The sequence below is a fragment of the Marinobacter sp. genome (genome assembly GCF_041690615.1).
GTDB lineage: Bacteria > Pseudomonadota > Gammaproteobacteria > Pseudomonadales > Oleiphilaceae > Marinobacter.
The window spans coordinates 56,194-156,078 of record NZ_JAWLGY010000006.1 but is presented as its reverse complement, the minus strand read 5'-3'; the positions used below and the strand labels follow the sequence as shown (position 1 = coordinate 156,078).

Here is a 99,885-nt window from a genome sequence, read left to right as displayed (position 1 = left end):
GATATCGAGCTTTTCGATTCTCTTCTTGATGATGTCACTGATCTCGGATGGATTCAGTTGCTGCATGCCTTTGTCCTCAAACCTTGTGCTGAAATCAGGCGCCCAGTGTGTCGGCGAGTTTTTCCAGCTTTCCACGTACAGAGGCGTCGATCACCATGTCGCCGGTGCGTACGATGACGCCGCCGATCAGGGCCTTGTCTGCCTGGGTGGAAAGCGTTACCTGCCGCTCGAGTTTCTTCGACAGGGCCTCGGCCAGTTTCTGTTGCTGTTCTTCCGTCAGCTCGAAGGCTGCGGTGACATCAATCTCGACAGTGCGTTCCAGGTCCGCGCGGAACTTGCGGAACAGTTCGGAGATCTGCGGAAGCAGCGCGAGACGGCCTCTTTCAGCGAGAATGGCGAAGAAGTTGCGGACCGGTTCGGAAACCTCGGTACCGGCAAATTCCAGAATGATGTCTGCCTTGGTTGACCGGTCGACACCCGGATGCGCGAGAAGCTCTTTCACGTCGCTGTTGGCGGCCACCTGTCCTGCCAGGGTCAGCACCTCGGACCAGTGAGCCAGGGTGCCCTGACTCTCGGCGGTCTCGAAGACTGCCCGGGCGTAGGGGCGTGCCAGCGTTGTCAGTTCTGCCATGATGAACCTCGTTTAAAGTTCGGCAGCGAGCTTGTCCAGCATCTCGCTGTGTGCGTTGGCATCGACAGATTTTTCCAGGATCTTCTCGGCGCCGGCGACGGCCAGGGCAGCCACTTCGGCACGCAGGGCATCACGCGCCTTGACGCGCTCCTGCTCGATTTCGGCATGGGCCTGATCGATGAGTTTCTGACCCTCGGTGCGAGCCTCGCTCTTGGAGTCTTCGACAATCTGGCTTGCCCGCTTGTTGGCCTGTTCGATCAGGGCAGCGGCTTCTTCCTTCGCGGCGCGCAGTTCCTGAGCGGCTTTTTCCTGGGCCAGCTCAAGGTCCAGCGAAGCGCGGTCTGCAGCAGACAGACCATCGGCTATTTTTTTCTGGCGTGCGTTCATGGCCTCGGTAATCGGAGGCCAGACGTACTTGACGCAGAACCAGACGAAAATAGCGAAGGCAATCGATTGCCCTATCAACGTAAGGTTTATATTCACGGCAATATACCTCTAGCTATTCGTTGCGTCCTGGTGTCCGTAAAACCGGGCGCCGCTCTCTGGCGCCCGTCCTTGACGGCCGAAATTAACCAGCAACAACGAAGATCAGGTACATCGCGATACCAACGCCGATCATGGGTACCGCGTCCAGCAGACCGGCCATGATGAAGGTCTTGGTTTGCAGCTGGTTCGCCATTTCCGGCTGACGTGCAGTGGACTCGAGCAGTTTGCCGCCCAGCAGACCGAAGCCGATGCCAGCGCCCAGGGCGCCCAGACCGATGATCAGTGCAGCTGCGATAAATACCATTTCCATTGAAGGCTCCTCAGTTTTCTCAGATGGTTAAGGGTTATTGATTGAATAAGTATCAGTGGTCTTCGTGTGCTGCGCTGAGGTAGACCACAGCCAGCGTTGTAAAGATAAAGGCCTGCAGGGTAACAACCAGGATATGGAAGATCGCCCAGGGCACGTTCAGCGTCCACTGGATCCACAGTGGTAACAGAGCGATAAGGATGAACACAACCTCACCGGCGTACATGTTGCCAAACAGCCGCAATGCCAGACTGACGGGCTTGATGATCAGCGCCAGCAACTCCAGCACCAGGTTGAAGGGAACCAGCGCCCAGTGGTTGAACGGCGTGAACGACAACTCCTTGAGGAAGCCGCCCGGCCCCTTGACCTTGAAGCTGTAGAACAGGATCAGCAGGAACACACCGATAGAGATACCGAAGGTACCGTTGGGGTCGGTAGTGGGAACAATCTTGAAGTACTCAAGCCCCATGGCATGGGCAATGGTGGGAATATAGTCGACCGGGATCAGCTTGAGGGTATTCATCAGCAGGATCCACACAAACATGGTCAGCGCCAGCGGTGCAATCAGCGGGTTCTTGCCGTGGAATACGTCACGGACGATGCCCTGAACAAACTCGACCGTCATCTCCACCATGTTCTGAAGACCACCGGGCTGTCCGGATGTGGCTTTCTTCGCGGCGAAGCGGAACAGGCCAAGGAACAACACGCCCATGGCGATGGACCAGCCCATGGTGTCCACATGCACGGCCATGAAGCCCATGTCTGCGGCTTCCTGGGCAGTGCGTGCCATGGTCCAGGTGGTTTCTTCAACCACGGAGCCGTCCGCACGCTCATAGCCTTCGGGCAACTTGCCGTAGGTCAGGTTGGTGAGGTGGTGCTTTATATAATCTACTGGGGTATCAGCTGCCATACTGCTTCTCGTCCAGTCATCGCTGTGGTCTTGGCCGCATGAACCAGCGCAGGGCTGCGCCCATCACAACCATCACAGCAAAAGTGAATAACAGAGCCGGCACATGGATCGGCTCCATCAAGTTGAAAACGGCCGCAAAAAACACTGCGGTAAGGGCGAGCTTGATCGACTCCGCCCTGAACAGGTTGCCTACCATCCGGGACATGTTACGCGCCCCTTCAACCTTGTAGACCTGGTAGGCAAACCAGGTATTTGGCACCAGAAAAATAAGACCGCCTACGAGGGCGGAATAACCGGCCAGAACACCCTGAGTGGCCCATAAAAGGGCCATCACAACGATGGCTGTACTTTCAATGACCAGCCAGCGGAGCAGCGGCACCCGGTTAAGACGATGTCCGGACTTTGCCATGACTAACAACCTGCCGCTATTCCAAGCGCGGGAATTATATGTGTTAACCGAAAGCTGTTCAACTCAACCAACGCGAAAATCTGGTGGTTTTTTGGTCACTTCAGGCACCGTTCGAACGCGAATTACACAAGTTGTGCCTGTGAGCTGATCCCATCACGAGATGTGGTATTCAATATGAAATCCTGTTTCAAAAAGAGATGTGCCTGGCCGGCAAATTAAAATGACGATCAGCGGATATGACCCAGAATTCCGTCCAGTTCGTCCAGGGAACTGTATTCGATAACAAGCTTACCCTTGCCTCGCTGGCCATGGTCGATGGAGACCCTGGCGCCGAGACGTTCGGCCAGGTCATCCTGCAGGGCCCGGATGTTTGGATCAACTTCACCCTTGCGGGGCTTCTTTCCGGGGGTCTCGCTCTGTATCCGCCGCACCAGCGCTTCCGTCTGGCGAACAGACAGGGACTTTGCGACGACCTGCCGGGCAACCTGCAGTTGCTGCTCCGGCGGCAGTGAGAGCATGGCTCGGCCATGACCCATCTCCAGGTCGCCGTGCTCGAGCATGATACGAACGTCTTCAGACAGACCAATCAGGCGCAACAGATTGGTAATGGTGGTACGGGACTTGCCCACAGCTTCCGCGACCTGGGCCTGGGTCAACCCGAATTCGTCCTGCAGGCGTTGCAGTGCGAAGGCTTCCTCGATGGGATTGAGGTTTTCACGCTGGATATTTTCGATCAGCGCCATGGCGATGGCCGCTTCGTCCGGTACGTCACGGACAATGGCGGGCATGCGGTCCAGTTCCGCCAACTGGGCAGCGCGCCAGCGACGTTCACCGGCAATCAGCTCATAACGGCCTTCCTGGATCGGCCGGACCACCACTGGCTGCATGATGCCCTGTTGCCGGATGGAGTCCGCCAGCTCCTGCAGGGCAGCGGGGTCCATATCGCGACGGGGCTGGTAGCGGCCACGCTGGATCAGGTCGATGGGAATCTCCCGCAGTTCGCCATCGTGGCTGCGGGGTTCCTCTTCCAGGTTCACCCGGGAGTTCGCCAGCAGGGCACCGAGACCCCGTTCACCCAATCCTCGTTTCTTTGCCGCCATGGTCGTTGTCATTTATCCACAATGAAGAATTCGTCGGTCGTCAAGGCGCCCTATGTTACACCGCAACGCTGCCAGTCGTCTTGCGACTGCCATGGCGCCGGACCATTTCACCGGCCAGGGCCAGGTAAGCCACCGCACCCTTGGAGGCACGATCATACTTCAGTGCGGGCAGGCCGTAGCTTGGCGCTTCCGCCAGCCGGACATTGCGGGGAATCACGGCCTTGTAGACCTTGTCGCCAAAGTACTCCGACAGCTGACCGGAGACGTCCAGGGTCAGGCTGTTGCGGGGATCGTACATGGTGCGAAGGATACCTTCGATCTGCAGGTCCGGATTGACCGTTTCCTGGATCTGCTCAATGGTGTTCATCAGGGCCGCCAGGCCCTCCAGGGCATAGTACTCGCACTGCATGGGGATCAGTACGGTATCGGCGGCAGACAGGGCGTTCACAGTCAGCAGATTCAGGGAAGGCGGACAGTCGATCAGGATGTAATCGTAGTTTTCGCGAATGGTATTCAGGCAAAGCCGCAACCGGTGTTCCCGGCCGATCTCGTTCATCAGCTCCACTTCCGCCGCCGTGAGATCGCCATTGGCCGGCAGCAGGTCGAAGCCGCCGTTTTCCACCGGCACGATCACCTCGCTGGCACCAGCCCGTTTCGTCAGTACGTCATAGCCGGACAGCTGCACACCATTCTTGTCCACGCCACTACCCATGGTGGCGTTGCCCTGGGGGTCCATATCCACCAGCAGGACACGACGTTTGGTGGCTGCCAGGGATGCCGCCAGATTGACACAGGTGGTGGTCTTGCCGACCCCGCCTTTCTGGTTGGTCACGGCGATAACGCGAGCCATGGCTAGCCTCCTGTAGTGGAATCCTGTGGTGCAGACGTCCGGCTGATCACCAGCAAGTGGCGCTCACCATCACAACCGGGATAGTCCAGTCGGTGGTGTTCGGCCAGCTGCCAGCCTGCCGGCAGGGAAGACACCTCATCATCCGGGAACTGGCCTTTCATGGCAAGGAACTGGCCGTCATCCGCCAGCAGGTCTGCGCACCAGGTCACCAGGTTGGGCAGGGCGGTAAAGGCCCGGCTGGTGATCTGCCGGAACGGCTGCGATGGCTCACAATCCTCGGCACGGCCATGGATCACGTCAACGTGATCCAGCCGAAGCTCGAGCTGGCACTGGGTGAGGAAGCGGGTCTTCTTGCTGTTGCTGTCCAGCAGGGTGAACCGGCGCCCCGGACAGGCGATAGCCAGGGGTATCCCCGGCAGGCCGCCGCCGGCGCCCACATCCAGCACCCGGTCTGTGGTGATAAAGGGCATCAGGGTCAGGCTGTCCAGCAACTGCCGGGGTACCATCTGCCGGGGCTCCCGCACAGCAGTGAGATTATAGGCCCGGTTCCACTTGTTCAGCAGTGCCAGAAAGGCCAGCAGTTGTTGCTGCTGGCCTGTGGACAACTCCAGCTCCATGGCGATCAGTCCGTCGGACAATTGCCGTTGCCATAATGCTTCGCTCATGCCGGCCCTCCGTCAGGCCGACTGCTTGCGGAGCAGATCCCGCTTTTTCAGGTGCACCAGTAACTGGGAGACTGCGGCCGGGGTTACGCCCTGGATACGGGAAGCCTGGGCTATGGTTTCCGGACGCACGTCCTTGAGTTTCTGGCGGATCTCGTTGGACAGACCGCCTACCGCATCAAAGTCAAAGTCATCGGGCAGGCGGGTTTCCTCATTCCGGCGCAGACGCTCGATCTCGTCCTCCTGCCGGGAAATATAGCCTTCATACTTGATCTCGATCTCCACCTGCTGCTCAACGTCATCAGCGCCGGCACGATGACCGCCGATCTCGGCGACCTCGGTATAGCTGATCTCCGGCCGGCGCAGCAGCTCGGCCAGGGTGTTATCTCGGTTCATTGGCTGCTTCAGGTAGCCGTCAGCGATCGATGACTGATCCGTGTTCGGGTGGATACGGGTGGTTTCCAGGCGCTGGCGCTCGGTGGCAATGGCATCCCGCTTCTCGTTGAAGCGGCGCCACCGGGCCTCATCCACCAGCCCCAGGTGATAGCCAGTTTCGGTCAGGCGCAGGTCGGCGTTGTCTTCCCGCAGGATCAGGCGATATTCCGCGCGGCTGGTGAACATGCGGTAGGGTTCGGAGGTACCCATGGTGATCAGGTCATCCACCAGTACACCGATATAGGCCTCGTCCCGACGAGGATACCAGGGCTCCTTGTCCTGGGCCTGCAGGGACGCATTCAGGCCCGCGAGCAGGCCCTGGGCGCCGGCCTCTTCATAGCCGGTGGTACCGTTGATCTGGCCAGCAAAGAACAGGCCACCGATAAACTTGGTCTCCAGGGTATGACGCAGGTCCTGGGGATTCAGGTAATCATACTCGATGGCATAGCCAGGACGGGTAATATGGGCGTTCTCAAAACCCGGGATCGAGCGCACCGCCGCGATCTGGATATCAAACGGCAAGCTGGTGGAGATGCCGTTGGGATAGAGTTCGTGGGTATTCAGCCCCTCAGGCTCCACAAAGATCTGGTGGGAGTCCTTGTCTGCAAACCGGTTCACCTTGTCCTCAATGGAAGGACAGTACCGGGGACCGACACCTTCAATCTCACCGGCAAACATGGGCGAGCGATCAAAGCCGCTGCGAATGATGTCATGGGTTTCGGCAGTGGTTCGGGTGACGTAGCAGCAGACCTGACGGGGATGCTGGTCCCGGGAACCCATGAAGGACATGAGCGGCGTAGGGTTGTCGCCCCACTGTTCGTCCATAACGGAGAAATCCACCGTACGGGCATCGATGCGGGGCGGGGTGCCGGTTTTCAGGCGACCGACGTTGAAGGGCAGCTCCCGTAATCGCTTCGCTAGCGCATTGGCCGGTGCATCGCCGGCACGACCGCCGGCATGGTTCTGCATGCCAATGTGGATAACGCCACCCAGGAAGGTGCCGGTGGTGAGCACCACGGTCTTCGCGTTGAATCGGATACCCGTGTTGGTGACCACTCCGGTCACCCGGTCGTTTTCCACAACCAGGTCATCAGCGGCCTGTTGGAAAAGCATCAGGTTGGGCTGGTTTTCCAGGATTTCACGGATTGCCGCCTTGTACAGCACCCGGTCAGCCTGGGCGCGAGTAGCACGCACCGCAGGGCCCTTGCGGCTGTTCAGCACGCGGAACTGGATACCGGCGTGGTCGGTAGCCTTCGCCATGGCGCCGCCGAGGGCGTCGATTTCCTTCACCAGATGACTCTTGCCGATACCACCAATGGCCGGGTTGCAGGACATCTGGCCCAGGGTCTCGATGTTATGGGTCAGCAGCAGTGTCTGCGAGCCCATGCGGGCCGCGGCGAGGGCGGCCTCGGTACCGGCATGGCCACCGCCAATGACAATGACGTCGAAACGGGTCGGAAAATCCACAGAATCACCTCGAAAGCGGGGGAAAAATCAGCAGGGCAGTATACCTGCAAGTGCAATGGCTTTGCAGTGTCAGTGGGCAAATTTTAACCAGACAGGGACTAATTGTAGAGGGTGATGGGCTCCGGATACGGGGAACTACCTAATTATCCCGCTATTTCATGGGCTTGAAATAGAGTGTTCACAAAACTTTTCAAGAGAGTTATCCACAGAATAAACCGTCTGAAAACAGCGTTTTTAATAACCTTTATTATTGATTTAAAACGATTTTTAGAAATCTATCAAAAGATCATACCCAAATTATCCATGATTTTATCCACAGAATTCCGGGCAAATTGAGACGGCTACTCAGCGCAGTGTCCACGGGCAGGTCATCCGGCCCGAATACAGGCCGGGTATGCCATGAATCTACTCGACAGGACGCTCAGGACTCCGGGCCGCTGAAAGTGCTCCGGTGCCCCTTGCACGCTCCGCTTGTTCCTCTCGCTCCAGCGCCCTTTCAACCGTATTAGCCGACCTGGCAAATCGGGCCAGCAGGTTGTACAGCACGGGAATCAGGAACAGCGTCAGGGTAGTGGCAAACACCAGGCCACCCAGAATCACCATACCGATAGCGGCGCGGCTCTCCGCACCGGCACCGGTGGCAATCACCAGGGGAACGGCGCCGAACACGGTGGATATGGTGGTCATCAGCACCGGCCGGAAGCGCAGTATCGAGCCTTCCAGGATGGCATCCCGCACGTTATGGCCCTGGTCCCGTAGCTGGTTGGCGAACTCCACCATCAGTATCCCGTTCTTGGCCATCAGGCCCAGCAGCATCACGATGCCAATCTGACTGTAGATGTTCAGGCTGATTCCCGACCAGAACAGGGCCATCAAGGCACCGGTAACTGCCAGGGGTACCGTGAGCATGATGATCATCGGATGGATCCAGCTTTCGAACTGGGCCGCCAATACCAGGAATACAATGATGAACGCCAGGCCGAAGGTCAGGTAGATGGCATTGGAGGACTCCTGGAACTCCTGGCTCAGGCCCTTGTAGCTGATCCGGGCTTCCGGGGGCAGGTTGTCCGCCGCGAGGTTATTCAGATATGTCAGGGCACTGCCCAGGTCGTAGCCATCCGCCAGCGAAGCGCTGATCACCACTGCCGGCAACCGGTCGATCCGGCGCAGATCCGGGTTGGCACCGATTTCCTCCATGCTTACCAGGGCCGCCAGGGGAATCAGCTCGCCGCCATCCCTGGGCCGCATGAATATCTGACTCAGATCGGAAGGGGTGGCCCGGTTGGCGTCACTGGCCTGTACGATGACGTCGTATTCCTGCCCCCGGTCCAGGTAGGTTGTCACCTGGCGGGAGGCCAGCATGGTCTGCAGGGTGAGACCTACATCCTCCACGGTGATGTCCAGGTCCGCTGCCCGTTCCCGGTCAATGGTGACCCGCAGTTCCGGGCGGGTCAGTTCGAAGTCAGTATCAACGTTGAGAAGTCTGTCGTTTTCCTTCGCCTTACTGACGATTTCCTCACTCCATCGCTGGACCGACTCGTAGTCCGGCCCGGCCACCACAAATTCCACCGGCTGGTTGAAGCCACGCTGACCAAGGCCCGGCGGGTTGACCGCAATCACCCGCACACCGGAGATATCGGACAGCTTGTTCCGGATCTCACTGGTGATCTGCTGTTGCTTCACATCCCGCTGGTCCCAGTGTTCCAGCCCCATAATCATGAAGGCGTTATCTTCCTCATCACGAAAACCCACGATGGCCAGCAGCCGGTTGGCAATACCTTCATCCAGATAGGGCAACAGTCGCTCTTCAGCCTGACGCACATAGTGGTCGGTGTACTCGACCGTCGAACCCCGGGGGGCGTCGGTGGGCATGATGATGACACCACGATCCTCTATAGGGGCCAGCTCCTGGGCCAGCTTGGGGAAAACCACAAAGGCTATCACCAGGCCGGCAAGGCCCAGACCGATAATCAACCCGGGCTGACGCAAGGAGAAGCGGAGCATGCGGGCATAGCCGTTGGTCAGGCCATTGAGCACCTTCTCGCTGGCCGCCCAAAGCCGGTGGCCCTCGGCGGATTCGGGGCTGTGTCGCAGCCACTTCGAGCACAGCATCGGAGCCAGGGTCAGTGCGACGAAGCTGGAGAACACCACCGCCGCTGCCAGGGTGAAACCGAACTCGGCGAACAACCGGCCAATATTTCCCCCCATGAAGGAGATGGGGATAAACACGGCTACCAGTGTCAGTGTCGTCGCCACGATGGCAAAGGCGACCTGCTTGGCCCCCCGGAACGACGCCAGCAGCGGTGGTTCACCGTTATCGATACGGCGCTGGATGTTCTCCAGCATGACGATGGCATCATCCACCACCAGGCCAATGGCGAGGATGATCGCCAGCAGGGTCAGCACGTTAATGGAGAAACCCAGGAATCCCAGACCGATAAACGCTCCGATGACAGCCACCGGTATGGTCACCGCCGGTATCAGGGTGGCCCGCCAGGAGCGCAGGAACAGGAAAATCACCAGGATCACCAGGGAAACCGCGATCGCCAGGGTGGTAATGACCTCCCTGATGGAGGCCCGTATGAATATGGATTCGTCGTAGCTCTCGGTAATACTCACTTCCGGTGGCAGGGTTTCCCGGATATGAACCAGTTCTTCCCGCACGGCATCGGAAACCGCCACGGTGTTGGCCTTGGACTGGCGGATCACGCCCATGCCGATGGCCGTTTCACCATTGGCCCGCAGGCGACTGACGTCTGACTCCACGCCCATCTGCACATTGGCCACTTCACCCAGTCGCACCAGGTCATTGTTATCGCGACGCACGACCAGGTTGCGGAACTGTTCCACGTCATTGAGACGCCCTTCGGCACGTACCGTAAAGTTACGGGTGGAAGAGTCCACCGACCCCGCCGGAAGCTCCACGTTATTGGCCCTCAGGGCCCGCTCCACCTCGGCCACGGTAATGTTCCGGGCAGCAAGCCGGTCCCGGTCGAGCCATACCCGGATTGCGTATCGGCGCTCACCGCCGATGCGTACATCCGCCACCCCATCCAGTACGGACAACCGGTCTACCAATACCCGGTCGGCGAAATCGCTGAGTTCGGCACTGTCCCAGACCTGGCTGCGAAGGGTTATCCACATCATGGGGCGGGCATCGGAGTCCGCCTTCTGTACCACTGGGGCATCGGCCTCTTCCGGCAACTGATCGGCAATCCGTGATACCGCATCCCGCACGTCGTTAGCGGCGATATCCACATCCCGGGAGATATTGAATTCGATACTGGTGCGGGACTCACCCTGTTCGGTAGAGGACTCAATGGAGCGAATGCCCTCGATCCCGCTGATGGCACCTTCCACAACCTGGGTAATCTGCGTGTCGACCACCTCGGCCGCAGCGCCGGTGTAGTTGGTGGAAATGGATACGATGGGGGGATCAATATCCGGATATTCCCGTACCGGCAGATCGAGCAGGGCAGCAACCCCGAACACCACGATCAGCAGGCTGAGAACCGTGGCAAAGACCGGGCGCTTGATGGAGAGATCGGACAACACCATGCTCAGGACTCCATGGCCTGGAAGCGGTTATCCGGAATCGCATTATCCTCTTCCTTGACGTCTACCCGGTCGCCACTGCTCAGACGGTCCTGCCCGGTAATAATTACCCGGTCGCTGTCACTGATACCGCTGACCACTTCCACCAGCCCCGGCATCCGGGTACCCAGGGTGACCCGGGTACGACGGGCCACGCCTTCATCAACCGTGAACACATATTTGTCATCGCCCCGGATCAGCACCGCCTGTTCCGGGATTACCAGAGCCTCTCGCTCCCTCAGGGTCAGGCTTGCGGACATGAACTGGCCTGGGCGCAACCGGCCTTCCGGGTTATCGATCAGTGCCCGCACCGGCAGAGAGCGACTCAGTTCACTGATGCGGGTGCCGAGCTCAACCAGTTCGCCCTGAAACATCTCGTCCGGCCAGGCCGGTGAATTTCCCCGTACCACCTGGCCCAGGGAAACCTGGCCCAGGAAGCGCTCCGGCACCGAGAAGGTGAGCTCCATCCGGTCAGTGGCGTCCAGCGTAGTAATCATGGTTCCGGGAGTGACATAGGCACCAACGCTCAGATCGGAAAGCCCGATCACACCGGTGAACGGGGCCACAATCCGGTGGTTCTCCAACCGTACGCGGGCCGCCTCCCGCTCTGCCAGGGCCACGTCCACGGCGGTGCGCAGCTCATCCACCTGGGACTGGGAAATACTGTTGTTGGTGCGCAGGCGGTTGGCCCGCTCCAACTGGCGCCGGGCATCCGCCAGCCGGGATTCGATCACGCGGAGATCCGCCGTCGCCTGGCGGTCGTCCAGTCGCAGCAGCAGTTCGCCCTCATCCACCCTCTGGCCGGCCGCCAGGTTGTGCTCCACCACCCGACCACTGACTTCCGTGGTCAGTTCCACGGCTTCCAGTGCCTGCAGGCTGCCCACCGCACTCACTTCGTCACGAACCGTGTCCAGTTCCGGCGTTACCACGTTGACCGCACTGGCGGATGGTCCACTGCTACCCTCTGTCTCAGAGCCGGCATCCATCGTGTGCCAGATGTAGGCACCACCCACTGCGACCACGACCAGCACGGCGGCGGTCAGCCATTGTTTCCACATAGGAACGACTACCTGTTTACGTCAGTTTCATTTATTGTCGGAATAACCGGTACGGCGGATAACCAGTACCACCTCGCCCACCGGGATGCCCCATTTGCTCATGGCGGTTTCGTTGATCAGGGTGTCCGGCGTGACCAGGTACATCCAGTCGTCCATGCGCACATCGATGGTACCGTCCCCGTAGGGCACCCGCAGGACATAATTCATGTTGATGGCGTTACCCTGCCAGCTCATGAAACCCGGCTCTACCACGTCTCCGGCTTCAGCCCGGTAACCGCCATCTTCCGGGGTCAGCGTCCAGACCCGGGTATCAATCTCGCCGTCATCGAACCGGAAGACCTCGTCCAGGGTGCCGATGCCGTCCTCGTTCCAGCTGGCTTCAATATACGCGTCGAAGGTACGGATAACCTCCCCGGACATATCTTTTACCACACCCCGGGCCACCAGCGAGCCCCGGAAAAACTGGTCCGGTACCAGGGCCGGAGACCGGTCCCGGTAATCGTCTATGGACGGGCCCGCGCAGCCAGTGAGCAACAGCACCGTCAAAAATACCCACATACGGTGGCTGAGACCACCACGACGTATCGCAGAAACAGGGGTTTGCATAACCTTTACACTCCAGCTGACCGATGTCGTGGAGATACGACCATCGGCGGGCGGCGGTTCTGCACACGCAGGAGGCCTTGAAATTGCGGATGACTGTCCCTAGATATCAGAGGCCGCTTCGGCACAAGTGTAACTATATATTTTAAAAGGGTTTTACTGTTATCTACTGTGTGAGTTGAGTAATCGAGTCCTACTGAAAGGAGGTTCGAATATGGAAACTCGTTCTCAAGATCTCTATCCCAGCCGTCTGGAACGCCCAATCCCGTCTTTTGACCGTCTGGACCCGGTGGTGCACAGCACTGGCTCTGACCGGACCAATGGTCCCCTCAGTGAGACTGACCTGGCCCGGTACGAACGGGACGGCTTTCTCGCCTTCCCGAACTTTCTTGACCAGGAAACTGTCGCCCGGTTCAGGCAGGACCTGCGGGACTATGAAAATGACCCTGATATCCTCCGAGCGGAAGGCACCATCACCGAACCCGGCAAGCAGGAAATCCGTTCCGTTTTTGGTGTGCACGAGTTATCCGAACGTTTTGATCGGCTAACCCGGGACCCCAGAATACTGGACATGGTCCACCAGTTGCTCGGCAGTGATGCCTATATCCACCAGTCCCGGATCAACTTCAAGCCGGGTTTCCACGGCAAGGGCTTTGACTGGCATTCCGACTTCGAGACCTGGCACGCGGAAGACGGCATGCCCCGTATGCGGGCGGTCAGCTTCTCCATTGCACTGACCGACAATACCCCCTTCAACGGGCCCCTGATGCTGATTCCCGAATCCCACAGGAAATTCGTTCCCTGTGTCGGCCGCACCCCGGAGGACAACTATCAGCATTCCCTGAAAAAACAGGAACTGGGGGTACCCAATGATCAGGATCTGGCGCAGATGGCAGACGAAGGTGGTATCAAGGCGCCCACCGGTCCGGCAGGCTCGCTGATTATTTTTGAATGCAATACGCTCCATGCTTCCAACGCCAATATGTCCCCCTGGCCACGGAGCAATCTGTTCTTCGTGTTCAACAGTGTGGAAAACCAGCTGGTGGAGCCTTTCTGTGGCAACAAGCCCCGCCCGGACTTTCTGGGTAACCGGACCAATACCCGGGGCTTGCAGCCGGTACGCGACGATCTGCGCCGGACCGGCTGATTACCGGACAGTCACCGGTCCGCCAACGCAAAAGGGGAAGCCACCGGCTTCCCCTTTCTGTCTCTGCTACAACCCTCAGTCCAGCAGGGACATGGGCTCCGGACGTGGTGTCTTGTCCGTGCTGGGGGGCAGTTCCGGATAACGAACCTCAGGCACATCACCGGTCAGCGTTTTCAGGAAGGCGACAATGGACTGAACTTCATCGTCTTCCAGCTCAGTGCCAAGCTGGGACGTTCCCATGACCGCCACTGCCTCTTCCAGGCCCCAGACGGCGCCGGAGTGAAAGTAAGGCGCAGTCAGCTCGATGTTACGAAGAGGAGCGGCCCGGAAGACATACTCGTCAGAGGCCGTTTCAGTGACCGCAAAACGCCCCTTGTCACCCTCTGGCAGAATTTCCGCTCCCGGACGGGTCACCAGGCCAAAGGCATAATAGCCTTCACCACCAAAGTTGACACCACCGTGGCAAGCTGCGCAGCCCTTGTCCATAAACAGGGCCAAACCCTCCTTTTCTTCATCATTGATGGCGTTGTCGTTACCCCGCAGGAACTGGTCAAACCGCGCATCCGGAGTGATAAGCGTCGCTTCGAAAGCTTCGATGGCGGTGGCCATGTTGTCAAAGGTCACCGGATCCTGCTGCCCCGGGAAGGCGTCCTGGAAACGCTCGACATAGTCAGGCATTGAGGCCAGGGTCGCCACAACACGCTCCGGCGTGCTGCTCATCTCCACCCCTGCCTGGACCGGTCCCTTGGCCTGCTCCGCCAGATCGGCGGCACGGCCGTCCCAGAACTGGGCACTGTTGAACACGGCGTTGAACACGGTGGGGGAGTTACGGGGCCCCTTCTGCCAGCCGTGGCCAATGGAGGTTGGCAGGTAGTCGTGCCCCCCCATACCCACGTTATGGCAGGTGTTACAGCTGATCAGATGACTGGAGGACAGACGCGGCTCAAAAAACAGCATCTTGCCCAACTCAACCTTCGCGGCCGTCAGCTCGTTACCGTCGATAACCGGTGGGTACTTGGGAACGGAACTGAACATGTTCGACGCCCGGTCCCGCAGTTCACTGTTGGCCAGGGCAACCTGCGCCCCGGCCATGAGGCCTGCAGTCAGCATGATTGCAGTCGATAGTTTCATGGCACCTTTCCCTCACTTTGTGGAGCATTACGAATGTTTCACAAACATAATACCAATGCCCGGAGAGCGCCAGAACAAGATTCAACACCAAACGTGCAAAGAATTGACCTAACACAAAAAAGGAGCCGCCAGGGCCCCTTTTTGATAAATGTCAGTTATCGTTTTCCGCGCTTACTTCACCCGAACAAGGCGGCCAGAATCATGCCGGTTCCCACCCGGGGAGAGAGTCCCAAAGGACCGGCATGACAGAGCTCAGAAGTTCACTGTGGCAGAGAGCCAAAGACGACGTCCTTCCTCCACACGCCCGCCGCTGGCCATACCGCGGAACTGGTAGATGTAATCAGAGGCCCACTTGTTCTGGGTATTACCATCACTGTCGACGTAGCTGTAGGAATCACCGGACAGGAAATCCTTGTCCAGCAGGTTGTAAATGGTCGCGGTCAGCGTCACGGTCTCTGTTGCCCGGTAGCTGCCACCCAGATGGAACAGGGCATAGCTGTCCAGCTCACCCACGGCATCATCAATGGCCTGTTCTTCTGCATTGTAGTTCTCACGCTTCTTCAGGAAACGGGTGCGGTGGTCCATGTATTCGCCGGACACCCACAAATCCAGGGAAGGTGTGGCAGACCAGTTCAGGCGTGCATTGACCATGTGTTCCGGTGTGTTGGTGAGGGGTGCACCCTCGTTGTCACCGCTTTTCTGTTCACTGTCAGTGAAGGTGTAGTTTGCCCGGACAGTCCAGTCGGGAGCGAACCGCCAGCTGGAACCGAGCTCTACACCCCGGGTCTCGGCCTTGCCAATGTTGGCGAGCTGGCTATAGGTGCCGTCAGGGATCTGGCTATCGCCGGAAATTACCACGTCATCGCCGTCATCAATCTTGTCGTCAAACCGGTTGTAGAACAATGTGGCGTTGGCCTTGAAGCCGGTGAGGTTGTCGAAGTAGGCCCCGACTTCATAGTTGGTGCTTTTCTCTGGCTCCAGGTCCGGCGTACCAATGGTGATTGTTTCTCCCTGGCTGGTTACACCATTGATCCCGTTGTGGAGATCATTGATATCCGGCGTCTTGTAACCCTGACTGACACCGCCTTTCAGGGTCCAGTTCGGCGTGGTGCTCCACACCAGGTAGGCCCGTGGGGTGAAATGTCCGGCGAAGGCGTCATGGTCTTCATAACGTCCCCCCAGCGTGAGGGCCAGGTCGTCCCGGAGATACCACTCGTCCTCGGCATAGAGGGCCCAGGAGTCCTGTTCAAAGGTGGTATCGGCAAGACCGTCCTTCAGACGGCTGTTGCGATACTGACCACCCAGCGTGACGATATGATCATTGGTCACCGGGGCCACCAGCGTGGTATCGAAAATGGTGTCTTTCGACTCCAGTTCACGGTCCTCGCCAGCAACCAGGTTCTGGTAGGGGGCATCGTAGGCCTGGCCAATATCACCGGGCAGGGTACGGCCCTCGGTTTCAGTGACGTTGTGGGTCAGGTCGCTGCTCCAGGTACCGACGTCCAGGTGGCTGGAATGGCCGAGCACAAACTGGTTACGATTGAAACGCAGCTCGTCTTCATAGCCATTTGCTGCTCCGGGATCATCCGCACAACTTCTGTTCCTGCCATCCAGGGTTCCCAGCTGGCATTCATCGTTGTTGTAGACCTGGCGGCCCTGCTCCATATCCAGATAGAACTCATGCCCATCGGTAGGAACCAGCGTAAGCCGGGCACCCAGGTTACTGTTGCGGCCTTCGACCGGCGCCACTCCCCGCTTTGGGGCTTCATCACCGTTGTCAAAGGTAAGGTCAGACGCACTGCGATCAAACAGGCTGCCACGGACCGCCAGTCCCAGTCTTTCCTCCATCAGAGGGCCACTGGTGTAGAAACTGACCTTGCCATTGTCGCCATAGTCCCTGTCTTCCTGGAAGCTATGCTCCAGGGTGACGGAGCCGGACCACTCGTCCGATACCTTTTTGGTGATGATGTTTACCACACCGCCAATGGCATCAGACCCGTAGAGGGTCGACATGGGGCCACGGATAACCTCGATGCGTTCAATGGCCGACATGGGGGGCATGAAGCTGGTGGAGGTGTCTCCGAAACCGTTAGGAGTAACGTCACCCGGAGGATTTTGCCGCCGTCCGTCGATCAGGATCAGGGTGTACTCGCTGGGTAATCCGCGAATGCTGATATTCAGGCCGCCTGTCTTTCCGGTATTCTGCCGGATATCAATACCTTCCACGGTATCCAATGCCTGGGCGAGGTTGGAGTACTGGCCCCGCTGCAGTTGCTGCTGACTGATGACGCTGATGCTCGCCGGTGCATCGGTGACCTTCTGCTCAAAACCCGATGCTGAGACCACCAGTTCATTCAGTTCCATGGGCTGCCCGAAAGCCTGAAAACTCACCCCGGAAGACAGCAGGGCAATGGCAGAGGCAAGACAAGACGGACGGTTAAACATGGTGGCTCCTTAATAGCGTTCAATTTTAAGGAGCGAATGATAATAATTATTACTTAGAGTTAACAGCTGTAATATCGGTACGTTACGTTCCGGATTCCGGAACGCCAATGGATGGTTACTTGCCGATGCAGAAACTGCTGAAGATCTTCCCCAGCAGATCATCCGGGGTCATGACTCCGGTGATTTCCCCCAGGGCATCCTGGGCGGCCCGGAGGTCTTCCGCCAGTAACTCGCCGGCACCGTAACCCTGCAACTGATCCTGTCCCTGTCGGAGAGACGCCAGGGCCCTTTCCAGGGCATCCAGATGACGGCGCCGGGCAAGGAACCCCCCTTCGGTGGTGGTGGCGAAGCCCATACACTGCTTGAGGTGATCCCGTAACACCTCGAGTCCTTCTGCAGACTTTGCCGCAAGCCTGATGACCGGTGCGGATTGATGGGGTTCTGCGGATATCCCGACGGTTTCGCCGGACAGGTCCACCTTGTTACGGACCACGGTTACCGGCGCATTCTCCGGCAACTGATCGATAAAGTCAGGCCAGATAGCGCGGGGTTCGGTTTCATTGGTAGTGGTCCCGTCGACCATCAGCAGAATACGGTCAGCCTGGCGAATCTCTTCCCAGGCCCGGGCAATGCCGATCTGTTCCACCTCGTCCGGGCTGTCCCGCAGGCCGGCGGTATCAATGATATGCAGTGGCATACCGTCGATGTGGATATGTTCCCGCAGAACATCACGGGTCGTACCTTCAATGGCGGTGACGATGGCAGCCTCCCGTCCGGCGAGGGCATTGAGCAGGCTTGACTTGCCAGCATTGGGACGGCCGGCAATCACCACCTTCATGCCGTCGCGCAGCAGGCTGCCCTGGTGGGCTTCGGCAAGGATTTTCTCCAGGTCTCCGAGGATTTTGTCGAGGTCCGAAGCAACCTTGCCATCGGCCAGAAAATCGATCTCTTCCTCCGGGAAATCGATGGCGGCTTCCACGTAAATGCGAAGGTGGGTAACTGACTCCACCAGTTCGTTGACCCGTCGCGAAAATACGCCCTGAAGTGATTGTACGGCGGACTTCGCTGCCTGCTCGGAACTGCTCTCGATCAGGTCGGCAATGGCTTCGGCCTGGGTCAGGTCCAGCTTGTCATTGAGAAAGGCCCTTTCGGAAAACTCACCGGGACGGGCCAGACGAGCGCCCAGTTCACACACCCGGCGCAGCAGCATATCGAGGATAACCGTGCCACCATGACCCTGGAGCTCCAGCACATCCTCGCCGGTAAACGAGTGGGGGTTGGGGAAAAACAGGCCAAGCCCCTCATCGATGAGCTGGCCGTTCGCATCGAGAAAGGGGCCGTAGTGAGCGTACCGGGGGCGGGGCTCGAAACCCAGTATATCCAGGGCAATAGTATGAGCGGAGGGGCCTGATACCCGAACGATACCTACGCCAGCCTGCCCAGGGGCCGTGGCAATAGCTGCGATGGTGTCAGTGACGACTTGCATGGATTCCTCCGCCGGGAGCTGGCGCGATTTCAGTGAACACAAACGGAACGGGGCTCCCTGAGGAGCCCCGTGTTACACCAGTTGAACAGTCGCTGGACCGTCAGGACTTGCGGGCTGCCATCTCCGCCTCGATCTTGCGGGTAATGTACCACTGCTGGGCGATGGACAGAATGTTGTTGGTCAGCCAGTACAGTACCAGACCGGCCGGGAACCACAGGAAGAATACCGTGAAGATGATGGGCATCAGCTTCATGATCTTGGCCTGCATGGGATCCGGCGGTGTCGGGTTCAGGTGCATCTGCAACATCATGCTGGCGCCCATAAGAATCGGCAGGATGAAGTAGGGATCCATCTGGGACAGATCCTGGATCCACAGCATGAAAGGGGCATGGCGTAGCTGCACACTTTCGAACAGAACCCAGTAAAGTGCAATAAATACAGGCATCTGCACCAGTATGGGGAGGCAGCCACCAAGAGGATTGATCTTCTCCTTCTTGTACAGGGCCATCATTTCCTGGGACATACGCTGGCGGTCATCACCGTAGAGCTCCCGCAAACGGGTCAGCTGGGGCGCTACTGCCCGCATACGGGCCATGGAGCGGTAACTGGTGGCTGACAGCTTGAAGAATACCGCCTTCACCACGACCGTCAGCAGGATGATGGATACGCCCCAGTTGCCAACCAGGCTGTGAATCCAGTCCATGAAAATGAACAGGGGTAGTGAAATAAAGAACAGGAAGCCAAAGTCGACGGTCCGGTCCAGGTTCGGTGCCACGTTTTCCAGGCGATCGATGACCTTGGGGCCAATGTACACGCGGGCTCCCGCCGTTCCGGTTTCGCCGGGTTCAATCACCGTCGCAGGACTGACAAACCCCATGACATTGAGATTGCCACGGCGGGTGGTCTGGAACTGATGGGTCTGGTCACGGGGGGGAATCCACGCCGAGATAAAATAGTGCTGAAGGAACGCCAGCCAGCCGTTGGTGACCGGCTGGTTAATGCGATCATCTTCCAGATCGGAGAAGTCGTATTTCTCGTAGGGATCTTCCGGCGTGCTGATAACCAGTCCGAGGAAGGCACGGATACCCATACTGTTCTGGGCCGTGGGGTCAGGCGCCTGGTCGCGCACGATCTTGCCGGTGAAATTGCCTTGCCAGGGCTGCTCGGAGCGGTTGTCGATGAGGTATTCCACACCGATTTCATAGCTGTCCCGGGCAAGGGTGTAGCGTTTGATGACAGCAACGCCCTGGTCAGTCTCGTAGCTCAGATCTACCTGCAGGGAGTCCTGGCCGTCCTCAAGGGTGAATCTGCGGGTATCAACCTGGTAGACCGGCGGTTCACTGTTGCTGCGACTGTCAAAACCATTCTGACCGATCATACCGCTTTCCAGGAAATAGGTACGGTTGTCTGAGGTCTGCAGCAATCGAAGGGGTTCTTCACTATCGAGGGTGCGGTCGTAGTCCAGCAGGGAGGCTTCCACCAGGTTGCCGCCGACCCGGTCGATCTTCAGTTCCAGCGTATCGGTAGTGACGGTTACCAGGCGCTCGCCGGCGGAAAGATCCGAGGCACTGGCGGTTGCGGATTCACCCGGTGCGGAGAATTCGTCAGAAGCCTCATCGGTGGCTGAGCCATTGCTTTCAGGAAGGGACATTTCATCGTCAGCGGCAGAGTCGTTCAGATCAGCAGTCCGCTCCTCAACAGCGACCGATTCGGCAGGCTGGTTGTAATCCTCGTTCCAGGCAAGAACCATCAGGTAGCTGACAATGGCTAGACCGGCAAATAATACGATGCGCTGAATGTCCATAAACTTAGTCTGCAGTTGGGTTGGCTTTTGTTCGTGTCGTGGACCGGTCGGTACCGGGTACCGGGTCATATCCGTGTGTGCCCCAGGGATGGCATCGGGACAGACGGCGTGCTGTCAGCAGGGCACCTTTCAATGAGCCATGGGTTTCAATGGCTTCGAGGGCATAGGCGGAACAGCTTGGGATATGACGGCAGTGGCTGGCCATCATCGGACTGATGGCGTAACGATAGACTTGGATGGGAATGACCAGGAGAGATCGCATAATGCCTATCCTGACCGGTCGGTACCGGTATCGTTACCAGGTGACTTCCTGGCCAGCTTTCGCCAGAGGTCGTTCAGGGTCTGATGCAGGCACTGGTTGTCCTGGCTGGCCAGATTCTGGCGACCAAGAACCACGATATCCAGTGAACCCAGATCCTTACGGTGGCGAAAGGTCTCGCGAACCACTCGCTTTACCCGATTGCGCTGAACGGCATGCCTGAGATTTCGCTTGGAAAAAATCAGACCTAGCCTGGGTCGTCCCAGTGAATTGGGCGACGCCAGTATCAGAAAATGCCGGTGGGGTACCCGTACCTGTACGTCGTTGAATACGCCTGAATAATCTGCAGGTCGAAGCAAACGGGACGTCTTGGGAAACGAGTTATTCCCCACACTGAAATCCGGATCAGGCTGACAGACGTGCGCGGCCTTTTGCGCGACGACGTGAGATTACCTTGCGACCGTTGGCTGTTGCCATACGGGCACGGAAACCGTGAACACGCTTACGCTTCAGGACGCTCGGTTGAAACGTTCTTTTCATGATTACGCTCTCATAGATCGAGTGGTTGATCTGCAGCAACTGGCTGCAAAATGAACAGTCAAAACAGGAGCGGCATTCTAAGCAAATCGTTGGGGGATTTCAATGCTTTCCGGTAGCCGCTGGTAAGCAGGTTCCCCGGGCCAGGTGTTCGGGTGATCAGACAGCCTGTTCGTCGGTGGGTAATAACTTTAATAGATCTTTCTGATTCTTTTAAATCTTTTCTGTAATTACTGTTATTAGGATCAGGGATTTCTGTGGATAGGTGGATAAACCACAGTGAAAACAGGATGTTGGCTTCTGGGTAAGGCTGTAGGTCAAGGGGGGTGAGCCCTGTGGACAGGGTCCGTATGAATTGGGGAGAAATCGGGTTTTGGCGAAAACCCGGTTTTATCCCGGATTGGTCCCGGCTCGGTGAACAGGGTTGCGGACAGGTCGTGAACAGGATCCTGTGGATAAGTTTTTATGATTGATTTTCTGTACACAACGGTGTGTGTAAGATTGTAAAAATTTGATAAAAAAAGAGAAAAATTTCCACAGGGTGTTTATGGGTTCTAGTTTTGGGCTTTTCCTGCGGTCGTCCGAGGGGTAGAATTTCCGGTCCCGAGATTCGTCAGTATCAATTATCAGTTCATCGAATCCATTTCTGGTCCATCAGCATCGGAGGCAGGCGGTCGTGCCGCAGAGTATCTGGCATCAGTGTCTTGAAGTACTCCGGGATGAGTTTCCGGCACAACAGTTCAATACCTGGCTACGTCCGCTTCAGCCACAGCTGGATGAAGGAAACCTGGTGCTGTTCGCTCCTAACCGGTTCGTGATGGACTGGGTGAACCAGAAGTACCTGCGCCGTATAGAAGAGGTCATCAAGGACCTGGAAGGCGGCCAGGCTCCCCGGGTTAACATGAAAGTGGGGTCTGCATCGAGGCCGGCAGACGCCGGAAGTGGCAACGGTAGCGCTGGCAGGGCAGGGAGTAGCGACGACAGAGGGCAGGTCAGGCGGTCCGTGCCGGTGGCAGAGGACAATACCGGTCAGGTCACCGAAGAGGAAAAGGGGGTGGCAGCCTCGGTGCCGTCTTCGGGACCGAAACGGTCGTCGGTGCAGGTGGAGGGTGATATCAAGCACCAGTCCTTCCTCAATGAAGGTTTCACCTTCGATACCTTTGTGGAAGGCAAGTCCAACCAGCTTGCGCGGGCGGCTTCAATGCAGGTGGCCGAGAATCCTGGTGGCGCCTACAACCCTTTGTTTCTCTATGGTGGGGTTGGCCTGGGTAAAACCCACCTGATGCATGCCATTGGCAATGAAATCGTGCGACGCAATCCGGGGGCCAAGGTGGCCTACCTGCGTTCGGAGCGGTTTGTGGCGGATATGGTCAAGGCGCTGCAACTGAACGCTATCAACGAGTTCAAGCGCTACTACCGCTCGGTGGATGCCCTGCTGATTGATGACATCCAGTTCTTTGCCCGCAAGGAACGTTCCCAGGAAGAGTTTTTCCATACCTTCAATGCCTTGTTGGAAGGCGGGCAGCAGGTTATCGTTACCTGTGACCGCTTCCCCAAGGAAATAACCGACATGGAAGAGCGGCTAAAGTCCCGGTTTGGCTGGGGCCTGACGGTGATGGTGGAGCCACCGGAGCTGGAAACCCGGGTTGCTATCCTGATGAAAAAGGCGGAACAGGCCAAGGTGCGACTGAGCAGTGAGGCGGCGTTCTTTATTGCCCAGAAGATCCGCTCCAATGTTCGTGAACTGGAAGGCGCATTACGACTGGTGATTGCCAACGCCCATTTTACCGGCTCTGAGATCACGCCACCTTTCATCCGGGAAAGCCTTAAGGACCTGCTTGCCCTCCATGAAAAACAGGTCAGCATCGACAATATTCAGCGTACGGTGGCGGAGTATTACAAGATCAAGGTGGCGGACCTGTTGTCCAAGCGCCGGACCCGTACCGTTACCAGGCCCAGGCAGATGGCCATGGCATTGTCGAAGGAACTTACCAATCACAGCCTGCCCGAGATCGGCGATGCCTTCGGCGGTCGCGACCACACTACCGTCCTGCATGCCTGCAAGAAAATCGTGGAGTTGCAGGAAAGCGACCCGGGCATCCGGGAGGACTACCAGAATTTCATGCGTCTGCTGACCAGCTGACGCTGAGCGTTTGATCGGAACACAGCCACAGGAACGTTGAGTGACATGAAACTGACCATCAGCCGAGAAGCCCTGCTCACGCCACTCCAGTCCATCGCCGGTGTGGTGGAGCGCAAGCAGACCATGCCAGTGCTTTCCAACGTTCTGTTGGTGGCCGAGGACAATCACCTGACCCTTACCGGCACCAATATGGAAGTGGAACTGGTGGCCAGGGTAGCGCCGGTTCATGTCGATCAACCCGGTGCCATCACTGTGCCGGCCCGTAAACTCTCGGATATCTGTCGGGCACTTGGCGATGAAGCGCCGATCGAGCTTGCGTTGGAGGGTGACCGCCTGCATCTGCGTTGCGGCGCCAGTCATTTCACGCTTTCGACCCTGCCGGCCCAGCATTTCCCCAATGTGGAAGACGAGGAAGCCAGTGTGCGCCTGGAGGTGCCACAGAAGGAGCTGGGGCGTATGCTGGAGGCCACGGCGTTCGCCATGGCGCAGCAGGATGTGCGTTATTACCTCAATGGCCTGTTGCTGGAAGTCTCGCCGGAGTTTCTGCGCACGGTAGCCACTGACGGCCATCGGCTGGCCATGGCCCATTTTGATATGGCGACCGGGGTCGATGATGATCGCCAGGTGATTGTGCCCCGCAAAGGGGTACTTGAGCTGGCCCGCTTGCTGGATGACGTGGAAACCCCCGCTACCCTCGTGATTGGTGATAATCACCTGAGGGTTACGGTAGGAAGCTATACATTTACCTCAAAGCTTATCGAGGGCAAGTTCCCGGACTATAACCGGGTAATTCCACGTGGTGGTGACAAGGTGGTTCTGGCTGATCGTTCAACACTCAAGAACACACTGCAACGGGCGGGCATCCTGTCCCATGAGAACATCCGCGGTGTGCGCCTGCATTTGTCGTCAGGAAAGCTGGAAGTCTTCGCCAATAACCCGGACCAGGAGCAGGCGGAAGATGCCTTGTCGGTTGAATATCAGGGAGAAGCGCTTCAGATCGGTTTCAACGTGGGCTATCTTGTTGATGTCATGAACGCACTGGATGATGATCAGGTGCGGTTGACCCTGTCTAATCCGAACAGCAGTGCACTGATTGAGTCCGACAGCGACAGTCGCAGCCTCTATGTGGTCATGCCGATGCGGCTCTAGTGTCCTGTCCCGTCTGGTTAATTCGTAGATTGGCTGCGCCAGTGAGAGCCTTTATAGCCGGCGCCATCCGGGCCCTGGTGTTGGTGTACCACCGGGCACCGGCTGAAATCTGAAAAGGGAGGTGAAGGCGATGGCCAGGGTCACAGTAACTCAGGGAGTTCAGGGTGCACTGCGCATCGGTCAGACCATGACGGTGCTTGGTCGAACCGGGCTGGGCTGGCTCAGAGGCCATCGCCCCCCTGCTCCGCGTCTTTTGCGGGAAACGTTTGAGTCCCTCGGCGCCACCTATATCAAGCTGGGTCAGTTTATTGCCAGCTCTCCCACCTTCTTCCCGAAGGAATATGTGGATGAGTTCCAGGGATGTCTTGATCGGACGCCCAGTATTCCCTTCAGTGCCATTCGACGGATCCTGCGGGAGGAACTGGGACGGCCACTGGAGGAAGTTTACCGGGAGATAGATCCGGTCGCCCTCGCCTCTGCATCGATTGCCCAGGTACATTCCGCCACGCTGGTTACCGGTGAGGAAGTGGTTATCAAGGTGCAGAAGCCAGGTGTGGAAACGGTTCTCCTGACAGATCTTAACTTTTTGTACCTCTCATCCCGTCTGGTGGAAACCCTTGCGCCCCGTCTGTCCTGGACCTCTCTGTCCGGCATTGTGGAAGAAATTCAGCAGACCATGATGGAAGAGTGCGATTTCATTCAGGAGGCGCGAAACCTGGATACCTTCCGTGACTTCCTCCATGCCAGCCATAATGACGATGTGGTGGTACCTAAGGTTTACCATAACTGCAGTACGCGAAAGGTGCTGACCATGGAACGTTTCCACGGTGTTCCCCTGACAGACCTGGACACCATTCGTCGGGTCACCAATGACCCAGAGCGTACGCTGATTACGGCCATGAATACCTGGTTTGCCAGTCTCACCCAGTGTGAGTTTTTCCATGCGGATGTCCATGCCGGCAATCTTATGGTACTCGATGATGGACGCATCGGATTTATCGACTTTGGCATTGTCGGGCGTATCCGTCCGGAAACCTGGCAGGCAGTGTCTGACTTTATCGCGGCCGTAATGGCCGGTAACTTTGAAGGCATGGCGGACGCCATGGTCCGCATTGGTATTACCCGGGCGTCGGTGGACGCCGGCGCGTTGGCCGACGATCTGAAGCAGCTGTACCGTAATATGGACCGGATGGTGGCGGACGAGCCATCTTCTGAGTGGCACGGTAACCAGGCCGATGATGAAGTGAACAACATCCTGATGGAGGTGGTTCGTATCGGTGAGGATCACGGTCTGCATTTTCCCCGGGAGTTTGCCCTCCTGTTGAAGCAGTTTCTTTATTTCGATCGCTACGTGCACATCCTCGCGCCGGAGATGGACGTCTTTATGGACGATCGACTGACCATGTTGCACTGATGGCCCTGTTGTCCCTCCAGACCGAACATTTCCGAAATCTCGCCCCTGGCACTCTGTCTTTTTCCCCGTGGGTCAATCTGATCTATGGGGCGAACGGCAGTGGCAAGACCAGCCTTCTGGAAGCGATTGCGTATCTGGGTCTGGGCCGGTCCTTCCGGCAGAACCGTCACCAGGTGGTCTGTACTGAAGGTCATTCGCGATTCGTCGTGTTCGGCCAGGTGTTGGTGGGTAGCCCGGAGGCCAGGAACGGGGGTGGTAATGGTCGCGACCTTACCCGACTTGGTTTTTCCCGGGATATTCAGGGGCGGGAGACCCGGTTACGGGTTGATGGGGAGAATGTGTATAGCTTGTCGATTCTGGCGTCGCTGTTCCCTGTCTCCGTGATCGATCCAGGTGTTTTTGATGTTGTCGTTGGGGGCCCTGGTAAACGTCGTCAGTTTCTCGATTGGTTGGTGTTCCACGTGGAACCTTCGTTCGGTGGTTTATGGCAACAGTGCCAACGGACAATATCGCAGCGGAATCAGATCCTCAGAAGTGGTAGAATAGACGACCAACAATTGAATGTTTGGGACAGGCAGTTTGTAGACCTCGCTGAGCAGGTCGACCAGCTTCGAAGTAGCGTTTTTTCGGAGTTTGAAACAGTTTTTCGGTCGGTACTTACAGACACCCATAGTGAGTGGGCTGAGGCCCTTAAAGTCGATTACTTTCCCGGTTGGGACAGAAAGAAAGGTCTCGCAGCTACCCTCAGGGAACATCGGGAGCAGGAACGGAAAGTCGGGCATACCTTATACGGGCCAAATCGTGCCGACCTCAGACTTCGCTACCACGGTCGTGCCGTGGCCGAGCTTTTTTCCCGGGGACAACAGAAAACTCTGGTGATTCTCATGAAGCTCACCCAGGGTGAGGTTCTTGCGGTCCGCGGGAAGCAGGTGACGTTTCTGTTGGATGATATTAATGCGGAGCTTGACCTGGATCACCGAAGGTTACTGGCCGAGAGGCTTAACCGCCTGGGCAGCCAGATTTTCATGACAGCAATCGAGAGACCGGATCCGTCCCTGCTATGGGAGATCCCGCCGTCTGACTACAAGGTGTTCCACGTGGAACATGGACGGCTAACGGAAGAACAAACCAGCGCTTCAGGAGCGTCCGAATGAGTGAACAGAGCTACAATTCCTCCAGTATCAAGGTTCTGAAGGGCCTGGATGCGGTGCGTAAACGCCCTGGTATGTACATCGGCGACACGGACGATGGCACCGGCCTTCACCATATGGTGTTCGAACTGGTGGATAACTCCATCGACGAGGCGCTGGCAGGCCACTGTTCCGAGATCGGTGTGGTGATCCATGCCGATGAATCAGTCACTGTAAGAGACAACGGTCGTGGCATTCCCGTGGACCTCCATGAGGAAGAAGGGGTTTCCGCGGCGGAAGTGATCATGACCGTGCTCCACGCCGGGGGCAAGTTTGACGACAACTCCTACAAGGTGTCCGGCGGCCTCCATGGTGTCGGTGTTTCCGTGGTCAACGCCCTGTCCTCTTCTCTGAAGCTGACTATCCGTCGTGATAACCAGGTTTATGAGCAAACCTACACTCACGGGGTACCTAACAGGCCCTTGTCGGTCGTTGGCGATACGGATCGCAGTGGCACTGAAGTGCACTTTATCCCTTCACCCGATACTTTCACCAGCATCGAGTTTCACTATGACATTCTGGCGAAGCGTCTACGGGAGCTTGCCTTCCTGAACTCCGGGGTTCGTATCCGGTTACAGGATGAGCGCAGTGGAAAAGAAGAAGTGTTTGAGTACGAAGGCGGTCTCAGGGCGTTTGTTGAGCACCTTAACCAGAACAAGACGCCTTTGAACCGTGTGTTCCATTTTGACCGCGAACGGGAAGATGGCATCACGGTGGAAGTGGCGATGCAGTGGAATGACTCCTTCCAGGAAAACATTTACTCGTTTACCAACAACATTCCCCAACGGGACGGTGGTACTCACCTTGCCGGCTTCCGTGCCGCGCTGACCCGTTCACTGAACAACTACATCGAACATGAAGGGCTGGGCAAGAAAGCCAAGGTAAACACCTCTGGCGACGATGCCCGGGAAGGCCTTACCGCGATTGTCAGTGTGAAGGTGCCGGATCCGAAGTTCTCATCACAGACCAAGGACAAACTGGTCTCTTCAGAAGTGAAGACGGCGGTAGAACAGGAACTGTACCAAAGCTTTTCTGATTATCTTCAGGAGCAGCCCAACGAAGCCAAGGCTGTCGTCAACAAGATGATCGAAGCAGCAAGGGCGCGGGAAGCGGCACGCAAGGCACGGGACATGACCCGCCGCAAGGGCGCGCTGGATATTGCCGGGCTTCCCGGAAAACTGGCGGACTGCCAGGAAAAAGACCCTGCGCTCTCCGAACTGTTCATTGTGGAGGGTGACTCGGCCGGTGGCTCAGCCAAGCAGGGCCGTGAGCGTCGCACCCAGGCCATCCTGCCCCTCAAGGGCAAGATCCTGAACGTGGAAAAGGCCCGGTTTGACAAGATGTTGTCATCTGCCGAGGTTGGAACGCTGATTACTGCGCTGGGCTGTGGTATTGGCCGGGAAGAGTTCGACCCCGACAAACTGCGTTACCACTCCATCATCATCATGACCGATGCGGACGTGGATGGCTCACACATCCGTACGTTGTTGCTCACTTTCCTCTTCCGGCAGATGCGCGAGATCATTGAACGGGGGCACGTGTTTATTGCGATGCCACCCCTCTACAAGGTGAAGCGGGGCAAGCAGGAGCAATACCTGAAGGATGAGAAGGCGAAGGAGGCCTATCTGACCCAGACGGCCCTGGAGAGCGCCCAGCTGTTCGTCAACCCGGAAGCACCGGCGATCAAGGATTCCGCACTGGAAACCATGGTCAAGGACTACCAGGCGGTTATGGCCATGATTGATCGTCTGGCACGGGCCTATCCGGAGATGGTATTGCGTCAGATGGTTTATAACACAACATTGACTCCCGAAGACCTGTCCTCCGAAGAAGCGGTGACCCGTTGGGTCGGGCGTCTCGGTGAGGGCCTGAACCTGGATACCCGCACTGGTACCAAGTACACCTTCTCGGTAGAGCGGGATTCCGAAAGGAACCTGTTCCTCCCCAAAGTGACCATCTACGTGCATGGCATCCCTTACACCCACGTTTTCAGTCATGATTTCTTCGAGTCATCCTCCTACAAGGCCATCGCCCGTCTCGGAGAGACCCTGGATGGACTGATTGAAGAGGGTGCCTATGTCCAGCGAGGCGAACGGAAGCAGGCTGTACTGAGCTTCGAGGGCGCCCTTGAGTGGCTTATGAAGGAGGCTCAGCGCGGCCTGAACATCCAGCGTTACAAGGGACTGGGTGAAATGAACCCGGAGCAGCTGTGGGAAACCACCATGGATCCGGAAACTCGCCGGATGATGAAGGTAACCATCGAGGACGCCATCGCTGCGGATCAGATCTTTACCACGCTGATGGGAGATGACGTAGAGCCACGGCGTAACTTTATACAGACCAATGCCCTGGCGGTTACCAATCTTGATGTGTAAATAAATGAGGCATAAAAAGGCCCCGGAAGGTTATCCTCCCGGGGCCTTTTTATGACCTGTGTGCTACAACCGGATCAGGTCGCGGAACTGGTAGCTCGTTGAGAGACAGTTACTGTGTTGCTGGCCGGGGGCAGTAAATAGGACTGCAGAATCTCCCGAATCTGGTTGGCGAAATCTTCCACCGATACGCCCTGCTCCCGGTACTTGCGCCGCTTCAGGTACCAGTCCTGCATCATGGCCTTTATAAGGGACGACAGAAGCCGGGCGTTGATCTCCCGGAAAACCCCTTGCTCGATCCCCTCCGAAATAATGTTGCAGAAGATGGTTTCGATCTCCCGCTCGGTGGCAACCGCATTCTGTTTTTCCACCGGCGGCAGACTTTTCGCTTCCATATAGGAAAAGTAGAACCAGGGCCGGATGAGTTCACTGAGAAAAACATGGGCGCGGATAGCCTGGGAAAGCTTTTCCACCGGGTCTGGAATATCGGCAATATATTGCAGAACGGTACGCCGGGTCAGCTTGAAGCCGTGGCTCTGGATCAGGTGAATCAGGTCATCCTTGTTACGGATGTATGCGTAAAGACCACCCATGCTAAGACCGGAATCAGAGCACAGATCCCGCAGCGTCATGGCATGAAAGCCCTTGGAATTGGCCAGCCGCAGGGTGGAGTCGATAATCCGGGCCAGGTTCCTTGTGGCGGTGGTCTCTTTCTTGATACGGATCTTGTCCGTATTCTCCTGGTACAGCTCCCTGCAGATCTCTTCTTTGGAGAGACTCAGTTCTGCCTTGAATGTCTCGAAATCCTGAATCATGGTGTACTCGCCTGCTTGCGAAGTGCGCAGTATACGACAGCCACCCGGCTCCTGCCGAGTCGACGTTCGCAGGATGCGGCCTGGGTCCCTGCCCACGGTCAGCGGACAGGGCCAGAGCCTTTATGCCACAGACAGATAACGCTCCTGGGTGTCCGGGTCATTCCGCAAGTCATCGCTGGTGGCCTCGTGCACGACCTTTCCCCGCTCAAGAATGAAGGCCCGTTGGGCATGCTTCAATGCAAAATGGACACTCTGATCGGTAAATACGATCGTCGTTGTCTTGCTGAGCTCGTCGATCAGCCTGCCGATCTGCTGCACGATAACCGGTGCCAGCCCTTCGTTCGGCTCATCCAGCAGCAGGACGCGGGGCTGTATCATGAGTGACCGGGCCACGGTCAGCATCTGCTGCTGGCCACCGGACAGGGTTTCGCCGTCCTGGTTGACCAGCTCCGCGAGCATGGGGTACTCGTCCAGAACCCGCTCCACCGTCCATACCGGCGTTTCCCCGGAACGGCGATACTCGGCGACCTCCAGGTTTTCCCGCACGGTCAGGCCAGGAAAGATGCGGCGGTCTTCCGGTACATAGCCAATACCCAGACGGGCTATCTTGTGGGCGGGTTTGCCGGAGATGGTCTGACCGTCATACACAATGGTGCCCTTGCGCGGCGGCGTCAGACCGATAATGCTCTTGAGGGTGGTACTCTTGCCGGCACCGTTGCGCCCCAGCAGGCAGACCGTCTCGCCCTCGTTGACGGAAAAACTCAGCCCCTGCAGGGCCAGGCTCTCACCGTAATAGGTGTGAATATCGTTCACTTCGAGAATCATGCGCTGGCCTCCTCCTCGTCCTCTTCTTCCCCCAGATAGGCGCGACGCACCTCCGGGTGAGCCTTCACCTCTTCCGGGGTTCCGACAAACAGGTTCTCGCCCCGGTGCATGACCAGGATGCGATCTGCCAGCCCGAACACCACGTCCATGTCGTGTTCGGTGATCAGGAAGGTGTAATCACCGGTGTCGGCGAGCTGTCGTATCAGCGTGGTGGTACGCCGGGTTTCATCCGGTGTCATACCGGCCGTGGGCTCATCCAGCAACACCAGGTGCGGCCGGGTAGCCAGTACCACGGCGATTTCCAGCAGTCGCTTGTCGCCGTAGCTGATCACTTCCGCTCGGCGGTCGGCCAGTTCGAGGATCTGCAGCTTGGTCAGCAGTTCCCTGGCCTCTTCCTGTACCGCCTTGTTGCGGCTGGCGAAGTTGAACAGCTTGCGGCTGTGGCCATGCAGAGCGGTAAGGGCCACCTCAACATTCTCCTGAACGCTCATTTCCGGGAAGATGTTGTTAATCTGGAACGACCGGGAAACGCCCATCCGGCTGATCTTGTGGGGGGGCAGGCCGGTGATGTCGTGCCCTTCCAGTTCGATCTTGCCTTCGGTGGGGTTCATACGCCCGGAGACCATATTGTAGAAGGTTGTCTTACCGGCGCCGTTGGGACCGATAATCGCCACGGTTTCCTGAGGCTGGACTTCCAGGTTAATGCCGGATACGGCGGTATTACCCCCGAACCGCTTGGTCAGGTTACTGATTTTCAGGATAGGGTCAGTCATTTTTCTTCATCCACCAGTCCAGAAAGGTTCCGAGAACGCCCTTGCGGAAGAACATCACCATCAGTGCCAGCACAATACCCAGGAACAGCATCCAGGACTCGGTGAAGCTGGTGATCCAGGTTTCCAGCAGGACGAACATGGCCGCGCCGACAAACGGACCCAGGAAATACCCGGTACCGCCAAGAATCGACATAAGCACCGGCTCGGCGGACATGGACCAGTGCATCAGCTCGGGACTGGCGACCCGCAGGAAGGGCGCGATCAGGGCCCCGGACAGTCCGGCAAAGATACCGCCAATGGTGAAAGCCGCCAGACGGTAGGTTCGGATGTTCAGTCCACAGAAGGCCACACGCTCCGGGTTTTGCCGGATTGCCTTGAGGATCATGCCGAAAGAACTGCGGCTGATAACAAAGAGAATCGCCGCCCCGATTCCCACGATGACCAATGTGACATGGTAGTAAACCGCCGGATTGCCCATCATCAGGTCCAGTCCCAGACCGAATTCACTGATACGGAAGCCGGCAATACCATCACTGCCGTTGGTCACCTCCCGCCAGGAGTGGGCGATGGTGAACACCATCATGCCAAAGGCAAGCGTCAGCATGGCGAAGTACACCTCGCTGAGCCGCACACAGAGAAAGCCGATCACCAGGGCCAGCAAACCGGACAGAATCATGGCGGCAAACAGGGTGTACACAAACGGCCAGTCCAGGTGCAACAGCAGCATGGCCGTGGTGTAGGCTCCCATGCCGAAATAGGCGGCGTGGCCGAAACTCAGCATCCCCGTGTAGCCGAAGATCAGGTTAAAGCTCACCGCAAAAAGACCGAGGATGAGAATCTCGGTAAAGATAAAGATATAGAAGAACGGGGCGAACCAGGGCAATGCAATCAGCAGTGCGATGGCCACCAGCAGGGCCCCGAGGAGGATATTCTGCTTCATGCGTTGGCTCCTTTACCCAGCAGACCGGTGGGTTTGAACAGCAGCACCAGGGCCATACCCAGGAACGGCAGCAGCAGGTTGAATTCCGGGAAGTAGCGGCCACCAAAGCCGTAGATGGCGCCCAGGATAAGCGCACCCAGCAGGGCGCCGGGGAAGCTGCCCAGACCCCCAATGACGACCACAATGAACGATTCGATGATGATCTTGTCGCCCATACCCGGGTCGATGGTGCGCATCGGGGCGGCAATCACGCCACCCACACCGGCCAGCCAGGCGCCGAAGGCAAAGACGCCGGTGACCACCATACGGGTATTGATACACAGTGCCTCGGCCATATCCCGGTCGAGGGCCGCAGCCCGCATGATCTTGCCGACCCGGGTGCGGTTGAACAGGTACCAGAGCCCGGCAAGGATCACCAGGCCGGAAAAAATGACGAAAACGCTGTAAAGCGGATAGGAACCGCCAAGCAGACGAATGGTTCCCTGGAACAGCTCCGGGGGCTCCACCGCCTTGATGTTGGATCCGAACACCATGCGAATGCTTTCGGCAATGATGAGCAGGATGGCAAAAGTGAGGAGCAGACTATCGGCAACGTCCCTGTGATAGATAAACCGCAACATCAGCCGGTCAATGGCGACGGCGATGGCAGCAACGCCAAGCGGTGCTACTAGCAAAGCCACGATAAACGGCATCCCGGCAATGGACATGAGGGTGTAACCCAGATAGGCACCCAGCATGTACAGAGCCCCGTGGGCAAAGTTGATGATATTAAGCACACCGAAAACGATGTTCAGCCCTACTGCGATCACGAAGAGCAGCAGGCCCATCTCAAGGCTGTTGAGTAACGCAGGACCCAGGCCAGACATAGACACCTCGTAGGAATAGACAGGAGACAGGAGGGCCGGCGCGGCCGGCCCTCCACCGGTTGCGTGTCGCTGTTATTACAGGGAGCAGCCGGTCTCCTCAGGTGTCCGGGAGATTTCCTCGCCGTCGAAGACCTGGATATCGGTCAGGGTACGGATACCGTGCTCCGGATGCATCGGACCGGACTTGCCCCAGGTGGGTGACACCATGGCCTGGTTGTCTTCCTTGCGGAAGGTCACGGTGCCGTTGGTGGCTTCCATGGTCATGCCAGACAGTGCCTTGGCTACGGCCGGACCATCAGTGGTTCCGGCTTCTTCCATCGCCTGCTTGTAGGCGTAGATGGCCGAGTACGCACCCTGGGCGTTGTAGCTCGGGGCATGGTCATAGCGGTCCATGTAGGCCTTGACGAAGTTCTGGTTCAGTTCGTTATCGTAGGCGTCATACCAGTAGCGGGTGGACAGCCAGACCCCTTCGGGCATCCGGTCACCCAGGGCATCCAGCACTTCGGTGGCGGCGCCTACGGTGAACATCAGCTCATAGCCCTGATCGAAGAACCCGAGATTGGACGCCTGGCGTACAAAGTTAACCAGGTCGCCGCCCCACACCGAGATAATGACCCCATCGGGATCCGCATCCATGATGCCGTTGATGAAGGGCGTGAAGTCCTCGGCTCCGAACCGCGGGAAGGCGGTCTGTTCCATGAGCTCAACATCCGGATTCAGTTCTTTCAGGTAGTTGCCGAAGTACTCCCAGGTCTGGTGGCCAAAGGCGTAGTCCGGACCGATGGTGGTCCAGCGCTTGGCGTCGGTCTTGGCTGCAATGCGCGCAGCCGCTTTCTGGTTCTGGGGAACATTCACGCTGATGCGGTAGGTGAACTCGTTACAGAGTTCGCCAGTGACATCCGGGGTGGCTGCGTGGGTAATAATGAACGGCTTCTGCAACTCAGGCACGGTTGGCACCATGCCCTGGGCGACACCGGAGCTGTCCAGGCCCAGCAGTGCATCCACGTTGTCCTGATAGGCCAGTTTCCGGGCCGCCTGGATAGCGGTAGCCGCCTTGCCCTGACTGTCCTCGAAGGTGACTTCCACCTGCCGTCCGAGGATGCCACCGCTCTCGTTGATTTCGTCGATGGCGAGGTTGATGCCCTCCTGGGCAAACTCACCATAGGTGGCCGCACTGCCGGAGAGGATGTAGATGCCACCGAAGTGGACGGGACGATCATCAGCCATGACGCCCCCTGCCCCAAGGCTGAGGGTGGCGGCGGTCATGGCGGATACCATGAGGTTTTTCGGATTGAACGTCTTCATAGGGGATTGCTCCTCGTTGTTGTCTTTGTTGTCACTGGAAGCGACTTTCCGGATACCTTCCCTTGGGTGTTCAGGGTCTCCCTGTAATCGGTTTTCGTTTATTGTTGATGAATGTGGGGCCTTCTGCCCCGGTTCAGTTTTCCAGCTGCTCCCGCAGCAGGTTCTTGCGAATCTTGCCGGTCGCGGTTTTGGGTAGTTCGCCGATAACCACCCGTTTTGGCACCTTGAACCGGGCCAGTTTTTCCCGGCAGTGGGCAATCAGGGTCTCTTCGGTGAGGCTGCCATCATCATTCACCGGCGCCACGAAGGCGCAGGGCACTTCCCCCCACTTCTCATCGGCCATGGCCACTACCGCCGCTTCGGATACTTCCGGGTGCAGGTAGAGCGCTTCCTCCACCTCCAAGCTGGAGATGTTCTCGCCACCGGAAATAATGATGTCCTTGGCCCGGTCCCGGATCTCGATATAGTTGTCCGGGTGCACCACGGCCAGATCACCGGAGTTGAACCAGCCGCGACTGAACGCCTTTTCGGTGGCGTCGGGATTCTTCAGGTAGCCCTTCATCACCGTATTGCCCCGAATGCAGATTTCCCCCAGGGTTTGTCCATCGTGGGGCACAGGTTCGCCGGTGTCCCGGTCCAGTACAGTGATTTCGTCCACTGACAGGGTCTGCACGCCCTGACGGGACATCTTTACGGCCTTTTGCTCCAGGGGGAGGTCTGCCCATTGCGGTTGAGGCACGCAGAGGCTTGCCGGACCGTAGGATTCCGTGAGGCCATAAAGGTGGGTAATCACGAAGCCGATTTCCTCCGCCTTGCGGATAACGGCACTGGGGGGCGCGGCACCGCCAAGGGCAAACTGGGCCGGGGACGACAGGCGCCTGCCCTGCCGGCCCAGCTCCGTCAGCACCATGTTGAGCACGATGGGGGCACCGCACATATGGGTGACGCCGTAACGCTCGATGCGCTGATAGATATCGTCCGCATCTACCTTGCGCAGGCACACATGGGTGCCGCCCACGGCGGTGATCGCCCAGGTATAACCCCAGCCGTTGCAGTGGAACATGGGCAGGGTCCACAGATAGACGGTCTGGTCATTCATGTTGAAGGCCATGGCATCGCTCATGGCCGCCAGATAGGCGCCCCGGTGATGGTAGACCACGCCTTTGGGGTTGCCGGTGGTGCCGGAGGTGTAATTGAGGCTTATAGCGTCCCACTCGTCCCGGGGGCCGGGCCATTTGGTATCGGGGTTGCCAGAGGCCAGCAGGGATTCATAGTTCTGGCCGGCAAGGCCGTCGGAGGGGCCGGCATCCCGTTCAATAGCGATCAGCAATGGCGGGCGATCAACCGATGCCAGGGTTTCACGCACCACCGGTTCAAACCCGGTGTCATATATAAGCGCCCGGGCTTCGCCATGGTTGAGGATAAACCCCAGGGTGGCGGCGTCCAGGCGGATATTGAGGGTATTGAGCACGGCCCCGGCCATGGGTACGCCGTAGTGAGCCTCCAGCATTTCATGGCTGTTGGGGCAGAGCATGGCGACGGTGTCGTCGTGTCCAATACCGGCCTCGGCCAGGGCACTGGCCAGACGGGTACTCCGCTCCAGAAGCTGCCGGTAACTGAGGGTCATGTCATCGTCGATGACCGCAGTCTTGTCAGGGTAGACAGTGGCCGAACGCCTGAGAAAACTCACCGGACTCAGGGTTGCGTAGTTGGCCACGGTTTTGCCCAGTTCGTTGTATTTGTTCATGGGTCCAACCGTTGTATGTCTGTAGTGATTCGCTACTTACAGGTTAGTGGATGTTTCCTTTCAAGCGGGGACATGGACCGGTTAATTTTTATTCTTTACGAACCAAGAAATTAGAGCGAGCGTTCGAAATATGCAATCAGGAAGGTGATTGAATTTTTCTATAGGAGGATGGATCAGAAAACGTTGATATAAAAGAATGCTATGATTGCAAGGGTTTAAGGGTCAGTAAGCACTCACAATCATACTTTGGTATGGGTCTTGTCCCAAGGCAGGATGATCCAGCACCGGAGTGACGACGGGCTAATCGCCCTTGTCGCCCTGCCCACCCGCAGCCGGCGAAAGGACCTCTTCCAGGGTGTGCCCGGTGAGCCGGCGGATGGTGCGCCACAGGTAGAAGAAGATGGCAATCATCATCACCATGGAAGGAATGGCGATCATCGGATAGCTTACCAGGGTCATTCGGCCGAGTTCCTCATTGAACGCCTGGGTACCCGAGGGGCTGGTGACGATCCAGCGGGCCAGAATGTAGTTCATGATGGCGGAGAACAGGAAGGTACCGGCAAAGAAATAACTGGCCTTCATTAGCCGGTTTTCGAACTCGGCCTCGCAGCCCCGTTCCTGCAGGGACTGCTGGATCTTGTCCACATCCAGCACATTGGGGTTGTACAGCAGCGTCCGCACCAGGGGGTATTTGGTGCGCGTGGATATCAGTACCGCCAGGCCGATGACCAGGGGCACGGCCGCCTCCTTGACGGCCAGCCATTGAGCATCGATCGCCATAAGACCGATACCGCCGGTCAGCCCCACGCTGATTACCCCCAGTACCGCAATGAAGTTCTTCTTGCGATACCGGATCAGTTCAAACAGGCCCCAACCCAGGGGGAACGCCAGTCCCACCAGCAACGCCCAGACATTACCCAGGTACTCATCACCACTGAGCTTCATCAGGATGACGGAGGGAATAATGATGCTGACCAGCAGGTCTACCCAGGGGCGGGGTTTGTGGTCGGGGATATCCTTTCGAGCTGTTGTCATATCTGTGGGTGCGCCTGATTCTGAAAAATAATACCCCCGGCTTCGGAAAGGTCTCCGGACAGGGCGAAGCATGAACTCAGACCAGATCATATCATGATGGTTTCCAAGGCACTGAACCGGAGGTGGCATCGGCCATCTTATCGGGCAGACTGCTCCGAAACGGTGCATGCGATATTTCGTGACCGGTGCCGGCATGGCCTGCCTTGTCCGGTCGGCGAAAGTCGAGACCGTATTCATGTCCTGGTAACTTGTTGAATATAAAATTTTTATTGAAATCCATCGGCGATTTCCACTGGGATTGGCCTTTCGGTTGCATACACATTTGGCAACAAACCTGCCGAGGAGTATGCAAAATGGATCGTCGTCACTTTCTGAAGGGAGCCGCCAGCCTGGGGCTGGGTGCGAGCCTTCTGCCTTACCTCAAGGTACTGCCTGCCAGTGCTGCGTCCAATGAAACCGCCGTGGTGGTGATTGGCGGGACCATCAACAGCCTTGATATCCACCGCAGCGGCACCAACCGGGACAGCTATCAGGTGGCCATCAACTGTTATGACCGCCTGGTATCCTTTGGCACCAAGGAAATGCCGGACGGCTCCCTGAGCTACGACTTTGACAACGTCCAGCCGGAACTCGCTGAGTCCTGGGAAATCAGCGATGATGGCACGGTGATGACCTTCACCATCCGCGAAGGCGCCACCTTCTGGGACGGTAAGCCGGTCACCGCCTACGACGTCAAGTGGTCCCTGGACCGTGCAGTTTCACTGGGGGGCTTTCCCACGGTGCAGATGAAGGCCGGACGACTGGAGTCGCCGGACCAGTTCGAGGCGGTGGACGACCGCACCTTCCGCATCACCCTGCCATTCCCGTCCAAGCTGGCACTGCCGGACCTGGCCACACCTATTCCCATCGTGATCAATTCCGAAGTGGCCAAAGCCAACGCCACAGACGACGACCCCTGGGCCACCGAATACCTGCACCGGAATCCTGCCGGTTCCGGGGCCTACAAGGTGGCCCGCTGGGACTCAGGTCAGCAGCTGGTGTACGAGCGCAATGATGACTGGATAGGTGGCGAGGTTCCCGGTTACCAGCGGGTGATTGTCCGCGAGGTTCCGTCCCAGTCCACCCGCCGGGCGCTGATCGAACGGGGCAATGTCAGTGCCTCCCATAACATCCCCAACAAGGATGCCAGGGAGCTGGCGGACAAGCCCGGGGTTAAGGTGGTGAGCACGCCCATCGAGAACTGTATCTATTCGTTGTGCACCAACCTGGACTTTGAACCGTTCAAGGACAAGCGGGTGCGTCAGGCCGTCGCCTGGTCGATTCCCTACCAGAAAATCTTCGAACAGGCTGCCTATGAGCAGGGCGTCCCCATGTGGGGTGGTTCCGACACGGTTGATGAAATCAGCTGGCCGCAGAAATCCCCCTACGAGGAGAATATCGAGAAAGCCCGGGCACTGATGGCCGAGGCCGGCTACGAGGATGGCTTCGAGGTGCCGCTGTCATTCAACCTGTCCCATGCCGACTGGGCCGAGCCTGCGGCCCTGCAGATCCAGCGCGGGCTTGAGAAGATCGGCATCCGCGCCAGCATCGAGAAGATCCCTGGCGCCAACTGGCGCACCATTGCCCTGGTGGACAAGAAACTCCCCCTGCACCTGGAAAACTTCGGCGGCTGGCTGAACACCCCGGACTATTACTTCTTCTGGGCTTACATCAAGGGCAACCTGTTCAACTCCTACAACTACGACAATCCGGAAATGGCCAAACTGGTGGACGACACACTGGACATGGCCATGGACCACCCGGATTACGAGCCCAACGTCCGGCGTATGATCGAACTGGCCTTTGACGATATCCCCCGGATTCCCCTGTGGCAGCCGACCCTGAACGTGGCCTTCAACGACAAGGTGGAAGGCTACGAGTACTGGTTCCATCGCCAGATGGACATCCGCGCCCTGGAACCGGCCTAAGGAGCGATCAACGTGCCTTTCATGCTGGACAGGCTGCGCAAGGTCGCCATGCGGCTATTGCAGGCAGTGCCCACGGTGTTCGGGATCCTGGTGGTGTGCTTCCTGCTGACCAGGGCACTGCCCGGGGACCCGGCCGCCTACTTTGCCGGTGACATGGCCGACGCCGAGTCCATCGAACGGTTACGCCAGGAGATGGGACTGGACCAGCCCCTGCCGGTGCAGTTCCTTACCTACCTCAAGGACCTGGCCGGGGGTGACCTTGGCATGGCAGTGTCCACCGGCCAGCCAGTGATGGCGGAGCTGGCCAGCCGCCTGCCGGCGTCCCTGGAACTGACCCTGGGAGCGTTGCTGCTGTCCTTCGTGATTGCCGTGCCCCTGGGCGTACTGGCAGCCACGCGGCCCAACACCTGGGTGGACCACCTGTGTCGTTTTCTGGTGACGGCAGGGGTGTCACTGCCTACCTTCTTCACCGGGCTGGTGCTGATGTATATCTTCTATTACCTGCTGGGATGGGCGCCGGCCCCCATGGGGCGACTGGACATGATGTACCTGCCACCGGACCCGGTGACCGGTTTCCTGACCATTGACGCCGCTATAGCCGGTGAATGGGAGGTACTGGGTGCCGCTCTGGCCCAGCTGGCGCTGCCCCTGATCACACTGGCGCTGTTCACCCTGGCGCCCATTGCCCGCATGACCCGGGCCGCCATGCTGCAGACCCTGGGAAGCGACTTCGTCCGCACTGCCCGGGCAGCGGGTCTCAGTGGTCGCCGGGTGCTGGTGACCTACGCCTTCCGCAATGCCCTGCTGCCAGTGGTGACCACCCTGGGCATGGTGTTTTCCTTCGTGCTCGGCGCCAATGTGCTGGTGGAAAAGGTGTTTGCCTGGCCAGGCATCGGCTCCTTCGCGGTGGAGGCCCTGGTGGTCTCCGACTACGCCGCGGTCCAGGGATTCGTGCTGTCCATGGCCCTGCTGTTTGTGGCCCTGAACCTGCTGATTGACGTGACTTACACTCTGATTGATCCCCGCGTGGGCGAGGAGGCCTGATATGACCAGTATGAGCACCCCGGCCTCACCAAAACTCGAGGGACCTACCCGCACCAGTTACTGGCAGCACCTGCGTCATGTGGCTTCGGAAAACCCGGTCACCGGCGTGGCCTTCGGTCTGTTCGCGCTGTTCATCGGAATGGCGGTGTTCGGTCCCTGGCTGGTGCCATTCGATCCGCTGGAGACCGATGTGGGGCCAGCGTTGCAGGCGCCCAGTGGTGCCCACTGGTTCGGTACCGACCAGTCGGGTCGCGATGTCTTCTCCCGGGTGGTGGTGGCTACTCGCCTGGATCTGCTGATCTCGGTCTCCGCCGTGGCCATCTCCTTCTTCCTGGGCTCCATCATGGGCAGTTTTGCCGGCTATTTCGGCGGCTGGACCGACCGCATAACCGGCCGCGTGGTGGATACCATCATGGCCTTTCCACTGTTTGTGCTGGCCATGGGGATTGTCGCCGCCGCCGGTAACACGGTAGAGAACATCGTCTATGCCACCGCCATCATTAACCTGCCCTTCTATGCCCGTATGGCCCGGGCGGAAGTGAGCATCCGTCGCAACGCCGGTTTCGTGCAGGCGGCGCGGCTGTCCGGTAACTCCGAGTTGCGGGTGCTGTTCGGCCACATTTTCCCCAACACCCTGCCGCCGATGATGGTGCAGATCTCCCTCAACATGGGCTGGGCCATCCTCAACGCCGCCGGTCTTTCGTTTATCGGCCTTGGTGTGCAGCCGCCAACGCCGGAGTGGGGCATCATGGTGGCCGAAGGTGCCAATTTCATTGTTTCCGGTGAGTGGTGGCTGGTGATGTTTCCGGGCCTGATGCTGATGCTGGCGGTGTTTACTTTCAACCTGATTGGTGACGGCTTGCGGGATCTGGTGGATCCCCAACGCCGCACCTGAGGAGCACACCATGAGCCAGCCGTTGCTCGATATACAGCGTCTGAGTGTGGACTTTGTCACCCGCAAGGGCACCGTGCGGGCCATTGACGATATCTCCCTGACCGTTGGCAAGGGCGAAACCCTGGGCATTGTCGGTGAGTCGGGGTCCGGCAAGTCGGTGACTTCCTATGCGGTAATGCGCATCCTCGACCGGGCCGGTCGTATTGCGGGGGGCAGCATCACCTACGGTGGCATGCCCCTGCACAAGGCCCGCGAGAAGGACATGCGGGACATCCGCGGCCGGGAGATCTCGATGATCTTCCAGAACCCCCGCGCCGCCCTCAATCCGATCCGCCGCATCGGCCACCAGGTGGCGGACGTGCTGATGCAGCACAGCCAGGCCACCCGGGGTAACGCCCGGCAAAAAGCCATCGAAATGCTGAAAGCGGTAAAGATCCGTGATGCGGAGCAGCGCTATAGCGCCTACCCCTTCGAACTCTCCGGGGGTATGTGCCAGCGGGTGGTGATCGCCATCGCCCTGGCCTGTCGGCCCCGGCTGCTGATCGCCGACGAGCCCACTACCGGCCTGGACGTGACCACCCAGAAGGCGGTGATGGACCTGATCGTCGAGCTTACCCGGGAGTACAGCATGTCCACCGTGCTGATCACCCACGACCTGGGACTGGCGGCGGCCTATTGTGACCGACTGGTGGTGATGGAGAAGGGCAAAATCGTCGAAGCCAACGGTTCCGCTGAAATGTTCCACCATCCCCGTGAGCAATATACCCGGCTGTTGCTGCAGGCCACGCCCCACAAGGATTCCCGGATCCGTGACCTGCTGACGCCACAAGCGCGGGCCCGGGCCATCACCTTGCCGGAAACCCGGACCCTGGGGGAGCCCATCCTTACGGTGAGTAACCTGCGCAAGCAGTTCGGCAAGCCTGGCACCGAGGGCTCGCACCTGGCGGTGCAGGACCTGTCATTCCGGATTCGCGAGGGCGAAAGCCTGGGGCTGGTGGGGGAAAGCGGCTGTGGCAAGTCCACCACCTCAGCCATGATCATGCGGTTGCTGGACACCAGCGGTGGCACCATCGAATTCCTGGGGCAGGACATCGCCCCGGTACCGGCCTCGAAGTTTGCGGCCCACCCCCTGCGGGGCAAGCTGCAGATGGTGTTCCAGGACCCCACCGACAGCCTCAACCCCCGCTGGAGCGCGGCCCAGTCTATTGGCGACCCGATTCACCGGCTGACTCCCCAGATGAGCCGCAGTGACCGGGAGCAGCGGGTGATCGAACTGGCGGGCCTGGTGGGTCTGCCGGTACACCTGCTGGACCGCTTCCCTCACCAGCTTTCCGGTGGCCAGAAGGCCCGTGTCGGCATTGCCCGGGCCATTGCCCTGGAACCGAAGCTGCTGATACTGGATGAGCCCACGGCAGCGCTGGATGTATCGGTGCAGGCGGTGGTGCTGAATCTGCTGGAAGACCTCAAGCATCGCCTGGGCATGAGTTATCTGTTCATCAGCCATGACCTGAACGTGGTGCGGCTGCTGTGCGACCGTATCATGGTGATGCAAAACGGCGTGGTGGTGGAGGAAGGTGACGCCGGCCAGTTGCTGGACGCCCCGCAGACCGACTACACCCGCAGCCTGCTGGCGGCCATCCCCCATCCGCCGGAGACCCACGGGGCAACTGCAGGAGAGACGGTTTGGGCAGGGTGACCATTCAACCGGAGCGCCGCAGTAAAGGCACGGTAGTGGACAGTATCGTGCAGACCCTGGCGGATGACATCATCAGTGGCAGTCTGACCCCGGGAACCAAACTGGACGCCCAGGCCATGGCAGAACGTTTCGGCGTTTCCCGCACCCCGATCCGCGAGACCTTTGGTCACCTGGCCGCCATGGGGCTGGTGACCCATCGGCCCAACCGGGGCGTGATTGTCGCCACCCTGTCACCGGGGGCCCTGGGGGACCTCTACGAGGCCATGGCGGAACTTGAAGCGGCGTTGGCACGACTGGCGGCGCTGCGCATGAATAGTGACCAGCGCCAGGCCCTGCTGGAACTGCATCAGGGGTCGGTGCACCTGGTACGGGATGGCACCGCCGACGACTATGCCCGGTACAACCAGCGCTTCCACCAATACATCTTCGAGGGCGCCCAGAGCAGTCAGCTACAGCAGCTGGCGGAAGCCACCCGCCACCGGCTGGCGCCGTTCCGCCGGGCCCAGTTTCGGCTCAGTAACCGGGTCAGCAAATCCTGGGAGGAACACGACGCCATTGTTCGCGCCATCCTCGCGGGTGATGCCGACGGTGTTGCGCGTCTGATGCGCCTGCATGTGCAGACGGTCAGCGCCATGTCGGCGGAATTTGTTGCCGAACATCAGTCTCACCCTGAGAAACAGGGCGCGTCCACGGCATGAAGGCCGAATCGAGAGCCGGGGTGATCTGCACCCCCGACCCACGGGCCACCGCAGCGGGGCAGTCGATACTGCAGGCCGGTGGCACCGCCATTGATGCTGCCACAGCCGCTGGTGCGGTGTTGTCCGTGATTTGTCCCCACATGTGTGGCATCGGCGGTGATGCCCTGTGGCTGCTGAGCGACGGCAGGCAGGTGGATACGCTGATGGGGCTGGGCCAGGCGGGCCATCGTCTGCCTGGAGCTGGTGCAATTGCCATGCGTGGCCCGGCGTCGGCAGCCACCACGGCGGGTGCCCTGCGGGCCTGGTCCCTGGCCCATGACTGGAGCCAGCATCGCTGGGGTTCCACCATGACCTGGCCGGACCTGCTGGAGCAGGCTATCGCCCTGGCCCGTGACGGCTATGGGGTTTCCGCCAACCAGGCATTCTGGCAGCAACAGCGCCAGGACCTGATCCGGGAACTGCCCGACCTTACCGCCCTTTGCTGCGATGTCACCGGGCAGTTTTTCGCCGAAGGCGCCCTTGTCACCCGTCCGGATCTGGCCACGACCCTGGCGCACCTGGCCCGGGTCGGCGTGGCGGATTTTTACCAGGGCGAGCTGGCCACCGCCCTGGCGGAAGGTTTCGACAGGCTGGGCAACGGCCTGACCCGGGAGGACCTGACCCGCACCCGGGCCTGGCACAGCGAGCCCCTGGGTATTCGATATAGATGCGGCACCCTGTACAACTTTCCGCCGCCGACCCAGGGTGTATACACTCTCAGCTCCCTGAATGCGCTGAGCTACGTGGACTTGTCCACGCTAACCAACGGGGGGGCCGATTACTTTCATTATCTGGTGGAAGCCATCAAGGCGCAGCTCAGGCAGCGCAACCAGAACCTCTGTGATCCGGCTGGCGGCACCCTGGACACCGGCCGCCTGCTCAGCCGGGAACGAGCAGCAGTGGACTACGCGGCCATTGACCCGGAGACCGCCGTACCCTGGACTGAGCAGGGCCAGCCAGCGGATACCGTCTGGCTTGCCGCCACCGATAGCGCAGGCCGGACGGCCTGCCTGATGCAGAGCCTGTTCCATGACTTCGGCTCCGGCTGCATGATCGGCGATACTGGCGTGCTCTGGCTCAACCGGGCCGCCGGCTTCAACCCGGACCCGACCCATGCCAATGGCTGGGCCCCGGGCAAGCGCCCGGCCCACACGCTTAACCCGTCCGCCTGGCTGGGAGACGACGGCCGGCAGTTCTATTTCGGCACCCAGGGCGGCGACGGCCAGCCCCAGACCCAGATGGTGCTGGCGACTCAGCTGGTGGACTATCGCCGGTCTGTGGACGAGGCCCTGTCGGCCCCACGCTTCCTGCAGGGGCGCAGTTTCTTCGGCAGCAGCGAGAAACTGAAACTGGAACAGACCATATCCGGGACCGTCGCCAGCGACCTGCTCCGCCGGGGCCATGATATCGAGTGGATCCCGGAACTGAGCCCGTTCACCGGCCTGGCCGGCGCCATTGCGGTATACCCCGACGGTCACCGGGAGGCCATGCACGACCCCCGGGGCGACGGCACCGCACTAAGTCAGTAAACGCTGACTCACCCTTTAAACATACGCAAGAAGGACACACCATGGATATGATCCTCGCCTGCTCTGCCTTGGGGATTGTCGCCGGCATACTGGCCGGCATGCTCGGGATAGGCGGCGGCGTCGTCATCGTGCCGGCCCTGGTGCTCATTCTCTCGGCCCAGGGCTTCCCTTCAGAGTTCATCGTCATTACCGCCGTCGCTACCTCACTGTGCACGATCATTTTTACCTCTGCCTCCGCCGCCCGGGCTCAGATCAAACGCCAGGCGGTAGACTGGGTCATCTTCAGACTCTGGGCTCCTACCGTGGTGACGGGCAGTTTCCTTAGCGGTTTTATCGCCGCCCGGTTACCCACTATCGTGCTGGAGGTCGGTATCGCCCTCTTCCTGCTGATGATTTCCCTCATCATGCTCAGCCGCTGGGTACCCGATCCGAAGCGCACCATGCCCGGCAAGGTCGGCACCACCGGCCTGGGCCTGTTCAGCGGCGTATTGTCCGGGCTCGCGGGTATCGGAGGCGGCAACGTGATGGTGCCGCTGATGGTTTTCTTCAACGTCCCCATGCAGCGGGCTGTGGCCACTTCCAGTACTCTGGGCTTCCCGCTGGCGGTGGTGGCGACCCTGGGCTATATCATCTCCGGCTGGGGCCGGTCACCGGCGGACTGGTCCCTGGGCTACGTCTATCTGCCAGCGGTGGCTCTGATTGCGGTATTCACGGTAATGCTGGCGCCGGTTGGAGTGGCCCTCAGTCATCGGATCCCGGCACCGACGCTCAAGCGCTGTTTTGGCGGGGTGCTGCTGGTGGTGGCCGGGCGGATGCTGTTCACCGCATTGTGAGGGAGCGCCGCTGGGCGCTAAGAACCGAGATCTGACGTTTTTGGTTACATTTTGGCAAATCTGATGGATTTGTGGGCTGCAGGGGCTAACTTTAGTAATGGTTGCGGTTTGATTTTTTGAGCCAGGGAAGGAGCACCATCATGGATATGCCCACATTCGAGCGACTGCGGACGCTTGCTGAGCGTGATCCGGCGGGTTTCGAAACTCTGCGCAGTGAGCTGATTGAAGACTGTATCAGTCAGAGTTCACCCTGCCATCAGAGCCGGTTGCGCGGCCTTCAGTTTGTGATTGATGCCAGGCGCCGGGTGGCCGGTAGTCCCGTGAAGGCGCTGGTGGAGATCCAGGCCATGATGTATGACTCGTTCCTGGAGCTGCGTCTGGCGCTCAGGGGGCAGCGGCGCCCTGCTGTACTGGCTTCGCAAGGGCGAGCGAAAGTTTTGGCTCTCCGTCGGCCATCCCGATGAGCATCAGATTGTTGTGAGTGGTTTGGCCAGTCCCCTGGGGACGGTAAAGTTTAATCCGGCGTGGTTGGTGTGGGGGTGGAAAGGGCCCCGGTCATGCCTGCCGGAACGAAAAACTTACGTTTTCCTGACTGTTCCGGCAGGCATGACCGGAGCCCTTTCTATCGGGCTTACCGAATAGCGCTTAGGTTCGATACATTGCCGAAAGGTCCCGGCGAGGCTTCCGAAACGAAAACCTCGTCCTCCTGACGGTTTCGGAAGCTCTGTCCAGAACGTCTCGTTCTGACTCCAGCATGGCTGCTGTGATCAGTGCAGCAACTCAATAAGCGTGCGTATGATTTTTACTCCTTCCGGTGCTCTTGCCGCTTTGGTTGTTAACCATACCGGTTGTATGCCTGTTGCCAGTGCGGGAGCGATATCCTTTTCGAAGCTGTCGCCAACCATAGTGGCCTCCGGAGCCGCGACGCCAAGTCGCTGGAGAATCCCGATAAGGAATTCGGCAGAGCCTTTTGGCATACCGACGTTCGACTGGCAGAAGTAACCCGAGATATACCGGTCCAGTCTGACACGACGAAACGCCTTTTGAATGTCTTCCACCGTCGAGTGGGCGGCACCGGTGGCCACGTAAATCTTGGCTTTAGCAGAAAGGTACGCCAGGGTGTTTTCGGCGCCCTCTACGGCTTGCACGTCAGCCCAGTCGCACATTTTTCCGGAGGAGCCGGGAAAGTCGACCATAAGGGTATCGCCCCAATCGAATAGGTATACCTTGGCCAAACGTGACTCCTTTGGGGATGATGACGTTTAATGCGGGTTGTGGGTTCGGGGGCGGAAAGGGCACCGGGTCTGCCTTCCGGAACGAAAAACTTATGTTTTCCTGACTGTTCCGGAAGGCAGACCCGGCGCCCTTTCTATAAGGCTTACTGGATAGCGCTTTGGGTGGATACATTGCCAGAGCGCAAAACGCAGGCACAGTCGCCACACAAGTAACTAGTGTAGATACTTGCTGAGGGCAGCACGCTCTGCTTTTATACAGCAATCGTGGTGACCTGCGAAAAGCCTGGCATGACTCGCCCCAGGGAACAACTCATCTCCGTTGCCGACACACCCTACTACCATGTCGTTTCCCGCTGCGTGCGGAGAACCTTCCTGTGCCGTTTAGGAGTGACTGTCCCTATTTTTTACGTCTAAGGCTGCCTCAGCACTTGATTGACGTACCTAACCGCCTGGGGCAGACTTCGCCAGTGCTCAAGGAGAAGAAGAGCACCGCATTTCCACAATGCCTGGTAAAACATGGAGGTCATCATGAGTGGTAGACTCATTTCCCAAAAGCAGATGGACGATCTGCGTTCCCGCTCCCGTCGACATACCCTGGCGAGAAAACTCCTCGAAGAATTTGGCTCCAACGCACTGGACGTCTACGTGCTGAACGCGCAGGAGATGACCCGTCTCTGGTTAAATCTGAATACCTCCAATCAGGCTAGAGAACGCGATTTTGAAGAACTCGTCGGAGCTTTGCCCAACACTGTAATCGACTATACCTCCCCGGTTCTGGACAGTGTTGTTCTGACCAAATTGGGCAAAGACCTCTCCAGATCAGGTAATTTTCTTGGCGCATACCGGGTTATTAGTCGAGAGGGAAAGTCTCTGATTGTCTTTGGAGGATACCCCGGGTTACGTCGTCACCTTACAGCTCCGATTTACGGAATCAATCATCCTAAAGTTGTGCGAATGGGCGTAGGGAAATCAGCGGCCAATGCCATGCTTCGAAGCGGGCTGCTTCTTACTTTAATCATCAGTCCGGTCGTGCGGACCATCGAATGGCTATTTATAGATGAGAAAGCCACTCTGGAACTAGTCTTGGCCCGCATATCTACTGATATAACTAAAGGTCTTATTGCAACGGGCATCGGTTACGTCGGCTCGGCATTCGTCGCGGCTGCATTTGGAAGCAGTGTCGTAGCTGTGGCACCCATCGCAGCCGGGATTGCTGTGGCAGTGACTATCACCCTCACTCTCAATTCGATTGATGAAGAACTAGCCCTGACCCAGAAACTTGCGGATAGCCTTGCTGACGCCAGGAAGGATTGGCTAATAACCACTGGCCGAATTCGATGGGAATTCAACTACTATTTCTCGACCCCAGAGGGAGCCCTTGACTTCATAAGGCGGTTCCCTGGCAACCGAAGCTGGTGATATTAATTCATCGTCCCAGGAAAAATCAGTGAAAACAACCCATGTGGATAAGACACAGGGCAATCGTCTTTTGCTCGCCTTAGGCGGCGTATTTTTCATCGTCCTGACAATCGGACTAGGGGTGATCGGGTCGTGTCTGCTCTCTAATAGTCATCAACGATACGCCGAATGGCTGTCATCTGACGCCCATGTCATTGTGGTAGATACGGGCACATCTATATTCTATGGCAATCCGCTTCTGCTTATAGGACTATTCATTATCGGCTGCTATGGAGCGTATATCGGAGTTCGTGGGCATCGAAACCAATGGTTCGACAAGCACTGTTTAAAGCCGCTTGGCGGAGTAATTGTAGCTGGCCTCGTACTGATGTTTGTTGGGAAATATTATGGTAATACCTACTGGGATCAAGCTCTTAAAACTGAAGGATATATTCAATGTAATGGATCGTTTGCCTTAACCGGAAAGTGGGCGATTGACGTCTGGGCCCAGAGTTCTGCGATCTGCATGGACCCCAACCTCAAGGATGCACTCCGCCATTCGAAGGGCAGTGTTTACAAGATAAACGACTATTACTCTCCGCCTGAAAATATGGCGGACGTTCCCTGAAAGCCTTCCCCTATGTACGGCGTCAACTATCTTGGCCGGTTGACGGTGATCTCACAGAACTTCGTTTAGATTACCGGGCGCACATTCGAGTCGATGTTTTTAAGCTGAAAGTATCCGTAGCAAACCCCTCTTTACTCTGCTGTGCCGATTGGGGGCCGGGGTTCCAGAACAGTCAGGAAAACGAAGTTTTTCGTTCTGGAACCCCGGCCCCCAATCGGCACCACCTCTAAATCAACAGGCAAGGGAGACCTGAATAAACTCGGTCACAATACCCCGGACAAGCCAACAACCCAGTCAATAACCGGCGCCGGATAAACCCCGATGACCAGGATCAGCCCAGCCACCACCATCAGGGTCAGGCCGCCAACACGGCTCCCCCAGTCCTCGGTTGCATCCCGCCGGCGCATCCCGGGTTCCGGCATATACAGGGTCACCATCACCCGCAGGTAATAGAACAGCCCGATGGCACTGCCGGCGATTATGCCGCCCACCAGCCACCACCGGGCATCCGCCACGCCCAGGGCGAGCACATAGAACTTCCCGATAAACCCGGCAGTTAGTGGAATACCCGCCAGGGACAGAAACGCCACGGTCATCACCGCCGCCAGCCAGGGCCGGCGCCAGAACAACCCACGGTAGTGATGCAACCCCGCAGCATCCTCGCCGCCAAACGGACTGGACACCTGGGTAACCACACCAAAGGCGGCCAGGGTGGTGACCAGGTAGGTGATCAGGTAGACGCCGGTGGCTTCCACCGCCAGCTGGCCCCCTACCACAATGGCCACCATCAGGTAGCCGAAATGGGCGATGGACGAATAGCCCAACAGCCTTTTCAGGTTGGGCTGGAACAGGGCCAGCAGGTTACCGCCGAGCATGGTGATCAGGGCCAGCAGGGTGAACAGGGTGCGCAACCATTCACTGTCGAAAATGGGTGCTACCATGACCAGCCGCAGCAGCACCAGGAACACCGCCAGCTTGCTCACCGTGGCCAGGAATATGGTGGCCGGGGCCGGGCCGCCCTGGTAGACGTCCGGGGTCCACAGGTGGAAAGGCACGATGGACAGCTTGAAGCCCAGGCCCACCACCATCAGCACGGCGCCTGCCAGGGTCCAGGGGTCCGGTGTTGCTGCCAACCCGGCAGCCAGGCCGGCCAGGTCCATGCGGCCGGTACGGGCATAGATCAGCGCCATGCCGAACAGCAGGAAGGCGGTGGCGGCGGCGGACAGCACCAGGTACTTGATGCCCGCCTCCAGGGACCGTTCCGCCCGGAAACTGTAGGCCAGCATGCCGTACAGGGGCATGGAGAGTAGCTCCAGGCTGATGAACAGCGTGGCCAGGTGCTCGCTGGCCACCAGCCCCAGGGCACCGGTCACCGCGCACAGCAGCAGCAGGTAGAACTCTTCCCGGGGGCCGATGTAGCCGGTCAGGTAATGGTGGCTCAGGGCCACGGTCACCAGGGCGCACAGCAGTACCAGCACGCTGCCCATGATGGCCAGGCCGTCCACGGTCATCAGCGGTGGTGATGTCAGGGCCCCGGCGGCCAGGGGCACACTCAGCAGGGCCAGCACCAGGCCACCGGCGGAGATCACGGCGGTACCGGCATGGTGCCGCTGCCAGGCGATGCCCAGCATCACCACCACGGCGGTGGTGGCGACGATGATCAGGGGTAACAGGGAGATCAGGTTCGTCAGGGTCAGCATCAGTTCACCTCCCCTGCCCGGACGGCCAGATCGGCGCCGTCGGCGAACAGTTCAGCCACCGGCGCGGCCACGGCGGCGGTGGTGTCCAGCAGGGGCTGCGGGTAGAGCCCCACGGCGATCGTCAGCGCTAACAGCGTGAGCATCATGCCGTACTCCCGGGCATCGGGCCCCGCCAGCGGCCCCGGCCGGTACTCAGGACCGTAGTGCACCCGCTGCATCAGCAGCAGGGAGTAGATGGCCGCCAGCACCAGCCCGACACTGGCGATCACCACCACCACCGGTGCGCTGGGGAAGGTGCCGAACAGCACCATGAATTCCCCCACGAAGTTGGCCGTAGCCGGCATGCCCAGGGAGGCAGCAACAAAACACAGGGTGAACCCGGGCAGCACCGGTATCCGGCTCCACAACCCACCCATGGTGCGCATGTCCCGGGTGTGGATGCGTTCGTAAAGCTGGCCGCTGAGGATAAACAGCCCGGCGCTGGAGAAGGCGTGGGCCACCATCAGGATAATGGCCCCCTGGATGGCCAGTTCCGAGCCGGAATACAGGGCAATCAGCACAAAGCCCATGTGGGAGATACTGGTGTAGGCGATCAGCCGCTTGATGTCCTGCTGGCCGCAGGCCAGAACCGCGCCGTAGATGATGCCCACCAGCCCCAGGGTCATGGCCACCGGGGCAAAGGCGGCGGACTGCTCCGGGAACAGCGGCAGTGCAAAGCGGATCATGCCGTAGGCGGCGGTTTTCAGCAGGATGCCCGCCAGGTCGACGCTGCCGGCTGTAGGTGCCTGGGCGTGGGCATCCGGCAGCCAGCCGTGGAAGGGCACCACCGGCAGCTTCACCGCGAAGGCGATAAAGAACCCCAGCATCAGCCAGAAGGCCAGGGGTTCCGGAACATCGGTGCCCCGCAGCACGTCATAGCTGAAGGACAGCTCGCCGGTATTGCTGTAATGGACGAACACCAGCGCAATGATGGCCACCAGCATCAGCAGGCCGCTGGCCTGGGTGTAGATGAAGAAGCGGGTGGCAGCGCGGATGCGGGTCTGGCCCGGGGAGCCACTGTGGCCCCACAGGGCAATCAGGAAGTACATGGGCACCAGCATCATTTCCCAGAACAGGAAGAACAGGAACAGGTCCAGGGCCAGGAACACGCCTACGACACCGCCGAGAATGAACAGCAGGTTCAGGTGGAAGAAGCCCACCCGGTGGGCAATCTCGTGCCAGGAGCAGAGCACCGCCAGGGTGCCGAGGAAGCCGGTGAGCGCCACCAGGATCAGCGACAGGCCGTCCAGGGCCAGGTGAATCTCGATGCCGAAGCGGGGAATCCACGGCGCCCGCCACTCCAGCAGCCACTGGCTCCCGCCGCTGCCGGGGAGGCTGAAGTCGCCCCCCAGCCACAGGAACACGCTGATCACCAGCACGAACAGCATGGTGGCCAGGGCGATCCAGCGGGGGGCCCGGTCGCCCCAGCGCTCCGCCTGCCAGCTGAGCAGGCCACCCAGGAAGGGAATCAGGATCAGCCACACCAGGATCATGCGCCACCTCCCGGCACCAGGGCCAGCGCAAGCAGTATCACCGTGGCACCGAAGACCATCACCACCGCATAGCTGCGGGTACGCCCGTTCTGGCTGCGCACCAGGCCGGCGTTGAACACCCGGGCGATCAGGGCCGGCAGGTTCATGACCAGGTTGATAAAGTCGAACCGCAGCATCCGTACACTCCATTGCCAGGGCCGCACCAGCACCCGGTCGAACAGGGCGTCAAAGCCCCAGGCGTGGTGCCACAGCTTCCACAGACGGGCGCCGGCGCCCCGGCCGGCGATGTCGTCAAGCCACGGCCGGCGCATCAGGAACAGCCACCCGGCCAGGGCCAGGCCGGCGATGGCGGCGCCCATGGCCAGTACCTGCAGCAGGGTGTGGCCGGCGTCGGTGGTGTCCCCCGGCGCTTCCGGGAACAGCCCACCCAGACCCGGATAGAGCCAGGCACCGATGAAGGTGGACAGCACCGCCAGTACCACCAGGGGCAGGTGATGGGTGAGCAGGCTGGTGCCGGGCTCCGGGTGGCGGGCGTGGTCGCTGCCCGGCTCGCCGTGGAAGGTGCCCAGGATCAGCCGCACCGTGTACAGGCCCGTGAGCACCGCCCCCAGCAGGCCGGCGATCAACAGCCCGGTCTGGTCCGCCGCCATGGCCTGCCACAGGATCTCATCCTTGCTGAAGAACCCGGCGGTTATCAGTGGCAGGGCCACCAGTGCTGCACCACCCACGAGAAAGCCCCCGTACGCCACTGGCAGCCTGCGCCACAGGCCGCCCAGCTTGCCCATATCCTGTTCATGGTGGCAGCTGATAATCACCGCCCCGGCGGACAGGAACAGCAGGGCCTTGAAGAAGGCGTGGGTGACCAGGTGGAAGATGGCGGCGTCGAAGGCCCCCACCCCCAGGGCAAGGAACATATAGCCGATCTGGCTCATGGTGGAATAGGCCAGCACCCGCTTGATATCGGTCTGGGCCAGGGCGGCGAAGGCCGCCAGCAACAGGGAAACGGCCCCGATTACCCCCACCAGCAGCATCACGTCCGGCGCCAGCAGAAACAGCCCGTTCAGGCGGGCGATCAGGTAGACCCCGGCGGTGACCATGGTGGCGGCGTGGATCAGGGCGGACACCGGCGTGGGGCCGGCCATGGCGTCCGGCAGCCAGGTGTGCAGCGGCACCTGGGCGGACTTGCCCAGGGCGCCGCCGAGAACCAGCAGGGCGGCCAGGCTGGCGGTGGCGCTGCCCTGCTCCCAGAGTTCCGGTGCCCGGGCCAGCACCGTGGCGATGTCCAGGGTGCCCAGCTCCATGAAGACCAGGAACAGCCCCAGGGCCAGGAACACATCGCCGATGCGGGTCACCACAAAGGCCTTGAAGGCGGCCCGGGCATTGGCCAGGCCATGGTAGTAGTAGCCGATAAGCCCGTAGCTGCACAGGCCCACGCCTTCCCAGCCCAGGAACAGCAACAGCAGGTTGTCCCCCAGCACCAGCAGCATCATGCTGAACACGAACAGGTTCATCCAGGCGTAGAAGCGGGTGATGCCCGCCTCGCCGGTCATGTACCAGGCGGCGAACAGGTGGATCAGAAAGCCCACGCCGGTGATCACCGACATCATCACCAGGGCCAGGCCGTCCACCGCCAGGCCGATGGTGGGCCGGAAGTCGCCCACCGCGATCCAGGTCCACAGGGTGATCACCTCCCGGTCACCGGTGTGGGAGAGCACCGCCCATAAGGTGGCCAGGGCTGCCAGCCCCACGCTGCCCACGCCAATCACCGAACTGGCCCGGGCGCCCAGACGGCCGCCGGAAAACGCCAGCACCAGGGTGCCTATCAGGGGTAACAGGAACGAAAGTACGACCGGTGTAGCCATCATCCACGCATCCTGCTGGCTGCATCGAGATCAAGGGAACGGAAGCGCTGGTACAGCTGGATCATCAGCGCCAGGCCGACGGCAGCCTCCGCCGCTGCCAGGGTGATCACCAGCAGGAACATGGCCTGGCCGTCCGGCTGGTTCCAGGCGGTGGCCCCCACCACGAATGCCAGGGCTGCGGCGTTGAGCATCACCTCCAGGCTCATCAGCACGAAGAGCATGCTGCGCCGGAGCATCAGCCCCGCCAGCCCCAGGCTGAACAGGATGCTGGCCAGGATCAGGCCGTGTTCCATGGGGATCCCGTTCATGGGGAGCCTCCACGGTTCTCGGTATTGCGCAGAGGGTTGCGGCGCCGCCCTACATGGGAGGCAGTGACCAGCGCCGCCAGTAGCAGGATAGCGGCCAGTTCCACCACCATCAGCCAGGGGCCGAACAGGGTCAGGCCCACGGCCCTGGCGGTGAGCAATTCGCCGTCGATGAGCTCGCTTACCCCACCCTGACGAAGCAGTGCCAGCAACGCCCCCAGCAGGACCAGCGCCAGCAGCGATGGTCCCAACCAGTAGCGGGGATGGGTCCAGGTCAGTTCCCGATCCGCATCCGGGCGCAGGTTGAGCATCATCACCACGAACACAAACAGCACCATGATGGCGCCGGCGTAGACAATGATCTCCAGGGCGCCGGCAAAGGGGGCCCCCAGGGCGAAGAACACCATGGCCACGGCAATCAGCGAGACAATCAGGTACACCACCGCATGCACCGGGCTGGTGCCGGTGATTACCCCGATGGTGGCCAGCACCGCCACCAGGCTGCTGAGGTAGAACGCGATCTCCATCAGGTCCGGCTCCTTCTATGGCAGCAGTGAACGAACATCTTCCGGTGCCTCCTCGTTTTTCGCCTCGCCCTTGTCCTTGCCACCGATAGCCAGGCCGGCCACTTTGTAGAAATGGTAGTCGTGGTCCTTGCCAGGTCCGTTGATCAGCAGGTCTTCCTTTTCGTACACCAACTGCTGGCGGTCGTATTCCCCCATCTCGAAATCCGGTGTCAGCTGGATGGCGGAGGTGGGGCAGGCCTCCTCGCACATGCCGCAGAAGATGCAGCGGGAGAAGTTGATGCGGAAGAATTCCGGGTACCAGCGACCGTCGTCCTGTTCCCCCTTCTGTAGTGAGATGCAGTCCACCGGGCAGGCCACCGCGCACAGGTTGCAGGCCACGCAGCGCTCCTCGCCGTCCGGGTCCCGGGTCAGCACGATGCGGCCCCGGTAGCGGGGTGGCAGATAGACCTGTTGTTCCGGGTAATTGACGGTCTCCCGCTTGCGGAAGCTGTGCATGAACACCATGCCCAGGGTACGCAGCTGGGACCAGGTGGCAGGCACCAGCCAGAGTACGGAACGGATGACCGGGACCTTTTGCTTTTCCATAAGGCCTCCTATCCATCCACCAGGAGCATCACCGCCCCGGTGGCCAGTAAGTTGATCAGGGTCAGCGGCAGGCAGACTTTCCAGCCGAAGCTCATCACCCGGTCATACCGGGGTCGGGGCAGTGACGCCCGCACCAGGATGAACAACATCAGGAAGAAGCCGGTCTTTATCGCGAACCAGAGAACCGGCGGCAGCCAGGGCCCGTGCCACCCGCCGAAGAAAAGGGTGACGATCAGTGCGGACACCAACACCATGCCCACGTATTCGCCAATGAAAAACATGCCGAACTTCATGCCGGAGTATTCAATATGGTAGCCGTCCGCCAGCTCCTGCTCCGCCTCGGGCTGGTCGAAGGGGTGGCGGTGGGTGACGGCGATGCCTGCCAGCAGGAACGTGGCAAAGCCAAAGAACTGGGGGATCAGGAACCACAGGCCCTCCTGGGCCGCGACGATCTCCCGCATGTTGAACGAGCCGGCCATGGCCACCACCCCCATCAGTGACAGCCCCATGAACACCTCATAGGACAGGGTCTGGGCTGAAGCCCGCAGGGCCCCCAGCAGGGCGTACTTGTTGCCGCTGGCCCAGCCGCCGAGTAACACGGCATAGACGTTGATGCCAGCCATGGCGAGGAAGAACAGCAGGCCGATGTGCATGTCCGCCACACCCCAGCCGGGGGTGACGGGAATGATCACGAACGACAGCAGCAGCGAGGCGAAGGCGATGATTGGCGCCAGTACGAACAGTGGCTTGTCCGCAAAGGGTGGAATCCAGTCTTCCTTGAAGAAGATCTTCAGCATGTCGGCGATGAGCTGCCCCGTACCGAAAGGGCCCACCCGGTTGGGGCCGTAGCGATCCTGCCAGAGGCCCAGCAGCCGACGCTCCACCACGGTCAGGGCCGCCCCCAGCAGCACTGCACCCAGCAGGATCACCAGGGCCTGGAACATAGCCCACAGGATGGCGGCCAGTTCGGGGGTCCACCAGCTCATCTGTCACCCTCCGTTGCCTTGACCAGCGCGAGTGCTTCGCCTTGGGCCAGGCCGGCCACCAAACCGGCGGGCAGACCGGCCCAGCCGGCGGGCCAGTCGCCCCGCTCGTGAAGGGTTACCGCCGGACCATTGGCCACTGTTACCGTGTCATCGTGGTTAAGGTCCAGTGCCTCGGCATCCCTGTGGCTCAGGATCACTACCGGTGGCGCCATGCGTTGCCGTATGGGTTCGGCACGGGCGGAGGTTTCCTCACCACCGAACAGTTGTGGCAATAACAGTGCCTTCAGCCGCCCGTCCACTGGTTCATCCGGGGCCGGCGGTATTGCAGTGCTGTAGGACCGGTGCCCCGGCTGGCGTCGTATCACACGGACCCCGGGATCGCCGCCGCTAAGGTGGCCGCCGATTTCGTCGGTGAACTTGTTCCACGCCTGGGGGGAGTTCCAGCCCGGGGCCCAGGCGAAGGGCACCTGCTGGCGGGGCTGGTCAGATCCGCTGTAACCCTCCATGGAAAACGCAAACGGGGTGTCCGGGTCCTGCAGGGGGCGTGGTTCGCTGACAGCGAGGTTGGCCCGCATGGCGGTGCGGCCACTGTAGCGGTGAGGTTCCCGGGCCAGGCGCAGGCCCTCGATGCGGTAACCGGACCCCGGGGCGGCCTCGACAATACCGGCCAGGGCCGGGCAGGCCTCGCTGCAGGCCCGGGTGACGGCATCCAGGTTGATGTCGGTGACCGCCTCGCCCCGCAGGCCTGCGGCCAGGGCGTGCAACCAGCGCCAGCTTTCATGGATGCGCGCTTCCGGACGCATGTAGGCCGGATCGAACACCTGGAAGAAGCGCTGGGCCCGGCCTTCCAGGTTGACCAGGGTGCCATCGCCTTCGGCGAAGCTGGCGGCTGGCAGGGTGAAATCCCCCTGTTCCGCGGTGGCGGTGGATTGGTGATCCATCACCACCCTTATATCCGCCCGTGCCAGAGCCTGGTCCACGGGTTCCGCCGGTAATCGTTGATAGAGATCGTTCTCCAGAACCACCACGGCGTCGGCACGGCCGCCGCAGAGTTCTTCCAGGGCCCAGTCGAGCGGGTGCCCGCCCATCAGCGAGAGCCCGGTACTGTTGGCTTCCCGGCGAACCAGCACCAGCCCGCCCTGCTTCGCTCGCCGGGCCAGGGCCTGGGCAATATTGCCCGCAGCCTGCAATACGGCTTCGGAGGCGAGGCTGCCACCGCTGATGATCAGGGGGCGTTCAGCGGCCATCAGGTCGCCCGCAATCCGTTGGGCGGTTTCGCGGGTAGTCTGGTCCAGTTGGTCCACCGCCGGGGCAGACGGGTCGATGAGATGGGCCACCGCGAAGCCCAGCCGGGCAATATCATCCGGTGCCAGGGAATAACGCCCGGCAGCCACCTGGTCCAGGTCGGTGCTGGCGGGCCAGGCGATGTGCAGGGGGTGGTAGATATCCTGGCCCAGGGTCTTCAGGGCCTCGGCGTTCCAGGCCGGTACACCGATCTTCTCGCCCATGGCCTCGCGCCGGGACAGCGCTGCCTGGCGCAGGTTCAGTCCCAGGCGGCCGGCGCTCTGCACCGGGTCTTCCCCCAGTACCAGCATGGCGTCATGGTCCTCGATCTGCCGGGGCGTCGGGGTGGGCAGGCCGGAGGTACGCTGGAGTTCGTTCATCAGGTCGAGGCAGGCCTGTTCCCGGGCTTCGATACCGGTGGAGAAGTTATCGGTGCCCACCAGTTCCCTTAACTGGTGATTACTCTCCAGGCTGGCCCGGGGTGAGCCGATGCCGATAATGCGGCGAGCATGGCGGAGGGCATCGGTGATGCGGTTCAGGGCTGTGTCCACTTCCAGTGTTACCGGCGGCTGCCCGGACCCATCCCGCCACTGGGGAACCAGAGGGCGGTCGTTACGGTTCACGTAGCCGTAGCCGAAACGACCGCGGTCACAGAGGAAGTAACCATTCACTTCGCCGTGGTAGCGGTTCTCGATGCGGCGGATGGTGCCATAGCGTTCCCCGGGACTGATGTTGCAGCCGAGGGAGCACTGGTGGCAGATGCCCGGCGCAAACTGCAGGTCCCACTTGCGGGTGTAGTGATCGGAATGGCTCTGGTCAGTGAAGACGCCGGTGGGGCAGACCTCAGTCAGGTTACCCGCGAACGGACTTTCCAGGGTGCCATCCTCGTAGCGCCCGAAGTAGATATTGTCCCTGGCGCCGAAGGCGCCCAGGTCAGTGCCGCCGGCGTAGTCGTTGTAGAAGCGCACACAACGATAACAGGTGATGCAGCGGTTCATCTCGTGGGCGATGAACGGCCCCAGGTACTGGTTGCGGCGGGTGCGTTTGCGGTAGCGGTAACGGCGCCGGTCATGGCCGGTCATCACCGTCATGTCCTGCAGGTGGCAGTGGCCGCCCTCCTCGCACACCGGGCAGTCGTGGGGGTGGTTAATCATCAGCCATTCCACCACGCTGGCGCGGAAGGCCTTCGCTTCCTCATCGTCGATGGCGATGCGGGTCTGGTCCGCCGCCGGGGCCATGCAGGACATCACCAGCATGCCCTTGTCGTCGTCCGCGTCCTTGTACTGACGCACCGCGCACTGGCGGCAGGCCCCCACGCTGCCCATGGCCGGGTGCCAGCAGAAATAGGGGATGTCCAGGCCCAGGGACAGGCAGGCCTGGAGCAAGTTCTGGGCCCCGTTCACCTCGTATTGCGTTCCGTCCACATGAATGATGGCCATGGTTCAGTCCCGTTTGCCTGTGTTCGCGCCGGTGCCGCTCATACCTGCCCCACCGGGATCGGATCTGCGTGGGCTTTACCTCTGGGCCGGCCTACACCCTGTTCGAATTCGTGCCGGAAATGCCTGAGGGCAGTCTCCAGAGGCATGGCCGCACCGGGGGCATGGGCGCAGAAGGTCAGCCCCGGTCCGCAGTCGGCTGCCAGTTTGTCCAGCAGCTCGATATCGCCAGGCTCCCCCTGCCCTTGCTCCAGTGACTGCAGCAGCTTGACCACCCATGGCAGGCCGTCGCGGCAGGGCGTGCACCAGCCACAGGATTCCCGGGCAAAGAATTGCTCCAGGTTGCGCATCAGCGCCACCATACTCATGTCCTGCGGTACCACCGTGAGCAGGCCGGTGCCCAGGCGGCTGCCCTCCTTCCCCACGGTGTCAAAATCCAGTGGCAGTTCCAGGTGTTCCGGCAGCAGGAAACCGGTGCTGGCGCCGCCGGGAAGCCAGGCCTTGAGCTGGCGGTTACCCCGCAGGCCCCCGGCCCGTTCGAGGATCTCGGCGCCGGTAGTTCCCATGGGCAGCTCCCAGAGGCCGGGGTTTTCCACCGGACCGGAACAGCCATAGAGCTTGCTGCCGCCATCGTCGGTGCGGTCACCGGACAGGCCCTGGTACCAGTCGGCGCCGTTAAGGATTACCCCCGGCACGTTGCAAAGGGTTTCCACGTTGTTGACCACCGAGGGCTTGCCCCAGGCCCCGGACTGGCCCGGGAAAGGTGGCTTGGCCCGGGGATTGGCGCGCTTGCCCTCCAGGGAGTTGATCAGCGCAGTTTCCTCACCGCAGATGTAGCGCCCTGCTCCGGTGTGTACGGCAATGTCGAAGTCGAACCCGCTGCCGTTGATGTCCGCCCCCAGCCAGCCAGCTTCCCGGGCCTCCTCAATGGCCCGGTTCAGTACCCGGGCCGACTCCACGTATTCACCCCGCAGAAAGATGTACCCGTAACGGCTGTTGTTGGCGTAGGCCCCCAGGATCATCCCCTCGATCAGTAGATGGGGCAGCTGCTCCATCAGCAGGCGGTCCTTGAAGGTGCCCGGTTCCATTTCGTCGGCATTGCAGATCAGGTACCCCCGGGGCATATCGCCCCCCTGCAGGGTCAGGCTCCACTTGAGGCCGGCGGAGAAGCCGGCGCCGCCCCGGCCGCGGACATTGGCTTCTTTCATGGTGGCGATGATGGCCTTGGGATCTCCCTCCGAGAGCGCCTTGCGCACGGACTGGTAGCCGTCCTTGCGCAGGTACTGGTCGAGCCAGACCGCCTCGCCGTCGTCCCGCAGCCGCCAGGTCAGCGGATGGGTGTCGGCACGGCGCTCCGCCTCCGGCTGCAGCAGGCGGCTGCGGTATTGCACAGACTGACGCTGGCTCATGGGTAACCCTCCAGCAGGCCGGGCAGGTCGTCCGGTGCCACCGGCCCGTAAGTGTCGTCATCGACCATCAGTGCCGGCGCGCCATCACACGCCCCCAGACAGCAAACCGGCAGCAGGGTGAAGCGGCTGTCGTTGGTGGTCTCGCCATAATCGATGCCCAGCTGATCCACCAGGGCCTGTTTGAGTTCGTCAAAGCCGGTGAGAAAGCAGGAGCTGCTGTCGCACACCAGGATCACATGGCGCCCTACCGGCTGTCGGAAGATCAGGCTGTAAAAGGTGGCCACGCCCTCCACCGCACCGGGGCCGATGCCGAGCACCCGCGCAACCGCCGGGATCGCCTCATCCGGTACCCAGCCGTGGCGGCGCTGGACAATCTTGAGGGCCTCGATGCAGGCAGCCTGGGGCTGCTCGTAGTGTTCCAGCTCCCTCAGGATGGCGGTCTCGTCCGCCGGGTGCAGCTCGAAGCCGTCGCTGCCGATAATCTGTGATGTGGCTACAGGCTCTGCCATGGTTAGCGGTCCACGTCTGCCATTACAAAATCAATGCTGCCCAGATGGGCGATCAGGTCCGGCACGAAGCCGCCCCGCATTACCGCCGGTATCTGCTGCAGGTGTGGAAAACTCGGCGTGCGGATGCGGGTGCGGTAGCTCATGGTGTTGCCGTCACTGGTCAGGTAGTAACTGTTGATGCCCTTGGTGGCCTCCACCATTTGCAGGGATTCGTTGGGCTTGAGCACCGGCCCCCAGGACACCTGCAGGAAGTGGGTGATCAGGGTCTCGATGTGTTGCAGCATGCGTTCCCGGGGCGGAGGCGTGGTGAGTGGATGGTCCGCCTTGTAGTCGCCGGCGGGCATATGGTCCACACACTGCTGGATGATGCGCAGGCTCTGGCGCATCTCGTCGATGCGTAGCTGGCCCCGGTCGAACACATCGCCGTTCTGGGCCAGAGGCACCTCGAAGTCGAAATGCTCGTAGCCGGAATAGGGCCGCTGCTTGCGCAGGTCGAAGTTGCAGCCGGTGGCTCGCAGGTTGGGGCCGGTGACGCCCCACTCCAGGGCCTCGGCGGTGTTGAAGGCGGCCACATGGCGGGTACGTTCCCGCACCAGGGCGTTTTCCATCATCGCCTTTTCGTACTCCCGCAGCCGGGACGGCATCCAGTCCAGGAAGCCCTGCACCAGTTTTTCCCAGCCCCGGGGCAGGTCCTGGGCGACACCGCCGATGCGGTACCAGGCCGGGTGCATGCGAAAGCCGGTGATCCCCTCGATCACCTCGTAACCCCGCTGGCGGTCGCTGAAGGTGTAGAACACCGGTGACATGGCCCCCAGGTCCTGAAGGTAGGTGCCCAGGAACAGCAGGTGGCTGGTGATGCGGAACATCTCCGCCATCATCACCCGGATGGTTTTCACCCGGTCCGGTACTTCTATGCCAGCGAGTTTTTCCACCGCCAGTACATAGGGCAGGTTGTTCATCACCCCACCGGTGTAGTCGATGCGGTCGGTGTAGGGGATGAAACTGTGCCAGGATTGGCGCTCGGCCATCTTCTCGGCGCCCCGGTGGTGGTAGCCGATATCCGGCACGCAGTCGACGATCTCCTCACCGTCCAGCTGCAACACAATGCGGAAGGCGCCGTGGGCCGAAGGGTGATTGGGGCCCAGATTGAGGAACATGAACTCGGCGCCGTCCCGTTCCCGCTGCATGCCCCAGGCTCCCGGGTCAAAGCGCATGGCCTCCTGTTCCTCCTCCTGACCTTCCACAGTGAGGGTGTAGGGGTCGAACTCCGTGGCCCGGGCGGGGTAGTCCTTGCGCAGGGGGTGGCCGGTCCAGGTGGGTGGCATGAGGATACGTGCCAGGTGCGGATGGCCCTCCACATGGATACCGAACATGTCCCAGATTTCCCGCTCGTACCAGCTGGCGTTGGCGAACACGCCGGTCACCGTGGGCACCCGCAGGTCCGCCTCGTCCAGGGCCACCTTGAGCATCAGGTCCTCGTTCCGCTCCACCGAGAGCAGGTGGTAGAACACGGTGAAGTCGGACGCCGGCAGGCCCTCCCGGTGGCTGCGCAGCCGCTCGTCCACCGCCGCCAGGTCATAGAGCATGGTGAACGGCGCCGGCACCCGTTTCAGATGGGCAAGGATGTCCACCAGGCTCTCCCGGCGTACCCAGAACACCGGCATACCGGTGAGGGTCGGCTGCACGTGCAGCACATCCTCCCGGAACTGGTCCAGCAGGTGGCCGTGATCGGCCTTAGCCTGCGGGTTGTCGACAGTGCCTGCGGTCATGGTGCTGATCGATTCCTGTGGTCGTTGGTCTGCAATGGATCAGAGCTCGTCCGGTGTTCTCAACTCAGTGGCCTGGATGCGCTGGTCCCGCCACTTCTCTCTTTGGGATGGCATCTCAGCCCGGTAGACCCCCTGGTCGCCTACGACCCAGGACAATGGCCGGCGCTCCTCCTGGATGGAATCCTGCAAAAGCTGCAGCCCCTGCAGGAACGCCTCCGGCCTGGGCGGACAGCCGGGCACATAGACATCCACCGGCAGAAACTTGTCGACGCCCTGAACCACCGAATAGATGTCGTACATGCCGCCGGAGTTGGCGCAGGAACCCATGGAAATTACCCACTTGGGTTCCAGCATCTGGTCGTAGAGCTGCTGGATGACCGGCGCCATCTTGATAAAACAGGTGCCGGCAATAACCATGAAGTCCGCCTGCCGGGGTGAGGCCCGGATGACTTCGGAGCCGAAGCGGGCAATATCGTGGGGCGCGGTAAAGGCGGTGGTCATCTCCACATAGCAGCAGGACAACCCGAAGTTGTAGGGCCACAGGGAGTTCTTGCGGCCCCAATTGACCGCGTTGTTAAGCACCTCGCTGAGCTTGCCGGTGAACACATTGCGCTCAAGCTGGCGCTTGACCGGGTCTTCCGCCGGTTCGCGGTGCCCGGTGGGATAGCGACGATCGCCGCCGGGATGTTCCTCCGCCCGGGTCAGGGTGTAGGCCATGAATGCCTCCATAGGCACCCCGCGCGGCGGTTCGTCGACCTCCGTGGGGTGCGTCCGGTGATACGTTGGTTCAGTCAGCCCGCTTGTGGCCGGGAGTCTCTGGCGCCCAGTCCAGGGCGCCGGTGCGGCTGTCGTAGAGCAGGCCCGCGAGCAGTATGAAGATGAATACCGCTGCGCCCCAGAAGCCGGTCCAGCCCACGTCCGGGATCACAATGGCCCAGGCAAACAGGAACACGGCTTCGATATCGAAGATCACGAACAGCATCGCGACCAGGTAAAACTTGACTGAAAACCGCTGGCGGGCATCGCCGGTGCCAACGATGCCGGATTCGAATGGCAGATTCTTGCTGACGCCCTGGCTACGCCCACCGAGCAGGCTTGAGGCGCCCACCATAAAGGCGCACAGGCCCAGGGTGGCGACAATAAAAAAGCCCGTGGCCCAGTACCGGGCCAGCAAATCAGTAACCGTGTCCGCCATGTGCTCCCCGTGACCGCGGTGGCGGTCGTTGAGATTAACGGTGGCGCTCTGGTTGCTTCCTGAGCGTTTAAATTCGGTGTCTGTTGATTAAAAAGCTAGCAACGGGTTGGGGAATGGGCAAACCTGTTGGTGGGTTATTCGTTGATTTGAATCATTGGATTCGTGGTTTTTGCTGGCCGTTCTGGGCTTGTAGCCTGCGAGTTTCCCGGTGGAATGAGTCTGGGGGGAGGCCTTCCGGAACGAAAAACTTACGTTTTCCTGACTGTTCCGGAAGGCCTCCCCCCAGACCCATTCTTTCGGACTTTGGTGGGATCGCTTTGCGGGAACAGGGCCTGGTTTTTGGTGGGACTGGCACCGAAGTTTGCAGTGGGGTGTCGGGGGAGGGGGTTCAGAACAGTCAGGAAAACGTAAGTTTTTCGTTCTGAACCCCCTCCCCCGACACCCCACTACCCCTCAAGTCGACGTCTCAGGCGAATCACGAAACTGGAGGGCTGCCAGCCGGGCATACAGGCTGTTACGCCCAACCAGTTCGTCATGCCGCCCCGCATCCAGAAGCTGACCCTGATCCATCACCAGGATACGGTCCGCGTGACGAACCGTCGCCAGCCGGTGGGCGATCACCAGCGTGGTGCGACCGGCCATCAGTTCCGGCATGGCCCGCTGCACCAGATATTCACTCTCTGCATCCAGGGCACTGGTGGCTTCATCCAGCAACAGGATGGGCGCGTCTGCCAGCAGCGCCCGGGCTATGGCCAGGCGTTGTTTCTGACCGCCGGATAAGCCCAGACCGACGTCACCCAGCTTTGTCTCATAGCCTGCCGGAAGTCGTTCGATAAACTCGTGGGCATGGGCCGTGCGGGCGGCAGTGATGACTTCATCCAGGCTTGCTTCGGGTCGTGCGTAGCGGATGTTGTCGGCGATGGTGCCGTGGAACAGGGCCGGCGTTTGGGGTACCAGGGCGAAGCAGCGACGCAGGTCCGCTGGCGTGAGTTGGCGGGAATCGAAGCCGTCGATCAGGATCTGTCCTTCTTGTGGATCATAGAAACGCAGCAGCAGATCAAACAGCGTGGATTTACCGGCTCCGGATGGACCGACAAGGGCAACGGTCTCACCGGCCTGAATGGTGACGGACAGCTCCTGAATCACGGTCACATCGGGGCGGGCGGGGTAGCCAAAGCTCACGTTGCGGAACTCGATCTCACCGTGCACAGGTTCGGCCAGCGTTCGTGAGCCGGTAGCTTCAGGGTCGATTTCCGTCTGTGTCTGTAATAGCTCGAAGATGCGGGCAGCGGCGCCGGCGGCCCGTTGCAGTTCGCCGATTACCTCGCTGAGAGCCCCGGCGGAGACACCCACCAGCAGGCTATAGAATACGAATGCTGCCAGCTCCCCGGGGGTGATGCGCCCGGCGATCACGTCCAGGCCGCCGATCCAGATCACGATACCGACGGCGCCCATCACCAGGGTGATGGCGATGGTCATCAGCCAGGCCCGCTGGCGGATACGGTCCCGGGCAATGGCGAAGGCGTTTTCCGCCACCGCGGCGAAGCGCTCCCGGTCTACCGGCTGGTGGTTGAAGGCCTGCACGGTCTTGATCTGGGCCAGGTTCTCGCCCACATAACTGCCCACATCCGCCACCCGATCCTGGCTCAGGCGGGACAGTTTGCGCACCCGCCGGCCGTAAAACAGGATAGGCACGATCACCACCGGAAAGCCGAAGATGATCACACTTGCCAGCTTGGGGTTGGTGATGAACAGCAGGATGATGCCGCCAAACAGCATCAGCAGGTTGCGCAGAGCGATGGACACGGTGGAGCCAATGACGGACTGCAACACTGTGGTATCGGCGGTAAACCGGGACTGGATTTCCAGGCTGCGGTTCTGCTCGTAGAAGCCCGGGTGCAGGTCGATCAGGTGGTTGAAGACCTGCTTTCGGATGTCGGCCACGACCCGCTCGCCAATCCAGGACACCAGGTAGAAGCGGGTGAACGATCCCACGGCCAGTCCCAGTACCAGCAGGAAAAACAACCCGACAGATCGGGCCAGCATTTCGGGTGACTGGGTCGCCAGGCCCTGGTCCACCAGGATGCGCAGTCCCTGGCCCAGGGACAGGGTGATGCCGGCGGTGATCACCAGTGCGGTCATGGCGCCGGCGACGGCCTTGCGGTAGGGCAGGATGAAGTCCCGGGCCAGGGCCAGGGCGCTTCTGTGTTGGCGTATTATGGCTTTGGCTCCTGTCCGGGTTTTGGTTTGTTCAGCCTGTTGGTTTGGGGGTGGAACGGTCCCGGGGAAGGCTTTTCGGAACGAAAAACTTGTGTTTTTCTGACTGTTCCGGAAAGCCTTCCCCGGGACCGTCCTACTGGACTGCTGTGCGATCGCTTTGGTGTCTGAGGTGTGGGATCCAGGTCGTAACCCGCTATTCTACGGTCTATGATGCCCGATTGATCCACCCTCTGACCGGAACTGACCCTTGCGAGCCTACGCCGACAGCGACTACCCCGCCAACCACAAGCCGGACTGGAAAATCATCGCCGGGCTCTGGCCCTATCTGGCAGAGTACCGGGGCCGGGTGGTGCTGTCAGTGATTCTGCTGGTGATGGCGAAGCTGGCGACCGTGGCTACGCCGGTAGCGCTCAAGTACATCGTCGACTACCTGGATACTACCAGTTCAGAGCAGATCCTTTTGTGGATTCCGGTGATGCTGGTGGTGGCCTATGGCCTGTTACGGTTTGGCAGTACCCTGTTCAGTGAGCTGCGGGATGCGGTGTTTGCCCGGGTGGCAGAGCGCGCCATGCGGCGGGTGTCGCTGCGGGTGTTCCGCCACCTGCACCAGCTGGCCCTGGGCTTTCACCTGGATCGCAAGACCGGCGGCCTGGCCCGTGACATTGAGCGGGGCACTAACGGTATCAGCTTCCTGCTGCGCTTCACCCTGTTCAATATTATCCCCACCATCCTCGAAATCCTGATGGTATCTGCCATCCTGCTGTGGGCGTTCAGCCCCGGCTATGTGCTGGCCATCCTGGTGGCGGTGGTGGTCTATGTGGTGTTCTCCATTCGCGTTACGGAATGGCGCACCCGCTTTGTGCGGGAAGCCAATGCCCGGGATAACCAGTCCAATTCCCGCGCCGTGGACAGTCTGCTCAACTACGAGACGGTGAAGTACTTCAATAACGAGGAATTCGAGGCCCGGCGCTACGATGAAGACCTGCAGGAATGGGAACGGGCACGGCTCAACAACCGCCTGTCGCTGGCGGCCCTGAATACCGGACAGGCCCTGATCATCGGCGTGGCGCTGATTGTGATCATGGCAATGGCGGTACAGGAGGTGGCCAGTGGCGCCATTACCTTGGGGGATTTCACGATGATCAACGCCTACCTGATCCAGTTGTTCATTCCCCTGAACGCCCTGGGCTTTGTCTATCGGGAAATTCGCCAGGCCCTGGTGAACGTGGAGCGCCTGTTTGGGCTTCTGGGTGAGCCTGCGGCGGTTACCGATGCCCCGGATGCTGGCCAGCTCAGCACGGCAGGTGGTTCGGTGCGATTTGAGTCGGTGAGATTCGGGTACCAGCCGGACCGCACCATTCTCCATGATGTGAGCTTTGAGATCCCTGCGGGTCACAAGGTGGCGGTAGTGGGTGCCAGCGGGGCCGGCAAGTCCACCCTGGCTCGGCTTCTGTTCCGGTTTTTTGATGTGGATGGCGGGCGTATCGCCATCGACGGCCAGGATATCCGCACCGTCACCCAGGACAGCCTTCGCTCCGCCATTGGTGTGGTGCCCCAGGACACGGTGCTGTTCAATGACACCCTGTACCAGAACCTGGCCTATGGTCGGCCGGGTGCCAGTGAGGAAGAGGTGCGGCGGGCCGCGAAACTGGCCCACCTGGATCACTTCATCGAAACCTTGCCCCAGGGCTATCAAACCCGGGTGGGTGAGCGGGGTCTGAAGCTGTCCGGGGGCGAGAAGCAGCGGGTCGCCATTGCCCGGGTATTCCTCAAGAACCCGCCAATCCTGATCCTGGACGAGGCCACGTCATCCCTGGACTCGGTATCGGAACAGGTGATCCTGGAAGCCCTGCGGGAGGTTAGCGAACAGCGTACCACCCTGGTCATCGCCCACCGTCTGTCGACCGTGCGGGATGCCGATACCATTCTGGTGATGGACGGAGGCAGGATTGTGGAGCGGGGCACCCACCGGGAGCTGCTCACTGCCGGCGGGCGCTACGCGGACCTGTGGCTGCGCCAGCAGGAGGATGGCGAGGCCGAGGCCTCACCGAAACGACCTGACTGACTGGGTTCAGGCCCCGGCCACGGCGATACCGCCGAGCTTGGTTTCCAGGTATTCCTGGATGCCTTCCTGGGCGCCTTCCCGACCCAGACCGCTCTCCTTCATGCCGCCGAAGGGCGCCGCCGCGCTGGTGGGGTTGATGTCGTTGATGCCGATAATGCCGAAGTCCAGCCCTTCAAAGACCCGCATGCATCGGGACAGGTTCTCTGAATAGATATAGGCGGCCAGGCCGTAGCGGGTGTCGTTGGCCATGGCGAGGGCTTCGTCCTCGGTATCGAAGGGAATCACCGCCGCCACCGGGCCGAAGGTTTCCTCCCGGTAGATCAGCATTTCCGGGGTGACGTCGGCCAGCAGCGTGGGTGCGTAGAAGTGACCGCCGGCCAGTTCCGGGGTCTGCAGGCGTTCACCACCGTTGAGCACCCGGGCACCCTTGGCTACGGCGTCCTTCACCTGGTTATCCACTTTGCGCACTGCGACATCGTTGATCAGTGGCCCGATGCGAACGCCCTCTTCCATGCCGTTGCCAGCCTTCATGGTGCCGATGCGTTTGCTCAGCTCTTCCAGGAACGGGCCCATCACCTCCCGTTGCACCAGGATCCGGTTGGGGCTGATGCAGGCCTGGCCGGTATTGAGGAACTTGACCAGCGACAGGCCCTTGGCGGCATGGACCGGGTCTGCATCCGCAAACACCAGCGCCGGGGCGTGGCCGCCCAGTTCCATGGACACCCGCTTCATATGCCGGGCCGCCCGCTCGTTCAGCAACTTGCCTACAGCGGTGGAACCGGTGAAAGTGAGTTTTCGTACCCGTGGATCTTCACAAAGCGCTGTACCCACGGGCACCGGGTCCTTCTTGGTGATCAGGTTAACCACGCCCTTGGGGAAGCCCGCCTGCTCGAAAATGCGGAACATGGCCATGGCACACAGGGGTGTGCTCTCGGCCGGCTTTAGCACCACGGTGCAGCCCGCCGCCAGGGCCGGGCCCACCTTGCGGGTGATCATGGAAATGGGGTAGTTCCAGGGGGTAATGGCGCCGACCACGCCCACCGGTTGCTGCTGCACCCAGAAGCGCTGGTCCGGGCGGGCGGAAGGGATGCTCTGACCGTAGAGGCGCTTGGCTTCTTCAGCAAACCACAGCAGGAAGTCGGCACCGTATTGGACTTCGTTCAGGGAGGCTTTCAGGGGTTTGCCCTGCTCCCGGGTCATCAGTTCCGCCAGTTCCCGTTTCTGTTCCATCATTAGCTGCCAGGCCCGGTACAGCAGGGCTGAGCGCTCGTAGGCGGTGGTCCGGCGCCAGCTGAAGAAGGCTTCGTGGGCTGCACCGATGGCATCGTCAATCTGCGCGGCGCTGGCATCAGGCACCTGGCCGATAACTTCGCCATTGGCGGGGTTGGTGACGTCAAAGGTATGGTCGGTATCGACCCAGGTGCCGTTTATATACATACTTCGCTACCGTGTTGTTATGGATTGGGGGAGTTTCTGTAAACATCCTATTTATCCCCTCAAAGATCAACCGTACCAATGGAGCAAGGCCATGAATGACCTCCACGGCTATTACCTGGAAGACCTGGAAGTGGGCATGAGCGCCAGCTATGCCAAGACCATCACTGAAGCGGATGTGGTGCTGTTTGCCGGCATAACCGGTGACGATAACCCGGTGCATATGAACGCCGAGTTCGCCGCGGAAACGGCGTTTGGCCAGCGTATTGTGCATGGCATGTTCAATGCCGGCCTGATCTCGACGGTACTGGGTACGCGCCTGCCCGGCCCTGGCGCTATCTACGTCGACCAGCAATTACGGTTCAAGGCACCGGTGCATATTGGCGATACCGTCACCGCCACCGCTACGGTCGAAGAGATCGATGAACGCCGTCGCCGGGTCAAACTGAAAACCGTGTGCACGGTGAAGGGCAAGGTAGTGGCTGACGGTTTCGCCACCAACATGGTGGATCGTCGCCCTCAGGACTGATCGGAAACAACAATGCGGTTACGGCCTTCGCGCTTGGCCTGGTAGAGTCGCTGGTCACAACGGGACAGCAGCTCGCGTATGGAGCAGAGTCCATCCTCCCAGGTCACCACGCCGCCACTCATGGTCACGGTGAAAGTTTCGCCATCTTCGTTGCGGAAGTCTTCCCTTTCGGTGGCTTCCCGAAGGGCTTCTGCAACCCGGTGTGCATCCTGGTCAGTGGTGTTGGGTAACAGGATCAGGAATTCCTCGCCGCCAGTACGGGCCACCACATCCGTCCGCCGGACCCTTGCCGACAGTACACCGGCAAACTGGATCAGTACCTGGTCACCGACCAGGTGGCCCCAGGAGTCGTTGATCTGCTTGAAGTGGTCCACATCCAGGGCAATGACGGAAAACACTTCGCGGTAGCGTTCGGCCCGGGCGATCTGATCTTCCAGGGTTCGCAGCATATGGCGTCGGTTGTACAGGCCGGTCAGCTCGTCAGTTATGGATAGCCGCTCCAGCTCAAGTTCCAGCTGCTTGCGTTCGGTGATGTCCATCACCATCCCGTGCCAGATGACACGCCCGACCTCATCTTTCTCGGGCTCGGCCACCCCTTCCATCCACCGTATTTCACCGGCCAACTCCACCCGATACTGGCAGCGCCATTCCTCAAGGGTTCGGGCAGACTCGTCAATGGAGGAATGGACCCGGCCAATATCTTCCTCAACGATGATGTCGAAGATGGCGCCTGGATTCTGCATCGATATTTCCGGAGGAATCCCGTAGAAATCGATGCTTTTTCGGCTGATATAGGTGAACCGGAATTCGCCATCCGGCTCCATCACAAAGGTGTAGATGACCCCGGGCAGGGACTCCGCCAGCCGCTGCAGCCAATGCTGGGTTTCCCGTTCTTCGGAAACGTCCAGGTGAGTGCCGCAGACCCAGTTGATGGCCAGTTCGGTGTCTGGCAGACGACGTCCGCGGGTATGGATCCATCGCCAGTGCCCCAGCTTGTGCCGCAGCCGGACGACACAGTCGAAGTAGGGGCTGTCACCTCGAAGGTGGCGGGACATCAGGGTTTTTGCCCGCTCCCGGTCGCTGGGATGGCTGAGGGACTGCCAGAGCTCGTAGGTCATTGGCATCAGCTCTTCCGGCTGATATCCGAGCATCTCGGCCCAACGCTGATTGATCACCACCTCGCCGGTATCAAGGTTCCACTCCCAGGTACCGGCACGGGTCCCGTCGAGAATTGCCTGTAGCCTGGCTTCTGGTGACAGTTGGGGTGCTTGGTCCATGAGGTTGTCCGGTCTGATCGGTGTGTGCCCTCTCTGTTCCGGGATCATAGCGGGGGCTGCTGTTGAATAACAGAAGAAGCTCCCGTATGGCCGCGTTTCGCAGCCGGTTTGGCGGCCCCGATCCGGCGACGCTGGCAACTCGGGCCATACGCCTGCGGAACAGATCACAGATTAACCAAATGAGGCGATGTCTCGAATTATTATTTGATGCAAGCTTGATGCTTCTTTGTTACATCAGTCTAGTACATATACAGATTTAACGTAGCTCTTGCGCCCGGCAATGTGCCATCCTTTACCTTTCCCAACGGCAAAGGGCCTATAGAATCATGGAAGCCATCCGGGTGAGTTTTGTAACCGCCGACGACAAGCCGGAATGGCGCCCCTTGTTTGACGGCTATGCCGAGTTCTATAAAACCCCTGTCACTGATGAGATCGCCGACCAGGTATGGGACTGGCTGCTGGATCCGGATCATGTGCTTGAGGGGCTGATCGCCCGGGACCCGGATGGCAAGGCCCTGGGCATCGCCCATGTCCGTGCCTGCCCCCGATCGCTGGCTGGCGGTTATATCGGCTTTCTCGATGATATGTTCGTGGTGCCTGAAGCGAGGGGGACCGGCGTCGCCGATGCCCTCTTTTCCCACCTGAAAACACTGTCGCAGGAGCGCGGTTGGTCTGCCCTGCGCTGGATAACCCAGCACTTCAATGAGCGAGGCCGAGGTTTCTATGACCGCTACACCGGTGGCCCCAGCGACTTTATCGTGTACCAGTTGAAGAGTGAATAAACGGTACTGCCTGCCATAAATCCTGGGTAAGGCAACAGAGGAAGTTCAGGAATGACGTTTATTATTCAACAACCGGTTCTGGAAGGACGCCACGTCAGGCTTGAGCCGCTTTCGGAAGACCATGTGGATGGTCTGTTTGACATCGGCCAGGAACAGGATGACTGGGCCTATCTGCCGACGGCTGCTTTCTCCAGTCGGGAGGAGGCCACGAAATGGGTGCAACAAGCCCTTGAACTTGCGCGCAGGGAGCTGCACTACCCCTACGTTCTGGTGGAGCCGGCATCCGACACCCTGATGGGCAGCACCCGCTACCTGAATGTCCGTCACCGGGACCATGCCCTGGAGATTGGCTACACCTGGCTGGGGCGTGACTATCAGCGCACGGCGGTCAATACCGAAGCCAAGTACCTTCTGTTGAGCCACGCCTTCGAAACCCTCGGGGCGTACCGGGTGGAACTCAAGACGGACGCCCGCAACCAGCGCTCACAGAAGGCCATCGAGCGGATCGGGGCACAAAGGGAAGGCGTACTTCGCCGGCATATGGTGGTTCAGGATGGCTACGTGCGGGATTCAGTGATGTTCAGTATCACGGATCTGGACTGGCCGGACGTCAAGAAAGGACTGCTGGGAAAACTGGGATAACGGGAAAGGAATGGTCGGCGTGGCAGGATTCGAACCTGCGACCCCTTCGTCCCGAACGAAGTGCGCTACCAAGCTGCGCCACACGCCGAATTACGGCCGGTATTATACGTAAATCAGGCCGCTTTACCAGCCCCCGGACGGGGAATTTCCGGGGACTGGTAAAGCGGGTTTCGCCTGTCAGGCTCCGGGCAGGACCGAAATGTCCGCTACCCGCAGGAACAGGTTGCGCAGGCGGTTCAGCAGGGCCAGGCGATTGTTGCGCACGGCCTCGTCGTCTGCCATCACCATCACTTCGTCAAAGAAGGCATCTACCGGCGCCCGCAGACTGGCCAGGGAGCTCAGGGCCGTGGCGTAGTCGCCCTGGTCGAACAGTGGCACCACTTTTTCCGCCTGCGCGCTGACCTGCTCTGACAGGGCAATTTCTGCCTTGTCCTGAAGCAGCGCGTTATCCACATGCTCACCGATAGAGTCACCGCCCTGCTTGGTTAGGATGTTGGATACCCGCTTGTTGGCTGCGGCCAGGGCCTCGGCCTCCGGCAGCTTGCGGAAGGCATCCACCGCCTTCACCCGGCGGTCGAAGTCCAGGGGACGCGTCGGACGACGGGCGTGAACCGCCAGGTAGACCTCGGCGCTGATGCCCTGCTCGTCGTAGTGAGCCCGGAAACGCTCCAGCATGTAGTCCACGACGGTGCTGGCGGTGTTTTCCTCGGTCAGCTGGCTGAAGTTCTGCTCGGCCCACTCGCAAAGTTTCTGCAGGTCCAGGGGCAGCTCCCGCTCGATGATGATGCGCAGCACACCCAGGGATGCCCGGCGCAACCCGAAGGGATCACGGGTGCCGGAAGGTGGCTGGTTGATGCCGAACAGGCCTACCAGGGAATCAATCCGGTCGGCGATGGCCACGGCACAGCCGGTCAGGGTGGACGGCAGGTCGTCACCGGCAAAGCGGGGCATGTACTGCTCGTTCAGCGCCTTGGCCACATCTTCATGCTCACCATCATTGGCCGCGTAGTACTGGCCCATGATGCCCTGCAGGTCGGTAAACTCCAGCACCATCTCGGTAACCAGATCAGTCTTGCCCAGCATGGCGGCACGTTCGGCCAGGGCCGGGTCACTGTTGATGGCTTCGGCAATCCTGCCGGCCAGGGCCGCGACACGCACCGATTTGTCGTGGATACTGCCCAGCTTCTCCTGGAATACGATCGGCTTGAGCTGGTCGATACGGTCTTCAAGCCGGGTCTTGCGATCGGTCTCATAGAAGAACGCGGCGTCAGACAGGCGTGGGCGGATAACCTTTTCATTGCCGGCAATGACCTGGCTTGGGTCCTTGCTCTCCAGGTTGGCAAGGGTGATGAAGACCGGCAGCATCTTCCCGTCGCGGTCCACCACGTGGAAGTACTTCTGGTGCTCCTTCATGGAGGAGATCAGCGCCTCGGCGGGTACTTCCAGGAAACGCTCCTCAAACCGCCCCAGCAGGGGTACCGGCCACTCGTTGAGGGCGGTGACCTCGTCCAGCAGGTCGTCGTCGATCACGGCCTTGCCGGCCACTTCTTTCTCGGCGATCTCGGCCACACCCTGACGGATGACTTCCCGGCGTTCGCCGAAGTCCGCGATCACGTAGCCTTCCTGCTTGAGAACGATCTCGTAATCGTTGGGGGTGGGTACGATCAGCGAGCGCGGACAGTGGAAGCGGTGGCCACGGGTGGTGTTGCCCGGCTCCAGTCCCATGATGGGAGCGTCGATTACGGTATTACCGTACATGAAGACCAGCCAGTGGACGGGCCGTACAAATTCTGTGCGATGGGCACCCCAGCGCATCCGCTTGGGAATGGGCAGGCCGGCCAGGGCCTGCTCCACCAGTTGTGGCAGCAGCTCAACGGTGGGTTTGCCCTGCTCTACCGTGCGGTAGACCACCCAGGCGCCCTTGTCGGTTTCCAGGGTATCCAGCTGCTCCGGGGTAACCCCCAGGGAGCTGGCAAACCCGTTGAGGGCCTTGGTAGGGTTGCCATCGTCATCAAACGCAGCCTTGATCGCCGGGCCACGCTTTTCCACCGGCTTGTCCGGCTGGGCGTCTTCCAGCTTGCGCACCCTCACAGCCAGGCGACGGGGAGCGGCGAAGGCTTCGACCTTGTCAAAAGCGATGCCGGCCTCTTCCAGGCCCCCACGGATGCCCTCGGCAAATGCATCAGACAGGGGTTTGAGGGCCTTGGGAGGGAGTTCCTCGGTGCCCAGCTCGACCAGAAAATCCTGAGTAGCCATGATTACGCGTTCCCCCTGTTTGCCTTCTGAGCGGCCTTCTTGCCTTTCTTGCCCTTGCCGGCAGTCTCTTCAGCCGCCAGCACTTCCTTGCGCAATGCTTCCGGCGCCAGTGGGAAGCCCAGGGCCTTGCGGCTGTCAAAGTAGGCCTGCGCTACGGCCCGCGCCAGGGTGCGTACCCGCAGGATGAAGCGCTGCCGCTCGGTGACGGAGATGGCGTGCCGGGCGTCCAGCAGGTTGAAGGTATGGGACGCCTTGAGCACCTGCTCGTAGGCCGGCAGGGCCAGGCCCGCATCGATCAGGCGGGCACTTTCACGCTCGTGGACATCAAAGCTGTGGAACAGGAATTCGGTGTCGGCGTGCTCGAAGTTGTAGGTGGACATCTCCACTTCCTGCTGGTGGAACACGTCGCCATAGGTGACCACACCGTCGGGGCCCTCGGTCCACACCAGGTCGTACACGCTGTCCACGCCCTGCAGGTACATGGCGATGCGCTCAAGACCGTAGGTCAGTTCGCCGGTGACCGGATAGCATTCCAGGCCACCCACCTGCTGGAAGTAGGTGAACTGGGTCACCTCCATGCCGTTCAGCCAGATTTCCCAGCCCAGGCCCCAGGCCCCCAGGGTGGGGGATTCCCAGTTGTCTTCCACAAAGCGGATGTCGTGCACCAGCGGGTCCAGCCCCAGCGCCCGCAATGAGTCCAGGTACAGCTCCTGGATGTTGTCGGGGGACGGTTTGAGCACGACCTGGAACTGGTAATAATGTTGCAGGCGGTTGGGGTTCTCGCCGTAACGGCCGTCAGTGGGGCGGCGGCTGGGCTGCACGTAGGCCGCATTCCAGGTTTCCGGGCCGATGGAGCGCAGGAAGGTGGCAGGGTGGAAGGTGCCGGCCCCCACTTCCATGTCCAGCGGCTGGAGAACCACGCAGCCGTGCTGCGCCCAGAAATTCTGCAGTGCCAGGATCAGACCCTGGAAGGTCTTCAGATCCGGTTTTGACGGTTGTGATGCCATGGTTGTCACGACGTTTGCCTGCTGTTCGGTCTGAGTGTTGCGGGGAGGCTGGAAGACAGGAACACGGCGCCGGCCCGCATCGAAAGGCCGGTATTATACGCGTCAAGGCCGGGTATTTCTAAGACTGTGACGTTATCTTCGCCAGAATGCCGGGGTCAGCAGCACCAGCAGGGTGAAAACCTCCAGCCGGCCCAGCAGCATGGCGAAGCACAGCACCCACTTGGCGATGTCGTTGATGTTGCCGTAATGGTAGGCCACCTCACCCAGACCCGGGCCCAGGTTATTCATGGCGGATGCGACAGCGGTCCAGGCGGTGACCTGATCCAGGCCGGTGGCCAGCAGGATGATCAGCATGGCCACGAACATGAACATGTACACCGAGAAGAATCCCCACACCGCCTGTAGCACCCGGTCAGACACCGGGCGGTTGCCCAGTTTCACTGGAATGACGGCATTGGGGTGGAGAAGGCGTTTCACTTCCCGGGAGCCCTGGCGGTAGATCAGCAGGACCCGCATAACCTTCATGCCGCCGCCGGTGGAGCCTGCGCAGCCGCCCATAAAGGCGAGCACGAACAGCATGAATGGCAGCATCAGTGGCCACTGGCTGAAGTCGGCGGCGCCGAACCCGGTGGTGGTGGCGATGGAGACCACCTCGAAAATGCCTTTAGTGACCGCCTTGCCGGGGTCCAGGGTGGCGGTATAGATCAGTACCAGCACAGTAATCACACTGACCGTTGCCAGGATGCTGAAGTAGAAGCGGAACTCTGAATCCTGCCAGTACGCTTTCAGGCTACGCTGGCGGAAGGCCATGAAATGCAGCGCGAAGTTGGCACCGGCAATCACCATGAAGACCACGGCAATCATCTCGATCAGGGCGCTGTCGAAATAGCCAATGCTGGCATCGTGGGTAGAAAAGCCCCCGATAGCGATGGTGGAAAAGCTGTGACCGATGGCATCAAACCAGCTCATGCCCGCGGCCCAGTAGGCCAGGGCACACAGCACCGTCAGGGCCACGTAGATGTACCAGAGTGCCTTGGCGGTCTCCCCGATGCGAGGGGTCAGTTTGTTGTCTTTCACCGGCCCCGGCACCTCGGCCCGGTACAGCTGCATACCACCGATACCCAGCATGGGCAGTATGGCTACCGCCAGCACGATGATCCCCATGCCGCCGAGCCATTGCAGCTGCTGCCGATACCAGAGCATGGACTCGGGCAGGGAGTCGATGCCGGTGATCACTGTGGCGCCAGTGGTGGTCAGTCCGGATACCGCTTCGAACAGGGAGTCCACATAGGTATAGGGCGCGTTGTTACTGAGGTAGAAGGGTATGGAGCCGGCCACGCTCAGCACCACCCAGAACAGGGTGGTAATCAGGAAGCCGTCGCGCACCCGCAGGTCACCTGCCACCTTGCGGAAGGGCAGCCACACCACCAGGCCGCCGAACATGACCATCAGCAGGCCGTTACTGAAACGTTGCCACTGGCCGTCATCGTAAAGCAGGGAAATGCCCAGGGGCGGCAGCATGGTGAGGCTGAACAGCATCATCAGCAGGCCAAGTACCTTGGCGATCACCGGCAGGCGCATTCTAGAGTCCCCTGTCTCGCAACGGCATGGTCATCAGAAGAAGGTCAGCCCCACCTGGAACAGTTTTTCCACCTCACGGATACGGGTCTTGTCCACAAGGAACAGGATAACGTGGTCGTCCGGCTGCACCCGCAGGTGGTCGTGGGCGATAAGCACTTCGTTATGGCGCACGATGGCGCCGATAGTGGTGCCCTGGGGCAGCTTGATCTCGTCCAGCCGCTTGCCCACCACCCGGGATGAGCGGTGGTCGCCATGGGCGATGGCTTCGATGGCTTCGGCGGCACCACGACGCAGGGCGTGCACGTTGACCACATCCCCCTTGCGCACGTGGGTGAGCAGGCTGCCGATGGTGGTCTGCTGGGGAGAAATGGCCACGTCGATCTCGCCACCCTGGATCAGGTCCACGTAGTCCGGGTTATTGATCAGGGTCAGGACCTTGCGGGCACCCAGGCGCTTGGCCAGCAGTGACGCCATGATGTTGGCTTCGTCATCGTTGGTGACCGCGCAGAATACGTCGGTGCTCTCGATGTTCTCTTCCAGCAGGATGTCCTTGTTGGCGGCGTTGCCTTCCAGCACGATGGTCTTGCGCAGGTTTTCCGACAGCATCACACAACGGTCCCGGTCCCGCTCCAGCAACTTGACCTGGTAACGGTTCTCTAGAGTGTGGGCCAGGCGCTGGCCGATGTTGCCGCCACCACAGATAAAGATGCGCTTGTAGGGCTTTTCCAGCGGCTGGAGTTCACTCATCACCGAGCGGATATGGTCGGTGCCGGCAATGAAGAAGACTTCGTCGCCATCCTCGATCACCGTATCTCCCTGGGGGATGATGGGCCGGTCCTTGCGGAAGATGGCGGCCACCCGGGTGTCGATACGGGGCATATGGGTGCGCAGGTAGGACAGCTCATGGCCCACAAGTGGACCACCCTCGGTGGCACGGATGGCCACCAGCCGCACCAGGCCATTGGAGAACTCCAGCACCTGGAGGGCGCCCGGGTATTCAATCAGCCGGGTAATGTGCTGGGTCACCAGGTGTTCCGGACTGATCAGCACATCCACCGGAAAGCCGTTCTCACCGAACAGTTCCTTGCGGGCCAGATAGGCGTTGGCCCGGACCCGGCTGATCTTGGACGGCGTTCGGAACAGGGAGTAAGCCACCTGGCAGGCCACCATGTTGGTTTCGTCGGAGTTGGTGACCGCAATCAGCATGTCCGCATCTTCGGCACCGGCCTGGCGCAATACCGTGGGATAGGAGGCCAGCCCCTGTACGGTGCGGATATCCAGCCGGTCCTGCAGTTCCCGCAGGCGCAGACCGTCGCTGTCAATCACCGTGATGTCGTTGGCCTCGTTGGCGAGGTTTTCGGCCAGGCTGCCGCCCACCTGCCCGGCACCGAGGATAATGATCTTCACTGGCGCTCCTCCGGCCCGTCCTTGATCAGGCAGGCGTAGAAAAATCCGTCGTGACTTTGCGGATCCGGCAGCAATTGCCGGCCATAACCGGTATCCAGCCCCCATGCCGCATCAGCCGGCAGCAACGAGGCGTCTGCCTGCTGTGCCAGGAACCGCCGGATTATACGACTGTTTTCCTGGGGAAACACGGAACACGTCGCGTAAACCAGCCGGCCACCGGGTCTGAGGGTGGCCCAAAGGCTCCTGAGCAGGCCAGACTGGATGCCGGCAAGGGGTGTGATATCCGTCTCCCGGCGGAGCAGTTTGATATCCGGGTGCCGGCGGATCACACCGGTGGCGCTGCAGGGTACGTCGAGCAGGATACGGTCAAACAGGGTGCCGTCCCACCAGCTGTCGGTATCGCCGGCATCCGCCTGTTTCAGTGTGGCAGACAAACCCAGGCGGTCCAGGTTCTCCTGGATGCGGGGCAGGCGCTCGGCGGACTCGTCGATGGCGACTACCTCAGCCTGGTTGTCCGCCGCCTCCAGTATGGCGCAGGTCTTGCCGCCAGGGGCTGCGCAGGCATCAAGGATACGCTGGCCGGGTTCCGGCTGCAGCCATTGGGTGCACAGCTGGGCTGCTTCGTCCTGAACACTGGCGTCGCCATCGGCGAAGCCGGGTAACAGGTCTACCGGCACCGGACGCCCAAGCTGGATGCCATGGGGAGCAAAGCGGGTGGCCTGACCGGGAATACCGGCCTCACCAAGCCTCTCCAGATAGTCTTCCCGGCTACCATGGAGAGTATTGACCCGCAGGGTCATGGGTGCCTGGACGTTGTTGGCATCGAGGATCGCAGACCAGTGATCCGGCCAGTTATGGCGCAGCTTTTCCACCATCCAGCCGGGGTGGCTGAATCGTGCCTCGTCGGTGGCCGGTTCCGGGGCGCCCTCCCGCTCCGCCGCCCGCAGGACGCCATTGACCAGCCCTGCCAATGGTGTCTTGCCCAGGGACTTGCAGGCCTCCACGGTCTCGTTGAGGATGGCGTAGGTGGCGTTATCGCTGAACCGCAGCTGGAACAGGGCGACCAGCATCAGGTGGTGGATCACCCGGTCCTGTTTGCGAAGGGGTTTGCGCAGGCGACCGTTGAGTTCGGCGTCCAGGCGATGGAACCAGCGGCAGGTACCGTAGCACAATGCCTGGAGCTGGGGGCGGAGATCCGGGTCCAGGTCAGCGGTCGTACGAGGCAGGCACTGACTCAGGGATTCCCCCTGCTCCACCGCCTGGATAACCTGGGCGGCGACGGCCCTGAGGGGCAACTCCCTGGCCATCACTGCAGCACCTGGCCGGGCATCAGCACCGGCTTGCCGCCATTGATCAGATCGGAAACGGACATGGCGCGGGAGCCGGGCAACTGTAACCGGGTGACCCGGAGAACGCCGTTGCCACAGGCAATGTCGACGCCACTGCGCTCACGGGCCAGCACGGTTCCCGGTGCGGCGGCGGTGCTGTCGTCAACGGCCCGGGCCTCGTGGATGCGGATGCGCTGGCCTTCCAGCTCGCTATCGGTTCCAGGCCAGGGATTAAAGGCGCGCACCTTGCGGGCGATGGTGTCGGCGTCGGCCTGCCAGTCGATATGGGCCTCATCCTTGCTCAGCTTGTGGGCGTAGGTGGCGTCGTTGTCATTCTGGGGTTCCGGGGTCAGGCCCCGGGAGTCCAGGGCGGCCAGGGCTTCGACTATGGCGGCACCGCCCATATCGGCGAGCCGATCGTGCAGGCTGCCGCCGGTGTCATCGTCGTGGATCGGAGTGCGATGCTTCATGAGCATGCCACCAGTATCCAGCCCGGCGTCCATCTGCATGATGGTAATGCCGGTTTCTGCATCACCGGCCTCAATGGCCCGGTGGATCGGCGCGGCGCCACGCCAGCGGGGCAGTATGGAGGCGTGAATGTTGAGGCATCCCAGTGGCGGAATGTCCAGTACCGCCTGTGGCAGGATCAGGCCGTAGGCCGCCACTACCATGACATCCGGTGCCAGGTCCCGCAGATGCTGTTGCTCGGCTGGATCTTTCAGGGTGGCGGGCTGATAAACCGGGATGCCGGCATTGACGGCGGTCTGTTTGACCGGGCCGAACTGTTGTTTGCGGCCACGACCGGCGGGCCGGTCCGGCTGGGTATAGACAGCCACGACGTCGTGGCCGGTTTTCAGCAGTGCCCTGAGGGCAACGGCGGCAAAATCGGGTGTTCCGGCAAAGACGATTCGCACAGTTAATTCCTGTTTCTGGCGGCGTTGGCGGTGACAGCAAACGAAAAAACCGGGTGCTTACACCCGGTTCTTCAGGCTCTGACCCGGTGTGGTCAGGCGCTTTTCTTGTGGAGCTTCTCCAGTTTCTTGCGAATCCGGTTGCGCTTGAGGGCGCTCAGGTAATCCACGAACAACTTGCCATTGAGGTGGTCCATCTCGTGCTGGATGCATACTGCCAGCAGGCCGGTGGCCTCCAGCTCGTAAGGCTTGCCGTCGTAATCCAGCGCCTTGATGCGTACATGCTCGATGCGCTCCACATCCTCGTAGAAGCCGGGTACCGAGAGGCAACCTTCCTGCATCGGCTGGTAATCGCCGTCGAGTACTTCCACCCTGGGGTTGATGAACACCCGGGGTTCGCTCTTGTCCTCGGAAAGGTCCATCACGATGATCTGTTCATGGACGTTGACCTGGGTGGCGGCCAGGCCGATACCCGGAGCGTCGTACATGGTTTCGAACATGTCATCGATCAGTTTGCGGTGCCGATCGGTGACTTCTTCCACCGGTTTGGCGATGGTCCGCAACCTGGGGTCCGGATATTCAAGAATGTTCAGAATCATAATTGCCCGTACTTGCCTGAGTTGCCATGATCTCGGGAAGATCTCTGGCTGGTGTCACAAAATGCGATCGCGTACCGCGACTTTTACTCTCTGCTGGCTATCATAATCGGAGCGATAACCCTGTATTCAAGGGAAGACAACCAGATATGGTTCATATTATCCCCTGAAGCCCGATTGAATACAAACTGATCAGGTGATAGCCAGAAACTACTGCAAGAGAAGAATATAAGATCACAATTTCTTTACTTTCCTCTATATTAGGGGAGTCGGGAAGCTTAGCCGCTTTCGCGATACTCTCTCTGTACGGGGGAAGCACGCTTTCAAGGCACGCGCGATGAAGGATTCTACAATGAGGAAACTGCTGTACGCTCTGGCAGCCGTAATGCTGCTGTCCGCCTCCTGGGCACAGGCACAGGGCCCGGAGTTCCGGTCTGATCACCCCGAGCGTTACACCGTGAAAAAGGGGGATACCCTGTGGGATATCTCGTCCCGCTTCCTGAACAACCCCTGGTACTGGCCGGAAATCTGGCACGTGAACCCGCAGGTCAACAACCCTCACCTGATCTACCCGGGGGATGAGCTGGCGCTGGTCTACATCGACGGCAAGCCTCGCCTGACCAAGGCCGGCAGCGGCGTGATCAAGCTCTCCCCGAAGGTGCGCTCTGAAGCGATTGACACGCCGATTCCGGCTATTCCGCTGGATGCCATTGAGAGCTTCCTGACCAAGACCCGGATCGTGTCACAGGAAGAGCTGGAAAGTGCCCCTTACGTGCTCGAAGGCGAGGAAAGTCGCATTGTCACCGGTGCCGGTGACCGGGTGTACGCCCGTGGCGAGGCCCCTGCGCGCAGTGTGGGTATCTTCCGCAAGAGCCGGGCCCATGTGGACCCGGACACCGGCGAGTTCCTGGGTCTGGAAGCCCGCTCCATCGGTGATGGCAATGTCACCGACGAGAAAGGGGATATCCTCACCGTACAGCTCACCAAGACCCGCGAGGAAGTCCGCATCGAGGATCGCCTGCTGGCCCGTGAAGATCGTCGCATCAACACCAGTTTTACGCCCAGCGCACCGGAAGGCGACATTGAAGGTAAAATGATTGCGGTGGAGTCGGGGGTGACCCAGATCGGGCAGTACAATGTGGTGGTGCTGAACCGTGGTGCCCGGGACGGCCTCGAAGTGGGCAATGTGCTGGCTGTACTCAAGGCTGGCAACCAGGCGAAAGATCCGGTAACCGACGAGATCGTTCAGCTTCCGGATGAGCGCGCTGGCCTGCTGATGGTGTTCCAGACCTATGAGAAGCTCAGCTATGGTCTGGTATTGAAGGCGACCCGCGCCCTGTCCATTGGCGACAAGGTCACCAACCCCTGAACGTGACGGGCCCCTTGCCCTGAACCAATGACCGGGCTGCCAGGATGGCAGCCCCTGTTACTACAGGGAGGTTCGCCGTGATCACGGCAACTGCATCCGATTCACCATTCCTGACATCTGCTTCCGCCCCCTGGCTGTTGTTGGCCATGCTGCCCCGCTTCAGTGGCAAGCGCTGGCTGGCGGTCTGCGATTCTTTTGCCGATCCCCGGGAGTTTCTTGAAGCCTCGGCGGCTACTCAAAAATCCTTCGGTGCGGGGCCTGAAGCCCGGGCCCTGATCACCGCGTGGCGGCAGGGGGACCTGACCTTTCCGCCCCTGGCTGACGTGGCCCGGGTTTTCCAGACCTGTCAGGAAAAAGCCATCCGCCTGGTGGGCTGGGGCGAGCCGGACTACCCTGACCCTCTGCGCCATATCCAGGATGCTCCTGCAGTACTGTATGTCCGGGGCCGGGCGGAGCTTCTGTCCCGCCCCCAACTGGCCATCGTCGGCTCCCGCAATGCCACCCGGGCCGGCCTGGACCATGCCTGGCAGTTCGCCGCGGCGCTGGCCCGCAAGGGTTACGGGGTGACCAGCGGCCTGGCCCAGGGGGTTGATGGTGCCGCCCACGCAGGAGCCCTGTCTGCGGGTGGCGATACCGTGGCCGTGGTGGGCACCGGAGTGGATGTCATCTATCCCAGAGGCCATGGCGAGCTGACCCGGCAGATCATCGAACAGGGGGTCCTGGTATCGGAGTATCCGCCGGGCACTGGTCCGAAGTCCGGACACTTTCCCAGACGCAATCGCATCATCAGCGGCCTGAGCCGGGGTATTCTGGTTGTCGAGGCCGGGCTCAGGTCCGGCTCTCTCATAACCGCCCGCCTTGCACTGGAACAGGGTCGGGAGGTGTTCGCCATTCCTGGCTCCATCCATAACCCCCTCGCCCGGGGGTGCCATTCCCTGATCCGCCAGGGCGCGCGACTGGTGGAAACCGTGGACGATATCGAAGAGGAACTGTCCGCGTGGTGGAACGAGCCTGTGATGCCTGAACCCCGCCCCACCCGTAAACCTGCTGCGACGGCGCCAGACCTGTTTTGCGCCGAGCCCGCCACCGCGCCCACACCTGATCATCTGGCGGAGCGGGAAATCGCGGTACTACGGGCTTTAGGGTATGATCCCTGCTCAACCGACCAACTTTGTGCTGCCACGGGGCTGCCCGCCGACCAGCTGATGCAGTCGCTGCTTTTGCTGGAGATGGAGGGGCTGGTGGAGTCGGCGCCCGGAGGGTTCCTGCGGGTGCTGCAGCCACAGGCCTGACGTCTTGCCCTATATCCCGTTGGCAGCGGCTATTATCAGCGGAGTGTCATGACTGCGACCATCAGCCTTGCCACGGATTGGGGCCGCCAGCAGCTGGTCAGGACCGTGACCCGGCACGGCGTTATCGCGTACCCCACTGAAGCGGTATGGGGCCTCGGTTGTAACCCCTGGAGCGAATTTGCCGTTGATACCATACTGGCACTGAAACAGCGGCCCAGACACAAGGGGCTGATCCTGGTGGCGGCTTCGGTGGAGCAGGTGCGCTTCCTGCTGGACCCGCTGCCTGCCAGGCTCCGGCAGCGGGCCGAGCAACACTGGCCGGGGCCGGTGACCTGTGTGTTGCCGGACCTGGCGCAGCAGGTTCCCCAATGGGTGCGGGGTGACCATGATTCCATTGCGGTACGGGTCAGCGCACACCCCCTGGTCCAGCGGCTGTGCAGGGCGGCGGGCATGCCGCTGGTGTCCACCTCCTGCAATCCCGCCGGTCGTGCGCCGGCCAGGACACCCTGGCAGGTCAACCGCTACTTCCCCGCCGGGATTGATCTGATGGTGTCCGGTACCCTGGGACACGCCCGCCGGCCCACTACCATTATCGATATTACCACCGGCCAGACACTGCGATAGGAGGCCCGATGACCGATCCCGCGATGCCGGATTCCGATGCCGTTCACCAGTACCTGCTGAAACTGCAGGAAAGTATTTGCGAGCGGCTGGAAGCCCTGGATGGCAAGGCCCGCTTTGTCACGGATTCCTGGGACCGTCCGGAAGGTGGTGGCGGTATCAGCCGGGTTATCACCGACGGTGGGGTGTTTGAAAAGGGCGGGGTGAATTTTTCCCGGGTGATGGGCGAGCAGATGCCGCCCTCGGCCACGGCCCACCGCCCCCATCTGGCGGGAGCACCCTGGCAGGCCATGGGGGTGTCCCTGGTGATGCACCCGCAGAACCCCTACGTACCCACCTCCCATGCGAATGTCCGGTTCTTCGTTGCCACGCCAAAGGAGGGCGATCCAGTGTGGTGGTTCGGTGGCGGCTATGACCTGACCCCTTACTACGGTTTCGATGAAGACTGCATCCACTGGCACGAAACCGCCCGCAATGCCTGCCGTCCGTTCGGTGCCGATGTGTACAGTCGTTACAAGCAATGGTGTGATGAATATTTCTACCTGAAGCACCGGCAGGAGCCCCGGGGCATAGGCGGATTGTTCTTCGATGACCATAATACCGGCAACTTCGACGATGACTTTGGCCTGATGCAATCAGTGGGCTCCAGTTACATCGCCGCGTACGAGCCGATTGTCCAGCGGCGCAAGGATATCCCCTGGGGTGAACGGGAGCGGGAATTCCAGCTTTACCGCAGGGGGCGCTATGTGGAGTTCAACCTGGTGTATGACCGTGGCACCCTGTTCGGGCTGCAGTCCGGCGGGCGCACGGAATCCATTCTCATGTCCCTGCCGCCGCTGGTGCGCTGGGACTATGACCGTCGCCCGGAGCCGGGCACAGAGGAAGCCCGGCTTACCGAACACTTCCTGACCGGGCGTAACTGGCTGGAGGACGAAGATGCACAATAACCTGTACGCGGTGGTCGGCAACCCCGTCAGCCACAGTAAATCCCCCAGAATCCACAGCCTGTTCGCGGCACAGACCGGCGAACCGGTGGAGTACACGGCCATCCAGGCCCCCCTGGAGGAGTTCGCGGAAACGGTGCGGGAATTCTTCGCCAAGGGTGGCAAGGGCCTGAACGTTACGGTTCCCTTCAAGGAACAGGCCTGGCAGCTGGCGGACCATCGCAGTGGGCGGGCGGAGAAAGCCGGTGCAGCCAATACACTTTACCAGGACGGGCAAGGCCACCTGGTCGCGGACAACACCGATGGGGTGGGCCTGGTCACGGACCTGACCGTAAACGCCGGGGTCAGCCTGGCCGGCCGGCGCGTGCTGGTGCTGGGTGCCGGCGGCGCGGTGCGCGGCGTACTGGGGCCGTTACTGGCGGAAAAGCCCGGAGCGCTGGTAGTTGCCAACCGCACGGTGGTCAAAGCTGAGGGACTGGCTTCCCTGTTTCGCGATGAGGCCGGCGACTCTGAGCTCAGTGCCTGTGGGTTCGCGGCGGCAACAGGTCCGTTCGATATCATTATCAATGGTACCAGTGCGAGCCTTCAGGGCGATTTGCCGCCGGTCGCCCCGGGTGTCGTCTCGTCGTCCACCGTGGTGTACGACATGATGTATGCCGCCGGTGACACGCCGTTCAACGCCTGGGCAAGACAACAGGGCGCCGGCAAGGTGCTGGACGGCCTTGGCATGCTGGTGGAGCAGGCGGCGGAGTCCTTCCGGGTGTGGCGGGATGTGAAGCCGGAAACCGCTTCTGTTATCGCGGAGCTGCGTAACCACTGACAGACGGTTACGCACCGTTACCGTTTGCGGTTTGAGTGAGCGGCCCGGGCCGGAGACACTGGCCTATGCTGTGAGCTGTTTTTTGGGCATCCGTCAATGTCAATATAGGGCACTACATGGATATTCTTACCCTGGTCGGACTGGTGGCGGGCATCGCTATCGTCATTATCGCAATGCTGGCCAATGCCTCGGTGCTGACCTTTCTGAACCTGCCCGGCCTGGCCATTGTGCTGGGGGGGACCTTTGCCGTTACCCTGGTGCGATTCCGCCTGTCCACCGTTACCACATCGGTGAAGCTTGCCATGCGCACGGCGTTTACTGACCGGCTCGATCGCCCCAATGATCTGATCCGCGAAGTGGGTGAGCTGGCCCGGGTGGTGCGCAAGGACGGCATTCTGGGCCTGGAGAGCCACGAAACCGAGAATCCGTTCCTGCAGAAGGCCATCAACCTCTGTGTGGATGGCCATCCACCGGAAATGGTGGAGGAAACCCTGGCCCAGGATATTCAGCAGACCGGCGAGCGCTACGAGGTGGCCGAGCGGGTCTTCCGGGGCATTGGTGATTCCGCACCGGCCATCGGCATGCTGGGCACCCTGGTGGGCCTGGTGCAGATGCTGAATACCCTGGATGATCCGGCTTCTATCGGGCCGGCCATGGCTATCGCCCTGCTCACAACCCTCTACGGGGCCTTTATTGCCCAGCTAATTGCCATCCCCCTGGCGGACAAACTGCAACTGAAGGCGGAGGACGAACGCCGCAACCAGCTGCTGATTGTCACCAGTATCCAGAATATCCTGCGCGGCCAGAATCCACGGGTGATCACCGAGATTCTCTCTTCCTTTGTGCATCCCGGCCAGCAGCCGTCTGCGGAAGCGAGCCAGGAGGCCTGACCGGTGGCACTACGCCCTCTGGCGCCCAGATCCAGGAAAGGTTCCACCGGTGCCCCGGCGTGGATGGTGACCTTTGCGGATCTGGCCACCCTGATGCTGACCTTTTTTATCCTGTTACTGTCATTTGCAGAAATGGATGTGGAAAAGTACCGGGCCATGGCCCAGTCCATGGCGGTTGCTTTTGGCACCGCTAACGTCGTGGCAGAGGATGTCGGGGGTTCGCCGCTGACCCTGATCGAGTCAGACACGGTATCCCTGCCCGAGCCACCGGACAGCCCCAGGGAAGAGGCGGAATTCATCGATGACCGGGGCGCTGCCCCGGAGTTGACCACCATTCCGGAAGGCATCGTTGAACTGTCTCAGCGACTGATTGGTGAGCTTGAGGACGAGGTGGCCGACGAAGCGCTGAGCATCAATTACGATCAGCAACAGGTGGTCATCCGCTTTTCCGAACAGGCTACCTTCAATTCGGGTCAGGCTGAAATAAAATCCGACATGTTGCCCATTATCGACCGGGTCGTTGACGTGGTTTCCCAGTGCATGGGCGATGTCATCGTGGCGGGTTATACCGATGATGTGCCCATCACCAGCAACCGGTTCCGCTCGAACTGGGATTTGTCAGCGGCCCGGGCGGTATCCGTGGTTCACGAGCTGGTGTTGAACCGGCAGATTCCCGCCGAGCGGGTTATTGCCGCCGGACGGGCCGAAACCCAGCCGCTTGCTCCCAACACCAGTGCAGAAAACCGGGCCCTCAACCGCCGGGTGGAAATCTCCATTCGCGAACCCGAATGTGACGATTCGGTATCTACCAGCGACCTTCCCGTGGAAATTCTGCCCTGATATTCCCGGGGGCTAGAACCTAAGACACAATTCGTCTAGGTGGCTTCGGCGACCCGTCGTTATACTATTCGCCCTTTAATTTCTGACATGCTTATAACGAGAGAGACCATGAGCGGACCGGAGAAGCCGAAAGTTATCGGAGAAGAATGGAGCGACGAGCGGGTAAAGAGCTTCCTGTTCCTGAGCCCGTTTGATGCCCGTATCAACCCCGATCACTATGTGCTGATCAAGGCCTATGAAGCCATGCGGGCGGAGGATTTCGAGCGGTTCCTGGGATTCTTCGTGGAAGCTGGCCGGGATATCAATGCACTGGATGAGCACGGTGAGACCATGCTGGACCATGTCGCCCGCCATCGTCGGATGACCGCCTATGCGGATGCATTACGGAGTGCAGGTGCAAAAAAAGCGGCTGAGGTGAAAGCCTGAGCTTTCACGCCCGCCGCGCTTCTGTTCTGATCTGCAGGGCTGGAGGTGAGGTCAGCCGACGTCGACCTCAATGGCTTTGGGCTCCACCGGCTCGACCTTGTTCAGGGTCAGCGACAGTACACCATCCTTGAACTTCGCCTTGATGCTGTCAGCATCCACGTTGTCCGGCAGGGTGAAGCGGCGCATAAAGCTGCCGTAGACCCGTTCGATACGGTGATGTTTGTCGTCGCCGGTTTCTTCCTCCTGCTTGCGTTCACCCTGGATGGTGAGCACGCCGTCATGGACGGTGACTTTTACATCTTCCTTGTTCATGCCGGGTAGTTCGGCATCAATAACGAAAGCCTCTTTGGTCTCCTTGATATCCACGGCCGGTGCCCAGTCATTGCGACGGAACAGGTCCTTGCCTTCCTTGTCGCCATTGGTAGCGGGCAGGCCGAAGTAGCGGTTGTAACGATTGATCAGGTCTTCGAACTCACTGACCGGATTCCAGCGGGTAAGGTTACTCATAATGAAACTCCTCCTTTGAACCTGAATATGACGCTTCTATTCAGCTTCAGTCGCGGAACAGCCCCATCACGATGGCGCCAGTCGGATGGTTATCCGTGAACTTCTGCTGGGATTGAATCTAGGTGCGGATCGGGGATTTTCAAGCGTTGTTCTGGTTATTTTTTGATCTGGATCAGGTTGGGGGTTAATGCTGTGGGTCTGGTGGTCTGTAGCCTGGTGGGTTCGGGGTGATACGGGGCCGGGACGGGTCTTCCGGAACGAAAAACTTGCGTTTTCCTGACTGTTCCGGAAGACCCGTCCCGGCCCCGTATCGGCTGAATAGCAGTGATGACGCCTGTGGGCGCTACTCGACGTCAAGGATTATTTCTTACTGCTCAGTCAGGTAGTCGTCCTTCAGCTTCACGTAATTGGCAGCCGTGTACTTGAAGAAGGTTTTCTCCTTGTCGGTCAGCGCCCGGGCCTTTTTGCAGGGGGAGCCAACGTACAGGTGGCCGGATTCCAGGGTCTTGCCGGGCGGGACGAGACAGCCGGCGGCGATGATGACGTCGTCTTCCACCACGGCACCGTCCATAATGATGGCACCCATCCCCACGAGCACACGACTGCCGATCGTCGCGCCGTGAATCAGTGCCTTGTGGCCCACGGTGACGTCATCGCCCAGGGTGGTGGGCCAGCCGCCGGGGTTGTAGTCGGAAGCGTGGGTAATGTGGATGACGGTACCGTCCTGGATGCTGCAGCGGTTACCAATGCGGATCTGGTGCATGTCGCCGCGTACCACCGTCATGGGCCAGACGGAGCCGTCGTCGCCCATTTCCACGTCGCCGATGACGACCGCGGACTCATCCACCCATGCCCGGGCACCGAATTTTGGGGTGTAACCCTTGTGAGAACGTATGTTCGCCATTACATACACCTATTAGCCAGGAGGTTTGTCGGGGATTATCTTCACAGATAAACCTGACAATATCACGGGTGGCGGTATTGCAAGGTTAGCCTTGGTGGTATCAGAAATGCCGGAAGGACAGGTATGGGGGAGTATTTTCGCAGCAGCGACAGGAAGTCGCGGTGCAAGGTCGGTCCAGGGATGGACCGTGAATTGCGGCGGAGAAAATACTCCCCCATACCTGGCCCGCCCCTGAAGTCACAGGTTGCCTGAACTTCAACATCCAAATTCGTCAGTACAGAAGAGGCCAAATGAACAACCCACTGCTCACAGAAGAACTGCTCCCCAGCTTCGATCACATCCGTGTCGAACACATGGAGCCGGCCATTGACCAGATTCTCAGCGACAACCGCGTCCAGATCCAGGACCTGGCCAGCCAGGACGATCCCACCTGGGATACCCTGGTGCAGCCCATGCAGTCCCTGGACGACCGGCTCAACAACGCCTGGTCGGTCATTTCTCACCTCAATGGCGTGATGAATAACGAGGAGATCCGCGCGGTCCACAAGCGCTGCCTGGAGAAGCTGACCGAATATGGCACCGAGGTTAGCCAGAACGAGCAGCTGTGCGCCGCCTTCAAGAAAGTGGCAGACCGACCGGATTTCAGGGAACTCAGCGAAGCCCAGCAGAAGATGGTGAACAACACCCTGCGGGATTTTCACCTGGGTGGTGTTGACTTGCCGGCAGACAAGAAGAAAACCTTCGCCAACCTGTCCCGGGAGCTGGCTGACCTGTCCAGTCGTTTCAGTGACAACGTACTGGACGCCACCCAGAACTGGTTCAAACACATTACCGACGAGAAGGATCTGTCCGGCGTCCCGGAATCCGCCCTCGATGGCGCCCGCCAGGCGGCAAAGCAGAAAGAGCTGGACGGGTTTGTGATTACCCTGGATTTCCCCAGCTTCTTCCCGGTGATGACCTACTGCGACAACCGGGAACTGCGCCGGGAAGTCTATGAAGCCTTTGTTACCCGGGCATCCGACATGGGCCCGGATGCTGGCAAGTGGGACAATACCCCGATTATGGCGGAGATCCTCAAGCGCCGGCATGCCCAGTCGAAGCTGCTGGGCTTCAATAACTACGCCGAGCGATCCCTGGCTACCAAGATGGCGTCCAGCGTGGATGAGGTGCTGGAGTTCCTGCACCAGCTGGCGGCGAAATCAAAGCCTGTGGCCGAGAAGGAAGTGGCTGAGCTGAAGGCTTTCGCGAAGGATGAATATGGCGTGGAGGACCTGCAGGCCTGGGACATCGGTTATTACAGCGAGAAGCTGCGCCAGAAGCGCTATGACATTTCCCCGGAAACCCTGCGTCCCTGGTTCCCGGCCGAGCGGGTGATTTCGGGTATGTTCCAGGTCACCGAGAAGCTGTTCGGCGTCCAGATCGAACAGCAGCCGCAGGTGGAAACCTGGCACAAGGATGCCACCGCCTACCGTATCTCCCGCAATGGCGAGGATGTCGCCTGGTTCTACCTTGACCCCTATGCCCGCCAGGGTAAGCGCGGCGGCGCCTGGATGGCGGACTGCCGGGTAAGGTGGGAAAACCAGCGTGGCCACTTGCAGCTGCCGGTGGCCTTCCTCACCTGCAACTTCACCCCGCCGGTGGAAGGCAAGCCGTCCCTTCTGACCCATGACGAAGTCACCACCCTCTTTCACGAATTCGGCCATGGACTGCACCACATGCTCACCCAGGTGGACGTGGCGGATGTCTCCGGTATCAATGGCGTCGCCTGGGATGCGGTGGAGCTGCCCAGCCAGTTCCTGGAAAACTGGTGCTGGAACCCGGAATCCCTGGAGCTGATCGCCGCCCATCACGAGACTGGCGAGCCCCTGCCCCAGGATCTGCTGGACAAGATGCTGGCTGCGAAGAACTTCCAGGCAGGCATGCAGATGGTTCGGCAGCTGGAGTTCTCCCTGTTCGATTTCCGCCTACACGCGGAATTCACCGAGGAGGCGCCCACCAATCCGCTGGAGATGCACCGGGAGGTCCGCAAGGAAATCGCGGTGGTGGAGTCACCTGAGTTTAACCGGTTCCCCAACGCATTCTCCCATATCTTCGCTGGTGGTTATGCGGCCGGTTATTACAGCTACAAGTGGGCGGAAGTACTGGCGGCCGATGCCTTTTCGCTGTTTGAGGAGAACGGTATCTTCGACCCGGAGACCGGCCATTCTTTCCGGGAGAATATCCTGGAAATGGGCGGTTCCCGGGAGCCGGCGGAGTTGTTCAAGGCGTTCCGTGGCCGTGACCCGGATGTGGACGCCCTGCTCCGCCAGTCCGGTATTACCGACCACGATCACGCAGCCTGAGGAGTCAGCCTGATGGCCCGTACATCGAAACGTTTTATCGCCGGGGCCGTGTGCCCCCGGTGCGCGGCCATGGATCGGCTGACCATGTTCACCGATGACACCGGCGTTCAGCACCGGGAGTGTGTGTCATGCGGGTTTACCGACAGCCAGGGGGGTGACGGTCCTTCTGGCAATCCCGAGCTGGAGACGCGGGTGAACAAGCGGACTAATGAGGAGGACCATACGGTCAAGCAGGTGGTTTTCTTCAAGGCCCGTTCAGAAGACTGACCCGTTGCCTGACCGGTATTAGCCTGCAAGTTCTCTGGGGCTCAAGGGTCCGGGTGGGAGTTCCGAAACGAAAACCCTGTTTTCTGACTGTTTCGGAACCCCCACCCGGACCCTTTCGTTTTCGCTTTTTGAATATCGCCTTGGTAGCTCTTATGGCTTGCGGCCTGCGTGGAGTCCGTCGTGAGGGTTTGGTGGGGTAGTTTCCAAACAGTCAGAAAACAGGGTTTTCGTTTGGAAACTACCCCACCAAACCCTCACCGCCCCCATAACTAGCGAACTGCCAAGCGATTTAGAGCACCATGGCGGCCAACCACCCAAACACCAGCAAAGGCAGGTTATAGTGCAGGAAAGTGGGCACAACTGTATCCCAGATATGGTTGTGCTGCCCGTCGACGTTCAGACCGGCTGTGGGCCCGAGGGTGGAGTCAGACGCCGGTGAACCGGCATCACCCAGGGCACCGGCAGTACCCACCAGGGCAACGATGGCCAGTGGGCTGAAACCCAGTTCCAGGGCCAGGGGTACATAGAGTGCCGCGATAATCGGAATGGTCGAGAACGACGACCCGATACCCATGGTGATCAGCAGACCCACCAGCAGCATCAGGAAGGCTGCCAGCGCCTTGTTATCCCCGATGGCTGCCACCGAACCCTGCACCAGGGCGGCGATCTCGCCGGTTTCCCGCATTACTTCGGCAAAACCGTTGGCGGCGATCATGATGAAACCGATCATGGCCAGCATTTTCATGCCTTCGGTGAACAGGTCGTCCGACTCCTTCCAGCGCACCACGCCAGACAGGTTGAACAGCACGAAGCCGGTCAGGGCACCGAGGATCATCGAGCCCAGCCACAACTGGACCACAAAGGCCGCCGCAATCGCCACCAGGGCCATGAACAGGGTCCAGCTGTTGTAACGGGTATCGACCCGCTCGGTCTGTTCAATTTTTGAAAGGTCGTACTTGCGGTCGCCCCGATAGCTGAAAAATACCGCAACCAGCAGACCCACCAGCATGCCCAGTGCAGGCAATGCCATGGCCGACATAACGTTCAGACCATCGGTAACTATGCCGTTATCGCTGACATTGGCCAGCAGGATCTCGTTAAGGTAGATGCCGCCGAAGCCTACCGGCAGGAACATGTACGGCGTGATCAGGCCAAACGTCAGTACACAGGCCACCAGCCGCCGGTCCAGGTTGAGCTTCGCCATCACGTACAGCAATGGCGGCACAATCAGCGGGATGAATGCGATATGGATCGGCAGGATATTCTGGGAGGACATGGCCACCGCGAGCAGCAGGCCGATGATCAGGAAACGGACGCCCCTGGTGGCGACGCCTCTGGCATCACTGCTGTCCTGGCGGCCCACCATTGCCAGTGCCCGGTCCGCCAGGGCATGGGCCAGGCCGGACTTGCCGATGGCAACGGCGAAAGCGCCCAGGGTGGCGTAGGACAGGGCCACGGTGGCACCTCCGCCAAGGCCACTGTTGAAGGCCTCGATGGTGGCTTCCAGTGACATGCCGCCAATCAGGCCCCCGGTGATGGCGCCGATGATAAGGGCAACAACAACGTGAATGCGTAGCAGGCTCAGTACGAGCATGACGACGACCGCAGCGACAACGGCGTTCATGGTAAGACTCCGTGACAGGCGAAAGCCCTTTTGGGGCTTTATGCGCGTTTGATGACAGTTCGGACAGGTTCGGAAGGGGCGCTAATTTGCAGGAAACCGACAGCAGAGTCAAAACTGCCCGGGCTCAAGGCGCCCGGGCACCAGGGATCAATCACTTATCCGGGTGAATCGGGGCACCTGCTCGCCAGCAACCTCAACAGATTCCGTGAACATGTCCAGCGGGCGGACCCAGAGGCTATGGTCACCGTACAGGCAACGGTAGACCACCAGCCACTCTTCAGTCTCGCTGTGGCGGGCGGTACCAAGTACCTGGTAGTCCTTGCCCTTGTAGTGCCGGTAGCGTCCCGGTTCGACAGTTCTGCTCATACGGGTACCTCAGTTCTTGAGCTTGTAACGGCCCGGTCCCAGGAAGATCAGCGCCAGTGCGGTGAACAGGAAGAACCCCTGGAGTTCCAGGGCCCAGCCGCCGTTGCCACCGAGCTTCAGCAATTCATGGGTGTGTACCAGGGCTATGGCCACCAGCATGTTGAAGACGATCAGCAAGGCGCCTATGCGGGTGTGATAGCCCAGGATCACCATCAGTGGAGCCAGCAGCTCACCGATAAATACACCATAGGCGAAGAATGCCGGAATGCCATGGCTGGTCAGCAGTCCCTCGATAAAGCCGGTGCCGTTGAGAAGCTTGCTGATGCCGTGGAACAGCAACAGCGCCCCCAGGGTCAGGCGAAGGATCAGCTTTCCGAGATCGGCATTTTCCATGGTCAGGGTACTCCGTAGATAAGGTGTAAGTGGCGGCACAGCGGGACTTTATGGCTCCGGTGCTGGCTGAATGCCCGCAAGCTTACCGCTGACCGGGGCTGGGGCCAAGGTTGGGTCGTGTCAGAGGGAAACAGGGTCACACTGTATGGTCCGATATCCGTGACCGGTGGTTCAGGGCAGCAGGGTGAAGCGGATGTGGTTGCGGGTCAGCAGGTTTTCCCAGTACTCCCGCATCCAGGCATGGGCGGCCTTGCGCAGTTCCGTCACGAAGGGGTCCAGGTTCAGCTCGTAGTAATCGGGCGAACCGGCCAGGTTGAGCACGGTCAGGGTAATGGACTCATCCAGCTCGTTGGCGAAGGGTTCACCGATCAGCTGGTGGGCCAGCAGGTTGGCCTGCGTGGCTTCCAGGTCCACCAGATTGCTACGCCGGGTCGACAGGTTGTTCTCGTACATCTCCTCCATCAGGCGATGGCAGAGATACGCCTTGACCAGCAGGCCGTCCAGGCCGTCGTATCGGGTCAGTATCAGCGACGGTTGGGTGAAGTAGCGAATGGCGGTCTGGATGAAAGGGTCGAACAGCCGGCGCCGGCCGGACTTGCAGGCACAGTCATCAATACAGTCGATCAGGCGGGGGGCCATTTCGATGTATTCGATGGCGAACCGGAACAGGCAGACGGCAGGCTGGTAGCCTTCAATAGTCACGCTGGCGGGCAGATGCTCTGCCTTTTCGCGCATCTGGCGGAGAAACTCACCGGAATGGGCTTCCTGCCGACGGGCCTGATCAATGATGTTCAATACTGCCTCTGGAGTCATGTCAGACAATGCCGGGTTTGCTGGGTATCGCAGGGTATCCGGCGCCGGACGCCCCTTGATTTGCAGTGTAGTTGAGATTTGAAGGTGTGCGGACGGGATTAATAATCACTCATGTCGGAACCATGACCGGTTTCGTGTCCGCACCATGAACACGGTCGCCATACTGCCAGCCCTGGCCAGCATGAGCATGATCAGGGCAAACCAGAGCCCGTGATTTCCCAGGCCTGTGGTCAGCCACCAGACGGGCAGAAATACCACCAGCGCGGAAAACAGCATGGTGTTCTGCATGTCGCGGGTACGGGTTGCACCGATAAAAATGCCGTCGAACAGATAGCCCCAGACCGCCGTAAAGGGTAGCAGCCATAGCCAGGGCAGGAACTGGCGGGCAGTGGTCCGCACTTCCTCGATGCTGGTCAGCAGACCGATAAGCCAGTGACCGCCGGCAACAAACACCATGGTCAGCACCAGCGAGCCGATCAGCGACCATCGTGCGGCGGTACGGCAGGCCACCAGGAATCGCCGGTGCGAGCCGCCGCCGACGGCCTGTCCGACCATGGCCTCTGCAGCATTGGCGAAACCGTCCAGTCCGTTGGAGATGACCAGCAGGAACGTCAGCAGCACAGCGTTGGCGGCGAGGATGATCTCCCCCTGCCGGGCTCCCTGGGCGGTAAAGAAAGCCAGCACCAGCAGCAGTGCAATAGTGCGCACCATAAGGTAGCGATTGACCCGGATCAGTGCCAGGTAATCCGGCATCCGGCCCAGCAGGGCGCGAAACGATGCACGATGGTCAGGGAGCCGTTGCCAGACCAGCCACAGGCCCAGTCCTGCGGCGGAATACTCGGCCATGACGGTCGCCATGGCCACCCCCCGGCTGTTCCATCCGAGCAGGGTAACGAACAACACATCCAGGATGATGTTCATGCCGTTGGCGGCGATCAGCATGATCATCGGCCCCCGGGGCAACTGGCAACCTATGAGCCAGCCCACCAGGGTATACTGGGCCAGCACCGCCGGCGCGCTCCATATGCGAATGGCTGCGTATTCCGCCGCCAGTTGCGCCACCTGCGGCCCCGGGTTCATCAGGTCCAGGCCGATTCGGATCAGTGGCGACTGCAGTGCAATCAGGATCAGCGCGATGGCCAGTGCCAGCAGCAGCGAGCGTAGCAGCAACGCGGTCTGGGCTGTGGCGTCACGCCGGCCGTAAGCCTGGGCGGCAAGGCCGGTGGTGCCCATGCGCATAAAGCCGAAGGACCAGTAAAGGATGCTGAACAGGTTGGCACCGACCGCCACGGCGCCCAGGTAAACAGGGCTTTGCAGGTGGCCCAGGACCGCAGTATCCACCAGCCCCAGCAGAGGGACAGTCAGGTTTGTCAGCATCAGTGGCCATGCCAGGCGCCATAGATGACGATCAGCTCGGGTAAGCTGATACCGGATCAATCGGGTCATATTGGCTGTACGGCCTGAGCGCAATGATTTATGTCAAATAATACTAAGCTTATAACTATAAAATTTTTCAAAATGTGCCCAAGTTTTTGAGTGTCAGCTAACTCTCTGTCTATACTGGGTTCTGGTTATCCGTGAACAGACTTCCCGGCATCACCGGTTGCGTGTGCGAGCGCTACTGGGTTTTCTGACGCCCGGGGGGACGTACTTCCTTCATTGTTATGGAAGTGTCACGCAGATCCGCCAGACATGACAGGTAGCAGTCGCAGGAAAGACGGCTCAAATGCGTGTCTGTCATGAACAAGAACAACATTCTGTGGAGACGCGGTATGCACGTGCACGTTAAACGGGCAGGTGCCCTTATTGCGGGAACATTATTGTCTGCGCCGGCTCTGGCTGCCTGGACAATAAACATGTCCCCCGGGGCCACCGAAACGAGTAACCAGGTCTTTGACCTTCACATGACCATTCTATGGATCTGCGTCGCCATTGGCGTCGTGGTTTTCGGGGTCATGTTCTGGTCAATCTTTGCCCACCGTAAGTCCAAAGGGCATCAGCCGGCCCATTTCCACGAGAATACCGTCGTGGAAATACTCTGGACCATTATACCCTTTGCCATCCTGGTCATCATGGCCATTCCCGCGACTGCCACCCTGGTGGATATGTATGACACCACGGAAGCCGAGGTGGACATCAAGGTCACCGGCTATCAATGGCGCTGGCGTTACGAATATCTCGAGAATCCCGGTACCGAGGGTGATCCTGAATTCGGCTTCTTCTCCAACCTGGCTACGTCAAAGGATGAAATCTACAATCGGATGGACAAGGAGGAAGACTACCTCCTGGACGTGGACAATCCCATGGTTGTGCCAGTGGGCAAGAAGGTCCGGCTGCTTCTGACGGCCAATGATGTCATCCATTCCTGGTGGGTTCCTGAATTTGCCATCAAGAAAGACGCCATCCCCGGTTTTATCAACGAGGTCTGGTTCAAGGTGGATGAGCCCGGCACCTACCGTGGTCAGTGTACAGAGCT

The 99,885-nt window shown here is 60.2% G+C and carries 89 protein-coding genes and 1 tRNA gene (1 of these 90 only partly in view); 31 read left to right on the top strand and 59 right to left on the bottom strand.

Annotated elements, in window-relative coordinates; translation table 11 throughout:
• Positions 1-94 precede the first annotated feature (94 nt).
• From ACESMZ_RS06785 to ACESMZ_RS06730, 12 genes are all read right to left on the bottom strand, one after another.
• The gene (locus ACESMZ_RS06785; protein WP_372972394.1) at positions 95-631 is read right to left on the bottom strand and encodes a F0F1 ATP synthase subunit delta; all 537 of its coding nucleotides are present in this window, start codon (positions 629-631) and stop codon (positions 95-97) included.
• A gap of 12 nt (positions 632-643) precedes the next feature.
• The gene (locus tag ACESMZ_RS06780) at positions 644-1,114 is read right to left on the bottom strand and encodes a F0F1 ATP synthase subunit B (protein ID WP_372972393.1); all 471 of its coding nucleotides are present in this window, start codon (positions 1,112-1,114) and stop codon (positions 644-646) included.
• A gap of 85 nt (positions 1,115-1,199) precedes the next feature.
• Complete coding sequence (atpE, locus tag ACESMZ_RS06775) at positions 1,200-1,427, bottom strand: F0F1 ATP synthase subunit C (protein ID WP_091850834.1); 228 nt, start codon at positions 1,425-1,427, stop codon at positions 1,200-1,202.
• 52 nt (positions 1,428-1,479) lie between these two features.
• Positions 1,480-2,334, bottom strand: coding sequence for a F0F1 ATP synthase subunit A (gene atpB / locus ACESMZ_RS06770; protein ID WP_372972392.1), 855 nt, complete (start codon positions 2,332-2,334; stop codon positions 1,480-1,482).
• Between the two features lie 16 nt (positions 2,335-2,350).
• Positions 2,351-2,743 (bottom strand): ATP synthase subunit I, encoded by a 393-nt coding sequence (locus ACESMZ_RS06765; protein WP_372972391.1) that lies wholly within the window; start codon positions 2,741-2,743, stop codon positions 2,351-2,353.
• Positions 2,744-2,970: 227 nt separating this feature from the next.
• The gene (locus ACESMZ_RS06760; protein ID WP_372972390.1) at positions 2,971-3,843 is read right to left on the bottom strand and encodes a ParB/RepB/Spo0J family partition protein; all 873 of its coding nucleotides are present in this window, start codon (positions 3,841-3,843) and stop codon (positions 2,971-2,973) included.
• Positions 3,844-3,898: 55 nt separating this feature from the next.
• Positions 3,899-4,693 carry a ParA family protein gene (locus ACESMZ_RS06755; RefSeq protein WP_372972389.1) on the bottom strand — a complete coding sequence of 265 codons (795 nt, stop codon included), beginning with the start codon at positions 4,691-4,693 and terminating at the stop codon, positions 3,899-3,901.
• A 2-nt stretch (positions 4,694-4,695) separates the two neighbouring features.
• Positions 4,696-5,358, bottom strand: a complete 663-nt coding sequence (rsmG, locus tag ACESMZ_RS06750) for a 16S rRNA (guanine(527)-N(7))-methyltransferase RsmG (protein WP_372972388.1) — start codon at positions 5,356-5,358, stop codon at positions 4,696-4,698.
• A 12-nt stretch (positions 5,359-5,370) separates the two neighbouring features.
• A complete protein-coding gene (gene mnmG / locus ACESMZ_RS06745) occupies positions 5,371-7,257 on the bottom strand; it encodes a tRNA uridine-5-carboxymethylaminomethyl(34) synthesis enzyme MnmG (RefSeq protein WP_372972387.1) in 1,887 nt (628 codons plus the stop codon).
• Positions 7,258-7,662: 405 nt separating this feature from the next.
• The gene (locus ACESMZ_RS06740; RefSeq protein WP_372972386.1) at positions 7,663-10,815 is read right to left on the bottom strand and encodes an efflux RND transporter permease subunit; all 3,153 of its coding nucleotides are present in this window, start codon (positions 10,813-10,815) and stop codon (positions 7,663-7,665) included.
• A gap of 2 nt (positions 10,816-10,817) precedes the next feature.
• Positions 10,818-11,909: an efflux RND transporter periplasmic adaptor subunit gene (locus ACESMZ_RS06735; protein WP_372958746.1), complete on the bottom strand. Its 1,092-nt coding sequence runs from the start codon at positions 11,907-11,909 to the stop codon at positions 10,818-10,820.
• Positions 11,910-11,936: 27 nt separating this feature from the next.
• Entirely contained in the window at positions 11,937-12,515 is a 579-nt protein-coding gene (locus tag ACESMZ_RS06730; RefSeq protein ID WP_372958745.1) for a DUF3833 domain-containing protein, read from the bottom strand.
• Between the two features lie 211 nt (positions 12,516-12,726).
• On the opposite strand from ACESMZ_RS06730, the gene thpD reads away from it, so the two are divergent.
• Positions 12,727-13,659, top strand: a complete 933-nt coding sequence (gene thpD / locus ACESMZ_RS06725) for an ectoine hydroxylase (RefSeq protein WP_372972385.1) — start codon at positions 12,727-12,729, stop codon at positions 13,657-13,659.
• 75 nt (positions 13,660-13,734) lie between these two features.
• On the opposite strand, the gene ACESMZ_RS06720 is transcribed toward thpD, so the two are convergent.
• The 7 genes from ACESMZ_RS06720 to rpmH all read right to left on the bottom strand — a co-directional run bounded on the left by ACESMZ_RS06720 (position 13,735) and on the right by rpmH (position 21,324).
• On the bottom strand, positions 13,735-14,790 hold the full coding sequence (locus ACESMZ_RS06720) for a cytochrome-c peroxidase (protein WP_372958743.1): 1,056 nt from the start codon (positions 14,788-14,790) through the stop codon (positions 13,735-13,737).
• A 252-nt stretch (positions 14,791-15,042) separates the two neighbouring features.
• On the bottom strand, positions 15,043-17,235 hold the full coding sequence (locus ACESMZ_RS06715; RefSeq protein ID WP_372958742.1) for a TonB-dependent receptor domain-containing protein: 2,193 nt from the start codon (positions 17,233-17,235) through the stop codon (positions 15,043-15,045).
• Between the two features lie 115 nt (positions 17,236-17,350).
• Positions 17,351-18,721 (bottom strand): tRNA uridine-5-carboxymethylaminomethyl(34) synthesis GTPase MnmE, encoded by a 1,371-nt coding sequence (gene mnmE, locus ACESMZ_RS06710; RefSeq protein ID WP_372972384.1) that lies wholly within the window; start codon positions 18,719-18,721, stop codon positions 17,351-17,353.
• 100 nt (positions 18,722-18,821) lie between these two features.
• Positions 18,822-20,525: a membrane protein insertase YidC gene (yidC, locus tag ACESMZ_RS06705; protein ID WP_372958382.1), complete on the bottom strand. Its 1,704-nt coding sequence runs from the start codon at positions 20,523-20,525 to the stop codon at positions 18,822-18,824.
• A 4-nt stretch (positions 20,526-20,529) separates the two neighbouring features.
• Positions 20,530-20,787: a membrane protein insertion efficiency factor YidD gene (yidD, locus tag ACESMZ_RS06700; RefSeq protein ID WP_372958383.1), complete on the bottom strand. Its 258-nt coding sequence runs from the start codon at positions 20,785-20,787 to the stop codon at positions 20,530-20,532.
• 5 nt (positions 20,788-20,792) lie between these two features.
• Entirely contained in the window at positions 20,793-21,176 is a 384-nt protein-coding gene (gene rnpA, locus ACESMZ_RS06695) for a ribonuclease P protein component (RefSeq protein WP_372972383.1), read from the bottom strand.
• Between the two features lie 13 nt (positions 21,177-21,189).
• Positions 21,190-21,324: a 50S ribosomal protein L34 gene (gene rpmH, locus ACESMZ_RS06690; RefSeq protein WP_008172542.1), complete on the bottom strand. Its 135-nt coding sequence runs from the start codon at positions 21,322-21,324 to the stop codon at positions 21,190-21,192.
• 673 nt (positions 21,325-21,997) lie between these two features.
• Here rpmH and dnaA point away from each other — a divergent pair.
• The 5 genes from dnaA (at position 21,998) to gyrB (ending at position 29,592) form a co-directional block, all read left to right on the top strand.
• Entirely contained in the window at positions 21,998-23,464 is a 1,467-nt protein-coding gene (gene dnaA, locus ACESMZ_RS06685) for a chromosomal replication initiator protein DnaA (protein ID WP_372958385.1), read from the top strand.
• A 45-nt stretch (positions 23,465-23,509) separates the two neighbouring features.
• Positions 23,510-24,613 (top strand): DNA polymerase III subunit beta, encoded by a 1,104-nt coding sequence (dnaN, locus tag ACESMZ_RS06680; protein WP_372958386.1) that lies wholly within the window; start codon positions 23,510-23,512, stop codon positions 24,611-24,613.
• A gap of 130 nt (positions 24,614-24,743) precedes the next feature.
• Complete coding sequence (locus ACESMZ_RS06675; RefSeq protein ID WP_372958387.1) at positions 24,744-26,027, top strand: ABC1 kinase family protein; 1,284 nt, start codon at positions 24,744-24,746, stop codon at positions 26,025-26,027.
• On the top strand, positions 26,027-27,181 hold the full coding sequence (gene recF, locus ACESMZ_RS06670) for a DNA replication/repair protein RecF (RefSeq protein WP_372958388.1): 1,155 nt from the start codon (positions 26,027-26,029) through the stop codon (positions 27,179-27,181). Before ACESMZ_RS06675 ends, recF begins: the two co-directional genes overlap by 1 nt.
• Positions 27,178-29,592, top strand: a complete 2,415-nt coding sequence (gene gyrB, locus ACESMZ_RS06665) for a DNA topoisomerase (ATP-hydrolyzing) subunit B (RefSeq protein WP_372958389.1) — start codon at positions 27,178-27,180, stop codon at positions 29,590-29,592. Before recF ends, gyrB begins: the two co-directional genes overlap by 4 nt.
• 74 nt (positions 29,593-29,666) lie before the next feature.
• On the opposite strand, the gene ACESMZ_RS06660 is transcribed toward gyrB, so the two are convergent.
• From ACESMZ_RS06660 to ACESMZ_RS06625, 8 genes are all read right to left on the bottom strand, one after another.
• Entirely contained in the window at positions 29,667-30,404 is a 738-nt protein-coding gene (locus ACESMZ_RS06660; RefSeq protein ID WP_372958390.1) for a TetR/AcrR family transcriptional regulator, read from the bottom strand.
• Between the two features lie 120 nt (positions 30,405-30,524).
• Positions 30,525-31,229, bottom strand: a complete 705-nt coding sequence (locus tag ACESMZ_RS06655) for an ABC transporter ATP-binding protein (RefSeq protein WP_372958391.1) — start codon at positions 31,227-31,229, stop codon at positions 30,525-30,527.
• Positions 31,226-32,002: an ABC transporter ATP-binding protein gene (locus ACESMZ_RS06650; RefSeq protein ID WP_372958392.1), complete on the bottom strand. Its 777-nt coding sequence runs from the start codon at positions 32,000-32,002 to the stop codon at positions 31,226-31,228. Before ACESMZ_RS06650 ends, ACESMZ_RS06655 begins: the two co-directional genes overlap by 4 nt.
• Entirely contained in the window at positions 31,995-32,942 is a 948-nt protein-coding gene (locus ACESMZ_RS06645) for a branched-chain amino acid ABC transporter permease (protein ID WP_372958393.1), read from the bottom strand. Before ACESMZ_RS06645 ends, ACESMZ_RS06650 begins: the two co-directional genes overlap by 8 nt.
• Positions 32,939-33,808, bottom strand: a complete 870-nt coding sequence (locus tag ACESMZ_RS06640) for a branched-chain amino acid ABC transporter permease (protein WP_372958394.1) — start codon at positions 33,806-33,808, stop codon at positions 32,939-32,941. Before ACESMZ_RS06640 ends, ACESMZ_RS06645 begins: the two co-directional genes overlap by 4 nt.
• A gap of 75 nt (positions 33,809-33,883) precedes the next feature.
• Positions 33,884-35,113 (bottom strand): ABC transporter substrate-binding protein, encoded by a 1,230-nt coding sequence (locus ACESMZ_RS06635; protein WP_372958395.1) that lies wholly within the window; start codon positions 35,111-35,113, stop codon positions 33,884-33,886.
• A 133-nt stretch (positions 35,114-35,246) separates the two neighbouring features.
• The gene (locus ACESMZ_RS06630) at positions 35,247-36,860 is read right to left on the bottom strand and encodes a long-chain-fatty-acid--CoA ligase (protein ID WP_372958396.1); all 1,614 of its coding nucleotides are present in this window, start codon (positions 36,858-36,860) and stop codon (positions 35,247-35,249) included.
• Between the two features lie 300 nt (positions 36,861-37,160).
• Positions 37,161-37,895 (bottom strand): VC0807 family protein, encoded by a 735-nt coding sequence (locus ACESMZ_RS06625; RefSeq protein ID WP_372958397.1) that lies wholly within the window; start codon positions 37,893-37,895, stop codon positions 37,161-37,163.
• A gap of 353 nt (positions 37,896-38,248) precedes the next feature.
• On the opposite strand from ACESMZ_RS06625, the gene ACESMZ_RS06620 reads away from it, so the two are divergent.
• The 8 genes from ACESMZ_RS06620 (at position 38,249) to ACESMZ_RS06585 (ending at position 47,060) form a co-directional block, all read left to right on the top strand.
• Positions 38,249-39,862, top strand: a complete 1,614-nt coding sequence (locus tag ACESMZ_RS06620) for an ABC transporter substrate-binding protein (protein WP_372958398.1) — start codon at positions 38,249-38,251, stop codon at positions 39,860-39,862.
• Between the two features lie 21 nt (positions 39,863-39,883).
• On the top strand, positions 39,884-40,906 hold the full coding sequence (locus tag ACESMZ_RS06615) for an ABC transporter permease (RefSeq protein ID WP_372958405.1): 1,023 nt from the start codon (positions 39,884-39,886) through the stop codon (positions 40,904-40,906).
• 1 nt (position 40,907) lies between these two features.
• Positions 40,908-41,801 (top strand): ABC transporter permease, encoded by an 894-nt coding sequence (locus tag ACESMZ_RS06610; protein ID WP_372972382.1) that lies wholly within the window; start codon positions 40,908-40,910, stop codon positions 41,799-41,801.
• A 10-nt stretch (positions 41,802-41,811) separates the two neighbouring features.
• Positions 41,812-43,497: a dipeptide ABC transporter ATP-binding protein gene (locus ACESMZ_RS06605; RefSeq protein WP_372958400.1), complete on the top strand. Its 1,686-nt coding sequence runs from the start codon at positions 41,812-41,814 to the stop codon at positions 43,495-43,497.
• Complete coding sequence (locus tag ACESMZ_RS06600) at positions 43,494-44,195, top strand: GntR family transcriptional regulator (RefSeq protein ID WP_372972397.1); 702 nt, start codon at positions 43,494-43,496, stop codon at positions 44,193-44,195. The genes ACESMZ_RS06605 and ACESMZ_RS06600 overlap by 4 nt, the downstream gene beginning before the upstream one ends.
• Entirely contained in the window at positions 44,192-45,763 is a 1,572-nt protein-coding gene (locus ACESMZ_RS06595) for a gamma-glutamyltransferase family protein (protein WP_372972381.1), read from the top strand. The genes ACESMZ_RS06600 and ACESMZ_RS06595 overlap by 4 nt, the downstream gene beginning before the upstream one ends.
• A gap of 41 nt (positions 45,764-45,804) precedes the next feature.
• Positions 45,805-46,596 carry a sulfite exporter TauE/SafE family protein gene (locus ACESMZ_RS06590; protein ID WP_372972380.1) on the top strand — a complete coding sequence of 264 codons (792 nt, stop codon included), beginning with the start codon at positions 45,805-45,807 and terminating at the stop codon, positions 46,594-46,596.
• A gap of 140 nt (positions 46,597-46,736) precedes the next feature.
• Positions 46,737-47,060 (top strand): DUF3135 domain-containing protein, encoded by a 324-nt coding sequence (locus ACESMZ_RS06585; RefSeq protein WP_372958403.1) that lies wholly within the window; start codon positions 46,737-46,739, stop codon positions 47,058-47,060.
• Positions 47,061-47,363: 303 nt separating this feature from the next.
• Here ACESMZ_RS06585 and ACESMZ_RS06580 read toward each other — a convergent pair whose 3' ends face one another.
• On the bottom strand, positions 47,364-47,831 hold the full coding sequence (locus ACESMZ_RS06580; RefSeq protein WP_372958404.1) for an HAD family hydrolase: 468 nt from the start codon (positions 47,829-47,831) through the stop codon (positions 47,364-47,366).
• Positions 47,832-48,359: 528 nt separating this feature from the next.
• On the opposite strand from ACESMZ_RS06580, the gene ACESMZ_RS06575 reads away from it, so the two are divergent.
• Both ACESMZ_RS06575 and ACESMZ_RS06570 read left to right on the top strand, forming a co-directional pair.
• On the top strand, positions 48,360-49,250 hold the full coding sequence (locus ACESMZ_RS06575) for a hypothetical protein (protein ID WP_372972379.1): 891 nt from the start codon (positions 48,360-48,362) through the stop codon (positions 49,248-49,250).
• 28 nt (positions 49,251-49,278) lie between these two features.
• Positions 49,279-49,857, top strand: a complete 579-nt coding sequence (locus tag ACESMZ_RS06570; RefSeq protein WP_372958503.1) for a hypothetical protein — start codon at positions 49,279-49,281, stop codon at positions 49,855-49,857.
• Positions 49,858-50,120: 263 nt separating this feature from the next.
• Here ACESMZ_RS06570 and nuoN read toward each other — a convergent pair whose 3' ends face one another.
• The 14 genes from nuoN to ACESMZ_RS06500 form a co-directional block, all read right to left on the bottom strand.
• Complete coding sequence (nuoN, locus tag ACESMZ_RS06565) at positions 50,121-51,560, bottom strand: NADH-quinone oxidoreductase subunit NuoN (protein WP_372972396.1); 1,440 nt, start codon at positions 51,558-51,560, stop codon at positions 50,121-50,123.
• Entirely contained in the window at positions 51,557-53,089 is a 1,533-nt protein-coding gene (gene nuoM / locus ACESMZ_RS06560) for an NADH-quinone oxidoreductase subunit M (protein ID WP_372972378.1), read from the bottom strand. The genes nuoN and nuoM overlap by 4 nt, the downstream gene beginning before the upstream one ends.
• A complete protein-coding gene (gene nuoL, locus ACESMZ_RS06555; RefSeq protein ID WP_372972377.1) occupies positions 53,086-54,954 on the bottom strand; it encodes an NADH-quinone oxidoreductase subunit L in 1,869 nt (622 codons plus the stop codon). The genes nuoM and nuoL overlap by 4 nt, the downstream gene beginning before the upstream one ends.
• Positions 54,951-55,259: an NADH-quinone oxidoreductase subunit NuoK gene (nuoK, locus tag ACESMZ_RS06550; RefSeq protein ID WP_372958507.1), complete on the bottom strand. Its 309-nt coding sequence runs from the start codon at positions 55,257-55,259 to the stop codon at positions 54,951-54,953. The genes nuoL and nuoK overlap by 4 nt, the downstream gene beginning before the upstream one ends.
• On the bottom strand, positions 55,256-55,783 hold the full coding sequence (gene nuoJ / locus ACESMZ_RS06545) for an NADH-quinone oxidoreductase subunit J (protein ID WP_372958508.1): 528 nt from the start codon (positions 55,781-55,783) through the stop codon (positions 55,256-55,258). Before nuoJ ends, nuoK begins: the two co-directional genes overlap by 4 nt.
• Positions 55,784-55,798: 15 nt before the next feature.
• Complete coding sequence (nuoI, locus tag ACESMZ_RS06540) at positions 55,799-56,368, bottom strand: NADH-quinone oxidoreductase subunit NuoI (protein ID WP_372958509.1); 570 nt, start codon at positions 56,366-56,368, stop codon at positions 55,799-55,801.
• Between the two features lie 8 nt (positions 56,369-56,376).
• Positions 56,377-57,354, bottom strand: coding sequence for an NADH-quinone oxidoreductase subunit NuoH (nuoH, locus tag ACESMZ_RS06535; RefSeq protein ID WP_372958510.1), 978 nt, complete (start codon positions 57,352-57,354; stop codon positions 56,377-56,379).
• Entirely contained in the window at positions 57,351-60,077 is a 2,727-nt protein-coding gene (gene nuoG, locus ACESMZ_RS06530; protein WP_372972376.1) for an NADH-quinone oxidoreductase subunit NuoG, read from the bottom strand. Before nuoG ends, nuoH begins: the two co-directional genes overlap by 4 nt.
• A gap of 38 nt (positions 60,078-60,115) precedes the next feature.
• Entirely contained in the window at positions 60,116-61,483 is a 1,368-nt protein-coding gene (gene nuoF / locus ACESMZ_RS06525; RefSeq protein WP_372958512.1) for an NADH-quinone oxidoreductase subunit NuoF, read from the bottom strand.
• On the bottom strand, positions 61,480-61,992 hold the full coding sequence (gene nuoE / locus ACESMZ_RS06520) for an NADH-quinone oxidoreductase subunit NuoE (RefSeq protein WP_372958513.1): 513 nt from the start codon (positions 61,990-61,992) through the stop codon (positions 61,480-61,482). Before nuoE ends, nuoF begins: the two co-directional genes overlap by 4 nt.
• Positions 61,993-61,994: 2 nt before the next feature.
• Positions 61,995-63,761: an NADH-quinone oxidoreductase subunit C/D gene (nuoC, locus tag ACESMZ_RS06515; protein ID WP_372972375.1), complete on the bottom strand. Its 1,767-nt coding sequence runs from the start codon at positions 63,759-63,761 to the stop codon at positions 61,995-61,997.
• A gap of 39 nt (positions 63,762-63,800) precedes the next feature.
• Positions 63,801-64,478, bottom strand: a complete 678-nt coding sequence (locus tag ACESMZ_RS06510) for a NuoB/complex I 20 kDa subunit family protein (RefSeq protein ID WP_372972374.1) — start codon at positions 64,476-64,478, stop codon at positions 63,801-63,803.
• 70 nt (positions 64,479-64,548) lie between these two features.
• Positions 64,549-64,956 (bottom strand): NADH-quinone oxidoreductase subunit A, encoded by a 408-nt coding sequence (gene ndhC / locus ACESMZ_RS06505; RefSeq protein ID WP_372958516.1) that lies wholly within the window; start codon positions 64,954-64,956, stop codon positions 64,549-64,551.
• A 453-nt stretch (positions 64,957-65,409) separates the two neighbouring features.
• Positions 65,410-67,152, bottom strand: coding sequence for an ABC transporter transmembrane domain-containing protein (locus ACESMZ_RS06500; protein WP_372958523.1), 1,743 nt, complete (start codon positions 67,150-67,152; stop codon positions 65,410-65,412).
• 271 nt (positions 67,153-67,423) lie between these two features.
• Between ACESMZ_RS06500 and ACESMZ_RS06495 the strand changes: the two genes are divergently transcribed.
• Positions 67,424-69,241 carry an ABCB family ABC transporter ATP-binding protein/permease gene (locus tag ACESMZ_RS06495; protein WP_372958517.1) on the top strand — a complete coding sequence of 606 codons (1,818 nt, stop codon included), beginning with the start codon at positions 67,424-67,426 and terminating at the stop codon, positions 69,239-69,241.
• Between the two features lie 6 nt (positions 69,242-69,247).
• On the opposite strand, the gene ACESMZ_RS06490 is transcribed toward ACESMZ_RS06495, so the two are convergent.
• Positions 69,248-70,678, bottom strand: coding sequence for an NAD-dependent succinate-semialdehyde dehydrogenase (locus ACESMZ_RS06490; RefSeq protein ID WP_372958518.1), 1,431 nt, complete (start codon positions 70,676-70,678; stop codon positions 69,248-69,250).
• Positions 70,679-70,769: 91 nt separating this feature from the next.
• Here ACESMZ_RS06490 and ACESMZ_RS06485 point away from each other — a divergent pair, with 91 nt between their 5' ends.
• The gene (locus ACESMZ_RS06485; protein ID WP_372958519.1) at positions 70,770-71,204 is read left to right on the top strand and encodes a MaoC family dehydratase; all 435 of its coding nucleotides are present in this window, start codon (positions 70,770-70,772) and stop codon (positions 71,202-71,204) included.
• Here ACESMZ_RS06485 and ACESMZ_RS06480 read toward each other — a convergent pair.
• The gene (locus tag ACESMZ_RS06480; RefSeq protein ID WP_372958520.1) at positions 71,195-72,481 is read right to left on the bottom strand and encodes a diguanylate cyclase; all 1,287 of its coding nucleotides are present in this window, start codon (positions 72,479-72,481) and stop codon (positions 71,195-71,197) included. The genes ACESMZ_RS06485 and ACESMZ_RS06480 overlap by 10 nt on opposite strands.
• A 341-nt stretch (positions 72,482-72,822) precedes the next feature.
• Here ACESMZ_RS06480 and ACESMZ_RS06475 point away from each other — a divergent pair, with 341 nt between their 5' ends.
• Both ACESMZ_RS06475 and ACESMZ_RS06470 read left to right on the top strand, forming a co-directional pair.
• Positions 72,823-73,263, top strand: a complete 441-nt coding sequence (locus tag ACESMZ_RS06475) for a GNAT family N-acetyltransferase (RefSeq protein ID WP_372972373.1) — start codon at positions 72,823-72,825, stop codon at positions 73,261-73,263.
• Positions 73,264-73,314: 51 nt separating this feature from the next.
• On the top strand, positions 73,315-73,905 hold the full coding sequence (locus ACESMZ_RS06470) for a GNAT family N-acetyltransferase (RefSeq protein WP_372958522.1): 591 nt from the start codon (positions 73,315-73,317) through the stop codon (positions 73,903-73,905).
• Positions 73,906-73,916: 11 nt separating this feature from the next.
• Here ACESMZ_RS06470 and ACESMZ_RS06465 read toward each other — a convergent pair.
• The 8 genes from ACESMZ_RS06465 to def all read right to left on the bottom strand — a co-directional run bounded on the left by ACESMZ_RS06465 (position 73,917) and on the right by def (position 82,997).
• Positions 73,917-73,993 (bottom strand) — tRNA-Pro (locus tag ACESMZ_RS06465).
• Positions 73,994-74,082: 89 nt separating this feature from the next.
• Positions 74,083-76,161: a glycine--tRNA ligase subunit beta gene (glyS, locus tag ACESMZ_RS06460; RefSeq protein WP_372972372.1), complete on the bottom strand. Its 2,079-nt coding sequence runs from the start codon at positions 76,159-76,161 to the stop codon at positions 74,083-74,085.
• 2 nt (positions 76,162-76,163) lie between these two features.
• Positions 76,164-77,168, bottom strand: coding sequence for a glycine--tRNA ligase subunit alpha (gene glyQ / locus ACESMZ_RS06455; RefSeq protein WP_372957950.1), 1,005 nt, complete (start codon positions 77,166-77,168; stop codon positions 76,164-76,166).
• A gap of 132 nt (positions 77,169-77,300) precedes the next feature.
• On the bottom strand, positions 77,301-78,749 hold the full coding sequence (locus ACESMZ_RS06450; RefSeq protein WP_372957896.1) for a TrkH family potassium uptake protein: 1,449 nt from the start codon (positions 78,747-78,749) through the stop codon (positions 77,301-77,303).
• A gap of 33 nt (positions 78,750-78,782) precedes the next feature.
• Positions 78,783-80,156, bottom strand: a complete 1,374-nt coding sequence (gene trkA / locus ACESMZ_RS06445) for a Trk system potassium transporter TrkA (protein WP_372957897.1) — start codon at positions 80,154-80,156, stop codon at positions 78,783-78,785.
• Positions 80,153-81,463, bottom strand: a complete 1,311-nt coding sequence (gene rsmB, locus ACESMZ_RS06440; RefSeq protein WP_372957898.1) for a 16S rRNA (cytosine(967)-C(5))-methyltransferase RsmB — start codon at positions 81,461-81,463, stop codon at positions 80,153-80,155. Before rsmB ends, trkA begins: the two co-directional genes overlap by 4 nt.
• The gene (fmt, locus tag ACESMZ_RS06435) at positions 81,463-82,398 is read right to left on the bottom strand and encodes a methionyl-tRNA formyltransferase (protein ID WP_372957899.1); all 936 of its coding nucleotides are present in this window, start codon (positions 82,396-82,398) and stop codon (positions 81,463-81,465) included. Before fmt ends, rsmB begins: the two co-directional genes overlap by 1 nt.
• A gap of 92 nt (positions 82,399-82,490) precedes the next feature.
• Entirely contained in the window at positions 82,491-82,997 is a 507-nt protein-coding gene (gene def / locus ACESMZ_RS06430) for a peptide deformylase (protein WP_372957951.1), read from the bottom strand.
• A 346-nt stretch (positions 82,998-83,343) separates the two neighbouring features.
• On the opposite strand from def, the gene ACESMZ_RS06425 reads away from it, so the two are divergent.
• The 8 genes from ACESMZ_RS06425 (at position 83,344) to ACESMZ_RS06390 (ending at position 90,193) form a co-directional block, all read left to right on the top strand.
• A complete protein-coding gene (locus ACESMZ_RS06425; protein ID WP_372957900.1) occupies positions 83,344-84,360 on the top strand; it encodes a LysM peptidoglycan-binding domain-containing protein in 1,017 nt (338 codons plus the stop codon).
• Between the two features lie 77 nt (positions 84,361-84,437).
• Entirely contained in the window at positions 84,438-85,652 is a 1,215-nt protein-coding gene (gene dprA / locus ACESMZ_RS06420; protein WP_372957901.1) for a DNA-processing protein DprA, read from the top strand.
• Between the two features lie 48 nt (positions 85,653-85,700).
• Positions 85,701-86,276, top strand: coding sequence for an L-threonylcarbamoyladenylate synthase (locus ACESMZ_RS06415; protein ID WP_372957902.1), 576 nt, complete (start codon positions 85,701-85,703; stop codon positions 86,274-86,276).
• A gap of 8 nt (positions 86,277-86,284) precedes the next feature.
• A complete protein-coding gene (gene hemF / locus ACESMZ_RS06410; protein WP_372957903.1) occupies positions 86,285-87,220 on the top strand; it encodes an oxygen-dependent coproporphyrinogen oxidase in 936 nt (311 codons plus the stop codon).
• Positions 87,210-88,037, top strand: a complete 828-nt coding sequence (gene aroE / locus ACESMZ_RS06405; protein ID WP_372957904.1) for a shikimate dehydrogenase — start codon at positions 87,210-87,212, stop codon at positions 88,035-88,037. The genes hemF and aroE overlap by 11 nt, the downstream gene beginning before the upstream one ends.
• Before the next feature lie 116 nt (positions 88,038-88,153).
• Positions 88,154-88,927: a MotA/TolQ/ExbB proton channel family protein gene (locus ACESMZ_RS06400; protein ID WP_372957905.1), complete on the top strand. Its 774-nt coding sequence runs from the start codon at positions 88,154-88,156 to the stop codon at positions 88,925-88,927.
• A 3-nt stretch (positions 88,928-88,930) separates the two neighbouring features.
• On the top strand, positions 88,931-89,767 hold the full coding sequence (locus ACESMZ_RS06395) for a flagellar motor protein MotB (protein WP_372957906.1): 837 nt from the start codon (positions 88,931-88,933) through the stop codon (positions 89,765-89,767).
• A 108-nt stretch (positions 89,768-89,875) separates the two neighbouring features.
• Entirely contained in the window at positions 89,876-90,193 is a 318-nt protein-coding gene (locus tag ACESMZ_RS06390) for a PA4642 family protein (protein WP_372957907.1), read from the top strand.
• 51 nt (positions 90,194-90,244) lie between these two features.
• Here ACESMZ_RS06390 and ACESMZ_RS06385 read toward each other — a convergent pair whose 3' ends face one another.
• Entirely contained in the window at positions 90,245-90,700 is a 456-nt protein-coding gene (locus tag ACESMZ_RS06385) for an Hsp20/alpha crystallin family protein (protein WP_372957908.1), read from the bottom strand.
• Positions 90,701-91,067: 367 nt separating this feature from the next.
• Positions 91,068-91,604 (bottom strand): gamma carbonic anhydrase family protein, encoded by a 537-nt coding sequence (locus ACESMZ_RS06380; protein ID WP_372957909.1) that lies wholly within the window; start codon positions 91,602-91,604, stop codon positions 91,068-91,070.
• Positions 91,605-91,894: 290 nt separating this feature from the next.
• On the opposite strand from ACESMZ_RS06380, the gene prlC reads away from it, so the two are divergent.
• Both prlC and ACESMZ_RS06370 read left to right on the top strand, forming a co-directional pair.
• Positions 91,895-93,946 carry an oligopeptidase A gene (prlC, locus tag ACESMZ_RS06375; RefSeq protein WP_372957910.1) on the top strand — a complete coding sequence of 684 codons (2,052 nt, stop codon included), beginning with the start codon at positions 91,895-91,897 and terminating at the stop codon, positions 93,944-93,946.
• A 12-nt stretch (positions 93,947-93,958) separates the two neighbouring features.
• Complete coding sequence (locus ACESMZ_RS06370; protein ID WP_372957911.1) at positions 93,959-94,213, top strand: YheV family putative zinc ribbon protein; 255 nt, start codon at positions 93,959-93,961, stop codon at positions 94,211-94,213.
• 289 nt (positions 94,214-94,502) lie between these two features.
• Here the strand turns inward: ACESMZ_RS06370 and ACESMZ_RS06365 are convergent, their stop codons facing one another.
• From ACESMZ_RS06365 to ACESMZ_RS06345, 5 genes are all read right to left on the bottom strand, one after another.
• A complete protein-coding gene (locus ACESMZ_RS06365; protein WP_372957912.1) occupies positions 94,503-95,837 on the bottom strand; it encodes a Na+/H+ antiporter family protein in 1,335 nt (444 codons plus the stop codon).
• Positions 95,838-95,984: 147 nt separating this feature from the next.
• Positions 95,985-96,203: a DUF1653 domain-containing protein gene (locus tag ACESMZ_RS06360; RefSeq protein WP_372957913.1), complete on the bottom strand. Its 219-nt coding sequence runs from the start codon at positions 96,201-96,203 to the stop codon at positions 95,985-95,987.
• A 9-nt stretch (positions 96,204-96,212) separates the two neighbouring features.
• Positions 96,213-96,596, bottom strand: a complete 384-nt coding sequence (locus ACESMZ_RS06355; protein WP_372957914.1) for a DoxX family protein — start codon at positions 96,594-96,596, stop codon at positions 96,213-96,215.
• A 171-nt stretch (positions 96,597-96,767) separates the two neighbouring features.
• Complete coding sequence (locus ACESMZ_RS06350) at positions 96,768-97,409, bottom strand: hypothetical protein (protein ID WP_372957915.1); 642 nt, start codon at positions 97,407-97,409, stop codon at positions 96,768-96,770.
• A 105-nt stretch (positions 97,410-97,514) separates the two neighbouring features.
• Complete coding sequence (locus tag ACESMZ_RS06345) at positions 97,515-98,855, bottom strand: MATE family efflux transporter (protein WP_372972371.1); 1,341 nt, start codon at positions 98,853-98,855, stop codon at positions 97,515-97,517.
• Positions 98,856-99,181: 326 nt separating this feature from the next.
• Between ACESMZ_RS06345 and coxB the strand changes: the two genes are divergently transcribed.
• Positions 99,182-99,885, top strand: partial view of a cytochrome c oxidase subunit II gene (coxB, locus tag ACESMZ_RS06340; RefSeq protein WP_372957917.1) — the 5' portion only. It continues 436 nt past the right edge of the window; 704 of the gene's 1,140 nt are visible here — the first part of the coding sequence; the start codon lies at positions 99,182-99,184; its stop codon lies beyond the right edge, outside the window.

Bases quoted from the DNA above. Each gene is read 5' to 3' on its own strand.
- ACESMZ_RS06785 (WP_372972394.1), bottom strand. From the start codon at position 631: ATGGCAGAACTGACAACGCTGGCACGCCCCTACGCCCGGGCAGTCTTC.
- atpE (WP_091850834.1), bottom strand. From the start codon at position 1,427: ATGGAAATGGTATTTATCGCAGCTGCACTGATCATCGGTCTGGGCGCC.
- atpB (WP_372972392.1), bottom strand. From the start codon at position 2,334: ATGGCAGCTGATACCCCAGTAGATTATATAAAGCACCACCTCACCAAC.
- ACESMZ_RS06765 (WP_372972391.1), bottom strand. From the start codon at position 2,743: ATGGCAAAGTCCGGACATCGTCTTAACCGGGTGCCGCTGCTCCGCTGG.
- ACESMZ_RS06760 (WP_372972390.1), bottom strand. From the start codon at position 3,843: ATGGCGGCAAAGAAACGAGGATTGGGTGAACGGGGTCTCGGTGCCCTG.
- ACESMZ_RS06755 (WP_372972389.1), bottom strand. From the start codon at position 4,693: ATGGCTCGCGTTATCGCCGTGACCAACCAGAAAGGCGGGGTCGGCAAG.
- rsmG (WP_372972388.1), bottom strand. From the start codon at position 5,358: ATGAGCGAAGCATTATGGCAACGGCAATTGTCCGACGGACTGATCGCC.
- ACESMZ_RS06740 (WP_372972386.1), bottom strand. From the start codon at position 10,815: ATGGTGTTGTCCGATCTCTCCATCAAGCGCCCGGTCTTTGCCACGGTT.
- ACESMZ_RS06735 (WP_372958746.1), bottom strand. From the start codon at position 11,909: ATGTGGAAACAATGGCTGACCGCCGCCGTGCTGGTCGTGGTCGCAGTG.
- ACESMZ_RS06730 (WP_372958745.1), bottom strand. From the start codon at position 12,515: ATGCAAACCCCTGTTTCTGCGATACGTCGTGGTGGTCTCAGCCACCGT.
- thpD (WP_372972385.1), top strand. From the start codon at position 12,727: ATGGAAACTCGTTCTCAAGATCTCTATCCCAGCCGTCTGGAACGCCCA.
- ACESMZ_RS06720 (WP_372958743.1), bottom strand. From the start codon at position 14,790: ATGAAACTATCGACTGCAATCATGCTGACTGCAGGCCTCATGGCCGGG.
- ACESMZ_RS06715 (WP_372958742.1), bottom strand. From the start codon at position 17,235: ATGTTTAACCGTCCGTCTTGTCTTGCCTCTGCCATTGCCCTGCTGTCT.
- mnmE (WP_372972384.1), bottom strand. From the start codon at position 18,721: ATGCAAGTCGTCACTGACACCATCGCAGCTATTGCCACGGCCCCTGGG.
- yidC (WP_372958382.1), bottom strand. From the start codon at position 20,525: ATGGACATTCAGCGCATCGTATTATTTGCCGGTCTAGCCATTGTCAGC.
- yidD (WP_372958383.1), bottom strand. From the start codon at position 20,787: ATGCGATCTCTCCTGGTCATTCCCATCCAAGTCTATCGTTACGCCATC.
- rpmH (WP_008172542.1), bottom strand. From the start codon at position 21,324: ATGAAAAGAACGTTTCAACCGAGCGTCCTGAAGCGTAAGCGTGTTCAC.
- dnaN (WP_372958386.1), top strand. From the start codon at position 23,510: ATGAAACTGACCATCAGCCGAGAAGCCCTGCTCACGCCACTCCAGTCC.
- ACESMZ_RS06675 (WP_372958387.1), top strand. From the start codon at position 24,744: ATGGCCAGGGTCACAGTAACTCAGGGAGTTCAGGGTGCACTGCGCATC.
- recF (WP_372958388.1), top strand. From the start codon at position 26,027: ATGGCCCTGTTGTCCCTCCAGACCGAACATTTCCGAAATCTCGCCCCT.
- gyrB (WP_372958389.1), top strand. From the start codon at position 27,178: ATGAGTGAACAGAGCTACAATTCCTCCAGTATCAAGGTTCTGAAGGGC.
- ACESMZ_RS06660 (WP_372958390.1), bottom strand. From the start codon at position 30,404: ATGATTCAGGATTTCGAGACATTCAAGGCAGAACTGAGTCTCTCCAAA.
- ACESMZ_RS06655 (WP_372958391.1), bottom strand. From the start codon at position 31,229: ATGATTCTCGAAGTGAACGATATTCACACCTATTACGGTGAGAGCCTG.
- ACESMZ_RS06650 (WP_372958392.1), bottom strand. From the start codon at position 32,002: ATGACTGACCCTATCCTGAAAATCAGTAACCTGACCAAGCGGTTCGGG.
- ACESMZ_RS06645 (WP_372958393.1), bottom strand. From the start codon at position 32,942: ATGAAGCAGAATATCCTCCTCGGGGCCCTGCTGGTGGCCATCGCACTG.
- ACESMZ_RS06640 (WP_372958394.1), bottom strand. From the start codon at position 33,808: ATGTCTGGCCTGGGTCCTGCGTTACTCAACAGCCTTGAGATGGGCCTG.
- ACESMZ_RS06635 (WP_372958395.1), bottom strand. From the start codon at position 35,113: ATGAAGACGTTCAATCCGAAAAACCTCATGGTATCCGCCATGACCGCC.
- ACESMZ_RS06630 (WP_372958396.1), bottom strand. From the start codon at position 36,860: ATGAACAAATACAACGAACTGGGCAAAACCGTGGCCAACTACGCAACC.
- ACESMZ_RS06625 (WP_372958397.1), bottom strand. From the start codon at position 37,895: ATGACAACAGCTCGAAAGGATATCCCCGACCACAAACCCCGCCCCTGG.
- ACESMZ_RS06620 (WP_372958398.1), top strand. From the start codon at position 38,249: ATGGATCGTCGTCACTTTCTGAAGGGAGCCGCCAGCCTGGGGCTGGGT.
- ACESMZ_RS06615 (WP_372958405.1), top strand. From the start codon at position 39,884: ATGCTGGACAGGCTGCGCAAGGTCGCCATGCGGCTATTGCAGGCAGTG.
- ACESMZ_RS06610 (WP_372972382.1), top strand. From the start codon at position 40,908: ATGACCAGTATGAGCACCCCGGCCTCACCAAAACTCGAGGGACCTACC.
- ACESMZ_RS06605 (WP_372958400.1), top strand. From the start codon at position 41,812: ATGAGCCAGCCGTTGCTCGATATACAGCGTCTGAGTGTGGACTTTGTC.
- ACESMZ_RS06595 (WP_372972381.1), top strand. From the start codon at position 44,192: ATGAAGGCCGAATCGAGAGCCGGGGTGATCTGCACCCCCGACCCACGG.
- ACESMZ_RS06590 (WP_372972380.1), top strand. From the start codon at position 45,805: ATGGATATGATCCTCGCCTGCTCTGCCTTGGGGATTGTCGCCGGCATA.
- ACESMZ_RS06585 (WP_372958403.1), top strand. From the start codon at position 46,737: ATGGATATGCCCACATTCGAGCGACTGCGGACGCTTGCTGAGCGTGAT.
- ACESMZ_RS06575 (WP_372972379.1), top strand. From the start codon at position 48,360: ATGAGTGGTAGACTCATTTCCCAAAAGCAGATGGACGATCTGCGTTCC.
- nuoM (WP_372972378.1), bottom strand. From the start codon at position 53,089: ATGATCCTGGTGTGGCTGATCCTGATTCCCTTCCTGGGTGGCCTGCTC.
- nuoL (WP_372972377.1), bottom strand. From the start codon at position 54,954: ATGATGGCTACACCGGTCGTACTTTCGTTCCTGTTACCCCTGATAGGC.
- nuoK (WP_372958507.1), bottom strand. From the start codon at position 55,259: ATGAACGGGATCCCCATGGAACACGGCCTGATCCTGGCCAGCATCCTG.
- nuoJ (WP_372958508.1), bottom strand. From the start codon at position 55,783: ATGGAGATCGCGTTCTACCTCAGCAGCCTGGTGGCGGTGCTGGCCACC.
- nuoI (WP_372958509.1), bottom strand. From the start codon at position 56,368: ATGGAAAAGCAAAAGGTCCCGGTCATCCGTTCCGTACTCTGGCTGGTG.
- nuoH (WP_372958510.1), bottom strand. From the start codon at position 57,354: ATGAGCTGGTGGACCCCCGAACTGGCCGCCATCCTGTGGGCTATGTTC.
- nuoG (WP_372972376.1), bottom strand. From the start codon at position 60,077: ATGGCCATCATTCATGTGGACGGAACGCAATACGAGGTGAACGGGGCC.
- nuoF (WP_372958512.1), bottom strand. From the start codon at position 61,483: ATGAGCCAGCGTCAGTCTGTGCAATACCGCAGCCGCCTGCTGCAGCCG.
- nuoE (WP_372958513.1), bottom strand. From the start codon at position 61,992: ATGGCAGAGCCTGTAGCCACATCACAGATTATCGGCAGCGACGGCTTC.
- nuoC (WP_372972375.1), bottom strand. From the start codon at position 63,761: ATGACCGCAGGCACTGTCGACAACCCGCAGGCTAAGGCCGATCACGGC.
- ACESMZ_RS06510 (WP_372972374.1), bottom strand. From the start codon at position 64,478: ATGGCCTACACCCTGACCCGGGCGGAGGAACATCCCGGCGGCGATCGT.
- ndhC (WP_372958516.1), bottom strand. From the start codon at position 64,956: ATGGCGGACACGGTTACTGATTTGCTGGCCCGGTACTGGGCCACGGGC.
- ACESMZ_RS06490 (WP_372958518.1), bottom strand. From the start codon at position 70,678: ATGTATATAAACGGCACCTGGGTCGATACCGACCATACCTTTGACGTC.
- ACESMZ_RS06485 (WP_372958519.1), top strand. From the start codon at position 70,770: ATGAATGACCTCCACGGCTATTACCTGGAAGACCTGGAAGTGGGCATG.
- ACESMZ_RS06480 (WP_372958520.1), bottom strand. From the start codon at position 72,481: ATGGACCAAGCACCCCAACTGTCACCAGAAGCCAGGCTACAGGCAATT.
- ACESMZ_RS06470 (WP_372958522.1), top strand. From the start codon at position 73,315: ATGACGTTTATTATTCAACAACCGGTTCTGGAAGGACGCCACGTCAGG.
- glyS (WP_372972372.1), bottom strand. From the start codon at position 76,161: ATGGCTACTCAGGATTTTCTGGTCGAGCTGGGCACCGAGGAACTCCCT.
- glyQ (WP_372957950.1), bottom strand. From the start codon at position 77,168: ATGGCATCACAACCGTCAAAACCGGATCTGAAGACCTTCCAGGGTCTG.
- ACESMZ_RS06450 (WP_372957896.1), bottom strand. From the start codon at position 78,749: ATGCGCCTGCCGGTGATCGCCAAGGTACTTGGCCTGCTGATGATGCTG.
- rsmB (WP_372957898.1), bottom strand. From the start codon at position 81,463: ATGGCCAGGGAGTTGCCCCTCAGGGCCGTCGCCGCCCAGGTTATCCAG.
- ACESMZ_RS06425 (WP_372957900.1), top strand. From the start codon at position 83,344: ATGAGGAAACTGCTGTACGCTCTGGCAGCCGTAATGCTGCTGTCCGCC.
- ACESMZ_RS06415 (WP_372957902.1), top strand. From the start codon at position 85,701: ATGACTGCGACCATCAGCCTTGCCACGGATTGGGGCCGCCAGCAGCTG.
- hemF (WP_372957903.1), top strand. From the start codon at position 86,285: ATGACCGATCCCGCGATGCCGGATTCCGATGCCGTTCACCAGTACCTG.
- aroE (WP_372957904.1), top strand. From the start codon at position 87,210: ATGCACAATAACCTGTACGCGGTGGTCGGCAACCCCGTCAGCCACAGT.
- ACESMZ_RS06400 (WP_372957905.1), top strand. From the start codon at position 88,154: ATGGATATTCTTACCCTGGTCGGACTGGTGGCGGGCATCGCTATCGTC.
- ACESMZ_RS06390 (WP_372957907.1), top strand. From the start codon at position 89,876: ATGAGCGGACCGGAGAAGCCGAAAGTTATCGGAGAAGAATGGAGCGAC.
- ACESMZ_RS06385 (WP_372957908.1), bottom strand. From the start codon at position 90,700: ATGAGTAACCTTACCCGCTGGAATCCGGTCAGTGAGTTCGAAGACCTG.
- ACESMZ_RS06380 (WP_372957909.1), bottom strand. From the start codon at position 91,604: ATGGCGAACATACGTTCTCACAAGGGTTACACCCCAAAATTCGGTGCC.
- prlC (WP_372957910.1), top strand. From the start codon at position 91,895: ATGAACAACCCACTGCTCACAGAAGAACTGCTCCCCAGCTTCGATCAC.
- ACESMZ_RS06370 (WP_372957911.1), top strand. From the start codon at position 93,959: ATGGCCCGTACATCGAAACGTTTTATCGCCGGGGCCGTGTGCCCCCGG.
- ACESMZ_RS06365 (WP_372957912.1), bottom strand. From the start codon at position 95,837: ATGAACGCCGTTGTCGCTGCGGTCGTCGTCATGCTCGTACTGAGCCTG.
- ACESMZ_RS06360 (WP_372957913.1), bottom strand. From the start codon at position 96,203: ATGAGCAGAACTGTCGAACCGGGACGCTACCGGCACTACAAGGGCAAG.
- ACESMZ_RS06355 (WP_372957914.1), bottom strand. From the start codon at position 96,596: ATGGAAAATGCCGATCTCGGAAAGCTGATCCTTCGCCTGACCCTGGGG.
- ACESMZ_RS06350 (WP_372957915.1), bottom strand. From the start codon at position 97,409: ATGACTCCAGAGGCAGTATTGAACATCATTGATCAGGCCCGTCGGCAG.
- ACESMZ_RS06345 (WP_372972371.1), bottom strand. From the start codon at position 98,855: ATGACCCGATTGATCCGGTATCAGCTTACCCGAGCTGATCGTCATCTA.